The sequence below is a fragment of the Streptomyces griseoloalbus genome (assembly GCA_014650015.1).
Taxonomy (GTDB): Bacteria; Actinomycetota; Actinomycetes; order Streptomycetales; family Streptomycetaceae; genus Streptomyces; species Streptomyces griseoloalbus.
In genome coordinates this window covers 230,687-343,180 of record BMUD01000005.1, presented here as the reverse complement: position 1 = coordinate 343,180, position 112,494 = coordinate 230,687, and the positions used below count along the sequence as shown (strand labels likewise).

Annotated in this window: 109 protein-coding genes, 2 tRNA genes, 2 pseudogenes and 1 riboswitch (2 of these 114 only partly in view); of the genes and pseudogenes, 56 read left to right on the top strand and 57 right to left on the bottom strand. The window is 71.2% G+C overall.

Features of this window, described 5'->3' with window-relative positions:
• Positions 1–900: the 5' portion of a non-homologous end joining protein Ku gene (ku, locus tag IE178_RS10540; protein ID WP_498370632.1), read on the bottom strand. The gene continues 162 nt to the left of window position 1, outside the view; 900 of the gene's 1,062 nt are visible here — the first part of the coding sequence; the start codon lies at positions 898–900; the stop codon falls past the left edge of the window.
• A gap of 73 nt (positions 901–973) precedes the next feature.
• On the opposite strand from ku, the gene ligD reads away from it, so the two are divergent.
• The gene (gene ligD, locus IE178_RS10535) at positions 974–1,855 is read left to right on the top strand and encodes a non-homologous end-joining DNA ligase (RefSeq protein ID WP_184764594.1); all 882 of its coding nucleotides are present in this window, start codon (positions 974–976) and stop codon (positions 1,853–1,855) included.
• An 18-nt stretch (positions 1,856–1,873) separates the two neighbouring features.
• Here the strand turns inward: ligD and IE178_RS10530 are convergent, their stop codons facing one another.
• On the bottom strand, positions 1,874–2,677 hold the full coding sequence (locus IE178_RS10530) for a nuclease-related domain-containing protein (protein ID WP_193512043.1): 804 nt from the start codon (positions 2,675–2,677) through the stop codon (positions 1,874–1,876).
• Between the two features lie 100 nt (positions 2,678–2,777).
• Here IE178_RS10530 and IE178_RS10525 point away from each other — a divergent pair, with 100 nt between their 5' ends.
• The gene (locus IE178_RS10525) at positions 2,778–3,284 is read left to right on the top strand and encodes a protein-tyrosine phosphatase family protein (RefSeq protein ID WP_184764596.1); all 507 of its coding nucleotides are present in this window, start codon (positions 2,778–2,780) and stop codon (positions 3,282–3,284) included.
• A gap of 119 nt (positions 3,285–3,403) precedes the next feature.
• Here IE178_RS10525 and IE178_RS35830 read toward each other — a convergent pair whose 3' ends face one another.
• Positions 3,404–4,222, bottom strand: a complete 819-nt coding sequence (locus tag IE178_RS35830; RefSeq protein WP_318279977.1) for a hypothetical protein — start codon at positions 4,220–4,222, stop codon at positions 3,404–3,406.
• 280 nt (positions 4,223–4,502) lie between these two features.
• Between IE178_RS35830 and IE178_RS10515 the strand changes: the two genes are divergently transcribed.
• From IE178_RS10515 to IE178_RS10485, 7 genes are all read left to right on the top strand, one after another.
• Complete coding sequence (locus IE178_RS10515) at positions 4,503–5,867, top strand: FtsW/RodA/SpoVE family cell cycle protein (protein ID WP_193512041.1); 1,365 nt, start codon at positions 4,503–4,505, stop codon at positions 5,865–5,867.
• Positions 5,864–7,318: a penicillin-binding transpeptidase domain-containing protein gene (locus IE178_RS10510; protein ID WP_184764599.1), complete on the top strand. Its 1,455-nt coding sequence runs from the start codon at positions 5,864–5,866 to the stop codon at positions 7,316–7,318. The genes IE178_RS10515 and IE178_RS10510 overlap by 4 nt, the downstream gene beginning before the upstream one ends.
• A 135-nt stretch (positions 7,319–7,453) precedes the next feature.
• Positions 7,454–8,392, top strand: a complete 939-nt coding sequence (locus IE178_RS10505) for an AurF N-oxygenase family protein (RefSeq protein WP_193512040.1) — start codon at positions 7,454–7,456, stop codon at positions 8,390–8,392.
• A 34-nt stretch (positions 8,393–8,426) separates the two neighbouring features.
• Positions 8,427–9,080 carry a TetR/AcrR family transcriptional regulator gene (locus tag IE178_RS10500; protein ID WP_184764601.1) on the top strand — a complete coding sequence of 218 codons (654 nt, stop codon included), beginning with the start codon at positions 8,427–8,429 and terminating at the stop codon, positions 9,078–9,080.
• Between the two features lie 43 nt (positions 9,081–9,123).
• Positions 9,124–9,438: a DUF8847 domain-containing protein gene (locus IE178_RS10495; protein ID WP_229875966.1), complete on the top strand. Its 315-nt coding sequence runs from the start codon at positions 9,124–9,126 to the stop codon at positions 9,436–9,438.
• Between the two features lie 103 nt (positions 9,439–9,541).
• Complete coding sequence (locus IE178_RS10490) at positions 9,542–10,705, top strand: C40 family peptidase (RefSeq protein ID WP_193512039.1); 1,164 nt, start codon at positions 9,542–9,544, stop codon at positions 10,703–10,705.
• 52 nt (positions 10,706–10,757) lie between these two features.
• Positions 10,758–11,402 (top strand): dihydrofolate reductase family protein, encoded by a 645-nt coding sequence (locus tag IE178_RS10485; RefSeq protein ID WP_193512038.1) that lies wholly within the window; start codon positions 10,758–10,760, stop codon positions 11,400–11,402.
• 35 nt (positions 11,403–11,437) lie between these two features.
• Here IE178_RS10485 and IE178_RS10480 read toward each other — a convergent pair whose 3' ends face one another.
• Genes IE178_RS10480 through IE178_RS10460 form a run of 5 tightly spaced genes read right to left on the bottom strand, consistent with a single transcriptional unit; the run spans position 11,438 to position 17,571 of the window.
• The gene (locus IE178_RS10480) at positions 11,438–12,700 is read right to left on the bottom strand and encodes a styrene monooxygenase/indole monooxygenase family protein (RefSeq protein ID WP_184764605.1); all 1,263 of its coding nucleotides are present in this window, start codon (positions 12,698–12,700) and stop codon (positions 11,438–11,440) included.
• 21 nt (positions 12,701–12,721) lie between these two features.
• Positions 12,722–13,360 (bottom strand): GTP-binding protein, encoded by a 639-nt coding sequence (locus IE178_RS10475; protein ID WP_184764606.1) that lies wholly within the window; start codon positions 13,358–13,360, stop codon positions 12,722–12,724.
• Entirely contained in the window at positions 13,341–13,772 is a 432-nt protein-coding gene (locus IE178_RS10470) for a DUF742 domain-containing protein (RefSeq protein ID WP_184764607.1), read from the bottom strand. The genes IE178_RS10475 and IE178_RS10470 overlap by 20 nt, the downstream gene beginning before the upstream one ends.
• Positions 13,769–14,272, bottom strand: coding sequence for a roadblock/LC7 domain-containing protein (locus IE178_RS10465; RefSeq protein WP_184764608.1), 504 nt, complete (start codon positions 14,270–14,272; stop codon positions 13,769–13,771). The genes IE178_RS10470 and IE178_RS10465 overlap by 4 nt, the downstream gene beginning before the upstream one ends.
• Positions 14,269–17,571 carry a nitrate- and nitrite sensing domain-containing protein gene (locus tag IE178_RS10460; RefSeq protein ID WP_318279963.1) on the bottom strand — a complete coding sequence of 1,101 codons (3,303 nt, stop codon included), beginning with the start codon at positions 17,569–17,571 and terminating at the stop codon, positions 14,269–14,271. Before IE178_RS10460 ends, IE178_RS10465 begins: the two co-directional genes overlap by 4 nt.
• A 395-nt stretch (positions 17,572–17,966) precedes the next feature.
• Between IE178_RS10460 and IE178_RS10455 the strand changes: the two genes are divergently transcribed.
• Positions 17,967–18,752 carry a protein phosphatase 2C domain-containing protein gene (locus IE178_RS10455; RefSeq protein ID WP_193512036.1) on the top strand — a complete coding sequence of 262 codons (786 nt, stop codon included), beginning with the start codon at positions 17,967–17,969 and terminating at the stop codon, positions 18,750–18,752.
• Positions 18,753–18,786: 34 nt separating this feature from the next.
• Here IE178_RS10455 and IE178_RS10450 read toward each other — a convergent pair whose 3' ends face one another.
• Complete coding sequence (locus IE178_RS10450) at positions 18,787–19,281, bottom strand: MarR family winged helix-turn-helix transcriptional regulator (protein ID WP_193512035.1); 495 nt, start codon at positions 19,279–19,281, stop codon at positions 18,787–18,789.
• Between the two features lie 230 nt (positions 19,282–19,511).
• On the opposite strand from IE178_RS10450, the gene IE178_RS10445 reads away from it, so the two are divergent.
• Entirely contained in the window at positions 19,512–20,339 is an 828-nt protein-coding gene (locus IE178_RS10445; RefSeq protein ID WP_193512034.1) for a lysozyme, read from the top strand.
• Between the two features lie 86 nt (positions 20,340–20,425).
• On the opposite strand, the gene lon is transcribed toward IE178_RS10445, so the two are convergent.
• Positions 20,426–22,840, bottom strand: a complete 2,415-nt coding sequence (gene lon, locus IE178_RS10440) for an endopeptidase La (RefSeq protein ID WP_193512033.1) — start codon at positions 22,838–22,840, stop codon at positions 20,426–20,428.
• Between the two features lie 151 nt (positions 22,841–22,991).
• Here lon and IE178_RS10435 point away from each other — a divergent pair, with 151 nt between their 5' ends.
• The 5 genes from IE178_RS10435 to IE178_RS10415 all read left to right on the top strand — a co-directional run bounded on the left by IE178_RS10435 (position 22,992) and on the right by IE178_RS10415 (position 30,031).
• On the top strand, positions 22,992–23,696 hold the full coding sequence (locus IE178_RS10435) for a spermine/spermidine synthase domain-containing protein (protein WP_184764614.1): 705 nt from the start codon (positions 22,992–22,994) through the stop codon (positions 23,694–23,696).
• Between the two features lie 123 nt (positions 23,697–23,819).
• Entirely contained in the window at positions 23,820–24,560 is a 741-nt protein-coding gene (locus tag IE178_RS10430) for a response regulator transcription factor (protein WP_019522934.1), read from the top strand.
• Complete coding sequence (locus IE178_RS10425; protein WP_184764615.1) at positions 24,557–25,669, top strand: HAMP domain-containing sensor histidine kinase; 1,113 nt, start codon at positions 24,557–24,559, stop codon at positions 25,667–25,669. The genes IE178_RS10430 and IE178_RS10425 overlap by 4 nt, the downstream gene beginning before the upstream one ends.
• Before the next feature lie 291 nt (positions 25,670–25,960).
• Positions 25,961–29,770, top strand: coding sequence for a multifunctional oxoglutarate decarboxylase/oxoglutarate dehydrogenase thiamine pyrophosphate-binding subunit/dihydrolipoyllysine-residue succinyltransferase subunit (locus IE178_RS10420; RefSeq protein WP_193512032.1), 3,810 nt, complete (start codon positions 25,961–25,963; stop codon positions 29,768–29,770).
• An 81-nt stretch (positions 29,771–29,851) separates the two neighbouring features.
• Complete coding sequence (locus IE178_RS10415) at positions 29,852–30,031, top strand: DUF6104 family protein (RefSeq protein WP_003992906.1); 180 nt, start codon at positions 29,852–29,854, stop codon at positions 30,029–30,031.
• A gap of 673 nt (positions 30,032–30,704) precedes the next feature.
• Here IE178_RS10415 and IE178_RS36910 read toward each other — a convergent pair.
• Complete coding sequence (locus IE178_RS36910) at positions 30,705–30,938, bottom strand: hypothetical protein (RefSeq protein WP_184764618.1); 234 nt, start codon at positions 30,936–30,938, stop codon at positions 30,705–30,707.
• Between the two features lie 110 nt (positions 30,939–31,048).
• Here IE178_RS36910 and IE178_RS10405 point away from each other — a divergent pair, with 110 nt between their 5' ends.
• On the top strand, positions 31,049–31,921 hold the full coding sequence (locus tag IE178_RS10405; protein ID WP_184764619.1) for a DUF4097 family beta strand repeat-containing protein: 873 nt from the start codon (positions 31,049–31,051) through the stop codon (positions 31,919–31,921).
• Position 31,922: 1 nt separating this feature from the next.
• Positions 31,923–32,960, top strand: a complete 1,038-nt coding sequence (locus tag IE178_RS10400; protein ID WP_193512031.1) for a helix-turn-helix transcriptional regulator — start codon at positions 31,923–31,925, stop codon at positions 32,958–32,960.
• A 37-nt stretch (positions 32,961–32,997) separates the two neighbouring features.
• On the opposite strand, the gene IE178_RS10395 is transcribed toward IE178_RS10400, so the two are convergent.
• The 4 genes from IE178_RS10395 to IE178_RS10380 all read right to left on the bottom strand — a co-directional run bounded on the left by IE178_RS10395 (position 32,998) and on the right by IE178_RS10380 (position 36,235).
• On the bottom strand, positions 32,998–33,561 hold the full coding sequence (locus tag IE178_RS10395) for a Clp protease N-terminal domain-containing protein (protein WP_193512030.1): 564 nt from the start codon (positions 33,559–33,561) through the stop codon (positions 32,998–33,000).
• Positions 33,561–33,770, bottom strand: coding sequence for an HTH domain-containing protein (locus tag IE178_RS10390; protein WP_184764622.1), 210 nt, complete (start codon positions 33,768–33,770; stop codon positions 33,561–33,563). Before IE178_RS10390 ends, IE178_RS10395 begins: the two co-directional genes overlap by 1 nt.
• Positions 33,771–33,870: 100 nt before the next feature.
• Positions 33,871–34,836 (bottom strand): zinc-binding dehydrogenase, encoded by a 966-nt coding sequence (locus tag IE178_RS10385; protein WP_193512029.1) that lies wholly within the window; start codon positions 34,834–34,836, stop codon positions 33,871–33,873.
• Between the two features lie 160 nt (positions 34,837–34,996).
• Positions 34,997–36,235 carry an NAD(P)-dependent malic enzyme gene (locus IE178_RS10380; RefSeq protein WP_184764624.1) on the bottom strand — a complete coding sequence of 413 codons (1,239 nt, stop codon included), beginning with the start codon at positions 36,233–36,235 and terminating at the stop codon, positions 34,997–34,999.
• 577 nt (positions 36,236–36,812) lie between these two features.
• Between IE178_RS10380 and IE178_RS10375 the strand changes: the two genes are divergently transcribed.
• Genes IE178_RS10375 through IE178_RS10365 form a run of 3 tightly spaced genes read left to right on the top strand, consistent with a single transcriptional unit; the run spans position 36,813 to position 39,527 of the window.
• A complete protein-coding gene (locus IE178_RS10375) occupies positions 36,813–37,772 on the top strand; it encodes an ABC transporter substrate-binding protein (protein ID WP_184764625.1) in 960 nt (319 codons plus the stop codon).
• Between the two features lie 28 nt (positions 37,773–37,800).
• Positions 37,801–38,730, top strand: coding sequence for an amino acid ABC transporter permease (locus IE178_RS10370; protein ID WP_193512028.1), 930 nt, complete (start codon positions 37,801–37,803; stop codon positions 38,728–38,730).
• Positions 38,727–39,527: an amino acid ABC transporter ATP-binding protein gene (locus IE178_RS10365; RefSeq protein ID WP_318279961.1), complete on the top strand. Its 801-nt coding sequence runs from the start codon at positions 38,727–38,729 to the stop codon at positions 39,525–39,527. The genes IE178_RS10370 and IE178_RS10365 overlap by 4 nt, the downstream gene beginning before the upstream one ends.
• 69 nt (positions 39,528–39,596) lie before the next feature.
• Here IE178_RS10365 and IE178_RS10360 read toward each other — a convergent pair whose 3' ends face one another.
• Entirely contained in the window at positions 39,597–40,370 is a 774-nt protein-coding gene (locus IE178_RS10360) for a class I SAM-dependent methyltransferase (RefSeq protein ID WP_184764627.1), read from the bottom strand.
• A 100-nt stretch (positions 40,371–40,470) separates the two neighbouring features.
• On the opposite strand from IE178_RS10360, the gene IE178_RS10355 reads away from it, so the two are divergent.
• Positions 40,471–41,121 carry a CGNR zinc finger domain-containing protein gene (locus IE178_RS10355; RefSeq protein WP_184764628.1) on the top strand — a complete coding sequence of 217 codons (651 nt, stop codon included), beginning with the start codon at positions 40,471–40,473 and terminating at the stop codon, positions 41,119–41,121.
• Here the strand turns inward: IE178_RS10355 and sodX are convergent.
• Positions 41,004–41,438: a nickel-type superoxide dismutase maturation protease gene (sodX, locus tag IE178_RS10350; RefSeq protein ID WP_184764629.1), complete on the bottom strand. Its 435-nt coding sequence runs from the start codon at positions 41,436–41,438 to the stop codon at positions 41,004–41,006. The two genes, IE178_RS10355 and sodX, sit on opposite strands and share 118 nt — an antisense overlap.
• Before the next feature lie 321 nt (positions 41,439–41,759).
• Here sodX and sodN point away from each other — a divergent pair, with 321 nt between their 5' ends.
• From sodN to IE178_RS10330, 4 genes are all read left to right on the top strand, one after another.
• Positions 41,760–42,155, top strand: a complete 396-nt coding sequence (gene sodN / locus IE178_RS10345; protein ID WP_184764630.1) for a superoxide dismutase, Ni — start codon at positions 41,760–41,762, stop codon at positions 42,153–42,155.
• 289 nt (positions 42,156–42,444) lie between these two features.
• The gene (locus IE178_RS10340) at positions 42,445–42,867 is read left to right on the top strand and encodes a helix-turn-helix transcriptional regulator (RefSeq protein WP_184764631.1); all 423 of its coding nucleotides are present in this window, start codon (positions 42,445–42,447) and stop codon (positions 42,865–42,867) included.
• Positions 42,868–42,876: 9 nt separating this feature from the next.
• Complete coding sequence (locus IE178_RS10335; protein ID WP_184764632.1) at positions 42,877–43,302, top strand: VOC family protein; 426 nt, start codon at positions 42,877–42,879, stop codon at positions 43,300–43,302.
• Positions 43,299–44,042, top strand: coding sequence for a VOC family protein (locus tag IE178_RS10330; protein WP_193512027.1), 744 nt, complete (start codon positions 43,299–43,301; stop codon positions 44,040–44,042). The genes IE178_RS10335 and IE178_RS10330 overlap by 4 nt, the downstream gene beginning before the upstream one ends.
• Positions 44,043–44,170: 128 nt before the next feature.
• Here IE178_RS10330 and IE178_RS35815 read toward each other — a convergent pair whose 3' ends face one another.
• The 5 genes and pseudogenes from IE178_RS35815 to IE178_RS10315 all read right to left on the bottom strand — a co-directional run bounded on the left by IE178_RS35815 (position 44,171) and on the right by IE178_RS10315 (position 48,132).
• Positions 44,171–44,431 carry a hypothetical protein gene (locus IE178_RS35815; protein ID WP_318279958.1) on the bottom strand — a complete coding sequence of 87 codons (261 nt, stop codon included), beginning with the start codon at positions 44,429–44,431 and terminating at the stop codon, positions 44,171–44,173.
• Between the two features lie 59 nt (positions 44,432–44,490).
• Positions 44,491–44,589: pseudogene (locus tag IE178_RS35810) on the bottom strand (dihydrofolate reductase family protein); the annotation flags it as partial.
• A gap of 61 nt (positions 44,590–44,650) precedes the next feature.
• On the bottom strand, positions 44,651–45,289 hold the full coding sequence (locus tag IE178_RS10325; RefSeq protein ID WP_193512026.1) for a GNAT family N-acetyltransferase: 639 nt from the start codon (positions 45,287–45,289) through the stop codon (positions 44,651–44,653).
• 193 nt (positions 45,290–45,482) lie between these two features.
• Positions 45,483–46,580, bottom strand: coding sequence for a family 2 encapsulin nanocompartment cargo protein polyprenyl transferase (locus IE178_RS10320; protein WP_193512073.1), 1,098 nt, complete (start codon positions 46,578–46,580; stop codon positions 45,483–45,485).
• A gap of 145 nt (positions 46,581–46,725) precedes the next feature.
• Complete coding sequence (locus tag IE178_RS10315) at positions 46,726–48,132, bottom strand: family 2B encapsulin nanocompartment shell protein (protein ID WP_193512025.1); 1,407 nt, start codon at positions 48,130–48,132, stop codon at positions 46,726–46,728.
• A 295-nt stretch (positions 48,133–48,427) separates the two neighbouring features.
• Here IE178_RS10315 and IE178_RS10310 point away from each other — a divergent pair, with 295 nt between their 5' ends.
• The 3 genes from IE178_RS10310 to IE178_RS10300 all read left to right on the top strand — a co-directional run bounded on the left by IE178_RS10310 (position 48,428) and on the right by IE178_RS10300 (position 50,254).
• Positions 48,428–49,018 (top strand): N-acetylmuramoyl-L-alanine amidase, encoded by a 591-nt coding sequence (locus tag IE178_RS10310; RefSeq protein WP_184764636.1) that lies wholly within the window; start codon positions 48,428–48,430, stop codon positions 49,016–49,018.
• Between the two features lie 133 nt (positions 49,019–49,151).
• On the top strand, positions 49,152–49,340 hold the full coding sequence (locus IE178_RS36905; protein WP_193512024.1) for a DUF6010 family protein: 189 nt from the start codon (positions 49,152–49,154) through the stop codon (positions 49,338–49,340).
• Positions 49,337–50,254, top strand: a complete 918-nt coding sequence (locus tag IE178_RS10300) for a 1-aminocyclopropane-1-carboxylate deaminase/D-cysteine desulfhydrase (protein WP_193512023.1) — start codon at positions 49,337–49,339, stop codon at positions 50,252–50,254. The genes IE178_RS36905 and IE178_RS10300 overlap by 4 nt, the downstream gene beginning before the upstream one ends.
• A gap of 13 nt (positions 50,255–50,267) precedes the next feature.
• Here IE178_RS10300 and IE178_RS10295 read toward each other — a convergent pair whose 3' ends face one another.
• Positions 50,268–51,860, bottom strand: a complete 1,593-nt coding sequence (locus tag IE178_RS10295) for a Na+/H+ antiporter (protein ID WP_184764639.1) — start codon at positions 51,858–51,860, stop codon at positions 50,268–50,270.
• 61 nt (positions 51,861–51,921) lie between these two features.
• Here IE178_RS10295 and IE178_RS10290 point away from each other — a divergent pair, with 61 nt between their 5' ends.
• The 3 genes from IE178_RS10290 to IE178_RS10280 all read left to right on the top strand — a co-directional run bounded on the left by IE178_RS10290 (position 51,922) and on the right by IE178_RS10280 (position 54,010).
• A complete protein-coding gene (locus tag IE178_RS10290) occupies positions 51,922–52,182 on the top strand; it encodes a UBP-type zinc finger domain-containing protein (protein WP_184764640.1) in 261 nt (86 codons plus the stop codon).
• 257 nt (positions 52,183–52,439) lie between these two features.
• The gene (locus IE178_RS10285; protein ID WP_184764641.1) at positions 52,440–52,853 is read left to right on the top strand and encodes an ATP-binding protein; all 414 of its coding nucleotides are present in this window, start codon (positions 52,440–52,442) and stop codon (positions 52,851–52,853) included.
• Positions 52,854–52,870: 17 nt separating this feature from the next.
• Positions 52,871–54,010 carry an RNA polymerase sigma factor SigF gene (locus IE178_RS10280; protein WP_184764642.1) on the top strand — a complete coding sequence of 380 codons (1,140 nt, stop codon included), beginning with the start codon at positions 52,871–52,873 and terminating at the stop codon, positions 54,008–54,010.
• Positions 54,011–54,030: 20 nt separating this feature from the next.
• Here IE178_RS10280 and IE178_RS10275 read toward each other — a convergent pair whose 3' ends face one another.
• A complete protein-coding gene (locus IE178_RS10275; protein ID WP_193512022.1) occupies positions 54,031–54,474 on the bottom strand; it encodes a hypothetical protein in 444 nt (147 codons plus the stop codon).
• 116 nt (positions 54,475–54,590) lie between these two features.
• Here IE178_RS10275 and IE178_RS10270 point away from each other — a divergent pair, with 116 nt between their 5' ends.
• Together IE178_RS10270 and IE178_RS10265 are read left to right on the top strand one after the other, a co-directional pair.
• A complete protein-coding gene (locus IE178_RS10270; protein WP_184764644.1) occupies positions 54,591–55,559 on the top strand; it encodes a diacylglycerol/lipid kinase family protein in 969 nt (322 codons plus the stop codon).
• Between the two features lie 317 nt (positions 55,560–55,876).
• Complete coding sequence (locus IE178_RS10265; protein ID WP_016639615.1) at positions 55,877–56,134, top strand: WhiB family transcriptional regulator; 258 nt, start codon at positions 55,877–55,879, stop codon at positions 56,132–56,134.
• 205 nt (positions 56,135–56,339) lie between these two features.
• Here the strand turns inward: IE178_RS10265 and IE178_RS10260 are convergent, their stop codons facing one another.
• Together IE178_RS10260 and IE178_RS10255 are read right to left on the bottom strand one after the other, a co-directional pair.
• The gene (locus IE178_RS10260) at positions 56,340–57,806 is read right to left on the bottom strand and encodes a sensor histidine kinase (protein WP_184764734.1); all 1,467 of its coding nucleotides are present in this window, start codon (positions 57,804–57,806) and stop codon (positions 56,340–56,342) included.
• 335 nt (positions 57,807–58,141) lie between these two features.
• Positions 58,142–58,360: a hypothetical protein gene (locus IE178_RS10255; RefSeq protein WP_193512021.1), complete on the bottom strand. Its 219-nt coding sequence runs from the start codon at positions 58,358–58,360 to the stop codon at positions 58,142–58,144.
• A 51-nt stretch (positions 58,361–58,411) separates the two neighbouring features.
• Between IE178_RS10255 and IE178_RS35800 the strand changes: the two genes are divergently transcribed.
• The 9 genes and pseudogenes from IE178_RS35800 to IE178_RS10215 form a co-directional block, all read left to right on the top strand.
• Positions 58,412–58,540 carry a hypothetical protein gene (locus IE178_RS35800; RefSeq protein ID WP_318279954.1) on the top strand — a complete coding sequence of 43 codons (129 nt, stop codon included), beginning with the start codon at positions 58,412–58,414 and terminating at the stop codon, positions 58,538–58,540.
• A gap of 153 nt (positions 58,541–58,693) precedes the next feature.
• A complete protein-coding gene (gene nagB, locus IE178_RS10250; RefSeq protein WP_193512072.1) occupies positions 58,694–59,479 on the top strand; it encodes a glucosamine-6-phosphate deaminase in 786 nt (261 codons plus the stop codon).
• Positions 59,480–59,636: 157 nt separating this feature from the next.
• On the top strand, positions 59,637–60,401 hold the full coding sequence (locus IE178_RS10245; RefSeq protein WP_184764646.1) for a GntR family transcriptional regulator: 765 nt from the start codon (positions 59,637–59,639) through the stop codon (positions 60,399–60,401).
• Between the two features lie 217 nt (positions 60,402–60,618).
• Positions 60,619–60,885, top strand: coding sequence for a DUF3311 domain-containing protein (locus IE178_RS10240; protein ID WP_184764647.1), 267 nt, complete (start codon positions 60,619–60,621; stop codon positions 60,883–60,885).
• Positions 60,882–62,510, top strand: a complete 1,629-nt coding sequence (gene mctP / locus IE178_RS10235) for a monocarboxylate uptake permease MctP (RefSeq protein WP_193512020.1) — start codon at positions 60,882–60,884, stop codon at positions 62,508–62,510. Before IE178_RS10240 ends, mctP begins: the two co-directional genes overlap by 4 nt.
• 76 nt (positions 62,511–62,586) lie before the next feature.
• Positions 62,587–63,093 (top strand): GNAT family N-acetyltransferase, encoded by a 507-nt coding sequence (locus tag IE178_RS10230; protein ID WP_184764649.1) that lies wholly within the window; start codon positions 62,587–62,589, stop codon positions 63,091–63,093.
• A 52-nt stretch (positions 63,094–63,145) separates the two neighbouring features.
• Positions 63,146–63,280: riboswitch (cobalamin riboswitch) on the top strand.
• Between the two features lie 98 nt (positions 63,281–63,378).
• Positions 63,379–65,766: a ribonucleoside-diphosphate reductase subunit alpha gene (locus IE178_RS10225; RefSeq protein WP_184764650.1), complete on the top strand. Its 2,388-nt coding sequence runs from the start codon at positions 63,379–63,381 to the stop codon at positions 65,764–65,766.
• Positions 65,766–66,779, top strand: a complete 1,014-nt coding sequence (locus IE178_RS10220; protein ID WP_193512019.1) for a ribonucleotide-diphosphate reductase subunit beta — start codon at positions 65,766–65,768, stop codon at positions 66,777–66,779. Before IE178_RS10225 ends, IE178_RS10220 begins: the two co-directional genes overlap by 1 nt.
• 196 nt (positions 66,780–66,975) lie before the next feature.
• Positions 66,976–67,234, top strand: a pseudogene (locus IE178_RS10215) (helix-turn-helix domain-containing protein); the annotation flags it as partial.
• A 21-nt stretch (positions 67,235–67,255) separates the two neighbouring features.
• On the opposite strand, the gene IE178_RS10210 reads toward IE178_RS10215, so the two are convergent.
• The 10 genes from IE178_RS10210 to IE178_RS10165 form a co-directional block, all read right to left on the bottom strand.
• Complete coding sequence (locus IE178_RS10210) at positions 67,256–68,626, bottom strand: bifunctional albaflavenone monooxygenase/terpene synthase (protein WP_193512018.1); 1,371 nt, start codon at positions 68,624–68,626, stop codon at positions 67,256–67,258.
• Positions 68,623–69,708: an epi-isozizaene synthase gene (gene cyc1, locus IE178_RS10205; protein ID WP_193512071.1), complete on the bottom strand. Its 1,086-nt coding sequence runs from the start codon at positions 69,706–69,708 to the stop codon at positions 68,623–68,625. The genes IE178_RS10210 and cyc1 overlap by 4 nt, the downstream gene beginning before the upstream one ends.
• Before the next feature lie 220 nt (positions 69,709–69,928).
• Complete coding sequence (def, locus tag IE178_RS10200; protein WP_193512017.1) at positions 69,929–70,579, bottom strand: peptide deformylase; 651 nt, start codon at positions 70,577–70,579, stop codon at positions 69,929–69,931.
• 78 nt (positions 70,580–70,657) lie between these two features.
• The gene (locus IE178_RS10195; RefSeq protein WP_184764737.1) at positions 70,658–71,638 is read right to left on the bottom strand and encodes a tetratricopeptide repeat protein; all 981 of its coding nucleotides are present in this window, start codon (positions 71,636–71,638) and stop codon (positions 70,658–70,660) included.
• A 179-nt stretch (positions 71,639–71,817) separates the two neighbouring features.
• A complete protein-coding gene (locus tag IE178_RS10190; RefSeq protein WP_193512016.1) occupies positions 71,818–73,041 on the bottom strand; it encodes an HD-GYP domain-containing protein in 1,224 nt (407 codons plus the stop codon).
• Positions 73,038–74,390, bottom strand: coding sequence for an HD-GYP domain-containing protein (locus tag IE178_RS10185; protein WP_193512015.1), 1,353 nt, complete (start codon positions 74,388–74,390; stop codon positions 73,038–73,040). The genes IE178_RS10190 and IE178_RS10185 overlap by 4 nt, the downstream gene beginning before the upstream one ends.
• Before the next feature lie 144 nt (positions 74,391–74,534).
• The gene (rsrA, locus tag IE178_RS10180; RefSeq protein ID WP_184764656.1) at positions 74,535–74,846 is read right to left on the bottom strand and encodes a mycothiol system anti-sigma-R factor; all 312 of its coding nucleotides are present in this window, start codon (positions 74,844–74,846) and stop codon (positions 74,535–74,537) included.
• Positions 74,843–75,529, bottom strand: coding sequence for an RNA polymerase sigma factor SigR (gene sigR / locus IE178_RS10175; RefSeq protein ID WP_193512014.1), 687 nt, complete (start codon positions 75,527–75,529; stop codon positions 74,843–74,845). Before sigR ends, rsrA begins: the two co-directional genes overlap by 4 nt.
• Positions 75,530–75,786: 257 nt before the next feature.
• Positions 75,787–76,488 (bottom strand): alpha/beta hydrolase family protein, encoded by a 702-nt coding sequence (locus tag IE178_RS10170; protein WP_184764658.1) that lies wholly within the window; start codon positions 76,486–76,488, stop codon positions 75,787–75,789.
• Between the two features lies 1 nt (position 76,489).
• Positions 76,490–77,305 (bottom strand): SOS response-associated peptidase, encoded by an 816-nt coding sequence (locus IE178_RS10165; protein WP_193512013.1) that lies wholly within the window; start codon positions 77,303–77,305, stop codon positions 76,490–76,492.
• Positions 77,306–77,365: 60 nt separating this feature from the next.
• Between IE178_RS10165 and IE178_RS10160 the strand changes: the two genes are divergently transcribed.
• From IE178_RS10160 to IE178_RS10145, 4 genes are all read left to right on the top strand, one after another.
• Positions 77,366–78,088 (top strand): M50 family metallopeptidase, encoded by a 723-nt coding sequence (locus IE178_RS10160; RefSeq protein WP_193512070.1) that lies wholly within the window; start codon positions 77,366–77,368, stop codon positions 78,086–78,088.
• 125 nt (positions 78,089–78,213) lie between these two features.
• Entirely contained in the window at positions 78,214–79,554 is a 1,341-nt protein-coding gene (aroA, locus tag IE178_RS10155) for a 3-phosphoshikimate 1-carboxyvinyltransferase (protein WP_184764660.1), read from the top strand.
• An 8-nt stretch (positions 79,555–79,562) separates the two neighbouring features.
• Entirely contained in the window at positions 79,563–80,573 is a 1,011-nt protein-coding gene (gene rsgA, locus IE178_RS10150) for a ribosome small subunit-dependent GTPase A (protein ID WP_184764661.1), read from the top strand.
• A 120-nt stretch (positions 80,574–80,693) separates the two neighbouring features.
• Positions 80,694–81,017: a DMT family transporter gene (locus tag IE178_RS10145; RefSeq protein WP_184764662.1), complete on the top strand. Its 324-nt coding sequence runs from the start codon at positions 80,694–80,696 to the stop codon at positions 81,015–81,017.
• A gap of 30 nt (positions 81,018–81,047) precedes the next feature.
• On the opposite strand, the gene IE178_RS10140 is transcribed toward IE178_RS10145, so the two are convergent.
• Positions 81,048–81,647: a TetR/AcrR family transcriptional regulator gene (locus IE178_RS10140; RefSeq protein ID WP_193512012.1), complete on the bottom strand. Its 600-nt coding sequence runs from the start codon at positions 81,645–81,647 to the stop codon at positions 81,048–81,050.
• A 120-nt stretch (positions 81,648–81,767) separates the two neighbouring features.
• Between IE178_RS10140 and hisN the strand changes: the two genes are divergently transcribed.
• Both hisN and IE178_RS10130 read left to right on the top strand, forming a co-directional pair.
• Positions 81,768–82,568, top strand: coding sequence for a histidinol-phosphatase (gene hisN / locus IE178_RS10135; RefSeq protein WP_184764664.1), 801 nt, complete (start codon positions 81,768–81,770; stop codon positions 82,566–82,568).
• Between the two features lie 205 nt (positions 82,569–82,773).
• Positions 82,774–83,175: a CBS domain-containing protein gene (locus IE178_RS10130; RefSeq protein ID WP_184764665.1), complete on the top strand. Its 402-nt coding sequence runs from the start codon at positions 82,774–82,776 to the stop codon at positions 83,173–83,175.
• 69 nt (positions 83,176–83,244) lie between these two features.
• Here the strand turns inward: IE178_RS10130 and IE178_RS10125 are convergent, their stop codons facing one another.
• Positions 83,245–84,696, bottom strand: coding sequence for a catalase (locus tag IE178_RS10125; protein WP_313663956.1), 1,452 nt, complete (start codon positions 84,694–84,696; stop codon positions 83,245–83,247).
• Positions 84,697–84,839: 143 nt separating this feature from the next.
• Between IE178_RS10125 and IE178_RS10120 the strand changes: the two genes are divergently transcribed.
• Complete coding sequence (locus tag IE178_RS10120; protein ID WP_184764667.1) at positions 84,840–85,253, top strand: Fur family transcriptional regulator; 414 nt, start codon at positions 84,840–84,842, stop codon at positions 85,251–85,253.
• A 144-nt stretch (positions 85,254–85,397) separates the two neighbouring features.
• On the opposite strand, the gene IE178_RS10115 is transcribed toward IE178_RS10120, so the two are convergent.
• From IE178_RS10115 to IE178_RS10100, 4 genes are all read right to left on the bottom strand, one after another.
• Positions 85,398–85,471 (bottom strand) — tRNA-Met (locus tag IE178_RS10115).
• Between the two features lie 74 nt (positions 85,472–85,545).
• Positions 85,546–87,363 (bottom strand): tetratricopeptide repeat protein, encoded by a 1,818-nt coding sequence (locus IE178_RS10110; protein ID WP_193512011.1) that lies wholly within the window; start codon positions 87,361–87,363, stop codon positions 85,546–85,548.
• A gap of 223 nt (positions 87,364–87,586) precedes the next feature.
• Positions 87,587–87,660, bottom strand: a tRNA-Met gene (locus IE178_RS10105).
• Between the two features lie 55 nt (positions 87,661–87,715).
• Complete coding sequence (locus IE178_RS10100; protein WP_318279972.1) at positions 87,716–90,637, bottom strand: UPF0182 family membrane protein; 2,922 nt, start codon at positions 90,635–90,637, stop codon at positions 87,716–87,718.
• Positions 90,638–90,801: 164 nt separating this feature from the next.
• On the opposite strand from IE178_RS10100, the gene IE178_RS10095 reads away from it, so the two are divergent.
• Positions 90,802–91,344, top strand: coding sequence for a PPA1309 family protein (locus tag IE178_RS10095; RefSeq protein WP_244972034.1), 543 nt, complete (start codon positions 90,802–90,804; stop codon positions 91,342–91,344).
• 17 nt (positions 91,345–91,361) lie between these two features.
• On the opposite strand, the gene IE178_RS10090 is transcribed toward IE178_RS10095, so the two are convergent.
• The 3 genes from IE178_RS10090 to IE178_RS10080 all read right to left on the bottom strand — a co-directional run bounded on the left by IE178_RS10090 (position 91,362) and on the right by IE178_RS10080 (position 94,636).
• The gene (locus IE178_RS10090) at positions 91,362–92,456 is read right to left on the bottom strand and encodes a YlbL family protein (protein ID WP_193512009.1); all 1,095 of its coding nucleotides are present in this window, start codon (positions 92,454–92,456) and stop codon (positions 91,362–91,364) included.
• A 475-nt stretch (positions 92,457–92,931) separates the two neighbouring features.
• Positions 92,932–93,390, bottom strand: a complete 459-nt coding sequence (locus IE178_RS10085) for a molybdenum cofactor biosynthesis protein MoaE (RefSeq protein WP_184764672.1) — start codon at positions 93,388–93,390, stop codon at positions 92,932–92,934.
• A gap of 133 nt (positions 93,391–93,523) precedes the next feature.
• Entirely contained in the window at positions 93,524–94,636 is a 1,113-nt protein-coding gene (locus IE178_RS10080; protein ID WP_193512008.1) for an SDR family oxidoreductase, read from the bottom strand.
• Positions 94,637–94,828: 192 nt separating this feature from the next.
• On the opposite strand from IE178_RS10080, the gene IE178_RS10075 reads away from it, so the two are divergent.
• The gene (locus IE178_RS10075) at positions 94,829–96,268 is read left to right on the top strand and encodes a zinc-dependent metalloprotease (RefSeq protein WP_193512007.1); all 1,440 of its coding nucleotides are present in this window, start codon (positions 94,829–94,831) and stop codon (positions 96,266–96,268) included.
• Positions 96,265–96,792: an NUDIX hydrolase gene (locus tag IE178_RS10070; protein ID WP_193512006.1), complete on the top strand. Its 528-nt coding sequence runs from the start codon at positions 96,265–96,267 to the stop codon at positions 96,790–96,792. Before IE178_RS10075 ends, IE178_RS10070 begins: the two co-directional genes overlap by 4 nt.
• A gap of 84 nt (positions 96,793–96,876) precedes the next feature.
• Here the strand turns inward: IE178_RS10070 and IE178_RS10065 are convergent, their stop codons facing one another.
• The 4 genes from IE178_RS10065 to IE178_RS10050 all read right to left on the bottom strand — a co-directional run bounded on the left by IE178_RS10065 (position 96,877) and on the right by IE178_RS10050 (position 100,808).
• On the bottom strand, positions 96,877–97,632 hold the full coding sequence (locus IE178_RS10065; RefSeq protein ID WP_184764676.1) for an AIM24 family protein: 756 nt from the start codon (positions 97,630–97,632) through the stop codon (positions 96,877–96,879).
• A 15-nt stretch (positions 97,633–97,647) separates the two neighbouring features.
• Entirely contained in the window at positions 97,648–98,328 is a 681-nt protein-coding gene (locus IE178_RS10060; protein WP_184764677.1) for an AIM24 family protein, read from the bottom strand.
• An 11-nt stretch (positions 98,329–98,339) separates the two neighbouring features.
• Positions 98,340–100,076: a TerD family protein gene (locus IE178_RS10055; protein ID WP_193512005.1), complete on the bottom strand. Its 1,737-nt coding sequence runs from the start codon at positions 100,074–100,076 to the stop codon at positions 98,340–98,342.
• A gap of 135 nt (positions 100,077–100,211) precedes the next feature.
• Positions 100,212–100,808, bottom strand: coding sequence for a M48 metallopeptidase family protein (locus tag IE178_RS10050; protein ID WP_184764679.1), 597 nt, complete (start codon positions 100,806–100,808; stop codon positions 100,212–100,214).
• Between the two features lie 215 nt (positions 100,809–101,023).
• Between IE178_RS10050 and IE178_RS10045 the strand changes: the two genes are divergently transcribed.
• A complete protein-coding gene (locus IE178_RS10045) occupies positions 101,024–102,262 on the top strand; it encodes a TOMM precursor leader peptide-binding protein (protein ID WP_184764680.1) in 1,239 nt (412 codons plus the stop codon).
• On the top strand, positions 102,255–103,622 hold the full coding sequence (locus tag IE178_RS10040; RefSeq protein ID WP_193512004.1) for an ABC1 kinase family protein: 1,368 nt from the start codon (positions 102,255–102,257) through the stop codon (positions 103,620–103,622). The genes IE178_RS10045 and IE178_RS10040 overlap by 8 nt, the downstream gene beginning before the upstream one ends.
• Before the next feature lie 46 nt (positions 103,623–103,668).
• On the opposite strand, the gene IE178_RS10035 is transcribed toward IE178_RS10040, so the two are convergent.
• The 5 genes from IE178_RS10035 to IE178_RS10015 form a co-directional block, all read right to left on the bottom strand.
• Complete coding sequence (locus IE178_RS10035) at positions 103,669–103,881, bottom strand: hypothetical protein (RefSeq protein ID WP_193512003.1); 213 nt, start codon at positions 103,879–103,881, stop codon at positions 103,669–103,671.
• A 135-nt stretch (positions 103,882–104,016) separates the two neighbouring features.
• Positions 104,017–104,346, bottom strand: coding sequence for a putative WhiB-interacting protein (locus IE178_RS10030; protein ID WP_184764683.1), 330 nt, complete (start codon positions 104,344–104,346; stop codon positions 104,017–104,019).
• Positions 104,343–104,711: a WhiB family transcriptional regulator gene (locus tag IE178_RS10025; protein WP_193512002.1), complete on the bottom strand. Its 369-nt coding sequence runs from the start codon at positions 104,709–104,711 to the stop codon at positions 104,343–104,345. The genes IE178_RS10030 and IE178_RS10025 overlap by 4 nt, the downstream gene beginning before the upstream one ends.
• Positions 104,712–104,880: 169 nt before the next feature.
• Positions 104,881–105,195, bottom strand: coding sequence for a hypothetical protein (locus IE178_RS10020; RefSeq protein WP_193512001.1), 315 nt, complete (start codon positions 105,193–105,195; stop codon positions 104,881–104,883).
• A gap of 164 nt (positions 105,196–105,359) precedes the next feature.
• A complete protein-coding gene (locus IE178_RS10015) occupies positions 105,360–107,651 on the bottom strand; it encodes an ATP-dependent DNA helicase UvrD2 (protein ID WP_318279950.1) in 2,292 nt (763 codons plus the stop codon).
• A gap of 155 nt (positions 107,652–107,806) precedes the next feature.
• Between IE178_RS10015 and IE178_RS10010 the strand changes: the two genes are divergently transcribed.
• Positions 107,807–108,049, top strand: a complete 243-nt coding sequence (locus tag IE178_RS10010) for a mycoredoxin (protein ID WP_193511999.1) — start codon at positions 107,807–107,809, stop codon at positions 108,047–108,049.
• Positions 108,050–108,128: 79 nt separating this feature from the next.
• On the opposite strand, the gene nudC is transcribed toward IE178_RS10010, so the two are convergent.
• From nudC to IE178_RS09995, 3 genes are all read right to left on the bottom strand, one after another.
• On the bottom strand, positions 108,129–109,073 hold the full coding sequence (gene nudC / locus IE178_RS10005; RefSeq protein ID WP_229875979.1) for an NAD(+) diphosphatase: 945 nt from the start codon (positions 109,071–109,073) through the stop codon (positions 108,129–108,131).
• Between the two features lie 150 nt (positions 109,074–109,223).
• Positions 109,224–110,636 carry a dipeptidase gene (locus IE178_RS10000; RefSeq protein ID WP_193511998.1) on the bottom strand — a complete coding sequence of 471 codons (1,413 nt, stop codon included), beginning with the start codon at positions 110,634–110,636 and terminating at the stop codon, positions 109,224–109,226.
• Between the two features lie 10 nt (positions 110,637–110,646).
• A protein-coding gene (locus tag IE178_RS09995) for an ATP-dependent DNA helicase (protein ID WP_193511997.1) crosses the window boundary here: on the bottom strand, positions 110,647–112,494 show its 3' portion. 1,668 nt of this gene lie beyond the right edge of the window; only the last 1,848 of its 3,516 coding nucleotides appear in the window; the start codon falls outside the window, past its right edge; the stop codon is at positions 110,647–110,649.

Sequence of the window (112,494 nt, the reverse complement as noted above, 5' to 3'; positions counted from 1 at the left end):
CTTCCTGGCCGCCGCCTTCTTCGCCGTCGACGTCGACTTCTTGCCGCCGGTCTCCTTGGGGGCGGAGCGGGAGGTCGTGCGCTGCGGCAACCGTTTGACCTCGGCCTCCTCCTCCGGCTGCTCGCCCCGGGACTCGCGGGCCGCGCGGACGCTGTTCTCCAGGGCCGCCATCAGGTCCAGGACCTTGCCGGCGCGTTCCGGTGCGGGGGCCTCCGGCGGGGCCTCGCCGGCCGCCTTGGCGGCGATGACCTCCTCCACGGCCTCGCGGTACTCGTCGTGCAGGTCCTCCAGGTCGACCTCGCCGAGGGTGTCCATCAGGGCGTCCGCGAGATCGAGCTCCTTGTCCCGGACGGTGACACCGGTGTCGGGCGCGAGCCCTTCGGGGGCGCGGACCTCGTCCGGCCAGAGCAGGCCGTGCATGGCGATCGCGTCGCCGACCACCCGGAGCATGCCGAGGCGCTCCCGGCCGCGCAGCGCGAACTTCGCGATGGCCACCTTGTTGCTCCGTTTGAGCGCCTCGCGCAGGAGCGTGTACGGCTTGGCGGCCGGCGCCCCACCCGCCGCCAGGTAGTACGCCGCATCCATCTGGAGCGGGTCGATCCGGTCGCCGGGGACGAAGGCGACGATCTCGATCGTCCGGGCGGTGGGGATCGGCAGCCGGGACAGATCGTCGTCGGTGATCGGGATGATCGTGCCGTCCGCGTCCTCGTAGCCCTTGCCGATCTCCTGGCCGGTGACCTCGCGGTCCTCCAGCTCGCAGTACTTGCGGTACCGGATCCGCCCGCCGTCCTCCGTGTGGATCTGGCGGAACGAGATCGAGTGGCTCTCGGTGGCGTTCACGAGCTTGATCGGGATGCTGACCAGGCCGAACGAGATCGCGCCGTTCCAAATGGATCTCACGTGCAGCACCTTTCCGGTCGTCTGCCGATCACTGTCGGGGCATTTGTCGCACTTCGCGTGGGATTCTCATCGTATGGCGCCTATCACTGAGGTGGAGGGGCGACGGCTCGCGCTCAGCAATCTGGAGAAGGTGCTGTATCCCGCCACCGGGTTCACCAAGGCGGAGGTACTGCACTACTACGCGACCGTCGCCGACGTACTGCTGCCCCATCTGCGGGAGCGGCCGGTGTCCTTCCTGCGGTATCCGGACGGTCCCGACGGCCAGGTGTTCTTCACCAAGAACGTGCCGCCGGGCACGCCCGACTGGGTCACCACCGCCGAGGTGCCGAGGAGCGAGGGGCCGGCCCGGATGGTGCTGGTGCAGGATCTGCCGAGTCTGATGTGGGCGGCGAACCTCGTCACCGAGTTCCACACCCACCAGTGGCTCATCGGGACGCCGGGGCAGGCCGACCGGATCGTCTTCGACCTGGACCCCGGGGCGCCGGCGACGATCGTGCACTGCTGCGAGGTCGCGGTGTGGCTGCGGGACCGGCTGGCGGCGGACGGGATCGAGGCGTACCCCAAGACGTCCGGGTCGAAGGGGCTGCATCTGCTCGCGGCGGTGCGGGGCGCTTCCTCCGACCGGGTGTCGGAGTACGCCAAAGGGCTCGCCGTGGAGGCGGAGAAGGCCATGCCGGGGCTGGTGCTGCACCGGATGACCCGGAGTCTGCGGCCCGGGAAGGTCTTCGTCGACTGGAGCCAGAACGCGGCCCGCAAGACCACCGCCACCCCGTACACGCTGCGCGCACGCGCCGAACCACTGGTGTCGGCACCGGTGACCTGGGAGGAGGTCGAGGACTGCCGGGCCCCGGACCGCCTGGCCCTCCGGGCCCCGGACATCGCCCCGCGGCTGCAGGACTACGGCGATCTGCTGGCCCCCCTGCTGGACCCGGGACACGCGGGCACGCTGCCGTGAGCGCCCCCGCTCAGCGGGTCACAGCCGTGACCAGGTGTTCCGGTCACGGGCCAGGGCGTGCAGGGCCTCCACGTCGGCCGGTTTGAACACCCCGCCGAAGCGGGTCAGGCTCTCCAGCTCGCCGTCGGTCAGCACGCGTACCTCGCGGGGCGGGGCCGGGAGCGTCACGTCCGATGCGCCGACCAGGACGAGCACCGGGTGGACCTCGGCCGTCAGGGCGAAGGAGGCACGGTCGGCGTCGGCCCGCACGCGGTGCAGCAGGGGGCGCGGTGCGTGGCGGCCGAATCCGACCCGGGGGTCGGCGACCGTCACCCGCTGTTTGCGGGCGTACAGGGCATGGACGGCGTACAGGCCGCCGGGGCCGATCAGCAGGTGGTGGATGCGGTCGCCGCCGGGGAGCGGGACCGAGTGCAGGGCGTGCCAGCCCGCGCCGTCCATGCGGTCCAGGGCCTCGCCCACCGTCCGCTCCGCGGTGAGCGCCCTGCGGCGCGGGTCGGGGCGCAGGCGGCGGGCCGGGCCGGGGTCGCGGTCGAGGGCGATCAGCAGTGCCTCGCCGGGACGGTTCGGCGCGAGGTCGTCGTCGGGGTGCAGGGACAGGCGGGCCAGCTCGGCGGGGGTGGGGACCGGGGGCGGGCCGACCGAGACCGGGCCGGTGAGGAAGGGGCCGAGTGCCTCGAGCACCTCCTCCTCGCGGTCCTCGCCCAGCAGGTTCACCCGGGCCGTCTCACGGTCGTACCAGGCGAGGTTCCTGCCGTCCGGGAGGCAGACGTACAGCCTTTCCCGGCCGTGCCGCCAGGTCGGTATGACGCGCAGTCCGTCCATGCACCATCACCCCACGTCCATGGGAACAGGCGGGGTGCTCCAGGGGCAAGAAGCCGGTTACCTTGGAGAGGAGTTGGGCGGTGAGGGTGGGGAGGCGCCGTTGCGTACCCGCGGGAAGCAACCCGACGTACCGGCTCCGGACAGTCCCTACGACGAGATCGTGCCGGGTCTGTGGATGGGCGGGCACGAGTTCCGGGGCCCGGCCGGGCAGCTGGAGTCCGCCGTGGTGAACCAGCAGTTCGATCTCGTGCAGACGCTGCTGCGGCTGCCCGGACACGGGCCGGATCCCGGGATCGAGCACCGCGTGTGGCCCATACCCGACGGTCCGCTCGACGGGACGCAGCTCGCGGGCGTGATCCGGCTGGCCGAGGCGGCGTGCGAGGCGCTGGACGGCGGCCGTACGGTCCTCGTGCGCTGTTACCACGGGTACAACCGTTCCGGCCTGGTCGTCGCGCACGCCCTGATGCGCCAGGGCAGCACCGCCGACGCGGCGATCCGGCTGATCCGCGCCCGCCGCTCGTCCTGGGCCCTGCACAACGAACTCTTCGTCGACTATCTGCGGGCGGGGCTCACCACGGCACGGCTGCTGGAGGAGCTGACCGAGTAGCCGGGGCCGTCCCGTGACCCGGAGGGCGCAGTGCCGTCACCGATGGCGCAGCAGGGCGGGCGGGTGCCGCGAGGCGCTCCTAGTGTGGCGGACAAGTCACCTTCGACCCGTTTCTCCCCCTACATGGAGGTACTGCCATGTTCGCGCGTCCCCCGCTCACCCGCCGTATGACCATAGCTCTCGCCTCCGGGGCCCTCGCTGTCGCGGCCGCCGTCACCCCCGCCGTCGCCGCCGACGACCCGAACCAGGGAGACCAGGGGAACTGGAGCCAGCAGGGCGGCAACCAGCAAGGCGGCGGCAACCAAGGCGGTAACCAGCAGGGCGGTAACCAGCAGGGCGGCGGCAACCAAGGCGGAAACCAGCAGGGCGGTAACCAGCAAGGTGGTAATCAGCAGGGCGGCAACCAGCAAGGCGGGAACCACCAAGGCGGGAACCACCAAGGCGGCGGCAACCAGCAGGGCGGGTACCACCAAGGCGGCGGAAACCAGCAAGGCGGTAATCAGCAAGGCGGGAATCAGCAGGGCGGAAACCAGCAGGGCGGCGGCAACCAGCAAGGTGGGAACCACCAAGGCGGGCACCACCAAGGCGGCGGAAACCAGCAAGGCGGCAACCAGCAGGGCGGCAACCAGCAGGGCGGCAACCAGCAGGGCGGCAACCAGCAAGGCGGGAATCAGCAAGGCGGCGGCAACCAGCAAGGTGGAAACCAGCAAGGCGGCGGCAACCAGCAAGGTGGAAACCAAGGCGGAAACCAGCAAGGCGGAAACCAAGGCGGAAACCAGCAAGGCGGCAACCAGCAAGGCGGCAACCAGCAAGGCGGAAACCAAGGCGGAAACCAGCAGGGCGGCAACCAGCAAGGCGGCAACCAGCAAGGCGGCAACCAGCAAGGCGGCAACGGCGACGAGAACCATCAGAACCAGACCGGCGGCAACGGCGACCACCAGGGTGACTACAGGGGTGTCGTCACGGCACCGTCGCTGGCCCTGCGCAGCGCCCCGAACCGGGGTTCGCAGATCATCCGGCACGTCCACAAGGGCGACATCGTCTCGATCTTCTGCAAGGTTCCCGGCGAGAAGGTGGACGGCAACCCCCTCTGGTACCTCCTCACGGACGGCACCTGGGCCTGGGGGCCGGCCCGCCACATCGACAACATCGGTCCCGCGCCACGCTGGTGCTGACGAGCAAAGCCCGCAAGGCGCCCCACATGGGTAAGTTCCGGACATGAGCAAGGCCGGTATCACCCTGGTGACGGCGGATCCGCCCGCGGCGCCCACCGTCACCCTCCCCGGGCGCCGCGGCGTCGAACTCGCCCTGATCGTCCTGGCCGTCCTGCTGTCGGTGTACGGATACTGCGCCGTCGGCCTCGCCAGGAACGGCACCGTCCCGCCCGGCGCCGCCGGATACGGCGCCGGGCTCGGTGTGCTCGCCCTGGTCGCGCATCTGGCGGTGCGCTGGCGCGCCCCGCACGCCGACCCGCTGCCGCTCCCCATCGGGGTCCTGCTCAACGGCCTGGGCCTGGTGCTGATCTACCGGCTCGACCTGGAGGCGCCGGGTGATCCGGCCGCCCCGACGCAACTGGTCTGGTCGACGCTGGGCGTGGCGCTGTTCACCGCGGTCGTCCTGGTGCTGCGCGACCACCGGGTGCTCCAGCGCTACACCTACGTCTGTGTCACCGTCGCGCTCGTCCTGCTGACGGTCCCGATCCTCTTCCCCGCGGTGAACGGCGCCCGGATCTGGATCCGGGTCGCGGGATTCTCCATCCAGCCCGGTGAGTTCGCGAAGGTGCTGCTGGCGGTCTTCTTCGCCGCGTATCTCGCCGCGAACCGGGGTGCCCTCACCTACGCCGGCCGCCGGGTCTGGGGGCTGCAACTGCCGACCGGGCGGGTGCTCGGGCCGATCGTCACCATCTGGCTTGTCAGTGTGGGCGTCCTGGTGCTGGAGCGGGACCTCGGCACCTCGCTGCTGTTCTTCGGCCTGTTCGTGGTGTTGCTGTACGTCGCCACCGGCCGCACCGGATGGATCGCCGTCGGCCTGCTGCTGGCCTCCCTGGGGGCGGTGGCCGTGGGCCGGCTGGAACCGCATGTGCACGGCAGGATCGAGACCTGGCTGCGCCCGTTCGCCTCCATCGAGGCGGGCGAGGGCCCGAACCAGCTCGCCCAGTCCCTGTTCGCCTTCGCGGAGGGCGGGATCCTCGGCACCGGGCTCGGGCTCGGGCACTCCGTACTGATCGGCTTCGCGGTCAAGTCCGACTTCATCCTGGCGACGGCCGGGGAGGAGCTGGGCCTGGCCGGACTGTCCGCGATCTTCCTGCTCTACGGGCTGCTGGTGGAGCGCGGTTACCGGGCGGGGCTCGCCCTGCGCGACCCGTTCGGCCGGCTGCTCGCCGTGGGCCTCGCCTCCATCGTGGCGCTCCAGGTGTTCGTGATCGCGGGCGGCGTGACCGGGCTGATCCCGCTGACCGGGATGGCGATGCCGTTCCTCGCGCAGGGCGGCTCGTCGGTGGTGACCAACTGGGCGATCGTGGCGCTGCTGGTCCGGCTGAGCGATTCCGCGCGGCGGCAGAGCGGCGGGGGTGCCGTCCGGTGACCCGGCACATCCGGCACGCCGCCCTGTTCAGCGCCCTGCTGCTGACCGCCCTGCTGGTGAACGCGGCCCGCGTCCAGGTGCTGCTGGCCGACGCCTACGACGCCAGCCCGGCCAACCGCCGTGACGTCATCGCCCGCTATCAGCAGCCCCGGGGAGACATCCTGGTCGCGGGCCGGCCGGTCACCGGCTCGCGGGACACCGGGGAGCATCTGCGCTACGAACGGACGTACCGCGACGGGCCGCTGTACGCGCCGGTGACCGGCTTCTCCTCGCAGGAGTACGGCACGTCCCTGCTGGAGCACACGGAGGACGGGCTGCTGTCCGGGGCCGACCCGGTGCTCGCCCCGTTGCCGCTGTGGAACGAGTTCACGCGCTCGCGCAACGCGGGCGGCAAGGTGATGACGACGATCGATCCGGCGGCGCAGCGCGCGGCGTACGAGGGGCTGCGCTCGCGCAAGGGTGCGGTGGCGGCGGTGGAGCCGTCGACGGGCCGGATCCTGGCGCTGGTGTCGGTCCCGTCCTACGACCCGGAACTGCTGTCCGGGAACGGCAGGACGGCGCGGGACGCCTGGGCGCGGCTGAACGCCGATCCGGACCGGCCGATGCTGAACCGGGCGGTGCAGCGGACGTATCCGCCGGGTTCGACGTTCAAGGTGGTCACCGCGGCGGCGGCGCTGGACGCGGGCGTGGTGACCGCCCTCGACAAGCCGACCGACTCCCCCGACCCTTACACCCTGCCGGGGACGAGGACCCGGCTGACCAACGGGTCCCGGGGCTGCGCGGACGCCTCACTGCGGGAGGCGTTCGTCTGGTCCTGCAACACGGTCTTCGCCAAGCTGGGCGTGACCACGGGCGTGGCGGCGATGAAGGCCACGGCGCACGGCTTCGGATTCAACGACGGGGACCTGCGGATCCCGTTTCCGGTGGCGCGCAGCACGTTCGACACCACGGTGGACCGGGCGCAGCTCGCGCTGTCGTCGATCGGGCAGTACAACACCCGGGCCACGCCGCTGCAGATGGCGACGGTCGCGGCGGCGGTCGCGAGCGGCGGGCAGGTGCGGGAGCCGTATCTGGTGGAGCGGACCACGCGGGCGGGCGGCGGCACGGTGTCCACGGCCGGTACGCGTCCGGCACGGCGGGCCATGCATCCGGCGACGGCGATGCGGATGCGGGAGCTGATGCGGGGCGTGGTGGAGGACGGCACCGGCACGAAGGCCGCGATCCCCGGCGCCGTGGTCGGTGGCAAGACCGGCACCGCGCAGCACGGCCTGGGCAACTCGGGGACGCCCTACGCCTGGTTCATCTCCTGGGCGCAGCGCGAGGAGGACATGGAGTCGGCGGTGGCGGTGGCGGTGGTGGTCGAGGACGCGGCGAACCGGCGGGAGATCAGCGGCGGCGGGACGGCGGCACCGATCGCGCGGGCGGTGATGGAGGCGGTGCTGAAGTCGTGAGCGGGGCCGGCGCCCGCGCCGGGTGGGCCGGTCGTCAACAAGTCGTGCGCGGGGGATTGACGGTCTTACTGACAGGCAGTCTCATAAGTGGGGTGAACCACCGGTAACCCAAGACGCCCACGAGGTGGAACCGCCATGACGACCCTGTCGGAAGCCGACGCGCTCGACGGCCTGCGTGACGCGCTCGGCCTGCTCAAGGACCGGGAGCAGGTGGCGCAGCGGCTGCTCGACTCGTCCGCCAAGCACTCCTTCGACCCGGACGAGGAGCTGGACTGGGACGCGCCCTTCGAGGAGGGCAAGTGGTTCTGGCCGCCGGAGCTGGTGTCGCTGTACGACACCCCGCTGTGGAAGCGGATGAGCGAGGAGCAGCGCATCCTGTTCTCCCGGCACGAGGCCGCGGCCCTCGCCTCGCTCGGCATCTGGTTCGAGCTGATCCTCATGCAGCTGCTGGTGCGGCACATCTACGACAAGGCCGCCACGAGCGCGCACGTGCGGTACGCCCTCACCGAGATCGAGGACGAGTGCCGGCACTCCAAGATGTTCGCCCGGCTGATCACGCGCGGCGGCACCCCCTGGTATCCGGTGAGCCGGGTGCACCAGAACCTCGGCCGGCTGTTCAAGACGGTCTCCACCACCCCCGGCTCCTTCACCGCGACCCTGCTCGGCGAGGAGGTCCTGGACTGGATGCAGCGGCTGACCTTCCCGGACGAGCGGGTCCAGCCGCTGATCCGAGGCGTCACGCGCATCCACGTGGTCGAGGAGGCGCGGCATGTGCGCTACGCCCGTGAGGAGCTGCGGCGCCAGATGCTGACCGCGCCGAAGTGGTCGCAGGAGTTCACCCGGGTCACCTCCGGGGAGTTCGCCCGGGTGTTCTCGGTGGCCTTCGTCAACCCCGAGGTGTACACCCAGGTCGGCCTGGACAGGCGCGAGGCCGTGGCCCAGGTCAGGGCGAGCGGCCACCGCCGGGACGTGATGCAGCAGGGCGCGAAGCGGCTCACGGACTTCCTGGACGACATCGGCGTGCTGCGCGGGGTCGGGCGGCGGCTGTGGAAGTCCTCCGGACTGCTGGCATAGGCACCCGCCGAGGGCGGGCGGTTACGCTGCGGGCATGACCCCGCAGGCCCCCACCCCCGCCTACCGGCGCCTCAGCGTCGAGGAACGCCGCAGCCAGCTGCTCGAGGCCGCGCTGTCCCTCTTCGCCCACCGTGTGCCGGAGGACGTGTCCCTGGACGACGTGGCGGAGGCGGCCGGCGTGTCACGGCCCCTGGTCTACCGGTACTTCCCGGGCGGCAAGCAGCAGCTGTACGAGGCGGCCCTCAGGTCCGCCGCCGACGAGCTGCGCACCTGCTTCGACGAGCCGCACGAGGGCCCCCTGCTGCCCCGTCTCTCCCGGGCCCTCGACCGCTATCTCGCCTTCGTCGACCAGCACGACGCCGGCTTCAGCGCGCTCCTCCAGGGCGGGAGCGTCGTGGAGACCTCCCGCACGACCGCCATCGTCGACGGTGTGCGCCGGGCGGCCGCCGAACACATCCTCAGCCATCTCGGGGTCACCGCACCCGGACCACGGCTGCGGATGACCATCCGGATGTGGATCACCGCCGTGGAGGCGGCCTCGCTGATCTGGCTGGACGAGGACAAGCAGCCGCCGCTGGAGGAGCTGCGGGACTGGCTGGTGGAGCAGTTCGTGGCGGTGCTGGCGGTGACGGCGCGGCGGGACGCGCAGACCGACGCGCTGGTCCAGGCGCTGGCCACGGACCTCTGACGGCCGTCGCCACAGTTCCGTGCGCATGGCCGAGACTGGTGGTGTGAAGAGCCAAGACACCCCCTTCGAGGGCGGGCCCATGGACGGGCGCGTCCTGCCCGTGCTGCTGGGCATCACCGGGCACCCGCCCAAGACGTACCGCATCCCCGTCCCGGCCCCGGACGGCGGTCCGCCCATCGTGCTGATCTACCGGCGCGTGCCCCGGGGGCAGAGTTCGCGGACCGGGCTGACCCGGGGATGGAAGTACCTCCACGACCCCACGGGCCGGGAGGGCGGCCGGCTGAAGTGGCCGTGGTCCAAGACGGCGCCCGTGCCAGACGCCACGCCGAAGGGCAAGCCGGAGGGCACCCACGGGTGACCCCGTTGCGCCGAACCGCGCACACTCGGCGAGCGGGCCCCGTGAACCCGCCGGATGCTCGCGATGCGGAGCGGACGAGCCGCCCCGCGTCGGAGGTGATGGCGTGTCAGGAATGCTTCTGCGTCTGGTGTGTACGGCGGCGGTGGCGGCCGGGACCGTACTCGCACCCGTGCCCGCGACGGCCGCCCCGCAACCGGCCGGATCCGGGGAACGCTCGGTCGCCGAACTGCTGACGGAGCTTCAGACCCTGTACCGGGAAGCGGAGAAGGCCACCGAGACCTACAACGCCACCGAGGAGCGGCTGAGGAAGCAGCGCGCCGAGTCGGAGCGGCTGGACCGGGCCCTCGCCCGCACCCGGCTCTCCCTGCACGGCAGCCGGAGCGCGGCCGGGCGGCTGGCCCGGCAGCAGTACCAGAGCGTCACCGGCATCTCCCCCTACGTCCGTCTGCTGCTCGCACGTGACCCGCAGGGCGCGCTCGACCAGAGCCAGGTGATCGGGCAGTTGGCGCGGCAGCGGGCCAGGACGGTGGGCCGGCTGACCGGCGCCGAGAAGGAGGCAGGCGAACTGGCCCGCCGGGCCCGCAAGGCCCTCGACGACCGGCTCGCCCTCACCGAGCGGCGCAAGAGGGAGCGGGACGAGGTGCGCGAGCGGCTGCGCGACGTGGAGGAGCTGCTCGCCTCGCTCACCGCCGGGGAACTGGCCGAGCTGGCCGAGCTGGAGCGGGCCGAGGTGGCCGAGGCGCAGGAGGAACTGGTGGCCTCCGGAGCGCTGAGCAGCGCCCGTACGCCCTCCGCGGCGGGCGACCGGGCCGTCCGGTACGCCGTCGAACAGCTCGGGAAGCCGTACGAGTGGGGTGCGGAGGGGCCGGAGACCTTCGACTGCTCGGGGCTGACCTCCGAGGCGTGGGACGCGGCCGGGACACCGATCCCCCGGACCAGCCAGGAGCAGTGGGCGCGGCTGAAACGGGTACCGCTCGGGCAACTGCGGCCGGGCGATCTCGTCGTGTACTTCCCCGAGGCCACGCATGTCGCCCTCTACCTCGGGGGCGGCATGGTGGTGCAGGCCCCCCGGCCCGGTGCGAGGATCAAGGTCTCCCCGATCGCGGCCAACCCGGTCCTGGGCGCCGTACGCCCCGATCCCGGCGGGGAGCCCCTGCGGAGGTATGTGCCGCCTGAGCTGCCCGAAGGGGCGACGGAAGGGTCCGACGAGGGGTACGCGCCGTCCACCGCGCCCACCGCCCCCGATCGGTCACGGCCACGGCGATGAGTTCTCCCGATCCGGGCAGTCCCCCCACCGTCCATCACGTACGAGGAGCCCCATGAGTCAGCTGCTGCGCGTGCAGAACTTCAACGTCTCGAGTGACGGCATCGCCGCCGGTGAGCACCAGAGCTTCGAGAGTCCGTTCGGCCTCCCCGGCGCACAGGCCCTGTTCTCCTGGGCCGGCGCCACGGCGAGCTGGCCCCACCGCACCGACCCCGGCGGGTCCCGCGGTCTCGACGACTACTTCACCCGGGACTTCGGCCACGGCATCGGCGCGGAGATCATGGGCCGCAACAAGTTCGGCCCCCAGCGCGGGCCCTGGGCCGACCACGAGTGGCGCGGCTGGTGGGGTGACGAACCGCCGTTCCACACGCCGGTGTTCGTTATGACCCACCATCCGCGTCCCTCGTTCACGCTCTCCGACACCACGTTCCACTTCGTGGGCGGCGCCCCGGCCGACGTCCTGGAACGGGCGCGGGCCGCGGCGCAGGGCAAGGACGTCCGGCTCGGCGGCGGGGTCACCACCGTCCGGGAGTTCCTCGACGCCGGTCTCGTCGACACCCTGCACGTGGCGGTCTCGCCGGTGAGGTTCGGGTCCGGGCTGCGGCTCTGGGAGTCGCCGGAGGAGCTGCTCGACCGGTTCCACCTGGAGGTCGTGCCCAGCCCGAGCGGCGTGACGCACCACTTGTTCTGGCGGCGGTGAGACAAGGGCCCCGCGCGGGGACCGCGGGCGCCCGCTCAGGCGCCCGCGGCGCCCGAGACCTCCATCAGGTAGCCCTCGGTCTTCTCCGGCTCGTAGAAGAAGTTCTCGAAGTCGGCCGGGTTGTCGAACCCGTTGGCGAAGCGGTCGGCGACGGGCTGGAGCTGCCCGGCGGCGCCGATCAGGTTCAGGACGTGCTCCGGCGGCGGGGCGAGCATGGCGTTCGTCCACTTGGTGACGTGCCGGGCCGTCTCCCAGTAGCGGTCGAAGGTCTGCTGCATCCAGACCTCGTCGAACTCCTTCTCACCGTGCTCGAGGATCGAGGCGAGGTAGGAGGCGGCGCACTTGGACGCCGAGTTGGAGCCCTGCCCGGTGATCGGGTCGTTGGCGACGACCACGTCGGCGACGCCGAGGACCAGTCCGCCGCCGGGCAGCCGGCCGATCGGGTTGCGCACGGTGGGGGCGTAACGGCCGGCGAGGGTGCCGCCCGCGTCGGTCAGTTCGGCCTTGGTGGCCCGCGCGTACTCCCAGGGGAGGAACCTCTCCATGAGTTCCAGGGTCAGGGAGAGGTGCTCCGCCGGGTCCTTGACGTCCTTGAAGGCGTCCAGCGGACCGCCGGGTATGCCCTCCCAGAACAGGATGTCGGCGCGGCCCGAGGTGGTGTACGTCGGCATGATGAACATCTCGCCGACGCCGGGGACCAGGTTGCAGCGGACCGCCTCCGTGTCCGGGTGCTCCGGACGCGGGCCGAGGCCGTGGACGTAGGCGACCGCGAGGGCGCGCTGCGGCTCGCTGTACGGGGAACGCGCGGCGTCCCGGCCGAACATCTGCACGAGCTCGCCCTTGCCCGCCGAGACCAGCACCAGGTCGTACGCGCGGGAGAAGTAGTCGAGGTCGCCCACCGCCGCGCCGTGGATGACCAGCTGGCCGCCGCGCTGGGCGAAGGTCTCCATCCAGCCGGCCATCTTCACCCGCTGGTCGACCGACTGCGCGTACCCGTCGAGGCTGCCCAGCCAGTCGATCGCGCGCTGCGAGGGGCCCGGGTCGAAGGAGCCGGGGGCCGCCACCGAGACGCCGAGTCCTTCGATCTTCGGGGCCTGGGACTCCCAGAAGTTCAGCTGGAGATCGCGCTCGTGCTGCAGAGCGGTGTGGAACATGCACTGCGTCGACATCACCCGTCCGGTGCGAATCTCGTCCGCGGTCCGGTTGGACATCAGGGTGACCTCGTACCCGTGCGACTGGAGGCCGAGGGCGAGCTGGAGACCGGACTGGCCGGCCCCCACGACGAGTATCTTCCGCATGCGGGGACGCTCCTAAGGGGACTACTCGGGGGTTTCGTCGAGCGCGTGGCCCACCAGGGACAAGAGGGTCTCGATGACCGAGATCCGGCGGCGCGCATCCATGATCATTACAGGTATGTGCGCGGGGATCGTCAATGCCTCCCGCACGTCCTCCGGTTCGAACAGCTCGCTGTCGTCGAACTGGTTGACCGCCACGACGTACGGCAGTCCGCAGCTCTCGAAGTAGTCCAGCGCGGGGAAGCAGTCCTTCAGGCGGCGGGTGTCGGCCAGGACGACGGCGCCGATCGCACCGCGCACCAGGTCGTCCCACATGAACCAGAACCGCTGCTGACCGGGGGTGCCGAAGACGTAGAGCACCAGGTCGTCGTCGAGCGTGATGCGGCCGAAGTCCATGGCCACGGTGGTGGTGAGCTTGTCCGGGGTGGCGGTGAGGTCGTCGTGCTCCTCACTCGCCTCGGTCATCAGCGCCTCGGTCTCCAGGGGCGTGATCTCCGAGACGGTGGTGACCAGCGTGGTCTTGCCGACACCGAAGCCGCCGGCCACCACGATCTTCGTGGCGACCGGTGCACGGGTGCGGTCCGTCTGCCAGGGCAGCAGGGGCTCGTCATCGTCGACGAGCGGGGAGACGCCGTGAGCGGCGTCAGAGACGACGGAGTCCACTCAGCACCCTTTCCAGCAACGCGCGGTCCGGGCGGCCCGTGCCGTGGCCGGTCCCCGTTCCGTAGACACGGATCTTTCCCTGGTCCGCGAGGTCGCTCAGGAGCACGCGGACCACACCGAGCGGCATCTTCAGCAGCGCGGCGATCTCGGCCACCGTACGCATGCGGCGGCACAGTTCGACGATGGCCCGCATCTCCGGCATCACGCGGGAGGTGAGGTTGCCGTTCGTCAGTTCCTTGCGCTCCTCGGCGGCATCGAGCGCGGCGGTGCCGGCCGTGGCACCGACGAACGTCTCGACGAGCAGGACGTGACCGAAGCGGGTCCGGCCGCCGGTGAGCGAGTAGGGGCGGACCCGGGCGGGTTTGCGGTCGCCGCCGCGGACCGGGAGATGTTTCCTGGACGTACTGCTCATCGGGGGCTCCCGGTGGACTCGGTCTCCAGGTTCTTGCGCAGCTCGCTGCGGAGCTCGGGGGTCAGGACATGGCCGGCTCGGCCGACGAACAGGGCCATGTGGTACGCCACGACGCTCATGTCACAGTCCGCGGAGCCGTGGACGCCGAGCAGCGAGCCGTCGCTGATGGACATCACGAACAGGCTGCCCTCGTCCATCGTGACCATCGTGTGCTTCACCGGACCGAAGTCCATCAGCTTCGAGGTACCGATGGTGAGGCTGCCGATGCCGGACACGACGGTGGCCAGGTCGGCGGCGGAGCCGCGCGGGCCGGTGGGCTTCTCGCTGCTGGCCTCGCGGGCCTCGGTGTTGCGACCCGGGTCGGAGGAGAGCAGGAGCAGTCCGTCGGAGGAGACCACCGCGACGGAGAGGATGCCGGGCACCTCCTCGACGAGGTTGCTCAGCAGCCAGTGCAGGTTGCGGGCCTCGCTGCTCAGTCCGAAGGTACTCGGAGCGGTCAACTGCTTGCCTCCTCGACTGTGCCCCCCGTGGCTTCTTCGGATGGTGCGGTCGTGTCGGACGGCGTCGGGTGGTGGTCGGTCCGTTCGGCGATCTCCGCCTCGACGTCCCGGCGCCCTGCGTCCGCCCCCCGGCGGAACCCTCCGAGCCGTCGGCGCAGGGCCTCGGCGTCCACGGCCCCGCTGCGCGGCCGGGGTGCCTCGGCGGGCGCGGTGATCTTCGGGGTGCGCTTGGGCAGCCCCTTGGCGGTCACCGGCTCCTCGTCATCGGGCCCGTCCGGCACACGCGCGTGCTCGGCATCGGCCCCGGCCGGGGGCTGGGGGCGACGCGGCGACCCGCCCCGGTCCGGTCCCGTTTCCGGTCCCGCGGCAGCGCGGTCTTCGGCACCGCCCCCGGTGGCCGGGGGGGCGGCCGTGTCGCGGTCATCGGTTCCGGCGTCCGGGTGGGCGGCCGTGAACCGGTCATCGGTTCCGGCACCGTGACCGGGACCCGGGCGTACGGCATCGGCCTCCGGCCGGTCGACGGGCCCCGACGCGCCTTCGGCGGACGGCCGCGCCGCGCCGCCCGGAGCGGACCCGGTGACACCGCCGGACCCGTGACCGGCGCCCGGCCGGACAGCACCGGACTCCGGCCCGTCGACGTGCCCGGCCCGGGCCTCGGTGTGAGCGGTGGGCTCGGGAGCTCGGGCGCCGGGCCGGGGAGCGGGGGCGGCCGTGCCGTCGGCCTCGGTGCGGGTTTCGGGGTCGGGGGTGGCGGCCGGACCCAGGTCCTCCGACGCGGCCGACGGTGCGGTCGGGTCGTCGGTCCCGTCGGGCTGTGCCGGGATCAGCAGCTCCATCGTGATCTCGGCGGGCCGCTCGGGCGGCACGGCGTCCGCGCCCGCTTCGCTCGCCGGGCCCGCGGGCCCGGCCACGCGGCCCGCCTCGGCTGTCTCCGGGTGATCCGTCGCGGCCTCACCCGCACGGTTCCCGGCAGGCTCGTCCACGCGGTCCGGTCCGGGCTCGGTCACGGGCTCCGGCACGGACTCCCCCGGCGTCCCCTCCGCGGCGGCGTCCCGGCGGCGTACCGCCTTCTCCGCCAGGGCGACCAACGGGTCGCCGTCCTCCGTACGGCCGGGCAGCACGTTGGAGTTGGCCTCGGCGCCGGCACCCGGCAGGGACATGGCCTGGCCGGCGCCGGAGGCGGGGGTGGTGACCGCGGCGGAAGAAGCGGAGGTCAGCATGGTGTCGGGGAGGACGACGACCGCCGCGATGCCGCCCTGCTTCTGCTCGCGCAGCTGGACCCGCACCCCGTGCCGGTGGGCGAGCCGGGCGACGACGTACAGGCCGAGGCCGAGGCCGTCCTCGCCCTCCGCGTCGTACATGGCTTCCGGGTCGAACTCGGACAGCCGGGAGTTGAGCCGCTCCAGCCGCTCCCCGGTCATGCCGATGCCCTCGTCCTGCACGGAGAGCATGACCTCGCCGGTTTCCAGCAGCCAGCCGGAGATCTCGACGGGCAGGTCCGGTGGGGAGAACGACGTGGCGTTCTCCATGAGCTCGGCCAGCAGGTGGGAGAGGTCGTCCGCCGCGAACCCGGCGATGTGCGCGTGCGGCGGCAGCGCGGCGATCCGCACCCGCTCGTACCGCTCGATCTCGCTGACCGCGGCCCGTACGACGTCCACGAGCGGAACCGGACCCGCCGTGTGCTGGACGTGCTCGGTGCCGGCGAGGACCAGGAGGTTCTCGCTGTGCCGGCGCATGACCGTGGCGAAGTGGTCGAGCTTGAAGAGGGTGGCCAGCCGGTCCGGGTCGTCCTCGCGCTCCTCCAGCCCCTCGATGACGCCGAGCTGCCGCTCGACCAGCCCGAGGGTGCGCAGCGCGAGGTTGACGAAGGTGCCGCCGATGCTGGTGCGCAACCGCCCCAGCTGGGCTGCGGACTCGGCGAGTTCGGTGCGCAGTTCCTCGCGGGCGTCGGCCATCCGCTGCCGCTGGCCGACGAGGTGCTTGCGGTCGGTCTCCAGCGTGGCGATCCGCTCGGCGAGTCCGGCGGCGTGCGCGTGCAGGGCGTTGACGGAGCGGACGACCTGGGCGAACTCGTCGTTGCGCCCGGTGAAGGTGACCGGCTCCTGGCTCGTGGGGTCCTCGGCCTCGGCGAGGCGGGCGGAACCCCGGCGCAGCACGGACAGCGGACGCGTGAGCGTGCGGGCCATCGCGGTGGCGACCCCCACCGTGAACAGCATCAGGGCGCCGAGGACGGCGATCCGGATCTCCAGGGCGGTGACGTCGTCGTCGCGCAGCTGGGCGAGGTCCTTGGTGCGCCGGTCGAAGAGGGCGGACTCCACCCCGCGCATCGTCTCCACCCGCGCGGTGAGCGCGGCCCGCAGCTTCTTGAGGTCGGTGTCGAGTTCGCCGTCGGAGAGGGACGGTTCGTCGGTGAGCTCCGCCAGGTACTTCTCGGCGGCGTCGACCTCGGGTCCGGTGACCGTGGAGTCGTAGGAGGCGCGGGCGGCCGCGGGCGCGGCGTCGCGGAAGTCCGCGAGGGCCGCGTCCGAGCGCAGCCGGGCCTGGAGCGCGGCGGCGGTCAGCGCGTCGCGCCGCTTGGTGTCGGCGTCCGAGGAGCCGGTGGTCGCGGACGGCAGGCCGGTGATCGGGTCGATCACGGTCTGCGTGGTGCTCGGCACGTTCAGCGCGGCGAGCAGCAGTCCACGGGTGGCGGCGGCCTGCTGGACGGCGGAGTCCAGCTCGGCGAGCGCGTGGGCACCGGAGCCCGCGCGCGGCGGGGTCCGCTCCGCCAGCTGTTCGGCGAGCCGGTGCAGTTCGGTGATGGCGGTGGAGTACGCCTCATGCGCTTCGAGGGCGCTGCTCTTGCCGGTGAGCGCCGCCCGGCGCACGGCCGCGATGGCGTCGAGGTCGTCACGCAGCCCCTGCGGGGTGTCGGTGTCGGCGCGCAGTTCCTCGACCTGCCGGTCGACGCGGGCGCTGTGCTCCTCGGAGGGCGCCTTCGACTTGGAGCGGCCGGCCGCGATGTAGGGGATGACCTCGTCGCGCTCGTCGGCGAGGGAGTGGGCCAGGGTGAGGGCGTCCTGGGTCTGCCCGGCGAGGGTCACCAGCTCCTGCGAGTCGCTGAGCTGCCCGGAGGCCGTGAGCACGGAGGGTGCCCCGGCACCGGCGATCGCCGCGGCCACCACCGCCACGGCCACGATGAGCCGGTTGCGCACGTGAGTGGGGCGGCCCTTGCCGACGGTGGGCGTCTGCTCCTCCCCCGTGGGGGCCGTCTGCTTGCCTTTGCGACGAGGCCGCGACTTCTGCACCGGTGCTCGCATTCCTGACTCGTGTACCCATGGGCCCGGGTGACGCTCCGTCAACAGGATCGGGCGTCCGTCCCGAGCCGTTGACCGCGCTCGGACAGCGAGGCGCCCCCATCGCTCCCCGACCCTCCCAGTGCCCGTGGACAGTGGATGCGCATCACCTGACCCGCCACTCGAAGGAGTGAACATCGGACGTGAGTTGGGGGGCAAGTTCCGCTGCCTCTCCCAGCGGCCCCGTCCGGCTTGCCGGTTGGACGTCTGCGGCGGGCGGTGGCAGTATTCGCCGCCACGTCTTCCCGGAGCGCTGCATTCCCTCCCAAACCAGGCGTCTGACCTGCGTGGCCGTGCGGATCCGGCAGTCGTTGCCAGCCTTTCGCGCGGGCCGTGAAGGGCTCGTGCAGACTGGCCGGATGCGTACGGAACTTGTTTCGGAGCCCGGCGATCCGGGCCGCCCCAACGAGGACTTCGCGAGCGTCACGCTTCCCGCCTCCGGGCAGGGCGGTTCGCTCGTGGTGCTGGACGGGGTCACGCCACCGGGGGACGGGGGCGGCTGTCTGCATTCCGTGCCCTGGTTCACCGCCCGGCTGGGCGGGGCGCTGACCGAACTGACCGTTTCCCTCCCGGATGTTCCCCTGCCCGAGCTGCTGTCCCGCGCTCTGGCGCGTACCGCCGAGAGCCATGCGGCACACTGTGACCTTTCTCACCCTCGCACGCCTCAGGCAACGGTGGTGCTGGCGCGCTGGTCACCGGCCTCGGTCGAGTACCTGGTCCTGTCCGACTCGGCCCTGCTCGTCGAGTCCCCCGGCGGCACGGTCGCCGCGCTGGTGGACGACCGGCTGGCCCTGCTGCCCCGCTCGGCCCTCGCCACCGACGCCCTGGTCGACGCGACCCTGCGTAACAGGGAGGGCGGCTTCTTCACGGCGGCGGCGGATCCCTCGGTGGCCTCCCGCGCGGTCACCGGTTCCCTGCCGCGCGACGAGGTGCGCGCCCTCGCCGCGCTGACGGACGGCGCGGCACGCTGGGTGGAGAGGTTCCACCGGGGCGACTGGGCGGACTGCCTCACCCTGGTCCGCGAGGAGGGCCCGCAGTCGCTGGTGGACCGCGTACGGACCCTGGAGCGGGCGGACGCGGACCGGGTGCCGCCGCGCCGGGGCAAGACCCACGACGACGCGACGGTGGTCTACGTGGAGCTCTGAACCCGGCCGCGGTACGGCGCCGGCACCGCCCGGGTCACTTCTCCATCCCCCGGTTCAGCTGGTTCAGCAGTCGGGCCAGTTCGCCGACCTCGGCGGGGTCCCAGTCGGCGAGCCGGCCGGCGTAGCGCGCGCGGCGGGCCTCGCGGACCCTGCCCACCCGGTCGCGCCCCTCCTGGGTGAGGGCGACCAGCCAGGCCCGGCCGTCGGCGGGGTCCGGCTCGCGGGCGACGAGCCCGAGCTGCTCCAGCGCGCTCAGCTGGCGCGACATCGTCGCCTTGCCGACGCCGATGTAGGCGGCGAGCTCGGTGGCCCGCTGGCCGCCGCACTCATCCAGACGGACCAGCAGTCCGTACGCGGACGGCTCCAGCTCGGGATGGACCGCGCGGGCCATCTCCCCCTGGCTGGCCCTGGCGCGCCGCAGCAGCACCGTCAACTCGCGCTCCAGGTCGAGGAACCCGGGCTGCTCCACATGGGGCGTCGACCCGTGGGAGGCGGCGCCCCCTGCCCCGCCGTTTCCGTCTTCGTGCACGTCTGACCCTGCCTCGGTTCCTCGGTTCCGGAAGCTTCCCGCCAAGTGGCGACGTCGCCGCAGCTCCGCCAGTATTTCGCAGGCGTAGACCATCGGCAGCTCGCGGACGCTCCGCCCCCGTCGTGGTCCACGTGTGCAGTTTCTCCAGCAGGCGATTACGTGGCATGCCCACATCACGCGATGTGGGTCACATACAGGGTTCGCCCCCACCGACCTTTCGGAGATACGTCATGCCCGTGCACAGATCCGGCTTCACCCGTATACGCGCGCTCGCGACCGCCGGGGCGGTCCTGCTCGCGGTTCTCTCCCTCCCCCACACGGCCGTCGCGGCCGAATCCGCTCCCGGTGCCCCTCCGCGCGGCTCCGCCCACATGGGCATGGGCGTCCTCGCCCACGACGGCCGCGGCGGCCTCCCCGCCACACGCACCACCACCCAGACGGAAGGGGTGGACGTCTCCAGCCACCAGGGGAACGTGGCCTGGGCGACGCTGTGGAACAGCGGGGTCAGGTGGGCCTACGCCAAGGCCACGGAGGGGACCTACTACACCAACCCGTACCGCTCCCAGCAGTACGACGGCGCGTACGACGTCGGCATGATCCGCGGCGCGTACCACTTCGCCACGCCCGACACGGCGAGCGGCGCCGCCCAGGCCGACTACTTCGTCAACCGCGGCGGCGGCTGGTTCGCGGACGGACGGACCCTGCCGGGCGTGCTGGACATCGAGTGGAACCCGTACGGCGCCGCCTGCTACGGCAAGTCGCCGAGCGCGATGGTGAGCTGGATCCGCGACTTCCTGGACCAGTACCGGGCCCGCACCGGACGGAACGCCGTCATCTACACGGCCACCAGCTGGTGGAAGCAGTGCACCGGCGACTACGCCGGCTTCGCCTCCACCAACCCGCTGTGGATCGCCCGGTACGCCTCCACCGTGGGCGAACTGCCCGCGGGCTGGGACACGTACGCGATGTGGCAGTACACCTCGACCGGGCCGACCGTCGGGGACCACGACCGCTTCAACGGCACCCTCGACCGGGTACGGGCGTTCGCGCTCGGCTGACCCGGCTGCCCCACCGGGCACGCCGCCCGGACACGGCGAAGGCCCGGGTCCCACGGGGCCCGGGCCTTCTCATCCGGCCGCCTCCGTCACGCGGCGACCGGAACCTCCGGCGTCGCGCCGTTCGTGGCCGGCGACAGCGCCAGCTCCAGGACCTGGCGGACATCGGTGACGGCGTGGACGTCCAGCTTGTCCAGCACCTCCGCCGGGACGTCGTCCAGGTCGGGCTCGTTGCGCTTGGGGATGATCACGGTGGTGATTCCCGCGCGGTGGGCGGCGAGCAGCTTCTGCTTCACCCCGCCGATCGGCAGCACCCGCCCGGTCAGCGAGACCTCGCCGGTCATCGCCACATCGGTGCGGACCAGCCGGCCGGAGAGCAGCGAGGCCAGGGCGGTGGTCATCGTGACGCCCGCGCTCGGGCCGTCCTTGGGCACCGCGCCCGCCGGGAAGTGGATGTGCGCGCCCCGGTCCTTCAGGTCGCCCACCGGCAGTTCCAGCTCGGCGCCGTGACTGCGCAGGAAGCTCAGCGCGATCTGCGCGGACTCCTTCATCACGTCACCCAGCTGGCCGGTCAGGGTCAGGCCCGCCGCGCCCGTCTCCGGGTCGGCCAGGGACGCCTCCACATAGAGGACGTCACCGCCGGCGCCGGTCACCGCGAGCCCGGTGGCGACACCGGGGACGGCGGTACGGCGCTCGGCCGGGTCCTGGGCGGACTCGGGCACGTGGTGCGGCCGGCCGATCAGGTCCCGCAGGTCGCCGTCGGTCACGGTGAACGGCAGCTCGCGCTCGCCCAGTTCGTGCTGGGCCGCGATCTTGCGCAGCAGCCGCGCGAGGGACCGCTCCAGGGTGCGCACGCCCGCCTCACGCGTGTACTCGCCGGCCAGCTTGCGCAGCGCGCCCTCGTCGATCGTCACCTCGTCCCGGTCCAGCCCGGCGCGCTCCAGCTGACGCGGCAGCAGGTGGTCGCGGGCGATGACGACCTTCTCGTCCTCCGTGTAACCGTCGAGGCGGACCAGCTCCATACGGTCGAGCAGGGCCTCCGGGATGGCTTCGAGGACGTTGGCCGTCGCGAGGAACACGACGTCGGACAGGTCGAGCTCGACCTCCAGGTAGTGGTCCCGGAAGGTGTGGTTCTGGGCCGGGTCGAGGACTTCGAGCAGGGCCGCGGCCGGGTCGCCCCGGAAGTCGGAGCCGACCTTGTCGATCTCGTCCAGCAGGACGACCGGGTTCATGGAACCGGCCTCCTTGATCGCCCGGACGATCCGGCCCGGCAGCGCGCCGACGTACGTGCGGCGGTGGCCACGGATCTCCGCCTCGTCGCGGACGCCGCCGAGGGCGACCCGGACGAACTTGCGGCCCATCGCGTGGGCGACGGACTCGCCCAGACTGGTCTTGCCGACACCGGGCGGGCCCACCAGGGCCAGCACGGCACCGCCGCGCCGCCCGCCGACGACGCCCATGCCCCGGTCGCTGCGCCGCTTGCGCACCGCCAGGTACTCGGTGATCCGCTCCTTCACGTCGTCCAGGCCCGCGTGCTCGGCGTCGAGGACCGCCTGGGCGCCCTGGATGTCGTAGGCGTCCTCGGTGCGCTCGTTCCACGGCATCTCCAGGACCGTGTCGAGCCAGGTGCGGATCCAGGAGCCCTCCGGCGACTGGTCGGAGGCCCGCTCCAGCTTGTCGACCTCCTTGAGCGCGGCCTCGCGGACCTTCTCCGGCAGGTCGGCGGCCTCGACGCGGGCGCGGTAGTCGTCGGACTCCTCACCCTCCTTCTCGCCGTTGAGCTCGCGCAGCTCCTTGCGCACGGCCTCCAGCTGGCGCCGGAGCAGGAACTCGCGCTGCTGCTTGTCGACGCCCTCCTGGACGTCCTTGGCGATGGTCTCGGCGACGTCCTGCTCGGCGAGGTGGTCGCGCAGCTGCTGGGTCGCGAGCTTCAGCCGGGCGACGGGATCGGCCGTCTCCAGCAGCCGGACCTTCTGGTCCGTGGTCAGGAACGGCGAGTAGCCGGAGTTGTCGGCGAGCGCGGAGACGTCGTCGATGGCCTGGACCCGGTCGACGACCTGCCAGGCGCCCCGCTTGCGCAGCCAGGCGGTGGCGAGCGCCTTGTACTCCTTGACCAGTTCGGTGACCTGCCCCGGCAGCGGTTCCGGCACGCTCTCGTCGACGCGCGTGCCCTCCACCCACAGCGCCGCGCCCGGCCCGGTGGTCCCGGCGCCGATCCGTACGCGGCCCCGGCCGCGGATCAGGGCGCCCGGGTCACCGTCGGCCAGCCTCCCGACCTGCTCGATCGTGCCCAGTACGCCGGTACCGGCGTAGGTCCCGTCGACACGTGGCACCAGGAGCACCTTGGGCTTTTCCGGCGCGGACCCGGCGGCGGCCTGGGCGGCCTCCACCGCTGCGCGCACCTCGGAATCGCTCAGGTCCAGCGGAACCACCATCCCGGGCAGCACGACCTCGTCGTCGAGCGGCAACACAGGCAGGGCGAGCGGTGTGGACTCAGCAGCCATGATCTCCCCTTCGGCAGTCAAGTTGAGCTATGCCGACTCAATGCAGCTGAGCCGCCGAATGTTCCCGAGCGCGCGTTCGCTCTGAGCGATCATCTTCCCCGGGGCACCGGGAGCCGGCCGCGACGAAAAAAGGAGCTGCCAGGATGAACGCATGTCCACCCCGTACGACATTCCCGAAGTCCTGGACCGCCGCGAGGGCCCGTACGGCGAGGTCGTGCTGCGCAGGCACGGCAGCCTGCTGCAGATCATCGCCAACGGCTGCTTCCTGATGGACACCTCCGACGGCCGTTCGGAGCGACGGCTCGTCGACGCCGCACTGGCCGCCCTCGACGCCGCCGACACCGGCGAGGGGCTCGGCCCGCGGCCCGCCCCGCACGTCCTGATCGGCGGTCTCGGGGTCGGCTTCTCGCTCGCCCACGCCGCCGCGCGGCCCCGCTGGGGGCGGATCACCGTGGTGGAGCGCGAACCGGCCATCATCGGGTGGCACCGGGAGGGCCCGCTGGCCGAGCTCTCCGCCCGGGCTCTCGCCGACCCTCGTGCGGAGATCGTCGAGGCGGATCTCGTCGCGTTCGTCAATGAGACATCCGACACGTTCGACGCCCTGTGTCTCGACATCGACAACGGGCCCGACTGGACCGTCACCGAGGGCAATGAGGGGCTCTACTCGCCGGCCGGACTGGCAAGCTGTGCACAGGTGTTGAGACCGCGCGGAGTGCTCGCCGTGTGGTCCGCCAAGCCGTCCCCGGAATTCGAGGGAACCTTGCGGAATGCCGGGTTCCAGCAGGTGCGTACCGAAGAGATCCCCGTTGCCCGGGGCGTTCCGGACGTCGTGCACATCGGCGTCCGCCCTGGATAGCAAAGGCGTGGTGACTCCCCGTACGCTGCTGCCCTGACGCGGATCATTCAAGCGTCAATCGCAGTCATGCGCAGATCACGGATCACCCCACGGATTCCGGAAAGCACACTTCAGGGGCGGGCGATGGAGCAGACACACACCTCCCACAACGGCACGGCGACGACCACCCCCGGCGCGCAGCGCAGGGTTCTGGTGGTCGAGGACGATGCGACGATCGTGGACGCCATCGCGACCCGCCTTCGCGCCGAGGGATTTCTGGTGCAAACGGCGGGCGACGGCCCGTCCGCGGTGGACACGGCGGAGGCCTGGCAGCCCGACCTGCTGATCCTCGACATCATGCTCCCGGGCTTCGACGGCCTGGAGGTCTGCCGTCGCGTGCAGGCCCAGCGCCCGGTGCCGGTGCTGATGCTCACCGCGCGCGACGACGAGACCGACATGCTGGTCGGCCTCGGCGTCGGCGCCGACGACTACATGACGAAGCCTTTCTCCATGCGGGAACTGGCGGCACGCGTGCATGTCCTGCTGCGCCGCATGGAGCGGGCGGCCCTCGCGGCGACGACCCCGCGCAGCGGCATCCTCCGCCTCGGCGAACTGGAGATCGACCACGCGCAGCGCAGGGTGCGGGTGCGCAGCGAGGACGTCCATCTGACGCCCACGGAGTTCGACCTCCTGGTGTGCCTGGCGAACACGCCCCGCGCGGTGCTCTCCCGTGAGCAGCTGCTGGCCGAGGTCTGGGACTGGGCGGACGCCTCCGGCACCCGGACCGTCGACAGCCACATCAAGGCGCTGCGCCGGAAGATCGGCGCCGAGCGCATCCGCACCGTGCACGGCGTGGGCTACGCCCTGGAGACGCCGACGCCATGAGCGACGGGCCGGCCGGACGCAGAGGCCCCGGGGAGCCTCAGCCCTGGGGCGGTGTACGCCCGTTCTCGATCAAGACCAAGCTGGGTGCGCTGGTCGTCGTCTCGGTCCTGATCACCACGGGGCTGTCGGTGATCGCCGTGCACACCAAGACGGAACTGCGCTTCATCACGGTCTTCTCGATGATCGCCACCCTGCTCATCACGCAGTTCGTGGCGCACTCGCTCACCGCGCCGCTGGACGACATGAACGCCGTGGCCCGGTCCATCTCGCACGGCGACTACACGCGCCGGGTGCGGGAGAACCGCCGCGACGAGCTGGGCGACCTGGCCCAGACGATCAACGCCATGGCCGACGAGCTGGAGGCCCAGGACGGCCAGCGCAAGGAGCTGGTGGCCAACGTCTCGCACGAGCTGCGCACCCCCATCGCGGGGCTGCGCGCGGTGCTGGAGAACATCGTCGACGGCGTCACCCAGGCCGATCCCGAGACGATGCGCACGGCCCTGCGGCAGACCGAGCGCCTGGGACGTCTCGTGGAGACGCTCCTGGACCTGTCCCGCCTGGACAACGGCGTCGTCCCGCTGAAGAAGCGCCGGTTCGAGGTGTGGCCGTACCTGTCCGGCGTGCTGAAGGAGGCCAACATGGTCGCCTCGGCCCGCGCGGGCATGGCCTCCGGATCGGGCAGCCACACCCGTACGGACGTCCATCTGCACCTCGACGTCTCGCCGCCGGAGCTCGTCGCGCACGCCGACCCGGAGCGCATCCACCAGGTCGTCGCCAACCTCATCGACAACGCGGTCAAGCACAGTCCGCCGCACGGCCGGGTGACGGTCAGGGCGCGGCACGGCGCCCAGCCGGAGTCACTGGAGCTGGAGGTGCTGGACGAGGGGCCCGGCATTCCGCGGACCGAGTGGCACCGCGTCTTCGAGCGGTTCAACCGCGGCAACGTCAACCGGCCGCACGGTCCGGGCAGCGACGGCGGCACCGGTCTCGGCCTGGCGATCGCCCGCTGGGCCGTCGATCTGCACGGCGGCCGGATCGGAGTGGCCGAATCCGAGCGGGGATGCCGGATTCTTATCACTCTTCCGGGAGCCTCACCCGCGTCGAATTGACGTAAGGTGCGAAGCGGAGCCGCACGATCCATCCGGGTTCGCGCTGACGGACACGTGTGATCAGGCAGAGGCCCGCGCGCGTTGCGCGCTGAGGCCCGGCCAAGCGATCCCTCATATCTCTCGAAGAACCGGAACCACGCTTGTTTCCCGCCATTTCCCGCACCGAAACACCCGCTGAGATGTGACTTACGCGACGATGAACGGGCCCGGCCTGACCTTCTCGCTCTTGGGGGCGTAGCCTTTATTTCCGCTGTCCATCACCTTGTGAAGCGGAAGAGGGCGGTTGCCGCCGTGTCGCCACAGTCCCCCAGTAACTCGAGCATCTCGACCGACACCGACCAAGCGGGCAAGAACCCCGCTGCGGCCTTCGGTGCCAACGAGTGGCTCGTCGACGAGATCTATCAGCAGTACCTCCAGGACCCGAACTCGGTGGACCGAGCCTGGTGGGACTTCTTCGCCGACTACAAGCCGGGCGCTCCTGCGACCTCGGCTCCGGCGGGTAACGCGGCCGTGGGGGCCGCGGGGACCACCGCTCAGCCGCCCGCTCCGGCCCAGCCCGCCGCGCCCGCCCCGGCGGCCGCGCGGCCCGCTGCCGCCGCACCCGTCGCGCAGCCGGCCGCTCCGGCACAGGCTCCCGCTCCGGCGCAGGCCGCCGCGCCTGCGGCTCCCGCCGCCAAGCCGGCCGCCGCGCCCGCCGCGAAGCCCAAGGCCGCGCCCTCCGGCGAGGCCAAGGCCGGCCCCGAGCAGGTCACCCTGCGCGGTCCGTCCGCCGCCGTGGCGAAGAACATGGACGCCTCCCTGGAACTGCCCACGGCCACGTCCGTGCGCGCGGTCCCGGTGAAGCTGCTGTTCGACAACCGCATCGTCATCAACAACCACCTCAAGCGGGCGCGCGGCGGGAAGATCTCCTTCACGCACCTCATCGGCTACGCCATGGTCCAGGCCATCAAGGCCATGCCGTCGATGAACCACTCGTTCGCGAAGGTGGACGGCAAGCCGACGCTGGTCAAGCCGGAGCACGTCAACCTCGGCCTCGCCATCGACCTGGTGAAGCCCAACGGCGACCGCCAGCTGGTCGTCGCGGCCATCAAGAAGGCCGAGACGCTGAACTTCTTCGAGTTCTGGCAGGCCTACGAGGACATCGTCCGTCGCGCCCGCGACAACAAGCTGACGATGGACGACTTCACCGGTGTCACGGTCTCCCTGACCAACCCCGGTGGCCTCGGCACCGTCCACTCCGTGCCGCGGCTGATGCCCGGCCAGTCGGTGATCATGGGCGTCGGCGCCATGGACTACCCGGCGGAGTTCCAGGGCACCTCCCAGGACACCCTGAACAAGCTCGGCATCTCGAAGGTCATGACGCTCACGTCGACCTACGACCACCGGGTGATCCAGGGCGCCGCCTCCGGCGAGTTCCTGCGCCAGGTCGCGAACCTCCTCCTCGGCGAGAACGACTTCTACGACGAGATCTTCGAGGCGCTGCGCATCCCCTACGAGCCGGTCCGCTGGCTCAAGGACATCGACGCCTCCCACGACGACGACGTCACCAAGGCAGCCCGCGTCTTCGAGCTGATCCACTCCTACCGGGTCCGCGGCCACGTCATGGCCGACACCGACCCGCTGGAGTACCGCCAGCGCAAGCACCCCGACCTGGACATCGTCGAGCACGGCCTCACCCTGTGGGACCTGGAGCGCGAGTTCGCCGTCGGCGGCTTCGCCGGCAAGTCCCTGATGAAGCTGCGCGACATCCTGGGCGTGCTGCGCGACTCGTACTGCCGCACCACCGGCGTCGAGTTCATGCACATCCAGGACCCCAAGCAGCGCAAGTGGATCCAGGACCGCATCGAGCGTTCGCACACCAAGCCGGAGCGCGAGGAGCAGCTGCGCATCCTGCGCCGGCTGAACGCCGCGGAGGCCTTCGAGACCTTCCTGCAGACGAAGTACGTCGGCCAGAAGCGTTTCTCCCTGGAGGGCGGCGAGTCCGTCATCCCGCTGCTCGACGCGGTGCTGGACTCGGCCGCCGAGTCCCGCCTGGACGAGGTCGTCATCGGCATGGCCCACCGCGGCCGGCTGAACGTGCTGGCCAACATCGTCGGCAAGTCGTACGCGCAGATCTTCCGCGAGTTCGAGGGCAACCTCGACCCGAAGTCGATGCACGGCTCCGGCGACGTGAAGTACCACCTGGGCGCCGAGGGCACCTTCACGGGCCTGGACGGCGAGCAGATCAAGGTCTCCCTGGTCGCCAACCCCTCGCACCTGGAGGCGGTGGACCCGGTCCTGGAGGGCGTCGCCCGCGCCAAGCAGGACATCATCGGCAAGGGCGGCACGGACTTCACCGTCCTGCCGGTGGCGATCCACGGCGACGCGGCCTTCGCGGGCCAGGGTGTGGTGGCCGAGACCCTGAACATGTCGCAGCTGCGCGGCTACCGCACCGGCGGCACGGTCCACGTCGTGATCAACAACCAGGTCGGCTTCACCGCCGCCCCCGAGTCCTCGCGTTCCTCCATGTACGCGACGGACGTGGCCCGCATGATCGAGGCCCCGATCTTCCACGTGAACGGCGACGACCCGGAGGCGGTCGTGCGCGTCGCGCGCCTGGCCTTCGAGTTCCGCCAGGCGTTCAACAAGGACGTGGTGATCGACCTCATCTGCTACCGCCGCCGCGGTCACAACGAGTCGGACAACCCGGCCTTCACCCAGCCGCTGATGTACGACCTGATCGACAAGAAGCGCTCGGTGCGCAAGCTCTACACCGAGTCCCTCATCGGTCGCGGCGACATCACCCTGGAAGAGGCCGAGCAGGCGCTGCAGGACTACCAGGGCCAGCTGGAGAAGGTCTTCACCGAGGTCCGCGAGGCCACCTCGCAGCCCGCCTCCGTGGAGTCCTCGGACCCGCAGGCCGAGTTCCCGGTCGCCGTGAACACCGCGGTGACCACGGAGGTCGTCAAGCGGATCGCCGAGTCCCAGGTGAACATCCCCGACCACATCACCGTCCACCCGCGCCTGCTGCCGCAGCTGCAGCGCCGGGCGGCGATGGTCGAGGACGGCACGATCGACTGGGGCATGGGCGAGACCCTCGCCGTCGGCTCCCTGCTGCTCGAGGGCGTGCCGGTGCGGCTGGCCGGCCAGGACTCCCAGCGCGGCACCTTCGGCCAGCGCCACGCGGTCATCATCGACCGCAGCACGGGCGAGGAGTACACGCCGCTGCAGTACCTCTCCGAGGAGCAGTCGCGGTACAACGTCTACAACTCCCTGCTGTCCGAGTACGCGGCGATGGGCTTCGAGTACGGCTACTCGCTGGCCCGCCCCGACGCGCTGGTGATGTGGGAGGCGCAGTTCGGCGACTTCGTCAACGGCGCGCAGACGGTCGTGGACGAGTTCATCTCGTCGGCGGAGCAGAAGTGGGCCCAGACCTCCGGTGTGGTCCTGCTCCTTCCCCACGGCTACGAGGGCCAGGGCCCGGACCACTCCTCGGCCCGCCCGGAGCGGTTCCTCCAGCTCTGCGCCCAGAACAACATGACGGTCGCGATGCCGACGTCGCCGTCGAACTACTTCCACCTCCTGCGGTGGCAGGTGCACAACCCGCACCACAAGCCGCTGGTCGTCTTCACCCCGAAGTCGATGCTGCGTCTGAAGGCCGCGGCGTCGAAGGCGGAGGAGTTCACCACGGGCCAGTTCCGCCCGGTCATCGGTGACGACTCGGTCGACCCGGCCGCGGTGAAGAAGGTCGTCTTCTGCGCCGGCAAGGTCTACTACGACCTGGAGGCCGAGCGGCAGAAGCGCGGCGCGACGGACACGGCGATCATCCGCATCGAGCGCCTGTACCCGCTGCCGGGTGCCGAGCTCCAGGCGGAGATCAAGAAGTACCCGAACGCCGAGAAGTACCTGTGGGCCCAGGAGGAGCCGGCGAACCAGGGTGCCTGGCCGTTCATCGCGCTCAACCTGATCGACCACCTGGACCTGGCGGTCGGCGCCGACATCCCGCACGACGAGCGTCTGCGCCGCATCTCGCGGCCGCACGGCTCGTCGCCGGCGGTCGGCTCCGCCAAGCGCCACCAGGCGGAGCAGGAGCAGCTGGTGCGCGAGGTCTTCGACGCGTAGCCTCCAAGCCGTGCGCAGGCGGGCCGCACCCCTTCCCAGGGGGTGCGGCCCGTCCGTTTTCCCGCACATATCCTTGTCCTCATGTACTTCACGGACCGTGGCATCGAGGAACTGGAGAAGCGGCGCGGCGAGGAGGAGGTCACCTTCGAGTGGCTGGCCGAACAACTCCGCACGTTCGTCGACCTCAACCCCGACTTCGAGGTCCCGGTGGAACGCCTGGCGACGTGGCTGGCCCGCCTGGACGACGAGGACGACGAGTAGGGTTCCCCGGCCTCCGGTGAGGCGATGGCCGCGCGGCCCTGCCACGGCGGCACACCCGCGCTCACCGCGGAGGGCCCCGCGGCGAGGGCGACAGCCGCGCGGGAACTGCCTCTGTCGCACGCCCGCGCCGCGAGCGAGCCTCCGGTGCGGAGCGACAGCCACGCGGCCTGCCCCCTCTGTAGCGCGCCCCCGCCGCAGCGCCCCTACCTCCCCAACCTCACGCACCGGCCGCGGGCGCGTGCCGCACGGGGCCCGGGAAGCGCCGAGCGGCGCAGCAGGCAGCGGCCATCAGGAGGGGGCGCGCTTCCTCCCGGCCACCGCCGCGATGCCGCCGAGTGCCGACCACGACCGCCGACGGGGAGGCCGACGGCCAGTTGGGCGAGGGCCGGGGTGTGGGTCGCGGGCATGGCGGGGCGGCGACGGCGGGGCGGCGACGGCGGGGCGGCGACGGCGGGGCGGGGGCCGGTCCGCGGGCGGTGGTGCCCCCGACGGCGCTCCGCCCTCCCGCTCCTCGGCGGACCGGGCGCCGCGCTGGATGCGGGCGGCCTGGAAGAGACGGTCGGCGGGCTCGCCGGGGACGAGGCCCGGGGGCGCGAGGACGCCCACGCGGGTGAGAGGACCGCCCGGACGCCGCTCAGCCGGGCCGGCGCGTCGGCGGCGGGGTCGGGCTCGGTCACGGGTCGAGGGTCTGCACATCCCGTACGGGGCCGAGCCCCAGCCGGGTGGCGAAGGTGCGCATCGCCTCGTCCTCACCCCCGGGGTGCCGTTCGCCCGCCGGCCACACATGACCGACGGGACGGCGGAAGCCGGGGGCGAGGCTGAACCCGGCGCGGTCGGCGTCCCACCACGGCGCGATCACGGGCCAGGGCGCGTGGTCACACGCCAGGCCGATTCGGCCGGACCGCATGACGACTGATCACCAGAACGAGTGTCTTGACTTTCCCTCGCCGCGATATATCGTGAATCACGTAAGACGCGATATGGCGCGTCGGGTTCGTCCCCCAGGAGGTCGTCACCATGTCCGAGTGGTCCGTCGCCGAGCCCACGAAGCTCACCTTCGACGCGCCCGTGAGCGAGCTCCACGTACGCATCGTCAACGGAACGGTGAACGTCGTGGGGACCGACGAGGGTTCCGCCCGCCTGGAGGTCTCCGACGTGGAAGGGCCACCCCTGGTGATCACCCAGAAGGACGGCACCCTCACCGTCGCCTACGACGACCTGCCCTGGAAGGGCTTCCTCAAGTGGCTGGACCCCAAGGGCTGGCGCCGCAGCGCGGTGGTCTCCCTGACCGTCCCGGCGCAGACCCGGGTGGAGGTGGGCGTGGTCGGTGCCGGCGCCGTCGTCTCCGGCATCCGGGGCCCCGCGGTGCTGAAGGGCGTCGCGGGTGACACCGCCCTGGTCGCCCTCTCCGGCCCGGTCCGCGCGGACACGGTGTCCGGAAACGTGGAGGCCCAGTCCGTCACCGGCGACCTCCGCTTCGCCTCCGTCTCCGGCGACCTCACCGTCGTCGAGGGCTCCGGCTCCTCCGTGCGGGCGGACACGGTCAGCGGCTCCATGATCGTGGACCTCGATCCCGACGGCCCCACCGACGTCCGGCTGTCCAGCATCTCGGGCGAGATCGCCATCCGGCTGCCCGATCCGGCGGACGCCGAGGTCGAGGCCAACACCGCGAGCGGCGCCATCTCCAACGCCTTCGACGACCTCCGGGTGCAGGGCCAGTGGGGCGCCCACAAACTCACCGGCCGCCTCGGCGCGGGCAGCGGCAAGCTGCGGGCCACCACCGTCTCCGGCTCCATCGCGCTGCTGCGCCGCCCGGGCAGGGAGGACGAGCCCGAGCCGCGGGACGGCTCGGGAGACAATGCCGGTACGACCGACAAGAAGGTGCTCTGACATGCCTCCCGTCTTCGCCCACGGACGCCTCCGCCTCTACCTGCTGAAGCTGCTGGACGAGGCCCCGCGCCACGGCTACGAGGTGATCCGCCTCCTGGAGGAGCGCTTCCAGGGGCTGTACGCCCCCTCAGCGGGCACGGTCTATCCGCGACTGGCCAAGCTGGAGGCGGAGGGCCTGGTCACCCACACCACCGAGGGCGGCCGCAAGGTGTACTCCATCACGGACGCCGGCCGCGCCGAACTCGCCGACCGCAGCGGCGAGCTGGCCGACCTGGAGCTGGAGATCCGGGAGTCGGTCGCCGAGCTGGCCGCCGAGATCCGGGCCGACGTCAGCGGCGCGGCGGGCGATCTGCGCCGTGAGATGCGGGCCGCGGCCGGCAAGGCCCGCCAGTCCCGCAGCGGTGGAGCGGACGGCGGCGAGGAGGGCGTCGTCGGCGACTTCTCGGTCTTCGGCGACAGCGAGGCCTGGCGCGCCGCCAAGGAGGAGATGCGCCGCGCCAAGCAGGAGTGGAAGGAACAGGCCCGGCGCGCCAAGGACGAGAGCCGCCGCTCCCGCGAGGAGGCCCAGCGGGCCCGCCGCCAGGCCAAGGAGGCCCAGGACAGGGCGCAGGAGGAGGTGCAGCGCATCATGCGACAGGTCCAGGAGCAGGTGCAGGACCACTTCGCCCGGGGCGACTGGCCGACCGGGCTGCGCGAGGGCCTGGGCGAACTGGCCAAGGAGATGAGCGGGTTCGGCAAGGACTTCGCCTTCGGCCGGACCGGCACGGGGAGTTCGGGCCGCGCCTCCCAGCCGTCGTACTCCCGGACCCCCGAGGACTTCCCCGCCGAGTACACCCCGGCCTGGGCCCACGAGGACGCCTCCGAGTCCACCGGTGACCCGGCCCGCGACCTGGACCGTCTGCTGGACCGCTTCCGGGACGACATCCGGGACGCGGCCCGTGACCAGGGCATCACCGCGGACCAGCTCCGTGACGCCCGCAGCCATCTGTCCACGGCGGCGGCACGGATCGGGGCGATGCTGCGCACGCCGAAGCCCTGAGCCGCCCGGGCCGCCCCGCCCCCTCCGACCCGCCGTGTCAGCCCGCCTTGGCCTCGCCGCCTCCGTACAGCACCCGGATCACGGACGCGTACGTCACCCCGCGATCGGCGAGGACCTCGGCGGGGACGCCGGGGCGGGCGGTCAGGGCGAGCAGGATGTGCTCGTCGCCGATGTGCCGGTCCCGCCGGGCCACGGCGACCCGCAGCGCCCTCTCGAGCACATCCTTGGCGCCCCTGCTGAAGCTGCTGCGCCCCGCCCACCAGCCCTTGTCCGCGCGGTCGCCGGACATCGCCCCGACACCATGGGTCTCCTCCACCCGGGCGACGACCTCCGAGACGTCGATCCCGAGTCCGGCGAGGGCATCGGTCTCGGCCCGGGACAGACCGGCACGGCGCCGCGCCTCCTCCAGGCCCCGGCGCACCGACTCCTTGCGCTCGCCCAGCCCGAGGGCCGCCAGCGCGAAGGACGCGCGGCTTCCCTCACGGTCCAGCAGGGCGAGCAGCAGGTGTTCGGGGTCGACCGTCCCTGCCCGCACCCCTTCGACGTGCTCGACCGCCCCCTTCACCACCTCACGGGCGTCCTTCGTGAACCGCTCGAACATCAATGCCTCCCGTACTTCTTGTGCACGGCCTGCCTGCTCACCCCGAGCTCGGTGGCGATCTCCTGCCACGACCAGCCCTGATGGCGCGCGTTGCGCACCTGCACGGTCTCCAGTTGTTCGAGCAGCCTGCGCAGCGCGGCGACGGCCCGCAGGCCGACCCGTGGATCGCGGTCACCCGCACGCTCGGCGAGGTTGGTTGCCTCAGTCATGATGTCAACCTACGTTGACACCCGCCTCGCGTCAACCCCAGTTGACATGCCGACGGCCGGCCCGGAGTACCGGACCGGCCGTCGACGCGAACCGCTGCCCTCAGGGGCCGGTGAGCACGATCTTCCCGAACTGCCCGCCGGTCTCCATCCGTTCGAAGCCCTCCCGCGCCCGGTCCATGGGCAGCACCTCGTCGATGACGGGCCGCACCCCGGTGTCGGCACAGAAGGAGAGCAGGTCCTCCAGCTCGTCCTTGGTCCCCATCGTCGACCCGACGATCCTGAGCTCCAGGAAGAAGATCCGGGTCAGCTCGGCGTGCGAGGGCCGGTCACCACTGGTGGCACCGGAGATCACCAGCGTGCCGCCGGGGCGCAGCGACTTCACCGAGTGGGACCAGGTGGCCGCCCCCACGGTCTCGATCACCGCGTCGACCCGCTGCGGCAGCCGCGCACCGGGCTCCAGCGCCTCCACGGCCCCGAGTTCCAGCGCCCGCTTCCGCTTGGCCTCGTCCCGGCTGGTGGCGAAGACCCGCAGCCCCGCGGCCTTGCCGAGCGCGATGGCGGCGGTGGCGACCCCGCCCCCGGCGCCCTGCACCAGCACGGAGTCGCCGGGCCGCACCCCCGCGTTGGTGAACAGCATCCGGTACGCCGTCAGCCACGCGGTCGGCAGACAGGCGGCCTCCTCGAAGGAGAGCTCCTTCGGCTTGGGCAGGACGTTCCAGGTGGGCACGGCGACCTGCTCGGCGAATGTGCCCTGATACCGCTCGGTGAGGATGGACCGGGGTTCCTTGGGCCCCACCCCGTGACCGCTCTGTCCGATCACCGAGTGCAGGACGACCTCGTTGCCGTCCTCGTCGACACCGGCGGCGTCGCAGCCGAGGATCATCGGCAGCTTGTCCTCCGCGAGGCCCACGCCCCGCAGGGACCAGAGGTCGTGATGGTTGAGGGAGGCGGCCTTGACCGTGACGGTGCTCCAGCCGGGCCGGGCTTCGGGAGAGGGGCGCTCCCCCAGCTCCAGACCGGTGAGCGGTTGGTCGCGGTCGATTCGGGAGGCGTAGACGGCGAACATGACCTTGACGATAGGTTCCCCGCCCCGCCGGCGGAACCAGGGACCGCTGTGAGACACGCCCTCTTGCCACCGGACGACGGCACCCACCCGGTCGGAGCAGTGCCCGGGCAAAGGATTGGCCCCGTCCACCTGGACGGGGCCAACGAGGAACGCGCGCGCCTCAGCGGCGGGCGACCCCTTCCGCCCGGGCGGCCGCGGCCACCGCCGCCGTCACCGCGGGGGCGACCCGCTCGTCGAACGGGGACGGGATGACGTAGTCGGCGGCGAGGTCGTCACCGACCACCGCGGCCAGCGCCTCGGCGGCGGCCAGCTTCATCCCCTCGGTGATCCGGGAGGCGCGCACCTGCAGCGCCCCCGCGAAGATCCCCGGGAACGCCAGCACGTTGTTGATCTGGTTCGGGAAGTCCGACCGTCCGGTGGCCACGACCGCCGCGTACTTGTGCGCGACCTCCGGGCGGACCTCCGGGTCGGGGTTGGCCATGGCGAAGACGAACGCGCCCTCGGCCATCGACGCCACCGCCGACTCCGCCACCGTGCCACCGGAGACGCCGATGAAGACGTCGGCCCCGGCCAGCGCCGACTCCAGCGATCCCGTCAGACCGGCCTTGTTGGTGAACGACGCGAGCTCCGCCTTGATCGGCGTGAGGTCCCCGCGGTCGCGCGAGACGACGCCCTTGCGGTCGGCCACGGCGACGTCCCCGATACCGGCCTCGACCAGCATCCTGGCGATCGCCACACCGGCGGCGCCCGCGCCCGAGATCACGGCCCGCAGGTCACCGAGCGGCCGCCCGCTCAGCCGCGCGGCGTTGCGCAGCGCGGCCAGCGTCACGACCGCCGTGCCGTGCTGGTCGTCGTGGAAGACCGGGATGTCCAGCCGCTCCTGGAGCCGCTTCTCGATCTCGAAGCACCGGGGCGCGGAGATGTCCTCCAGGTTCACCCCGCCGAAGGACGGGGCGAGCCGGACCACGGTCTCGATGATCTCGTCCACGTCGGTGCAGGCCAGCGCGATCGGGACCGCGTCCACGCCGCCGAACTGCTTGAAGAGGATCGCCTTGCCCTCCATCACCGGGAGGGAGGCCTCGGGCCCGATGTCCCCGAGTCCGAGCACGGCCGTACCGTCCGTCACGACGGCGACGACCGACGACTTCCACGTGTAGTCGTGGACGAGGTCCGGCTGCTCGGCGATCGCGCTGCACACCTTCGCGACGCCGGGCGTGTAAGCCAGGGACAGATCGTCCTTGTCACGGATCGGCACGGTGGCCTGAACGGCCATCTTGCCGCCGCGGTGCAGCGCGAACGCCGGGTCGAAGGAATCGAGGGGCTCGGCCCCGCTGTCCTGCTCCGGATGACCGTCCAGGCTTTCGCTGTCGCTGCGAGGATTGACAATCTCCGCTGCCACTTGGTTCTACCCCTTAAGTATTCATGGTTTGAGGGTTGCCACTCCTGGTGAGGGGTGGGCGGGACCGCGCAAGGCCCGAAGGGTTGGTGCGTACGGGCCGAACACGACGGGCGCGCCGCACACGCGCCCTGATCCCCGGATGAGGGGTGTAGAGAACCTTCATACCGGACGGACGCCGTCGGCGACGAGTCCATAACGCGAAGGTCACATGGCGGCACCCTGAATCTTCGCCCGATATCAGGACAAGGCCTGGACGAAGTCCCAGCAACCCCACAACCACACCAAACGTCACGGCAGCCACTTCCATATCCCGGCGCAAACCGAAGATCCTCCGGCCGGAATGAAAGATTCCCGCAGACTGTCCGGCCTTGAAGGACCGAAGTGGTGCGGTCCGAGAGTCACCCGTTATCCGATTTTGACATCACGGCTCCCCTGAACAGCTCAGTCCGAATGGCAAGATGCGGTAATCACACGAGGTCGCGACACTCGAAGGCGTGTGCTCATGACCCATGGCGATGCCGCACAGGCAGTCGCCGGCCCCAAAGGCAACTCCACCCATCCGCCGGAGGAACCCACCATGACCGCAAGCACCACCCGTCGTACCACCGCCGCGCAGTCCCGGCTAGCAGCGGTCGGCGCGATCGCGGTCGCAGGCGCACTGCTTCTCACCGGCTGCGGTGACCAGACGGACAAGGGCAGCGACAGCGGCACCGCGGACACGTCCAGCGCGCCCCTGGCCGACCGGCTCCCCGCCGACATCCGCAAGGCGGGCGTCATCAAGGTGGGCTCCGACATCGCGTACCCGCCGGTCGAGTTCATGAAGGACGGCAAGGCCGCCGGCATCGACCCCGACATCGCGGCCGCCCTCGGCAAGCAGCTCGGCGTGAGGTTCGACTTCCAGAACGGCAAGTTCGACCAGCTCATCGTGGGTCTGCAGTCCAAGCGCTTCAACGTGATCATGTCCGCGATGAACGACACCAAGGACCGCCAGAACGGCATCGACTCGGACACCGGCAAGAAGGCCGGCAACGGCATCGACTTCGTCGACTACTTCACCGCCGGTACCTCGATCCTCGTCCAGAAGGGCAACCCCAAGGGCATCACGTCCCTGGACGACCTGTGCGGCCAGGTGGTGGCGCTGCAGCGCGGCACCACCTCCGAGGGCATCGCGAACGCCCAGAACAAGAAGTGCACCGAGGACGGCAAGAAGGCGATCAAGCTCCAGACCTACGACACCGACCCCGAGGCGCTGCTCCGTCTGAAGCAGGGCGCGTCCGTCGCCGACCTGAACGACTTCCCGGTCGCGGCGTACAACGCCAAGACGTCGGGCGGCGGCAAGGACTTCGAGGTGGTCGGCGACCAGATCGAGGCCGGCCCGTACGGCATCGGCGTCAGCAAGGAGAGCACCCAGCTGCGGGACGCCCTCCAGGCGGCCGTGAACGCCATCATCGAGAACGGCGAGTACACGAAGATCCTCGAGAAGTGGAACGTCACGGACGGCGCGGTGACCGAGGCGAAGATCAACGGCGGTTCCTGAACCTCGGCGACACTGAAGGGCAGTCACTGTGACAGACACGGTCGACAAGGCTCCGGCGCCGGCGGTGCCGCCGGAGCAGATCAAGGCGATCCCGGTGCGCCACTACGGCCGCTGGGTGGCCGGCGCGGTGGTCATCGCCGTGCTGGCGCTGATCGGGATCGCCTTCTCCAACGCCAACATCAACTACGGCGTCATCCCGGACTACCTCACGGACGGAACCATTCTGTCCGGCGCGTGGCACACGTTGTACATCTCCGTGCTCGCCATGCTGCTCGGCCTCGTCCTGGGCGTGATCCTCGCGGTCATGCGGATGTCGTCCAACCCGGTCACCAGCACGGTGGCCTGGTTCTACGTCTGGTTCTTCCGCGGCACGCCGGTCCTGGTCCAGCTGCTCATCTGGTACAACATCGCACTGGTGTTCCCCATCCTCAACCTGGGGTTCTACAAGGACGAGATGAACCAGGTGATGACGCCGTTCCTGGCGGCGCTGCTGGGTCTCGGCCTCAACGAGGCCGCGTACATGTCCGAGATCGTCCGGGCGGGCATCCAGTCCGTCGACGAGGGGCAGACGGAGGCGTCGCACGCGCTCGGCATGACCCGGGCGAAGACACTGCGGCGCGTGATCCTCCCGCAGGCGATGCGGGTGATCGTGCCGCCCACGGGCAACGAGTACATCAACATGCTGAAGACCTCGTCGCTCGCCTACGTGGTGCAGTTCAGCGAACTCATCAAGCGGTCCACGGACATCTCCAGCACCTCGCTCGCGGTCGTCGAGATGTACTTCGTGGCGTCCATCTGGTACCTGGCTCTCACCAGCGTCTTCAGCGTCGGCCAGTACTACCTGGAGCGCCGCTACGCCAGGGGTTCGACGCGCAGTCTGCCGCCGACGCCACTGCAGCGCCTGAAGAAGAACCTCCGCATGTTCAACTCGTTCGGCCGCCCGGAGGTGACCCGATGAGCAGTCTCGGCAAGGACGTCGCGAGCCCCACGAGCGGTCACCCGATGGTCAAGGCGGAGGGCGTCCACAAGTCCTTCGGCCTCGCGCACATCCTCAAGGGCATCGACCTCGAGGTGAACCCGCGGGAGGTGTTCTGCCTGATCGGCCCGTCCGGCTCCGGCAAGTCCACGTTCCTGCGGTGCATCAACCACCTGGAGAAGATCAGCGCCGGCCGGCTGTACGTCGACGGTCAGCTGGTCGGATACCGGCAGAAGGGCGACAAGCTCTACGAGCTCAAGGAGAGCGAGGTCGCGGCGCAGCGGCGGGACATCGGCATGGTGTTCCAGCGCTTCAACCTCTTCCCCCACATGACGGCGCTGGAGAACGTCATGGAGGCTCCGATCCAGGTCAAGCGGGAGACGCGGGCCGTCGCCCGGGAGCGCGCGCAGCGGCTGCTGGACCGGGTGGGCCTCGGTGACCGTACGGGCCACTACCCCGCCCAGCTCTCCGGTGGGCAGCAGCAGCGCGTGGCCATCGCCCGTGCGCTGGCGATGCAGCCCAAGCTGATGCTCTTCGACGAGCCGACCTCGGCGCTCGACCCGGAGCTGGTCGGCGAGGTTCTCGACGTCATGCGGGATCTCGCCGCGGACGGCATGACGATGATCGTCGTCACCCACGAGATGGGCTTCGCCCGTGAGGTGGGCGACTCGCTGGTGTTCATGGACGACGGCGTGGCCGTCGAGACCGGACACCCGAGGGACGTGCTGACGAACCCCCAGCACGAGCGCACGAAGTCGTTCCTGTCCAAGGTGCTCTGACCACGGACAGGCGGGCGCACGGCCGAGGGGCGGTACGGACTTCCGTACCGCCCCTCGGCCGTGCACGACCTACTTCAGCGCCAGCAGCAGGGTGTCCGAGGGCGAGCACCACACCGGGCGCGCCTCGCCGAAGCCCTTGTCGCGCAGCACGCGGGCGTGCCAGGCCACCGGTGGCATGTCGCCGTCGGCGTGCTCGCCGTAGATCTCGTAGCGCCGGGCCGTGGGGCCGGCGAGGACCGGGTCCTCGGCGGCGAGCTGCCACCACTGGGCCCAGTCGAGGGCGCCGTCCCGCTTGGCCTGATCCATGCGGGCGTGGCGCTGTGCGCGCTCGGCCGCGTTGATCCGGGGCGTGCTGTCGTCGATCATGTGGTCCGCGTTCATGAAGACACCGCCGTCGCGCACCAGACCCGCGATGTGCCCGTAGAGGTCCGCGAGGGGTTCCTGGTGCAGCCAGTGCAGGGCGGTCGCGGTCAGTACGGCGTCGTAGGAGTCGTACGGCAGTGCCGCCGTCCACTCGGGGTCCTTGAGGTCGGCCGTCACGAAGGAGACCCGGTCGTCCCCCGCGAAGGTGCCCTCGGCGATGGCGAGCAGCGCCGGGTCGAGGTCGACGCCGGTGCTGGTGGCGTCGGGGAACCGGGCGAGCAGCCGGGCCGTGATGCTGCCCGTGCCGCAGGCGAGGTCCAGCACTCGTGGGGAGGTGCCGACGAGGGCCTCCACCATGTCGAGCATGACCCGGAACCGTTCCTCGCGGTCGGGCATGTACCACTCCTGCTGCCGGTCCCAGCTCTCCTGCCAGGCGTGCCAGTCCGTGGCGGCCGTCGTGGTGGTGTTCGTGTCCGTCATCGGGCCCCTCCCGCGTCTGCGTCCCGTAATACCCTTGAAGCACGATCATCCATTACCCGACCGCACGCACGACCCTAGAGCCCCTGCGTAAGGACTACAAGTGGAACTGGCCTATTACTCGGATTACGCCGTACGCCTCGTCAACACCGAGGAGCCGGCCCGGGGGAAGGACATGCTGACCTCGGTCGAGGCCGTCCGCGATCTGTTCGGCGCGAACCAGTCGGCCGCGCGGCGCACCACCGACGCCGATGTGACGCGGTTCCGCTCGGTCCGCGCCCGGCTGCGCGCGGTCTTCGACGCGGCGGACGGCGGCGACGAGACACTCGCCGTCGACCTGCTGAACTCGCTGCTGCTGGAGTTCCCGGTGAGCCCGCAGATCTCCGGGCACGACTTCCGCGACGACGACGGCCGCCCGCTGTGGCACATGCACCTGGCCGACCACCCGTCCAACGCGACCGCGGGCTACGCCGCCATCGCCGCGATGGGCCTGGCCTTCCACCTCACCGAGTACGGCGTGGACCGCCTCGGTCTCTGCGAGGCGTCACCCTGCCGCAACGCCTACCTGGACACCTCGACCAACCGCTCCCGGCGCTACTGCTCCGACCGCTGCGCCACCCGCGCCAACGTGGCCGCCTACCGCGCCCGCAAACGCCTGGAGGCCGACCGGTCGGAGAACACCGGCCGCGCCGACGACAGCGCCCAGCCCACCACGGCCAGCGGCGAGCGCCGCTCGGGCCTGCGCGGCCGGTAGCGGAAGCGGACCCGGCCGAGCACCAGCTCGTCCGGCACGACCCCGTAGTCCGTGCTGTCACCGCCCGCGTACGCGTTGTCCCCGAGCACCCACCAGCCGCCCTCACGCCGCTCGGCGGCCCGTTTGACGACGAGCAGGTCCTGCTGGAACGGATGCCGCAGCACGATCACGTCGCCGCGTTTGACCCGGGCACCGTAGTGCACCAGCAGCCGGTCCCCGTGGTGCAGCGTGGGCACCATGGACGGCCCCGTCACCTCGGCCACCCCGAAGGGCAGCGGCGCCCTCGCCCGCTCGGCGTCCTGCGACAGCTCCGGCATCACCCGGCACCTCCCCGGTTCTTCCTCCACCAGTCTCAGTCTGACCGTTCCCGAGGGGCGAGCGGGAGTGAGCCCTGCTGCCGGGGCCCGCGCTCAGCCGTCCGGGAAGGCGGGAGCGGGCTCTCACCCGCCCAAGGGTGCCCGGTCCGGCCCGGACGCGGACCACACCGGTACACGCCGGGACGCGCGCGTACTCGACCGGGCCTTGCGACCTCCCCCACTCGGACTTTTGTCCTAAGCCCCCGGGGGCACTCGCGAAAACCCGTCCACCACGGAGTAATGTCCCGTGTGAGAAGACGATCACGAGGAAGGAAACGCTTCATGCTTTCCCGCCTGTTTGCCCCCAAGGTCAAGGTCAGCGCGCACTGCGACCTGCCCTGCGGTGTGTACGACCCTGCCCAGGCCCGCATCGAGGCGGAGTCGGTCAAGGCCGTTCAGGAAAAGATGGCCGGCAACGACGACCCGCACTTCCAGGCCCGCGCCACGGTCATCAAGGAGCAGCGCGCCGAGCTGGCCAAGCACCACGTCTCCGTGCTGTGGAGCGACTACTTCAAGCCCCCGCACTTCGAGAAGTACCCGGAGCTGCACCAGCTGGTCAACGACACCCTGAAGGCCCTGTCGGCCGCCAAGGCGTCGACGGACCCGGCCACCGGCCAGAAGGCGCTGGACTACATCGCCCAGATCGACGCGATCTTCCGGGAGACCAAGAAGGCCTGACCCATGCCTTCTGACCTGCGATTCCCTTTGGTTTGCAGCGTCGTCCCCACCGCACCCGGCCCGCAGCCCGCCGACCACGGCGATCTGAGGGTCCGGGTGCGGTTTCGTTCCGTACCGGATCACGCCGCACGGCCGGTCCCGAGTCCTGAGCAGGGCCGCGGACTCCGTCCGGACGAAGGCGCCGGACGGATCGCGCGTCTCCCCGCCCGGCACACGCCCTCCGCACCGGCCGGGTCGGGCGTTCCCGGCAGGCCTGCTGCGGCGGTACGGGACGTGGGATGCTGGGCGGATGGAGCTGGAGGATCTGGTGCGGCTGCGGCGGGCTCGGGACCGGATGGACCGTGAGTACGCCGAGCCCCTCGACATCACGGGGCTGGCGCGGACCGCGCTGATGTCGCCCGGCCACTTCCAGCGCAGCTTTCGCGCGGCGTACGGGCAGACGCCGTACGGCTATCTCATGACCCGGCGCATCGAGCGGGCGAAGGCGTTGCTGCGGCGGGGCGATCTCACGGTGACCGAGGTGTGCCTCGCGGTCGGCTGTACCTCCCTCGGGTCGTTCAGTTCGCGCTTCACGGAGCTGGTCGGTGAGACCCCGAGCGCGTACCGGGCCCGGTCGCACGAGGAGAGCGCGGTGATTCCGCCGTGCGTGGCCCGGATGTACACCCGCCCGATCCGGGGGCCGGTCAGGGCCGATCCGAGCGAAACCTTCTAGCGTGGGCACATGGACACAGGAAACGATGTACGGCTCGCCCAGTGCTTCATCGCCGTGGACGACCACGACAAGGCGCTGGCCTTCTACCGCGACGTGCTGGGTCTCGAGGTCCGCAACGACGTGGGTTTCGAGGGGATGCGCTGGGTGACGGTCGGCTCGCCGGAGCAGGACGCGGAGATCGTGCTGGAACCGCCCGCGGCGAACCCGGACGCCTCCCCCGGCGACAAGCAGGCGATGGCGGAGCTGCTGGCCAAGGGCATGCTGCGCGGGGTCAACTTCACCACGACCGACTGTGACGCCCTCTTCGAACGCGTCCGGGCCGCCGGTGCGGACGTGCTCCAGGAGCCGGTGGATCAGCCGTACGGGGTACGCGACTGCGCGTTCCGCGACCCGGCGGGGAACATGCTGCGCTTCATGGAGCGCAGCGGACGGTGAGCATCCGCTGGACGTACGCCTTCATCGACCGGCCCGCCGCTCGGGACGGCCGGGCCGGTGACTTCTGGACGGCGGTCACGGGGACTCGGCGTTCCGAACCGAGTGGCGACAGCGGACAGTTCACGACTCTGCGGGCGGACGGCGCCGATGCCTGTGTGGGGGTGCAGAGAGTCCTCTCGGGCGAGGGCGGTACTCACCTCGACTTCTCCGTGGACGACCTCGCGGGGTTCGTCGCGTCGGCGCTACGGCTGGGCGCGGCACCGGTCGCCGAGCACGAGGGGTGGTCCGTCCTGCGGTCGCCCGGGGGGCAGTTGTTCTGCGCGGTGCCCTGGCACGGGGAGGCGGTCCGGCCGCCCGTGGTGCACGGCAGCCGCCTGGACCAGGTGTGCCTCGACGTCCCGCCGCACGCCTTCGACGCCGAAGTCGCCTTCTGGAGCGCGCTGTTGGCCGACTGGGAGTCCCTGCCCGGCTCGCTCCCCCAGTTCCGCGTGGTCAGGCCGCCGGCCGGGCTGCCCCTGCGCATCCTGCTCCAGCGGCTGGGGGAGGAGCGCCCCGCCTCGGCCCATCCGGACCTCGCCTGCGCCGACATCGGTGCGACCCGGGCGCGCCACGAGGCGCTCGGCGCCGTGTTCGTGGCGGCCTTCGACCACTGGACCGTGATGCGGGATCCGTCGGGCGGCACGTACTGTCTGACGGGCCGCGATCCGGAGACGGGCGGGCTGGGCGGCCGACCGCTCTAGCCGCCGTTTCTAGCCGCCGGTGCGGAGGCAGGCGGCGGCCCCACGCCGTCGCAGCCATCCGCCGGCGGCTCGAGAACGGGACACCGGGTCTCCCGCCCGCCGGGAGGACGGGTGTCGGGCCGGCCCCCCTAGCGCCTCGTGCGCCTCATGTCCGCCGGGCCGGCGTCCCGGGCTGGGGCTGACTCGGCGGTACCGGATTCCTCGGTCTCCTCGGCGGTCACGGATCCCGTATCCTGCCGGGCTTGCCCGGCGAGGTGCCGCTCGCACTTCGGATTGCGGCACGGGCCGTGCACCCATACCGGCACCCACGCGCCCAGCGTCTTGTGGCGCCGGACGACCAACTCCACTGGCTGTCCGCAAGCGGGACAGACGGGTTGTTCGCTGCCCATGCCTTCCAGGGTAGGCCCGGCGGCGGCTCAGCGCTTCCCGCTGTGCGTCCGCACCAGCGCACGGGCATACCGGCGCCCTGGACGATCGGATACGTCGCGATGATCAGCTCGTCGATCTCGTCGATCTCGTCGGCCAGCTCGCCGGCGATCTTGGCCCCGATCGTTGACGACTCCGGTTGCAGTACTTCGCAGTACTTCGCTTGTAGTGGTCGCGGGGAATTACAGGGATGTCCCGCCAAGGCGGGGCTCGCGCCACATGGGCCACATCCGGGGGCCCTGAGGGAGGAGGAGGGGCTCACTCGCCGCCTGGAAGCCGAGGCGCTCGTACAGCAGGCGGCTGCGCTCACTGCTCGCCTCGAGGTACGCCGCCCTGCCCTCCCGGTCGCAGCGGTCGAGGACGGAACCGATCAGCGCGGTGCCGAGCCCTTCGCCCTGACGGCCGGGCACGACGCCGATCATCCACAGGTACTCGTGGGCCCGCCCCGAGGGGTGAACGCCCGCCGTGAGCCGGCCGATCAGCTCCACGCGCTCGTTCTCCGGGTCGACGGCCTGGCGCACTTGTACCGGACCGTCGTCCTCCGTCGCCTCGCCGTCCGTCCGCTCGGCGCCGTGGCCACCGTCGTCCGCGGGCATCGAGAGCCACAGCGCGCACGCCGATCCGTCCTCGGTGACGTCGATACGCCCCTCGGCGAGCACGATGTCGGTGAAGGCCGCCATGAGCCTGTGGTGCGTCGTACGGCGGTACTCCGCGTCGGGGAAGACCCAGCCACTCACCGGGTCGTCCTGGAACGCCTCGTCCAGGAGCCGCACTATCAGCTCCCGGTCCTCGTCCCCAGCCGTCCGGATCGCCACGCCCATGTCCGCCCCTTCGTCCCAACCGTCGCCGACCGTACGGACGTTGAGCCTATCGGGGGGCGGTCGAGGGGAGGGCGGGCCCCGCACATCGTGGGGAAGTGCGGGACCCGCCGGGCCGGGACCACGACGCCGCGCGGAGTCAGGAGCCGCACGGCACCGAGTGGTTCCGGGGCCTTGGGGACGGCCGGCTTGCCCGTCAGGTGTTGCGCCGTGTCACGAACTCGGCCAGGGCCAGCAGGCCGCCCGCCGCCTCCGGGTCGGGCACCGCGCGGGCCACTTCCTGCATCGCCCGGGCCATCCGGTCGGCCGCCTGGGCCTGCGCCCAGTCCCGGCCGCCCGCCCGCTCCACGATCAGGGTGATGTGTTCCAGGTCCTCCTTCTGGTGCGGGGTCGCGTACAGGGCGGCGAGTTCCGCCCCCGCCGGGGTGCCGGAGGTGAGCGCGGCGACCACCGGCAGGGATTTCTTGCGGGCGGCCAGGTCCGCGCCGGCCGGCTTGCCCGTGCGGAGCGGGTCACCCCATATGCCGATCACGTCGTCGATGAGCTGGAAGGCCAGCCCCGCCGCACGGCCGAACGCGTCCAGTGCCTCCACGTCCGCGTCCCCGGCCCCCGCGTACAGCGCACCGATCGCGCAGGCGCAGCCGAGCAGCGCACCGGTCTTGGACTCGGCCATGGCGAGCGTCTCGGCGAGGGTGACCTCCCCGGGGCCGCGCCGCTCCATGGCCGTGTCCGCGTGCTGCCCCTCGCACAGCTCGACCACGCAGTCGGCGAGCCGCGCCGCCGCGGCCGAGGCGGCCGGATGGGGGTCCTCGGCGAGCAGTCGCAGCGCGAGCGCCTGGAGCGCGTCCCCGGCGAGGATCGCGCCGGCGTCCCCGAACACCGTCCACGCGGTGGGCCGGTGGCGGCGGGTGGCGTCCCGGTCCATCACGTCGTCGTGCAACAGCGTGAAGTTGTGGACCAGTTCCACGGCCGCCGCCGCCCGCACGGCCGTGGCCCGGGCCGTGGGGCCGCCCAGCGCCGAGGCCGCGGCGAGTACCAGCGCCGGGCGTATCGCCTTGCCCGAGCCACCGCCGGCCGGGGTGCCGTCCGCGTGCTCCCAGCCGAAGTGGTACAGCGCGATCCGGCGCATCGATGCGGGCAGCGAGCCGATGGCGGCCCGCAGCACCGGGTCGACCGCGGCCCGCGCCCGCTCCAGCAGCATCGTCGCCTCGTGCCCGTCACCGGGGCGCTGCTCCGGCTCGGCCGAGGTCTCGGTCGGGCACTGCGCCGTGAGCCCCGTCTTCGGCTCCGTCATGGATTCCGTCATCGACTTCCCCCTGGGACCGACTCGGTGAGGGAGCGGAGGGATGGTGCTTCCGCACCCGGCGAGCGCGTACCTCCGAGGTGTACCCGCCCGGACGGGCGGGGACACGGCGTACACGACGGGAGCCGGCCGACGGTCATCGCCAGCGGCCGATCTCGACGTTCTCCAGCACGCCGAGCGCGTCCGGTACCAGGACCGCGGCCGAGTAGTAGGCCGTGACCAGGTACTTGATGATGGCCTGTTCGTTGATGCCCATGAACCGCACCGACAGACTCGGCTCGATCTCGTCGGGGATGCCGGCGGCCCGCAGGCCGATCACACCCTGGTCCTCCTCTCCGGTACGCAGGGCGATGATGGACGTCGTACGCGCCTCGGTCACCGGGATCTTGTTGCACGGGAAGAGGGGCACGCCCCGCCAGGTGGGGAGGCGGTTGCCGCCCATGTCGATGGTCTCCGGGACGAGTCCCCGCTGGTTGAGCTCACGTCCGAACGCGGCGATCGCGCGCGGATGGGCGAGCAGCAGCCTGGTCCCGCGCCGCCTGCTGAGGAGTTCGTCCATGTCGTCGGGGCTCGGCACGCCCGCGTGCGGCTGGATCCGCTGGTCGTACTCGCAGTTGTGGAGCAGGCCGAAGTCGCGGTTGTTGACGAGTTCGTGCTCCTGGCGCTCCCTCAGTGCCTCGACGGTCAGCCGGATCTGCTGTTCCGTCTGGTTCATGGGCTGGTTGTAGAGATCGGCCACACGGGTGTGGATGCGCAGCACGGTCTGGGCGACGCTGAGCTCGTACTCGCGGGGCCTGGCCTCGTAGTCGACGAAGGTGTGCGGGATGTCCGGCTCACCGCTGTGACCGGCCGCGAGGTCGATCTCCTTCTCGCCGTACTTGTTGGTGCGCTGCCCGGGGACCGAGAGCCGCCGGCGCAGGTGCTCGCGCAGGGTGTCCGACCGCTCGGCGACCTGTTCGACGGCCTCGCGCGGCAGGACCAGCACGGTGCAGGCGGTGAGGGTGCGGGCGGTGTACTCCCAGGTGGCGTCGTCGCCCAGCAGCGCCTGGTCCCCGAAGTAGGCGCCGTCGGCGAGGACTCCGAGGGACTCGTCTTCGCCGTAGGGGCCGGTGCCCACCCGCTCCACCCTGCCGTGCGCCAGCAGGTACACCTCGTCGGCCGGGCTGCCGAAGGAGGCGATCACCTGGCCGGCCGCGATCTCCCGCTGCCGGCAGCGGGCGGCCAGCTCGGTCAGCACCTCCTCGTCCTCGTACGACCGGAGGGCCGGCAGCTCGCCCAGCTCCGCGGGGATGATCTCGACCCGGTCGCCGGTCTTCACGAACGTCATCCGGCCATCACCCACGGCATACGTAAGCCGCCGGTTCACGCGATATGTACCGCCCTGCACATTCACCCAGGGCAGCATGCGCAGCAGCCAGCGTGAGCTGATCTCCTGCATCTGCGGCACGGACTTGGTCGTGGTGGCCAGGTTCCGCGCCGCCGCCGTACCGAGGCTCTGCTGCTGCCCGGTCTGCTCCGTGCGGACCTCTTCGCCTACCGACATAGAGAATTGCCCTCCCCAAATGGTGATGCACGCCCGGTCGCGCCGGGCGTCGCGCTGCGTGATCAAGCGTTCCTCACGCAGCGTGCCCGCGCCATTACCCGAACGAGCGGGGTTGGATCTTGGGTGGGCTGGGCACACAGGGGCGCCCGTTCACCGGCGCCGCAGCGGAAGGAAATTGTCCGGATCGGCTCGTACAGAGCCCGAACGAGTCATTGAACGGGCTTCCATCAGGTATAGCCACGGGTATCAGGCGGTTGCATCGGGCGGCCGCCGCCCAGCACGGAGGAGGGCGGTCATGTCCCCACCCATGTCCGCGAGCGCGTTCCTGCGCGCCCTGAAGGCGGAGGGTCTCACGGTCGTCGAGGTCGGCGACTGGCGCGACCACAACCGCAACCACAAGGGCCCGTGGGGCCCGGTCCACGGTGTCATGATCCACCACACGGTGACCAAGGGCAGCGCCGGAACGGTGGAGCTCTGCCGCAGGGGCTACGCGGATCTGCCGGGGCCGCTGTGCCACGGTGTCATCACCAAGGACGGCCGGGTCCACCTGGTCGGCTACGGCCGGGCCAACCACGCGGGGCTCGGCGACGACGACGTGCTACGCGCGGTGATCGCCGAGAAGCGGCTCCCGGCGGACAACGAGCTGAACACCGACGGCAACCGGCACTTCTACGGGTTCGAGTGCGAGAACCTGGGCGACGGCGAGGATCCCTGGCCGAAGGCCCAGTTGGAGGCCATCGAGAGAGCCGCGGCCGCCGTGTGCCGCCACCACGGCTGGAACGAGCGGTCGGTGATCGGGCACAAGGAGTGGCAGCCGGGGAAGGTGGACCCGCGCGGGTTCACGATGACCTCGATGCGCAAGCGGATCGGCGACCGGCTGGCATGACGCGGGCGCGACGGCACGCCGCCCGTCTCAGCGGCGGTGGCCCGGGCGGAGGGGAGTTCGCCCTCGCGGCGCTGGTCACCCGTGTCGCGTTCCGTGCCCGGGGTCGTGGACGTCCATCGGGATCGTCCGGCCGGTGCACACCGCGTGGGACATCGTCCGCCACCTCAAGGGCGACCCCATCCCCTGCGCTCGCACCTCGTCCGCGGGCTGTGCGATCTGCGACCCGGTGATCGCCCTGTGGTGCCTGCGGGGAGGTCCGTCCCTGGTCGAGACGGTCCGCCACCGCGGCCGCAAGGAGCCTCGGGCGACAATGACGGTGTGACCAGCTCCGACGACCCCCGCTCCGGCGCCCTCACGGGCCTGCGTCCGCGGCTGCCCTCGCCTCTGCGGGAGGTCGCGGACGGACGGTTCGAGCAGCGGGGGGTCCGGCTCCTGCTGAAGCGGGACGATCTGGTCCACCCCGAGCTGGTCGGCAACAAGTGGCGCAAGCTCGCACCGAATCTCGCGGCGGCGGCCGGACGCACCGTGCTCACCTTCGGCGGCGCGTACTCCAACCATCTGCGGGCCACGGCCGCCGCCGGCCGTCTGCTCGGCCTGGACACGGTCGGGGTGGTGCGCGGCCAGGAGCTCGCCGACCGCCCGCTCAACGACTCGCTCGCGCGGTGCGCGGCGGACGGGATGCGACTGCACTTCGTGGACCGGTCGACGTACCGCCGCAAGACCGAACCGGAGACCCTGGCGGCCGTCCTGCGCGCGGCGGACGCCGAGGACGCGTACGTCGTGCCCGAGGGCGGCAGCAACCCCGCCGCCGTGCGCGGCTGCCGGGCACTCGGTGCGGAGCTGGCCGGCCGGGCCGACGTGGTCGCGGTGGCCTGCGGCACCGGCGGCACCCTGGCCGGACTGGCCGCCGGGCTCGGCACCGGTATGCGCGCACTGGGCGTACCGGTCCTCAGGGGCGGCTTTCTGACCGACGGGATACGGGACCTGCAGACCGCGGCGTTCGGCGGCCCGCGCGGCGACTGGAGCCTCGACGACCGCTTCCACTTCGGCGGCTACGGGCGCACCACGCCGGAACTCGTGGCGTTCGCCGAGGACTTCGAACACCGCCACGGCGTTCCCGTGGAGCGCCTCTATGTCGCCAAGTTGCTTTACGCCCTTGTCGCCCTGGCGGAAGAGGACGCGTTCCCGCGCGGGAGCACGGTCGCCGCCGTGATCACCGGCCGCCCCTACCCCTGAGCAGCACCGGACCCTACGTCGTCTCCCGGTAGGCCGCCGCCTCCTCCAGGTCCAGCCGGCGCAGCAGCGTCCGCAGCATCTCGTCGTCGATGTACCGGCCGTCGCGCAGTCTGACGAACATCGCGCGCTCCGCGCTGATCATCTCCCGTGACAGCCGCCGGTAGGTGTCGTCCACCGACTCCCCGGTGACCGGGTTGACCTGCCCGAGCCGTTCCCAGACGGCGTTGCGGCGGCGCTCCAGGACGGTCCGCAGACGCTCGGCGAGCGGCGCGGGCAGGGCGTTGCGCTCGTCGGACAGGAGCTCGTCGAGGCGCTGCTCGGCGACCCTGGACGCCTGCGCCTGGGCGTTGGCCTCCGCGAGGGTCTCGGCCTGCACGTCGCGTCCGGGGAGCTTGAGCACGCGGATCAGCGGGGGCAGCGTCAGTCCCTGCACGACCAGGGTGCCGATGACGGTGGTGAAGGTCAGGAAGAGCAGCAGGTTGCGCTGCGGGAAGTCCTCGCCCTCGGCGGTGATCGGGATCGAGAAGGCGATGGCCAGCGAGACCACGCCTCTCATCCCGGCCCACGCGATGACGAACGGCGCCTTCCAGCCGGGCCTGCCCTCGCGTTCGCGGATCCGCGCCGACAGCAGCGGCGGCAGCCAGGTCGCGGGGTACACCCAGAGGAACCGCATCACGACGACCACCGCGAAGACGGCGAGCGCGTACCAGGCGGCGTCGACGCCCTCGTACTCGCCGAGTCCTCTGAGGACGACGGGCAGTTGCAGTCCGATGAGTGCGAACACCGCGGACTCCAGGACGAAGGCGACCATCTTCCACACCGCCTCCTCCTGCAGGCGGGTGTCGAAGTCGACCTCCCACGCGCGGTGCCCCAGATACAGGGCGACGACCACCACGGCGATGACGCCCGAGGCGTGCACCTGCTCGGCCGCGGCGTAGGCGACGAACGGGATCAGCAGGGAGAGCGTGTTCTGCGGCAGCGCCTCCTTCACATGGGTGCGCAGCCAGTGCAGGGGCGCCATCAGCACCAGCCCGAACGCCACCCCGCCGACCGCCGCGAGCAGGAACTCCTCGACGCCCCCGGCCCAGGTCGCGCCCTCGCCGACCGCCGCCGCCACGGCCACCCGGAACGCGGTGATCGCGGTGGCGTCGTTCAGCAGGGACTCGCCCTGGAGGATGGTGGTGATCCGGGACGGCAGGCCCACCCGGCGTGCCACCGCCGTCGCCGCCACCGCGTCCGGCGGGGCCACCACGGCGCCGAACACCAGCGCCGCCGTCAGCGGCAGCCCCGGCACGATCAGGTACAGGACCCAGCCGACGGCGAAGGTCGCGAACAGCACGTACCCCACCGACAGCAGCGCCACCGGCCGCAGCTGTGCCCGCAGATCGAGGTAGGAGCTGTCGGTGGCGGCCGTGTACAGCAGCGGCGGCAGGACGAGCGGCAGGACGACGTGCGGGTCGAGTGCGTACTCGGGCACGCCCGGGACGTAGCTGACCGCCAGGCCGGCCGCGACCAGCAGCAGGGGTGCCGGCACCGGGGTGCGGCGGGCGGCCGCCGCGATCGCGGCACTGCCCGCCACCAGCAACAGCAGTGGCATCACATCCATGTCCGCGCCCACCCTCGTTTTTCCGCGCGGTCGCCCGCGCGCGCGTCGTACTGTGGCAATCATGAAACAGTGCACGCACGCCGCCGCGCTGCCGCACCCGGACCCCGTCCCACTCGGTGAGACGTGTCCGGAGTGCCTGCGGGACGGCACCGATCCGGTGCAGCTGCGCCTCTGCCTCACCTGCGGTCACGTCGGGTGCTGCGACTCCTCGCCGAAGCGGCACGCCACGGAGCACCACAGGGAGACCGGCCACCCCGTGATGCGGACCCACGAACCCGGCGAGGACTGGCGCTGGTGCTTCGTGGATCACGTACTCGTGTGACCCGGCGTGACTCCGGTGCCGGACGGTTCGACCGTCTGACGGCGGGGTACGTCAATGCGGCGCGCGCTCTTCCCATTTGGCAGCCGCAGACCTCTAGCCACGGAGCGTATTCATAGTTTTACTATGAGTGACGGCAACGGGTCGGGGTCCCGGGGACAGGACCGCCGTGAGCGCGATAGCGTCACCGCTGAACCACGTAGCGCGTTACCCGGGGGCGAACCCGGCCCTGAAACGCTTGTACCACCTTGGAGGTGAGGGTGTCCCAGATCACAGGCGAGCCCGCGACCCAGGACTTCGTGGAAGTCCGGCTGCCGGCCGCGGGTGCCTACCTGTCGGTGCTGCGTACGGCCACGGCCGGCCTCGCGGCCCGTTTGGACTTCACCCTCGACGAGATCGAGGACCTGCGCATCGCGGTCGACGAGGCCTGCGCGATCCTGCTCCAGCAGGCCGTGCCGGGGTCGGTGCTCAGCTGTGTCTTCCGGCTCGTCGACGACTCGCTCGAGGTCACCGTCTCGGCGCCGACCACGGACGGTCACGCCCCTTCGCGGGACACCTTCGCCTGGACCGTGCTGTCCGCGCTCGCGGGTAAGGTCTCCTCCGCCGTGGACGAGGACAGAACCGTTTCGATCAGCCTCTACAAACAGCGCGGCGCGGGACCCGGGCCGGCGTGAGGAACGAGGGCGGGCCGGTGCGGGACGAAGAACGCGGCACACGGGAGCTGCCGGCCGAGAGCATGCCGGACGGTATCGACGGCATCCCCGAGCAGGCCCGGCCGCATCCGGAGGACGGCTCCACGGAGTCCGTCTCCCCGGGCGGCGGGCAGCCCGGCGGTGCCGTGCGGAGCACGCCGGCGGCCGGGACGGCCGAGGTCGCTCCCGGTCACGGGGGCGCCCCCGCGCGGGCGAAGCCGGCGGCGGGGGACGAGGCGAGCGCTCGGGGAAGGGCGACGGGCGGGACGATGAGCGAGCACGAGCGACAGGCCGAGGACGAGGCGCCGCGGGCGCCCGGCGCCCACGGCACGCGGAGCACCCCGGGTGCGCCGCGCGTCCAGGGCGGGCACGCGCACCACGACCCGCAGGACCGCAGCGGGGCGCGCGCCATGTTCCTCGAACTGCGCACACTGACGGACGGCACTCCCGAGTACGCGGAACTGCGCAATCGGCTGGTGCGCATGCATCTGCCGCTCGTCGAGCACCTCGCGCGCCGCTTCCGCAACCGCGGTGAGCCGCTGGACGACCTCACCCAGGTCGCCACCATCGGGCTGATCAAGTCGGTCGACCGCTTCGACCCGGACCGGGGCGTGGAGTTCTCCACCTACGCGACCCCGACGGTCGTCGGCGAGATCAAGCGGCACTTCCGCGACAAGGGCTGGGCGGTGCGCGTACCGCGCCGGCTCCAGGAGCTGCGCCTGGCGCTCACCACGGCCACGGCGGAGCTGTCCCAGCTGCACGGCCGCTCCCCCACGGTGCATGAACTGGCCGAAAGGCTGGCCATCTCGGAGGAGGAGGTCCTGGAGGGTCTGGAGTCCGCCAACGCGTACTCCACGCTGTCCCTGGACGTCCCCGACACCGACGACGAGTCCCCGGCGGTCGCCGACACCCTCGGCGCCGAGGACGAGGCGCTGGAGGGCGTGGAGTACCGGGAGTCGCTCAAGCCGCTGCTGGAGGATCTGCCGCCGCGCGAGAAGCGGATCCTGCTGCTGCGCTTCTTCGGCAACATGACCCAGTCGCAGATCGCGCAGGAGGTCGGCATCTCGCAGATGCATGTCTCCCGGCTGCTGGCCCGCACCCTGGCCCAGCTGCGGGAGAAACTGCTCGTGGAGGAGTGACCCGGCGCGCTGCGGGGGCGCTACTTCCCGGCGTTCCCGGGCCCGCGGATGCCGAGGGCCCGGGTGGTCTCGGCGTTGATCAGCAGGACGAGCGCGGTGACGGCCACGACGGCGAGCACGATCCCGGCCGGGATGGCCACGCTGTCGGACCGCAGCAGGTTGTAGGCCACCGGCAGCGCCATGATCTGTGTGATGACGGCGGGGCCGCGGCTCCAGCTCCGCCGGGCGAACAGCCCCCGCGCGGCGAGCAGCGGCAGCAGGGCGAGCACGATCAGCGTCACCCCGCCGGTGACGGCCTGCTGACGGTCGTCCGGTTCTCCGGTGAAACCGAGGACCAGCATCCAGACCCCGCCGGCCACCAGCGCGAGCCCCTCCAGGGCGGCCAGCGCCGCGGCGTACGCGAGGCGGCGCGGGCGGGGGCCGGTGGCATCCGGGGTGGTGGTGGGGGTCTGCTCACTGCTCACCCTTGAAGGGTAGCCCTCGCCGCACACGCCCCCGTGCCGAGGTTCACGCCCCCCGTCTCCCCTCCGGGCCCGCCTCGGTCTGGGCCCGGTACCACTCAGTAGGTACCCTGCACGTCATGCGTGCACTTCTCGTGGTCAATCCGGCGGCAACCACCACGAGTGCGCGCACGCGCGATGTGCTGATCCACGCGCTCGCCAGCGAGATGAAGCTGGAGGCGGTCACCACCCAGTACCGCGGGCACGGGCGCGACCTGGGCCGGCAGGCCGCGGAGAGCGACGACATAGACCTGGTGGTGGCCCTCGGCGGGGACGGCACGGTCAACGAGGTGGTCAACGGCCTGCTGCACGCGGGCCCCGATCCGGAGCACCTGCCCGGCCTCGCCGTGGTCCCCGGCGGCTCGACCAATGTCTTCGCCCGCGCGCTGGGGCTGCCCAACCAGCCCGTGGAGGCCACCGGCGTCCTGCTGGACGCGCTGCGCGAGGGCCGTGAGCGCACCGTGGGGCTGGGTCTGACCTCGGGCACCCCGGGCACGGAGGACGAGGCCGTACCGGCCCGCTGGTTCACCTTCAACGCGGGACTGGGCTTCGACGCCGGTGTGGTCGGCCGGGTGGAGCAGCAGCGGGAGCGCGGCAGGAAGTCCACCCACGCGCTGTACATGCGCCAGGTCGTCCGGCAGCTGCTCGGCGAGCCGCACCGCCGGCGCGGGGTGATCACCTTGGAGCATCCGGGTGAGGAGCCGGTCGGCGATCTGGTGCTCTCCATAGTCTCGAACACCTCGCCGTGGACGTTTCTCGGCAATCGCCCGATCTACGCGTCACCTAAGGCCTCGTTCGATACGGGTCTCGATCTCTTCGGTCTCAGCCGGCTGTCCACCGCCGCGGTTGCCCGATATGGCACCCAGTTGCTCACTTCGTCCCCGCAGCGTGGACCCCGTGGCAAGCACGCGGTCTCGCGACACGATCTGACACGCTTCACCTTGCATTCGAAGGTGCCGCTGCCCCTCCAGATGGACGGTGACCACCTGGGGCTACGAACCAGCGTGACGTTCACAGGCGTACGCCGTGCACTGCGTGTGATTGTGTGAGCAGAAAGGGCCAAAGTCCTTTCACTCGAACGTTTAGGCCAGGGTCCACCCCATGGAAGTACGGCTGTGACCTAGTCGACACCGAAGAATCAAAAAAAACTTTCCGGTAGGGGTTGTATCCGTCGCCGAGGTTTGCGAGTCTCTACATGGCGATCGGGACGGCCCGCAACACCAGCCTCCACAGATCACCGGAACCCCTCTTCAAACCCAAGGACCACGCCAGCGAACCTGGCGGTCGGCCCTTCACTTGTTGGGGGATTCGTGAAAGCGTTCACATTCACAAGCACGTGCAGTAATACCAAGGAGAGGTAGCAGCCATGGACTGGCGTCACAACGCCGTTTGCCGCGAGGAAGACCCCGAGCTCTTCTTCCCCATCGGCAACACCGGTCCCGCGCTGCTGCAGATCGAGGAAGCCAAGGCCGTCTGCCGTCGCTGCCCTGTCATGGAGCAGTGCCTGCAGTGGGCGCTCGAGTCCGGTCAGGACTCCGGCGTCTGGGGTGGTCTCAGCGAGGACGAGCGTCGTGCGATGAAGCGCCGCGCCGCCCGCAACCGGGCTCGTCAGGCCTCCGCCTGACAACCCCGCCCCTACTGGACAGCCTGAGCTTGGCGGCGCGTGTGCCTGACGGTATTACTCCGTAGACAGCGCGTACGCATCTCCCGCCCCCGAGCCCGCAGCGCGCGGTTTTCCCCGAGGTCTCGACTCCGCTCGAGCAGGGGGACCCCGAAGCAACGAGCATCAGCCCCGGACCGTCATTCGGTCCGGGGCCTTTTGCTGTCCGCTACGTGTCCGACGGCACCGGAATGTCGAGGATCACCCTGGTCCCCCGGTCCGGGGCCGGGACCATGTCGAAGGTGCCGCCCAACTCGCCTTCCACCAGGGTCCGTACGATCTGCAGGCCGAGGTTGCCCGCGGTGTGCGGATCGAATCCCTCGGGCAGACCCACGCCGTCGTCCTGAACGGTGACGAGCAGGCGGGCCTCCTTCGTGGTGCCGCCGCGGACCGCGGACACCTCGACGGTGCCGGTCTCTCCCTCACCGAAGCCGTGCTCCAAAGCGTTCTGCAGGACCTCGGTCAGCACCATCGACAGCGGGGTGGCGACCTCGGCGTCGAGAATGCCGAAGCGGCCCGTGCGCCGGCCGGTGACCTTGCCCGGGGAGATCTCGGCGACCATCGCGAGGACGCGGTCGGCGATCTCGTCGAACTCCACCCGCTCGTCCAGGTTCTGGGAGAGCGTCTCGTGCACGATCGCGATCGACCCGACCCGCCGCACGGCCTCCTCCAACGCCTCGCGGCCGCGCTCGGACTCGATACGGCGGGCCTGGAGGCGCAGCAGCGCCGCCACCGTCTGGAGGTTGTTCTTCACCCGGTGGTGGATCTCCCGGATGGTCGCGTCCTTGGTGATCAACTCGCGTTCGCGGCGGCGAAGTTCGGTGACGTCACGGAGCAGGACCAGCGAGCCGATGCGCGTCCCCTTCGGTTTGAGCGGGATCGCCCGGAACTGGATCACTCCGTCATGGGCCTCGATCTCGAACTCGCGCGGCGCCCAGCCGCTGGCGACCTTGGCCAGCGCCTCGTCCACCGGCCCGCGGGAGGGGGCCAGTTCGGCGGTGGTGCGGCCGAGGTGATGGCCCACCAGGTCGGCGGCGAGACCCATGCGGTGGTAGGCGGACAGGGCGTTCGGGGAGGCGTACTGGACGAGGCCGTCGGCGTCGAGCCGGATCAGCCCGTCGCCGACGCGGGGCGAGGCGTCCATCTCGAGCTGCTGGTTCGCGAACGGGAACGAACCGGCCGCGATCATCTGGGCGAGGTCCGAGGCGCTCTGGAGATAGGTGAGCTCCAGCCGGCTCGGCGTGCGCACGGTGAGGAGGTTGGTGTTGCGCGCGATGACACCGAGGACGCGCCCCTCTCGCCGTACGGGGATGGACTCGACCCGTACGGGAACCTCCTCGCGCCACTCCGGGTCGCCCTCGCGCACGATGCGGCCCTCGTCCAGCGCCGCGTCCAGCATGGGCCGGCGTCCGCGGGGGACGAGGTGGCCGACCATGTCGTCCTGGTACGAGGTGGGCCCGGTGTTGGGCCGCATCTGGGCGACGGACACATAGCGGGTGCCGTCGCGGGTGGGGACCCACAGGACCAGGTCGGCGAAGGAGAGGTCGGAGAGCAGCTGCCACTCCGAGACCAGCAGATGAAGCCACTCGAGGTCGGTGTCGTCGAGGGCGGTGTGCTGGCGTACGAGTTCGTTCATGGAGGGCACGTCAGCGAGCGTACCCGGGGGCCGGTGCCGCCCCGGAAACACCCGCGGGCCGCGGCGCCTGAGAGGGACCCTCAACCCTCCCGGCACCGCAGCCCGGAGCAACATCGGCCGCGGGGTGTGCGGTCCCGGTCGGCCGAGGGATGAGGAACCGGGGCAGTCAGGGCAGAGAGCTCCGGATCCTCGGTCCGCCTTCCTGTGCGGGGAAGGCAGGCTTGTGTGCCCTGTTACGCATTGTGGACTAGACCACTACCCGTGTAAATGCGTGTGACGCTTTCTTTGTTGTCACGTTGTCGTACGCACGGACCCACGGGCGTCCGGCACGCAGCCTAACCCCTGCGCGTGCCCGTACGGGGCCGGACGGCCATGACGATGTGAGCGAGCCCGTCCGGCACCTCCCGGGCCGCGCCGTCCCGCGCCTGCCGCGACATGCCCTGAGGGATCGCCCCCGCGTGCCGGGCGAGCAGGGCGGCGCCGGTGTCCGCGGACAGCGCTCCGGCGGCGACGTCGGCCCGGATCCGGCTCTCCACCGCTTCGATCCCGGCCACGCGCCCCTCGCAGTGACCGCTCCACCTCGGGGCCGAGCAGTTCACGGCGGCGTGGGCGACGAGGCAGCCGCGCGGACGGCCGGTGCGGCGTACGCGGTGGCGGCCTCCCGCAGCGTCCGCTCGACGGCGGCCCGGGCCGTCAGCTCCTCACCCGCCCTCCTCGCCGCTCGGCCACCCTGACCGCTCGCCGGCCGGCCACCGGCAGCGCATGTGACAGCGGGCGCCGGACAAAGGCGCCCGGCTGTTCGCCTGGGAGGGAGGGCACCGCTCTGTTAGATTGGGATTGGTCTAAACCACATGAGTCGAGTCCTCCTGAAGATCGGCAGGCCCACCGTGGAAGTTGTCATCGTTGCGGACGCCAAGGCGGGCGGCGAGCTCATCGCCGAGGCCATGGCACAGCTCCTGCGACGCAAGCCCGACGCCGTGCTCGGCGTGGCCACCGGCTCGACGCCGCTGCCCGTCTACGAGGCGCTGGCGGCCAAGGTGCGCTCCGGCGCCGTGGACCCCTCTCGGGCGCGGATCGCCCAGCTCGACGAGTACGTGGGTCTGCCCGCCGAGCACCCCGAGTCCTACCGCTCGGTGCTCCGGCGCGAGGTGCTGGAGCCGCTCGGGATCGGGATGGACGCCTTCATGGGCCCCGACGGCACCGCCGAGGACGTGCAGGGCGCGTGCGAGGCGTACGACAGGGAGCTGGCCGTGGCCGGGGGCGTGGATCTCCAGCTGCTCGGGATCGGCACGGACGGGCACATCGGGTTCAACGAACCGTGTTCCTCGCTCGCCTCGCGCACCCGGATCAAGACGCTCACCGAGCAGACCCGGGTGGACAACGCGCGCTTCTTCGACGGCGACATCGACCAGGTCCCGCACCACGTCATCACCCAGGGCATCGGCACCATCCTGGAGGCCCGTCACCTGGTGCTGCTGGCCACCGGTGAGGGCAAGGCCGACGCCGTCGCCGCGACCGTCGAGGGACCGGTGGCGGCGATCTGCCCGGCGTCCGCGCTGCAGCTGCACCCGCATGCCACGGTGGTCGTCGACGAGGCCGCCGCCGCCAAGCTGAAGCTCGCCGACTACTTCCGGCACACCTACGCGAACAAGCCGGAGTGGCAGGGCATCTGAGCGCCGACCGTGGACTAGACCAGCCCTTGGCGCAGGGGTATACAGAGGGGATCACGGAGCGTGCGGGGCACACCCCCGCCCCGAGCCGTGCCACGATGTCAGCCGTGGCCGATGGGGATGTCGGTCGTTTCGGCACCCGGAGCCGGGAAGGCAGAGCATGAGCACCGACGTCAGCAGTGCGGAGAACGAGGGTGGGACTGCGGTCCGTACGGCGCGGGTGCCCAAGTACTACCGGCTGAAGAAGCACCTGCTCGACATGACCGAGACGGCGTCGCCCGGTACGCCGGTCCCGCCCGAACGCACCCTGGCGGCGGAGTTCGACACCTCCCGGACCACCGTGCGCCAGGCGCTCCAGGAACTGGTGGTCGAAGGGCGCCTGGAGCGCATCCAGGGCAAGGGCACCTTCGTCGCCAAGCCCAAGGTCTCGCAGGCGCTGCAGCTCACCTCGTACACCGAGGACATGCGCGCCCAGGGCCTGGAACCCACCTCGCAACTGCTGGACCTCGGCTACATCACCGCCGACGACCGGCTCGCCGGGCTGCTCGACATCACGCCCGGCGGACGGGTGCTGCGCATCGAGCGGCTGCGCATGGCCAACGGTGAGCCGATGGCCATCGAGACGACCCATCTGAGCGCCAAGCGCTTCCCGGCGCTGCGCCGCAGCCTGGCGAAGTACACCTCCCTGTACACCGCCCTCGCCGAGGTGTACGACGTCCATCTCGCGGAGGCGGAGGAGACCATCGAGACGTCCCTGGCCACCCCGCGCGAGGCCGGACTGCTCGGCACCGATGTCGGCCTGCCGATGCTGATGCTGTCCCGGCACTCGCTGGACCGGGGCGGGCAGCCGGTGGAGTGGGTGCGCTCGGTGTACCGGGGCGACCGGTACAAGTTCGTCGCGCGCCTGAAGCGCCCCCAGGACTGATCCCGCACTGATCCCGGACTGACCCGAAGCAGTCCCGCCGGACCGAGTCCGCAAATGCCGACGAAGCGGGCGGTTGACAGGGTTTTCGTTGCTGTTGCCTCTCGGTTGAGCGGCGCCTGGATACCGCTATGCGGACGAGGGGTTACGGCCACGCCGCACCCTGACTACATTTCCTGCGCATTACCGCCGGTGATCAGTGAGGGGACGGAGCCGTCAGATGTCACAAGCCCCAGAAACCAGAGGAGGGCCGGTGGTGACGCCCATGCGCGTCGTCATCGCCCTCTGTCTCGTCGCACCGTTCGTGGCGATGCTGTGGGTCGGTTCGTACGCGAAGACCGATCCCACCGTCATCGGCATCCCGTTCTTCTACTGGTACCAGATGCTGTGGGTGCTGATCTCGACGGTGCTGACGATGGTCGCGTACAAGCTCTGGCAGCGTGACCAGCGCGCCCGCTCGGCCTCGAAGGGCGGTGCGTCGCGGTGAACGACGGCGTGAACGGCGTGGCACTCGCCGTCTTCATCTTCTTCTTCCTGCTGGTCACGGTGATGGGCTTCATGGCCGCGCGCTGGCGCAAGGCCGAGAACGAGAACAGCCTCGACGAGTGGGGTCTGGGCGGGCGGTCCTTCGGCACCTGGGTCACCTGGTTCCTGCTCGGCGGCGACCTGTACACCGCGTACACCTTCGTGGCCGTGCCGGCGGCGATCTACGCGGCGGGCGCGGCCGGCTTCTTCGCGGTGCCGTACACGATCCTGGTGTACCCCCTGATCTTCACCTTCCTGCCCCGGCTGTGGTCGGTGTCGCACAAGCACGGCTATGTGACGACGTCCGACTTCGTGCGCGGCCGGTTCGGCTCGAAGGGGCTGTCGCTGGCCGTCGCGGTCACCGGCATCCTGGCGACGATGCCGTACATCGCGCTCCAGCTGGTCGGCATCCAGGCCGTGCTGGACGTGATGGGCGTCGGCGGCGGCGAGGACACCAACTGGTTCATCAAGGACCTGCCGCTGCTGATCGCCTTCGGTGTGCTGGCGGCGTACACGTACTCGTCGGGTCTGCGGGCCCCCGCGCTGATCGCGTTCGTGAAGGACACGCTGATCTACCTCGTCATCGCGGTGGCGATCATCTACATCCCGATCAAGCTGGGCGGCTTCGACGAGATCTTCGCCTCGGCGAGCGAGGCGTACAGCCAGACCAACCCGGCCACGGGCGCGCCGCGCGGCGCGCTGGTGCCCGGCGAGGCGGGCCAGTGGACGTACGCCACGCTGGCGCTGGGCTCGGCGCTCGCGCTGTTCATGTACCCGCACTCGATCACCGCGACACTGTCCTCGCGCAGCCGTGAGGTGATCCGCCGCAACACCACGATCCTGCCGCTGTACTCCCTGATGCTGGGTCTGCTGGCGCTGCTCGGCTTCATGGCGATCGCGGCCGGCATCAAGGTCAGCAACGGGCAGCTGGCGATCCCGCAGCTGTTCGAGACCATGTTCCCTGACTGGTTCGCGGGCATCGCCTTCGCGGCCATCGGCATCGGCGCGCTGGTGCCGGCGGCGATCATGTCGATCGCGGCGGCCAACCTGTTCACCCGCAACATCTACAAGGACTTCATCAAGCCGGACGCGACCCCGGCGCAGGAGACCAAGGTCTCCAAGCTGGTCTCGCTGCTGGTGAAGGTGGGCGCGCTGGCCTTCGTCCTGACCATGGACAAGACGGTCGCGATCAACTTCCAGCTGCTGGGCGGCATCTGGATCCTGCAGACCTTCCCGGCGCTGGTGGGCGGTCTGTTCACCCGCTGGTTCCACCGCTGGGCGCTGATCGGCGGCTGGGCGGTCGGCATGATCTACGGCACGGTCGCCGCGTACGGGGTGGCCTCGCCGACGCAGAAGCACTTCGGTGGCTCGGCGAAGGAGATCCCGGGCATCGGCGAGATCGGCTACATCGGTCTCACCGCCTTCGTGATCAACGTCCTGGTGACGGTGGTCCTGACCTTCGTCATGAGGGCCGTCAAGGCGCCCGAGGGCATCGACGAGACCAAGCCGCAGGACTACACGGCGGACGCGGGCGACCCCGGCGTCCAGGTGGAGCTCCCGCCGGCCACGGCGGGCAGCGCGCACTGACGCCGCGGACAACGGGCAGCGGGCCGCCGGAGGAATCCGGCGGCCCGTTGCCGTACCCGTCCGGCAGACTCCCCTCATGGACATCGTCATCCGGCCGGTGGAGGCCGGCGAGTACGAGGCACTCGGCGAGATCACCGCACGGGCCTATCTGCTGGACGGACTGCTCGACTTCGGGGAGAGCGACGCGTACCTCGACGAGCTCAGGGACGTGGCGAAGCGGGCGGCCGCCGCCGAGGTGCTGGTCGCCGCGGAGGGTGGGTCGGTGCTGGGCGGGGTGACCTTCGTGCCGGGCGGCGGGCCGATGGCCGACATCGCCGGGCCCGGCGAGGCTGAGATCCGGATGCTCGCGGTCGCCCGCACCGGCCGGGGGCGCGGCGCCGGGGAGGCCCTGGTGCGGGCCTGCGTCGACCGGGCGCGGGCCGTCGAGGGGTGCGTACGGATCGTGCTGTCGACCCAGCGCACCATGCGCTCCGCCCACCGCATCTACGAACGGCTGGGTTTCACCCGCACCCCCGAGCGCGACTGGAACCCTCTGCCGGACCTGGACGACATCACTCTCCTCACCTACGAGTTGACGCTCTGAGAGCGGCGCGACACAACATATGGGGTTGCTGGCGGAGCCTGGCACAAGATGTATGCTCATGCTCGCTGTCGCCGCAGGGGAATCCGGTGCGAATCCGGAACTGTCCCGCAACGGTGTACCCATGCCCGCCCGCATTCCGGTGCGCGTGGGCGTCAGTCCGAGGACCTGCCGACAGCGCGCCCGGCCGTCCGGTCCGGGCGCGTGGACGTCCGGGCCTCGTGGGATGGGCCGGTGGACGCGACGCCGCGTGCGCTCGTGTGCTGCCCCCTGCCCTCGTGAGGCCCCATGCCGAGCGAGGGAGAGCCCCACGTGACCATCGCGCCAGCCGATCCGGTTTCAGCGATCGACGTGACAGAGGAGAGCGACGGCCCCGGTGCCGCGCTGCTGCGGACCCTGACCGAGCTGACCGCCGACCTGCCCGACGCCGACCCCGGACGGGTCGCCGCCGCCGCGCTGCGCGGCCGGTCCGCGCGCGCCGACGAGGCCGAGCTGCGGGAGCTGGCCACCGAGGCGGCGGCCGGGCTCATCTCCGAGGACCCGGCCTACTCCCGGCTCGCCGCCCGCCTGCTGACCATCGGCATCCGCGCCGAGGCCGCCTCGCAGGGCGTCACGTCGTTCACCGAGTCCGTCGCGACCGGGCACCGCGAGGGCCTGATCGCCGACCGGACCGCCGCGTTCGTCCGGCTGCACGCGGAGCGCCTCGACGCGCTGATCGACACCCGGGCCGACGACCGCTTCGGCTACTTCGGTCTGCGCACCCTCCACAGCCGCTACCTGCTGCGGCACCCGGTCACCCGCAAGGTCGTCGAGACGCCCCAGCACTTCATGCTGCGCGTCGCCGCCGGTCTCGCCGAGGACGACACCGCGCGCTCGGTGGAGGAGGTCGCCGGGCTCTACGGGCTGATGAGCCGCCTGGACTACCTGCCCTCCTCCCCCACGCTGTTCAACTCCGGGACGCGGCACCCCCAGATGTCGTCCTGCTACCTCCTCGACTCCCCCAAGGACGAGCTGGACTCGATCTACGACCGCTACCACCAGGTCGCCCGTCTCTCCAAGCACGCCGGCGGCATCGGACTGGCCTACTCCCGCATCCGCTCCCGGGGTTCCCTGATCCGCGGCACCAACGGGCACTCCAACGGCATCGTCCCGTTCCTGAAGACGCTGGACGCCTCGGTCGCCGCCGTGAACCAGGGCGGGCGGCGCAAGGGCGCGGCGGCGGTCTACCTGGAGACCTGGCACTCCGACATCGAGGAGTTCCTGGAGCTGCGCGACAACACGGGTGAGGACGCCCGCCGTACGCACAACCTGAACCTCGCGCACTGGGTGCCGGACGAGTTCATGCGCCGGGTGAACGCCGACGCGCAGTGGTCGCTGTTCTCCCCGGCGGACGTGCCCGAACTGGTCGACCTGTGGGGCGAGGAGTTCGAGGCGGCCTACCGGGCCGCCGAGGCAGCGGGCCTGGCGAAGAAGACGCTCCCGGCCCGCGAGCTGTACGGCCGCATGATGCGCACCCTCGCACAGACCGGCAACGGCTGGATGACCTTCAAGGACACCGCCAACCGCACGGCCAACCAGACCGCCGAGCCGGGACACGTCATCCACTCCTCCAACCTCTGCACGGAGATCCTGGAGGTCACCGACGACGGGGAGACGGCGGTCTGCAACCTGGGCTCGGTCAACCTCGGCGCGTTCGTCGATCCGGCGGCCGGCGACATCGACTGGGAGCGGCTGGACGCGACCGTCCGCACGGCCGTCACCTTCCTCGACCGGGTGGTGGACATCAACTTCTACCCGACCGAGCAGGCGGGCCGCTCCAACGCCCGCTGGCGCCCGGTGGGCCTGGGCGCGATGGGCCTCCAGGACGTCTTCTTCAAGCTGCGCCTGCCCTTCGACTCGCCCGGGGCGAGGGCCCTGTCCACCAGGATCGCCGAGCGGATCATGCTCGCCGCCTACGAGGCGTCCGCCGACCTCGCCGAGCGGGACGGCCCGCTGCCCGCCTGGGAGAAGACCCGTACCGCCCGGGGTGTGCTGCACCCGGACCACTACGACACGGACCTGGCCTGGCCGGAGCGCTGGGCGGCGCTGCGGACGCGGATCGCCTCCGTCGGGATGCGCAACTCGCTGCTCCTGGCGATCGCGCCCACCGCCACGATCGCGTCGATCGCGGGCGTGTACGAGTGCATCGAGCCGCAGGTGTCCAACCTGTTCAAGCGCGAGACGCTGTCCGGGGAGTTCCTCCAGGTCAACTCCTACCTGGTGAACGACCTCAAGCAGCTCGGCGTGTGGGACGCGCGCACCCGTGAGGCGCTGCGCGAGGCGGGCGGCTCGGTGCAGGACTTCGCCTGGATCCCCGAGGAGGCCCGCCGGCTGTACCGCACGGCGTGGGAGATCCCGCAGCGCGGTCTGATCGACATGGCCGCCGCCCGCACCCCGTTCCTGGACCAGGCGCAGTCGCTGAACCTGTTCCTGGAGACGCCGACCATCGGCAAGCTCTCCTCGATGTACGCCTACGCCTGGAAGCAGGGCCTGAAGACCACGTACTACCTGCGTTCCCGCCCGGCGACCCGGATCGCCCGCGCGGCGCGCGCGACCGTGCCCGTCCAGCAGCCGGCCGACCCCGAGGCCGTCGCCTGCTCCCTTGAGAACCCCGAGTCCTGCGAGGCCTGCCAGTGATGACCAGCGAAACGAAGAACCTGCTCGACCCGGGCTTCGAACTGACCCTGCGCCCCATGCGCTACCCCGACTTCTACGAGCGCTACCGGGACGCCATCAAGAACACCTGGACCGTGGAGGAGGTCGACCTCCACTCGGACGTGGCCGACCTCGCCAAGCTGACCCCCGCGGAGCAGCACCTCATCGGGCGCCTCGTGGCCTTCTTCGCCACCGGCGACTCGATCGTGGCGAACAACCTGGTGCTGACCCTGTACAAGCACATCAACTCCCCCGAGGCGCGGCTGTACCTGTCGCGGCAGCTCTTCGAGGAGGCGGTGCACGTCCAGTTCTACCTGACCCTGCTGGACACCTACCTCCCCGATCCCGACGACCGGGCGGCGGCCTTCTCGGCCGTGGAGAACATCCCGTCCATCCGGGAGAAGGCCGAGTTCTGCTTCAAGTGGATGGACTCGGTGGAGCGGATCGACCGGCTGGAGACGCAGGCCGACCGCCGGCGCTTCCTGCTCAATCTGATCTGCTTCGCCGCGTGCATCGAGGGCCTGTTCTTCTACGGGGCCTTCGCCTACGTCTACTGGTTCCGCGGCCGGGGCCTGCTGCACGGTCTGGCGACCGGCACCAACTGGGTGTTCCGCGACGAGACGATGCACATGTCCTTCGCCTTCGACGTGGTCGACACCGTGCGCAAGGAGGAGCCGGAGCTGTTCGACGAGCGGCTGGGGCAGCAGGTCACCGACATGCTGCGCGAGGCGGTCGAGGCGGAGCTGCAGTTCGCGCGCGACCTGTGCGGGGACGGGCTGCCGGGCATGAACACCGAGTCGATGCGGCAGTACCTGGAGTGCGTCGCCGACCAGCGGCTGCTCCGGCTGGGCTTCGCGCCGGTGTACGGCTCGGAGAACCCGTTCTCCTTCATGGAGCTCCAGGGCGTCCAGGAGCTGACGAACTTCTTCGAGCGGCGCCCGTCCGCGTACCAGGTCGCCGTGGAGGGCACGGTCGACCTGGACGAGGACTTCTAGGGCCTGTCCGAGGGACCGCGCGCCCCGGCGCCGCCTCACACCGCCCGTGCGGTGCGGTGCGAGGCGGCGCCCTTCGCCGCGCGGGGGTGTCCGGCCGGGGTGGCGGGACGGGCGCGGCGACGGTCCCACCGTGCGCGGCAACACGGGCTTCGCCCTCCAGGTGGAGCACGGCCCGGAGCCCTGGAGACGGCCGGCGGAGGTCACCGTGGAGCAGCTCGCCGCCCGCGCGCTCATGTCCCCGCGCACCCTCGCCCGCCGCTTCCAGCAGGAGACCGGCACCACGCCCAACCGCTGGGTCCTGCGCCGGCGGGTGCTGCTGGAGGCGACGGACGAGACGGTGGACGCGATCGCGGGCCGCACCGGCTGCGGCGGCGCTGCGCCACCACTTCGTCCGTGCCGTGGGCACCGCTCCGCACGCCTGCCGGCGGACGTTCCGCGGCCCGCAGGCCGCCTGAACGCCCGCCGGCGGGCGGGTCTCACCGCGTGACCGGCCTCAGCAGCAGCCGGTTCGGATGCAGCGTGACGCCGATGCGCGGGGCGTCGTCGGACTCGGCCACCCGCTCGAAGCGGTACCGGTTGGCCAGAATCGCCGTGGTCAGCGTCAGCAGGGCCATCGAGAAATGGTCCCCCGGGCACTTGCGATTACCCACTCCGAAAGGACGCATGGCATATTTCGGGATGCTCTCGGAGCGTTCCGGAAGCCACCGGTCGGGGTCGAACTCCAGGTGACGCTCGTACGACTGCGGATCACGCTGGATCGCGTACGGGCTGTAGATGATGTCCGCCCCGGCGGGAATGCGATAGCCGCCGAGTTCCGTGTCGGTCACCGCCCGGCGGGTCAGAATCCAGACGGCGGGACGCAAGCGCATTGCCTCGACGACGACATTGTTGGTGTGCGACAGCTGGTGGATGTCCCTGAATGCCACGGGGCGCCCACCTGTCACGGCTTCTACTTCGTCGTGCACCTTGTCCCCGTGTTCCGGGTGCGCGGCGAGCATGTAGAGCAGCGACATGATCGTGGACGAGATCGTCTCACCTCCGGGGGTGAGTATCGCGACGACCTGGTCGTGGATCTCCTGTTCCCCGATGGGGTCGCCATTCTCGTCCTTGGCCTCCAGCAAAGTCGTCAGCAAATCGTTCGGCTTTTGACCAGATGCGCGGCGCTCGGCCACGATCTCGTCGACGAGGAGGTGCAGATCGGCCAGCGCCCGGTTGAATGCGCGGTTGGCCGGAAGCGGCAGTTTGTAGAGCGGTCCGAGCGGCACCACCATCCGTTGGTACATCCCGCGGAAGACGGTGGCGAGGGCGGCGCACATGCGCTCGGCCCGCTCGTCCATGAACCTGCTGCGCAGCAGACAGCGTGCCGCGACGCGCACGGCGACCCGGTAGGACTCGGCGGTGCAGTCGATGGTCTGCCCGGAGACCCAACGCTCGGTCAGGGCGTGCACCTCCTCCTCCATGATCGGGCCGTAGCCGGGTAGGGCGTCGAGCCTGAAGGCGGGCTGGATGGTGCGTCGCTGGCGCCGGTGCAGCGGGCCGTTGGCGGTGGCCACGCCCTCCTTTCCGAGCAGGCCCTCCAGGGACTCCCACAGCGGGCCGGCGATGATGTAGTCGGGGCTCAGTGCCAGCGCCCCGGTGAGGGCGGGGGTGGTGACGGCGTACACCGTCTTCGGTCCGAGCTTCAGGCGCACGACGTCACCGTGGTCGCGGAGCCGGGTCATGAAGGCCAGCGGATCGCGCACCAGCCTCCAGCCGTGGCCGAGGACGGGGACGCCTCCGCCGGCCACGGGCGGCTCGCGCAGCACGGTCGCCTCGGACGGTCCGGGTTCCACCGATTCGACGGTCATTTCTCACCTGCCGCTTCGTTGTTGACGTACGGGGGCGTGGACCGGTCGTCCCAGCTGTCGACCCGGTACCGGCCGGACTCGTGGTGGAACCAGTAGACGGAACTGAACCAGTTCCGCATATTGCCGACGCAAGCGCGCACGGCGGCACTCGTCTCCTTTCCTCCCACCGTTCCGTCGTCGAGGCCGTCAGCGAACCGTAAGGCGTCCTGTTCGGCGTCCAGGAATTCAGTGATGCATTCCTCGACGCGGCGCCTCACCTCGATGATGGCTTCTTCGAGTGTCAGTCCCTCATGGGTGATGAGACTGATTCCGAGATTGTGCACCTCATGGCCCGCTATTTCCTTCGGCAGTGAGCACAGGTCGTTGTACCAGGCGGCAAATTCCTGACTGAGCAGCGCCGCTTTCCGGTAGGCCGGGTTCTTCCGTACCGCGTCCGGCAGTTCACTGCCCGCACTCGGCTCCAGGAGATCGGTCCATATCCAGTGGGCGAAAGTGAGCCGGCGCAGTTCCAGGTATTCCTCGACGGTGGGGACGACGCCCTCCGTACGATTGCGGAATTCCCGGTCGTACGCCTCGATCACCGCGTGGAAGTGCCGGGCGAACCGGGCGTTCCACCTGCCCGGCATAAAGGCGTACAGCCGCCGGACGCTGTCCGCGAGCCCCGCCACCACCGGATCCTCGTGGCCCAGGTGGTCCCCGGGATTGTCGAGGGCCGTGTGCAGCCGCTCCTTCAGCCGCTGCCAGGCGGCGGGCCGGCCGTGCACGATGTCGCGGTCGTGCCGGTCGTCCCAGACGAAGAACCACGCGCTGTAGTCCGCTATCGCCTGCAGGACCTGGTCGGGGGCCCCTATGTAGTAGCCCGCCATAAGGTCGGTGTAGCACAGGCCATCGGCATATTCCTCCACCTTGTCCGCCGGCATGAGCCGCTTTTCGAGCAGCCACGCCCTGGTGGTCTCCTGAAGCCTCGGCCAATACGGGTGGAGTTGCCGGGGAAACGCCGCCTCGATCACGGGGAGAGACAGCGCCGGTGGAACTGCGATGGTGGTCGGTGTCGATGTGGTGCCGTGTGACAAAGCATGCACGAACAAGCCCCTCTCAGCCGCCAGTTGACGCGCGGCCGCCCCCCGAGCCGGCCGCGCGGTTCGTATCCCCACACCTCCATTCAGCACCACAACTGACCGTCCTGGGAACGGATTTGCTTATTTGGCCACGTCACGCAGCAGACAGACGAACGGCGTCCGATCGAAGATGCACCCGATCGAACGCCGTTCGTGAGGAAAGCGGAGGGACCCCTACGGCCGGTCAGTCGTTGGCGACCACGGGGTAACGCGGCTCGTTCTCGGCCATCTGCCGCAGCGCGTCCTTGCGTTCCCGCTTGGACAGCCGGTCGATGTAGAGGTAGCCGTAGAGGTGGTCCGTCTCGTGCTGCAAACACCGTGCGAAGTAGCCGGTACCACGTACCCGGACCGGGTTGCCCTTCTCGTCCTGCCCGGTCACTTCGGCGTAGTCGGGGCGGGCCAGCGGCGCGTACGCGGTGGGCACCGACAGACAGCCCTCGTTGCTGTCGTCCAGCCGGCGCTTCTCGGCGGGCAGTTCGACCAGCTTGGGGTTGCAGATCGCACCGACGTGCCGCACACCCTCGTCGTCCGGGCAGTCGTAGACGAAGACCTTCAGGTCGACGCCGATCTGGTTGGCGGCCAGGCCCACGCCCTCGGCGGTGCGCTGGCTGGCGAACATGTCGGCTACCAGCTGCTGGAGTTCCTCGCCGAAGTCCGTGACGTCCTTGCACTCCTTGTGCAGCACCGGGTTGCCGACCACGGTGATCGGGCGCGAGGTGCCGCGCTCCCGCCAGGACGCCTCGCGCTCCTCGCAGTCCTCCGTGTCGATGACGTACCCCTCGTCGTCGACGGGGAGCACGCCCGCGTGCTGCTGATCGGTGTCCTGCTGAGCCATGACCGACGTGTGCCTTCCTGGGAAATACCGGGGTGTGATGCTGTTACAGGGTACGGCGAACGGCTCGCGGGCCCGCCCCTAACAGACCTCTTCGAGATCCCGCCAGTCCCGGGAGTCCGGACTGTCCGCGACCCACCCGTCCAGCAGCCCCCGGACCAGCGAAGCCGGCGCGGCGATGCCGCACTCCCGCTCCGGCACCCACAACTGCCCGTCGGTGCGGTGACCGAGCGGCCCGGGATGCCCCGGCTCGCTGTGGTCGTGCGGGTCGAGGTGCTCGCCCTCGCCCTCGTCGGACGGCATCCGGGACTCCGAGCACATCCGGCACAGCAGTCGTACGGAGGACGACCAGTCCTCGGCCGCGAACCCGGCGTCGGAGGCCAGCTGCTCCAGCGCGTCCCGGTCGGCCTCGGACGCGGCCTCCAGCAGCACCACCCAGGTCGGCACCGGCGAGGGCGCCCACAATTCGATCTCGTCGAAGACCGGGTAGGTGTGCCCGGCGGCGGTGCTCCGCTCGCCGTGCGGCACTCCGTCGTGCAGCACGACCTCGCCCCAGCGGCGCCCGGAGGACGGCAGCGGAATGGACAGCACCTCGATCCGGGCGGGGTCCAGGCGTCGCCCCCACACGACCTCCGCCTCCCCCTCCGGCGACAGCCGTACGGCCGCGCTGCCCAGGTCCATGCCGAGGGGTTCACCGGAGTCGGTGGCCGGGCCGGGCACCTTGAGCCCGTAGGCCTGCCACGCCCGTCGGGCCAACGGCCAGTCCTGCAGGGCGGTGGCGGCGATGCCGACGTTCCACCAGTCGGGAGCCCCGGTGTCGCGGTCGAGCAGCGCCACGGCCCGCAGACCGGCCGCGCGCGCCTGTTCCCAGTCGTGCCGGAACTTGTGCAGCAGCGCGAGGTTGAACCAGGACTCCGACAGCCAGGGCTCCAGATCGGCGGCACGTGTCAGCAGCGCGCCCGCGTCCTCGTACCGGCCGTCGCCGATGAGCGTGAACGCGCGGTCCGTGGCCTGCCGCCAGGAGGCGGAGGGCCGGTGCCGTCCCTTGCCGAAGATCCTCACGATTCCCGCCTGCCAGTTCCGCTCGCTGGGCCGGCTGTACCTGTCCGCGCCCCCGGACACCCTCTCCTTCGCATCCAACCACGTACGGCCGGAGAGGCGCTCATTACCCATGGGTTACCCAGCCTCGGGCGGGGTCAGACAGTCCCGCTCGCCGCTCTCACCGCGCCCGGTCCCCGTGTTCACGCGCCCTCCGTGTTCCGTGCCAGCACCCGGGCCAGTGCTTCGACGACCTCGGGTGCGTACCCCTCCGCGGTGCCCAGCCGCAGTTCCTCGAGCGCGGTCAGCGGCCCGCCGGGTCCTCCTTCCCGGGACTTCTCCTCGTACGCGTTCACCACCCGCACGATCCGCGCGGCGAGCGGCTGCTCCGGGTGCGGGTCGGCCTGCTGTTCCACGATCCCGGCCACCCGCGGGTCCACCCCGGTCTGGCGCACCACGGCGCCGCCGAGCAGCGCGATCCGCCGCTGCTCGGGGACCGGCAGGACGGCGGTGGCGCCGGCGGGGACCGGGTCGACGAGGCTGAGCTGGCCGATGTCGTGCATCAGTGCGGCGTACTCCAGCACGGTCAGTTCGGGCTCGGTCAGCCCGAGGTCCCGGCCCACCGCCCGGCTGAGCGCGGCGACCCGCCGGGCGTGCCCGGCCGGGGTGTACCCGGCGATCTCGGTGGCCCGCGCCAGGGAGGCGATGGTCTGCCGGTAGGTGGCGCGCACGGCGGCGTACCGCCGGTAGGACAGCTGTGCGAGCAGGAGGGGTACGGAGAAGACGGGCAGCGCCCACAGCCCCACGACCGCGACCCCGAGCGCCATCACCGCGCCCGTGGCGATGACGGCGGCCCCGATGCCGGGCACGGACCGCAGCTCGTCGCGCAGCAGCGGGAGGAAGGGCCATCCGGTGCGGGAGTGGGCCAGCGCGGCGGCGAGCACGGCGTCGCACAGCGCGGTGAGGGACAGCAGCGCGAGCAGCAGCAACGCGTGGGCGGGCCCGCCCCAGTCGTCGAGGGTGCCCCGGTTGTACAGGGGCTGGAAGCACACGGCGACGCATCCGACGGTCAGCACCCGGCGGGCCGGCGGGTCGAGGGTGGGGCTGTCACCGCGCCCGACGTGCGGCACGCTGCCGAGCAGGGACGCGGCGAGCACGACGGTGACGACCTGGGCGGCGCCGTGGCGGGTCGGCGCCCCCGCGGTCTCGCCGAGCAGCGCGTACGACAGCGCGCCGGCGGCGGCGAGCGGCGCGGCCTCCCTGATCCGTGTCCCGTTGCGCCGGGTGAGCTCTCCGACGGTGATGAGCACGCCGAAGGCGAGGGCGGCACCGCGTTCCTCCACGCCGTTGTAGAGGGTGGTGCCCAGGGAACCGGCGGCGAGGACGGCGGCGCACAGGTGCACGACGGTGTGCAGCCGGGGTCTCATCGGCGCGCCCCGGGCCGGTCGGTGACCGGTGCGGCGGGCTCGGGCGCGGCGGTGGACCGGACGTCGTCGGCGGTCACCGCCGGATGCCATCCGGCCCGGCCGATCGCCCGGACCAGCGCGCCCACCATCCGCGGGTCGAAGTGGGTGCCCGCACACCTGCGGAGCTCCTCCAGTGCCACGGGCACGGGCCGCGCCCTGCTGTAGGAGCGGGTGGAGGTCATCGCGTCGAAGGCGTCGGCGACCGCGACGACCCGCGCCGACTCGGGGATCTGACCGCCGGCCAGTCCGTAGGGGTAGCCGCTGCCGTCCAGCCGCTCGTGGTGGTGCAGCACGGCCGCGCGGGCCTCGCCGAGGAAGGAGATGCCCCGCACCATCTCGTGCCCGTACTCGGGGTGCAGTTCGATCACCCGGCGCTCCTCGGGGGTCAGCGGGCCGTTCTTGGTGAGCAGCCGGGTGGGCACGCCGAGTTTCCCGACGTCGTGCAGGATGCCCGCGAACCGCAGCACCTCGACCCGCTCGTCGTCCATGCCGAGCTCCCGCGCGATCATCATCGACGCCCGACCCACGCGCTCGCTGTGTCCGCGCGTGTAGCCGTCCTTGATGTCCACGGCCTGCACGAGCGCGCGGATCGTCGCCTGATGCGCCGCCCGCTCCCGGTGGTACTGGGCGAACGCCCACCACGAGACGCCCATCGGCAGCAGCACGAGCAGCGCCGCCACGGGCCCGTAGGGGCTGCGCCACAGCAGCGCCATCATGAGTCCGGCGAGGCCGTGCACGGTGAGCGGCACCAGGGACCGGAGGAACAGCCGCCACCAGGCGTCCGGTGCCCCCGCCCGGCCCCCGCGCGGGGGTACGCCGGCCGTCAGCGCCAGGATGCCGCCGTCCAGCAGGGTGAGCACCAGGCAGAACACCGCCACCGCGGCCCCGGCCGCGGCGAGCGCGCCCGGTACGTCGCAGTCCGTTACCGCGTCCCGGCCTCCGGCCGCCAGGTGGACGCGGCTCGCGGCCCACACGGCGAGCACCAGCTGACCGCCCCGCCAGAGCCTGCGCGTCAGGTAGGGCCGTCGCTCCACGGACAGCAGCAGCGCTCCCGGCAGCGCGACCAGCGCCGCGGCGGACGGCGGCAGCAGGAAAGCCGCGGCGAGCAGGACGGGGTGGAAGGTTCCGCCCGGGTGCGGGGCGGCGACGAGACGCGACCGGGCGAGACGCTCGCAGCCGGCGTACACCGCGGCGAGCAGGGCCACCGCCCGCCACGGGGTCGGGGCACCCGGCGGTGGGAGCAGACAGATCAGGGCCGCCGCGGTGACACAGGCGACATACGCCCGGGCCCGTGCCGGTAACACCTCCATGAGCCCCTCCCCGACCGTGCCTGCCGCACTCGACCCGCCACCTGCCAGGCTCTGGAGCCTAGGGCGACGGGAGGTGCCTCCACGGGCCGATAACCCGCGGATTAGCACGTACGAGTGACACGGGGGCCGGGGTACGGCGGGGTGTCAGGACTCCTGCGGTGTGGCAGGTGAGGTGGCGACGTCCTGGTCGGGCACGGCCTGGCCGGAGCGGATCAGGTCGATCCGGCCCATGACCTTGGACCGCAGGTCACCCGGCACGTCGTCATGCCCGCAGCAGCGCTTGACCAGCTTCTTCACCGCCTGCTCCAGCCCGTACTTCTCCAGGCAGGGCGAGCATTCCTCGAAGTGGTGCTCGAACTTCACACAGTCGGCATCCGGCATCTCACGGTCGAGGAACTCGTAGAGATGATCGAGGATTTCGCTGCAATCCGTCTCGTGCGGCTCTCCGCAGCTCATGACCCCGAGCCTTTCGCTTCGTTCGACTCTCCCGCGCCGGCCGGGACCAGTCCGCGCTCACGCGCGTAGTCCTCGAGCATGCCGCGCAACTGACGACGGCCCCGGTGCAGCCGGGACATCACCGTACCGATGGGTGTCCCCATGATGTCGGCGATCTCCTTGTAGGCGAAGCCCTCGACATCGGCGAGATACACCGCCATGCGGAACTCCTCGGGGATCGCCTGCAGTGCCTGCTTGACGTCCGAGTCGGGCAGGTGGTCCAGCGCCTGCGACTCCGCGGAGCGCAGACCGGTGGACATGTGCGACTCGGCACGCGCCAGCTGCCAGTCCTCGATCTCCTCGGCCGCGCTGCGCTGGGGCTCGCGCTGCTTCTTGCGGTAGGAGTTGATGAAGGTGTTGGTGAGGATCCGGTACAGCCACGCCTTGAGGTTGGTGCCTTCGCGGAACTGGTGGAAGGACGCGTACGCCTTGGCGTACGTCTCCTGCACCAGGTCCTCCGCGTCGGCCGGGTTGCGCGTCATGCGCAGCGCGGCCGAGTACATCTGGTCGAGGAACTCCAGCGCGTCCCGCTCGAAGCGCGCACTGCGCTCCACGGTCGACTCCGCACCGGTGCTGCCCTGGCCCTCGGGCTGCTCCGCCTGGCCGTGTTCGGTCCCTGCGTCGGTACCGGGAACCGGACCCACCTCCTCAAGTGTTGTCGTGAGGCCGAAACCGGTCTCACCCGAATCGGAGGATAGACGACGATCCGGTCCGCCCGCCGCCCGAACAGGGGCGGTCTTGGCCGCGTGCAGCACCGTCCAGTCCAGGTCGGCGCGGGCACTGCGACTCGGGCAGAAGGTCGAACCCATGCGGCGGACTTCCTCTCCTACGACGGCGGTGCCGTTGAACCGGCACATACGTCCGCCTCAACAGTGGGGGCCGCCGGGGCATTCCCGGCGTCTCAGCCGAGTGAGCCGGCCCACCGCACGACCGCGTCCGTGACGACCGCCACGGCCTCCTCCTGCGTGATGTCCGCCCGTTTGGGGACGGCGAAGCCGTGATCGCCGTACGGCACCTCGACCAGTTCGTACGCCCACCCGTCACCCGTCACCGCCCTCCCACGCGGCGCGCGGCCCCTGCCGTACCCGGGGAACTCCTCGGGCCTGCCGAACGGGTCGTTGCCGCCCTGGACGACGAGCGTGGGCACCCCTGCGCCGAGCAGCTCCTCGGCACGGGACTTCTCGGGCCTGCCCGGCGGGTGCAGGGGGAAGCTCAGGGCGAGTACCGCGCGGGCGCCGAGTTCCGTGGCGGTGCGGCAGGCGACGCGGGCGCCGGCGCTGCGCCCGCCCGCGATCACCGGCAGGCCCGGCGCGGCCAGCGCCGGCCAGATGCCGCGCCAGCCGGTGTCGAGGGTCTTCGGGGCCGGGGCCACCTTCTTGCCGGCCACCCGCCAGGGCTGCTCGACGAGGGCGACGGTCACCCCGTGCGCGGGGAGCTCGGCCGCGAGCGCCTTCAGGTCCCGGGCCTCGATGCCGCCGCCCGCGCCGTGGCTCACCGCGAGGACGAGGCGGGGGCGCCGCCGGGCGCGGTGCCAGGTGATGCGAGCGGGACCGGCGTCCGTCTCGACGGTCTCGGTCGTGGCAGAGGTCACATCATGGGTCACGTCAGAAGAGTGTGCCCTCTTCCGGAGCGGCCAGCTCCTCGAGCAGCTCCGGGCCGTTGTTGCGGACGTTGCTGACCGCCGTGGTGACCGGATAGGCGCGCATCAGGCCGGGGGGCGGCGGGGCGAGCAGCTCGCGCAGCTCGTCGACGTCGGTGCGGGCGGGGTCCAGCCAGGCGTCCCAGCGGTCCGGGGTGAGCATCAGCGGCATCCGCGGGTGGATCTCGGCGAGGGCGCGCGGGCCGTCCGCCGGGGACACGGCGAGCGGGCCGGCCTCCGCCTCGGTGGTGATCACGGAGCAGGTCACCCACCAGGCCTGGGGATGGCCGTCCGGCAGCGTCCTGTCCCGCCAGAACTCGTACAGCCCCGCCATCGCGAACACCGAGCCGTCGGCCGGCGTCACGAAGTACGGCTGCTTGCGGGGCCGCTTCTTCTTCCCCTCGACCTCCAGGTCCCGCTCCTGCTTGCCGGTGACCCACTCGTAGTAGCCGTCGGCGGGCAGGATGCAGCGCCGGGAGGAGAAGGCGCGGCGGTAGGACGGCTTCTCGTGGACGGTCTCCGCGCGGGCGTTGATCATCCGGGCGCCGCCCTCGGGCGTCTTCGACCAGGAGGGCACCAGTCCCCACTTCAGCTTCCGCAGCTGCCGAACCGGTCGCGGGTCCGCCACGTCCTTCAGGGCACGGTCGAGAACGGCGTAGACCTCCTTGGTCGGCGCCACGTTGTAGTCGGGCTCCAGGGTCTCCTCCGGCTCCCACTTCTCGACCTCGAAGACTCCTGCGAGATCCTCGGGCCTGCGACTCGATGCATACCGTCCGCACATACGTGCAACACTGCCAGACTCCGCACGCGCAGAGGGAGCGATCCGAAACACATGGAAGCCATGGTCAGCACCGCCTCCGCCTCGCTCGCCTCCCTCTGGGACGAGGTCTCCGGCACCCAGCCCGACCCGGACGTGTGGGTGGTCGTCGCCGCACTGGCCGCCGCGGTCGCCGTCGTCGTACCCCAGGTGCTGTGGCGGCTGTCCCGCAACGCCATCACCATCGCCCACGAGGGCGGGCACGGCCTGGTCGCGCTGCTCACGGGCCGCACGCTGACGGGGATACGGCTGCACTCGGACACCAGCGGTCTGACCGTCAGCCGCGGAAAACCGCACGGCATCGGCATGATCCTCACCGCCGCCGCCGGCTACACCGCTCCCCCGCTGCTCGGCCTGGGCGGCGCGGCGCTGCTCGGCGCCGGGCGCATCACCCTGCTGCTGTGGCTGGCCACGGCGCTGCTGGTGGCGATGCTGGTGGTGATCCGCAATGCCTACGGAGCGGTGTCGGTGCTCGGCACGGGCGGCACGTTCGTGCTGGTGTCCTGGCTGGCAGGCCCCCAGGTGCAGGCGGCGTTCGCCTACGCCGTGGTGTGGTTCCTGCTGCTCGGCGGGGTGCGCCCGGCCTTCGAACTCCAGGCCAAACGGTCACGCGGGGGCGCGGGCGACTCGGACGCGGACCAGCTGTCCCGCCTGACGCACGTACCGGCGGGGCTGTGGCTGTTCCTGTTCCACGCGGTGTCGCTGTGCTCGCTGATGGGTGGGGGCCGCTGGCTGCTGGGGGTGTGACAGCGGACCCGGAAGGGGCTCGGGGCCGTGTCGACGTGCGGCTCCGCCGCGCGGACGCGACCAGCCACAACGGCCGCGCAGCCGACGACCGGCCTCCCCGCCCCCCTCCTTATAGAGTGGGCCCCATGGCCCCGAACCCCGCGCACACCGCCCTCTGGCCCGCCCCGCACGCGAGCGGACCCGTCGACGCGACGGTCCACGTGCCCGGGTCCAAGTCGGTCACCAACCGTGCCCTCGTGCTCGCCGCCCTCGCCTCCGAGCCGGGCTGGCTGCGCCGCCCGCTGCGCTCCCGCGACACCCTGCTGATGGCGGGCGCGCTGCGCGCCCTGGGTGTGGAGATCGAGGAGACGGTGTCGTCCAGCTCCTCCGTCGCGGGCGGCCCCGAGAGCACCGGCGAGGCCTGGCGGGTGCTCCCCACGGGCCTGCACGGCCCGGCCACCGTCGACGTCGGCAACGCGGGCACGGTGATGCGGTTCCTGCCGCCGGTCGCCACGCTGGCCGACGGCCCCGTCCGCTTCGACGGCGACCCGCGCTCCTACGAGCGTCCCCTGAACGGCGTCATCGACGCGCTGCGCCGGCTCGGCGCCCGGATCGACGACGAGGACCGCGGCGCGCTGCCGATGACGGTGCACGGCGGCGGTGCCCTGGACGGCGGCACGGTGTCGGTCGACGCGTCCTCGTCCTCCCAGTTCGTCAGCGCCCTGCTGCTGTCCGCGCCGCGCTTCAACCAGGGCGTGGAGGTCCGGCACACCGGCGCGACGCTGCCGTCCCTGCCGCACATCCGCATGACCGTCGACATGCTCCGCGCGGTGGGTGCCCAGGTGGACACCCCCGAGTCGGGCGGCGAGCCCAACGTCTGGCGGGTCACGCCGGGCGCCCTGCTCGGCCGGGACCTGACCATCGAGCCGGACCTGTCCAACGCCCAGCCGTTCCTGGCGGCGGCACTGGTGACCGGCGGCAAGGTCGTCGTCCCGGACTGGCCGGCCCGGACCACCCAGCCCGGTGACCGGCTGCGGGAGATCTTCACCGAGATGGGCGGTTCCTGCGAGCTGACCGAGTACGGGCTCGTGTTCACCGGCTCCGGGTCCGTCCACGGCGTCGACGTGGACCTCGGCGAGGTCGGCGAGCTGACCCCGGGCATCGCGGCCGTCGCGGCGCTCGCGGACTCCCCGTCCACCCTGCGGGGCGTGGCCCACCTGCGGCTGCACGAGACGGACCGGCTGGCCGCGCTCACCAAGGAGATCAACGAACTCGGCGGTGACGTCACCGAGACCGCCGACGGCCTGCACATCCGCCCGCGCCGGCTGCACGGCGGGATCTTCCACACCTACGAGGACCACCGCATGGCCACCGCCGGCGCGATCATCGGCCTCGCGGTCGAAGGGGTGCAGATCGAGAACGTGGCGACGACGGCGAAGACCCTGCCGGACTTCCCCGACCTGTGGACCGGGATGCTCGGGGCGTAGGGGTCACCATGCGCCGCTACGGCAAGCACACCGACGAGGACGACATCCGCTCGCGCCCCAACCGCAAGGGCAACCGCCCGCGCACCCACATCAGGCCCAAGCACGAGGACGCCGCCGAAGGGCTGGTCCTCACCGTCGACCGGGGCCGGCTGACCTGCCTGGTCGACGACCGGATCGTGATGGCGATGAAGGCCCGCGAGCTGGGCCGCAAGGCGGCGGTGGTCGGTGACCGGGTGGCGATCGTCGGCGACCTGACAGGCGACAAGGACACGCTCGCGCGGATCGTACGGATCGAGGAGCGCGCGTCGGTGCTGCGCCGTACCGCGGACGACGACGACCCCTTCGAGCGGGTGGTCGTGGCCAACGCCGACCAGCTCGCCATCGTCACCGCCCTCGCCGACCCCGAGCCCCGCCCGCGCCTCATCGACCGGTGCCTGGTCGCTGCGTACGACGGAGGTCTGACGCCGTTGCTGGTGCTGACCAAGTCGGACCTCGCGCCGCCGGACGAGCTGCTGGAGCTCTACGGCGAACTCGACATCCCGTACGTCGTCACCAGCCGCGCGGAGCTGGAGAGCGGTGAGGCGGCGGGCCGGGTGCGCGAGCAGCTGGACGGACGGATCACGGCGTTCGTGGGGCACTCCGGGGTCGGCAAGACGACACTGGTGAACGCGCTGGTGCCGGAGGAACGGCGGCGCACGATCGGGCATGTGAACGCGGTGACGGGGCGGGGGCGGCACACGACGACCTCCGCGCTGGCCCTGCCGCTGTCGGGCGCGGAGGGATGGGTGATCGACACCCCGGGTGTGCGGTCGTTCGGACTCGCCCACGTCGACCCGTCCCGGGTCATCCACGCCTTTCCCGATCTGGAGCCGGGCACGGAGGGCTGTCCGCGCGCGTGCAGTCACGACGAGCCGGACTGCGCGCTGGACGCCTGGGTGGCCCAGGGCCACGCGGGACAGGCGCGGCTGTACTCGCTGCGACGGCTGCTGTCGACACGGGAGCCGACGGAAGGCGACTGACCTTCGCGTTGTTTGTCATGGCGTGCGGGCGGTAAGTGCATAATCGCACCGAGCCGGACCCGAAACCTGCCGAACCTGGCGAAGCGGTCACTGTACGTGGCGATTGCGGAAGGACGACACATGGCGTGGCTGCTGGTCGTAGTGGCCGGGTTGCTCGAGACCGGGTTCGCCGTGTGTCTGAAGCTGTCGCACGGCTTCACCCGGCTGTGGCCGACCATCGCGTTCTGCGCGTTCGCGCTGGGCAGCTTCGGACTGCTGACCCTGGCACTGAAGAAGCTGGACGTGGGCCCCGCGTACGCGGTGTGGACGGGTATCGGTGCGGCGGGGACGGCCATCTACGGGATGGTGTTCCTCGGGGACCTGGTATCCACGCTGAAGATCGTGTCGATCACCTTGGTGATCGTCGGGGTGATCGGACTGCAGTTGTCGGGGTCCTCGCACTGATCGTCCACCCCCCGTCTTCAACGGCACCGGTTACCGGTGCAGGGCGCCGCGCACCAGGTCGGCGACGCGGTTGCCGGCCGGTGGCGCGGCGACGCGGGACAGGGCGAGACGGACCACGAGCTCGCAGGACCGGGCCGGCTCGGCGGTGTCGGCAAGGGGAACGCCGGGGCCGGCCAGGACGGCGACGGCACGGTCGCGGACGAGGGCGACGAGGTCGGCGGGTGAGGGCAGCGGGCCGTCGGCGCGGCGCTGCGCGGGCGCGGCGGAGGCGGACGGCACGGCCGAGAGGGGCGGGCAGGGCAGGCGCTCGCTCCAGCAGCCGGTGAGCAGGGCGCGGACCAGGGCGTTGTCCTGGGCGCTGGAGGTGGTCCACTCGGCGGTCGCGGTCAGACGGTCCCGTGGTTCGGTGGGACCGGTGAGCGCGCGGTCGACTCCGGCGAGGTAGCCGTCGGCCTCCCTGCGGACGAGGGCCCTGGCGAGACCGTCCTTGCCGCCGAACTCGTTGTAAAGCGTCTGCCGGGAGACTCCGGCCGAGGCGGCGACGTCCACCATCCGCACCGTCGGCCACGGCCGACGCGCGAGTGCCGTGTATGCGGCGTCCAGCAGGGATTCCCGCGCCGCGGGCATCATCGCCTCCTTCGGGGCGAGCGGCCGGCCCCGCGGTTCGGATGTGACGCGCCGTCGGGGGCTGTCAAGGGTTCGCGGGCCCCCGGTAGCCCCATACCGACCTCGGCAGATACCGTTCGTTGCATGCCCGACTACCTCGACGACCTGCGTCTCGCCCACGTCCTCGCGGACGCCGCCGACGCCGCGACGATGGACCGGTTCAAGGCCCTCGACCTCAAGGTCGAGACCAAACCGGACATGACGCCGGTGAGTGAGGCCGACAAGGCCGCGGAGGAGCTCATCCGCGGCCATCTCCAGCGCGCCCGCCCGAGGGACGCGGTCCTGGGCGAGGAGTACGGGGTGGCGGGCACGGGGCCGCGCCGCTGGGTGATCGATCCGATCGACGGCACCAAGAACTACGTCCGCGGTGTCCCCGTGTGGGCCACCCTGATCTCCCTGATGGAGGCGGGCGAGACCGGCTTCCAGCCGGTCGTCGGCGTCGTCTCCGCCCCCGCCCTCGGCCGCCGCTGGTGGGCCGCGCAGGGCCACGGCGCCTTCGCCGGGCGCAGTCTGTCGTCGGCCACCCGGCTGCGGGTCTCCCGCGTCTCCAATATTTCCGACGCCTCCTTCGCGTACTCCTCGCTCAGCGGCTGGGAGGAGCAGGGCCGGCTGGACGGCTTCCTGGACCTCACCCGCGAGGTGTGGCGCACGCGCGCGTACGGCGACTTCTGGCCGTACATGATGGTCGCCGAGGGGTCGGTGGACCTGTGCGCGGAGCCGGAGTTGTCGCTCTGGGACATGGCGGCCACCGCCATCGTGGTCACGGAGGCCGGCGGCTCCTTCACCGGCCTCGACGGCCGCCCCGGACCGCACAGCGGCAACGCGGCCGCCTCGAACGGCCTGCTGCACGACGAGTTGCTGGGGTATCTCAACCAGCGGTACTGAGCGACACGAGGAGCTGTCCGGCGTGATGCGCCGGGCAGGCCCGTGATCCGCGTGTGCGCCCCCAACCAGCCGCGCGCGCCCTCTTGTTGACCCTCGCTTTGCCTGCCACTCTGAGAGTCCCCCACTTGTGCATTTGTGAAACCGTGAACCGGCGGACCCCCGTGTCCGGCGACCGCGCGGTTTCCGGTAGGAGGTGGCTCCATCCATGCTCGTCCGTGACGCCATGAGCACCGTGGTCCTCACCATCGGCCCCGCCCACACCCTCCGCCAGGCCGCCGCCCTGATGTCCACCCGCCGGGTGGGCGCGGCCGTGGTCCTCGATCCCGACGGCACCGGCATCGGCATCCTCACCGAGCGGGACGTCCTCAACTCCGTGGGGCGCGGCCAGGATCCGGACTACGAGCGCGCCCACGCCCACACCACCACCGACGTCGTCTTCGCCGCCCCGTCCTGGACCCTGGAGGAGGCCGCCACCGCCATGACCCACGGCGGTTTCCGCCATCTGATCGTCCTCGACCGGGGTGAGCCCGCCGGTGTCGTCTCGGTCCGCGACATCATCCGCTGCTGGGCACCAAAGCGGCAGCGGGCCCAGCACGTGCCGGCGTAGTGACATGCGGGACGGGCCGGACCCCGAAGGGATCCGGCCCGCCGTCCGACAAGCGGTCCAGCGCTGGGATCAGCCGCGCAGGGCCTGGACCGCGGCCTCCAGCCGCTTGCCGAAGTCTCCGTCCGCCTGACGGAAGTTGTTGATCGCACGATCGGCGATGTCGTCGCGCGTGACTCCCGAGATGGCGTTCGCCAGGTTCTTGACCAGGCGCTCCTTCTCGTCCTCCGACATCAGCCGGTACAGGTTGCCCGCCTGCACGAAGTCGTTGTCCTCGGCGTGTACGGGCGTGACCGTCTCACCGGTGACCCCGGTGACCGTGACGGGCTGCCACAGCGCACGGTCCGTCTGGAACGGGCCGCCGAAGCTGTTCGGCTCGTAGTTCTTCGCGCCCTTGTGGCGGCCGTCGTAGAGGTAGCCGTCACGGGAGTGGGTGCGCGCCTCGGTGGCGTGCGGGCGGTTCACCGGCAGGTGGTCGGCGTTGATGCCGACGCGGTAGCGGTGGGCGTCGCCGTACGCGAAGAGGCGGCCCTGGAGCATCTTGTCCGGGGAGGGACCGATGCCCGGCACGAAGTGGGCGGGGCTGAAGATGGACTGCTCGACCTCGGCGAAGATGTTCTCCGGGTTGCGGTTGAGCTCCAGCTTGCCGAACTCGATCAGCGGGTAGTCCGCGTGCGGCCAGACCTTGGTCAGGTCGAACGGGTTGAAGCGGTACGTCGCCGCCTCGGCCGCCGGCATCACCTGCACGTAGACGGTCCAGGACGGGAAGTCGCCGCGCTCGATGGCCTCACGCAGATCCCGCTGGTGCGAGTCGGGGTCCTTGCCCGCGAGGATCTCGGCCTCCTCGGCGGTCAGGTTCTTGATGCCCTGGTCGGTCTTGAAGTGGTACTTGACCCAGAAGGCCTCGCCGGCCTCGTTGTTCCACTGGTAGGTGTGCGAGCCGAAGCCGTCCATGTGACGGTAGGACGCCGGGATGCCGCGGTCACCGAACAGCCAGGTCACCTGGTGCGTCGACTCGGGCGACAGGCCCCAGAAGTCGAAGACGTTGTCCGCCTCCTGCGAGCCGGTGTACGGATCGCGCTTCTGGGTGTGGATGAAGTCGGGGAACTTGATGGCGTCCCGGATGAAGAACACCGGGGTGTTGTTGCCGACGAGGTCGTAGTTGCCCTCCTCGGTGTAGAACTTCAGCGCGAAACCGCGCGGGTCGCGCACGGCGTCCGCGGCACCGAGGTTGCCGGCCACCGTCGAGAAGCGCAGGAAGGTCTCCGTCTGCTTGCCGACCTCGGAGAGGAACGCGGCCCTGGTGTAGCGCGTGACATCGGCGGTGACCGTGAAGGTGCCGTAGGCACCGGCACCACGGGCATGCACGACACGCTCCGGGATGCGCTCACGGTTGAAGTGGGCGAGCTTCTCCAGCAGGAGCTGGTCCTGCACGAGGACCGGGCCACCGACGCCCGCGGTCTCGCTGTTCTGGTTGTCGGCTACCGGGGCACCGGCCTCCGTAGTAAGCGGTCCCTGCGTCACGTGCGCCTCCTGCGTCATTACTGATCGATCCGATCCTTGGCTACATCCGAACTCGATCCTACAATGGACAATGTCTAAGTCAAGTAAAGCTCCAAAGTCACACCCATTCGGGACCTGGTCCCCTTGCTGTTAGGCTGGTGCCTATGAGTGACCTTCTGGAACGGCTCCGCGGACGTGGATGGCGGATGACCGCGCAGCGCCGTGTCGTGGCCGAGGTCCTCGACGGCGAACACGTCCACCTGACGGCCGACGAGGTGCACGCCAGGGCTGTCGCCAAGCTGCCCGAGATCTCCCGGGCGACCGTCTACAACACCCTGGGCGAGCTGGTCTCGCTCGGTGAGGTGCTGGAGGTCGCCACGGACAAGCGGGCCAAGCGATACGACCCCAACGCCCACCGTCCGCACCACCACCTGGTGTGCGCGCGGTGCGGCGCGATCCGCGACGTCCACCCGACCGGCAATCCGCTGGCCGACCTCCCCGACACGGAGCGCTTCGGTTTCACGGTCTCCGACGTCGAGGTGACGTACCGCGGGCTCTGCCCGAACTGTGCGGCGTAGGCGACACTCACCCAAGGCGTAAGCCCCGGCACCGATGGGTGGCGGGGCTTTCCTTCGTGCCGGTGCCGCACCGATCAGCCGGTGACGAACGGCACAACGCACCGAGGGCCGGAACCCTTTCGGATTCCGGCCCTCGGACTTCAGTAGCGGGGACAGGATTTGAACCTGCGACCTCTGGGTTATGAGCCCAGCGAGCTACCGAGCTGCTCCACCCCGCGTCGATGAATGCAACGTTACGTCAAGGACGCGGACAGAAGCAAATCGCTTTTCCGGAGGTCACCGCGGCGTGGCGTCACGCCGACAGTTCCTGGCGCAGGGCGTCGCGCAGGCGGGTGGCGCGTTCGGTGACCGCCGCGGGGCCGAGGGCCGCCGCCCGGTCGGCCCAGCACTGGCCCTCGGCGAGCTCGCCGCGTCGCGCGTAGACGAGCGCGAGGCGCAGCGCCGCACGGCCGTGGCCGGCGTCGGCCGCACGGGTCCACCAGACGGCCGCCTCGGGCTCGCTGCCCTCGCGGGCCAGCAGCAGGCCCAGGTTGAAGGCGCCGTTGCGGGAGCCGGCCTCGGCGGCCTCCCGGTACCAGCGTGCCGCCTCGACCACGTCGCCCCGGGCCGCGGCGAGCATGCCGACGCGCACCTGGGCACGGCGGTGCCCCTGGCAGGCCGCGCGCTCGTACCACTCCTCGCACTCGCTGCGCCGGTTCACCGGCTCCCCCAGCTCGTGCGCGGGCTCGGGCGGTCTGCGGGCGTCCAGCACGGTCGCCAGCCGGTACGCGGCCTCGGCACTGCCGCCGCCCGCGGCACACCGCAGGAACCGCTCCGCCTCGCTCTCGTCGCCGTCCCGCAGCCGCGCCATGCCGACCTGGAGCGCCGCCTCGGTGTGCCCGGCGGCGGCCGCCCGCTCGTACCAGCGCAGCGCGGCACGCTCCTCACCCCGGCCCGCGTGCAGGATGCCCAGGTTGAAGGCGGCGTCCACACTGCCGGCCTCCGCGGCCTTGGAGAACCACGGCTCCGCGCCGGTCTCGTCCCCCGCCCGCAGCAGCAGGATCGCCAGCGCGTTCGCCGCCTCGCGGTGACCGGCGTAGGCGGCCCGGCGGTACCACTGCTCGGCCTGGGCCGTGCGGCCCTGCTCGGCGCAGAGCAGCCCGAGGTTGTACGCGCCGTTGACGTCACCGGCGTCCATCGCGGCCCGGTACCAGCGCTCGGCGGTCTGGGTCTCGCCCCGCTCCGCGTGCAGCGCGCCCAGCGCGTTGGCGGCGTTGCCGTCGCCGTGCTGGGCGGCCCGCAGCCACCACACGGCGGCGTTCTCCGTGTCCCCGGCGTCGCGCAGCAGGAAGCCGAGCGCGCAGGCGGCCCGTGCCTCTCCGTCCTTGGCGGAGGTCAGATACCAGCGGCCGGCCTCCTTGAGTTCGCCGCGCTTCTCCAGGATCGCCCCGAGGTGCAGCGCGGCCCTGCGGTGTCCGCGCGCGGCGGCCTGCCGGTACCACTGCTCGGCCTCCGCGACCAGCGGGACGCCGTCGTCGTCGGCCTCCCGCGCGGCCTTGCGGTCCAGTGCGCGGGCCAGCCGGTACGCCCCTTCGCGGTGCCCCCGCTCGGCGGCGACCCGCATCCAGCGCTCGGTCCCGTCCGTGTCCCCGCGGTGTTCCAGCAGGTCGGCGAGGGCGTACGCACCGAGGGTGTGGCCCTGCTCGGCGGACTGGCGCAGCCAGTACTCGGCGGCGGGCTCGTCGCCGCGCTCCCGGTGGTGGCGGCCGAGCGCGTGCGCCGCGGCGGTGGAACCGGCGACGGCGGCGATCCGCCACCATCCGGCGGCCTCGTCGGCGTAGCCCCGCTGGTGCAGCAGGACGCCCAGGTTGTTGGCGGCGGCGCGGTCGCCCGCGGCGGTGGCGGCACGCAGATGGGGTTCGGCTCCGTCGAGATCACCACGACGCAGCAGCATGGCACCGAGGACGCTCATCGCCTCGACGTCGCCGGCCTCCGCGGCGAGCCTCTGACGCAGCTCCTCGGCCGCTTCGTCGGCGGCTTCCCCCGTCTCGTCGCGGGGTTCCTCCCGATAGGAGGACTGCACAAAACGCCCTGTCCCGAACAGAGTTGCCTTGTCCCCCATAACATCCATCGTCGCACCACCTGCAACCTGGGTACACCTGGTATACCGCAGTCAGTGAGGTCACTTCAGCGTTTTGTCGACATGCCCACAGAGAGACAAGTCAAACACAGATCTCCCAACTCCCGTCGGCGGCACGGCCGTCGTCTGCCCGGGGCACATGAGTTCGCACACCACGAAGGCCCGGATTCCTCAAGGAATCCGGGCCTTCATGGTGTCGCTTTCGCGACTTCAGTAGCGGGGACAGGATTTGAACCTGCGACCTCTGGGTTATGAGCCCAGCGAGCTACCGAGCTGCTCCACCCCGCGCCGTTGTGTTCCAACCGTAGCACGGCGCGGGAGGGGCCTTTGACCAGCCTGCTCGCTAACTGCTCGGGCTCGCGTCGGGACCGGGACTGCTGTCCCCGCCGCCGGCGCCGCCGCCCCCTTCGGCCGACTGGGCCTCTTCAGCCCTGCGCAACGCGTCCTCCAGGTCCTTCTGCGCCTTGCCGTAGGCCTCCCAGTCGTTCTTCTTCAGGGCTTCCTGGCCGGCCTCGAAGGCGTCCTGGGCGTCGTGCAGGGCCTCTTGGACCGTGGGGTTGTCGGATGGGGGCGGTGGCTGGGTGCCCTCGTCCTCGCCCGGTGGCGGCTCGGTGGCCGCGCCCTCACCTCCGAAGATCTTGTCCAGAGCCTGCTCGAGGGTGTCCTCGAACGCGGTCTGGCCTCCGTAGGTCACCAGCACCTTCCGCAGCAGGGGGTACTTCAGTCCACCACCGCGTACGTAGACCGGCTCCACGTAGAGCAGGCCTCCGTCGAGCGGGACGGCCAGGAGATTGCCGTACTCGACCTCGGAGTCGCCGCCTCTCAGCAACCTGATGGACTCGGCGATGTCCTGTTCGGAGTTGAACTGGCTCTGGATCTGTTTGGGTCCGGCGGCGGTGGTGCTCGTCGGCAGTTTCAGCACTCTGATCTTGCCGTAGTCCTCGGTGCCCGGATCGGCGTTCACCGCCATGAAGGCGCTGAGGTTGTCACGGCCGTTCGGCGTCAACGTCGTGGTGAGCGAGAAGGTCTGTTCCTTCTGGTCGGGCATCTTCATGCTCAGGTAGTACGGAGGCACCGCGTCGCCCGTCTTGTTGGTCGGGTCGTCCGGCACCTGCCACACCTCGCTGCCCGAGAGGAACGTGGTGGCGTCCTTCACGTGGTAGCGGGTCAGCAGCTCGCGCTGCACCTTGAACAGGTCCTGCGGGTACCGCAGATGGGCCATCAGGTCGCCGGAGATCTCGCTCTTCGGCTCCACCGTGTCCGGGAAGGCCTTCATCCAGGTCTTCAGGACGGGGTCCTGGGTGTCCCACTGGTAGAGCTTGACCTCGCCGCTGTACGCGTCGACGGTCGCCTTCACCGAGTTGCGGATGTAGTTGACCTGGTTCTGCTGGGCCACCACCGCGCGCTGGTCGTTGGTGGCGGTCAGCGAGTCGGCCGTGGTGTCACCGAGGGTCGTCCGCGACGCGTACGGATAGCCGTTGGTGGTCGTGTAGGCGTCGACGATCCACTGGATGCGGTTGTTCACGACGGCCGGATAGGCGTCGCCGTCGATGGTCAGCCACGGGGCGATCGCCTCGACGCGCTCCTTGGGCGTGCGGTTGTACAGGATCCGCGAACCGTCGCCGATCGCGCCGGAGTAGAGGATCTGCGGCTCGCTGAACGCGACCGCGTAGGCGGCCCGGTTGACCGGGCTGGAGAGACTGACCCCGCTGTCGCCCTCGTAGCTGTACGTCTTCTCGCCGCTGTCGTCGGAGTAGTCGATCTCCTTCTGGGGACCGCCGACGATCGAGTACGTCGTCGTCCGCTCGCCGTAGTAGACGCGCTGCTCGTACGCCCCGAGGTCGCCCTTGGACGGCAGGTCGGACTCGGTGAACGCCGGGCGGCCGCCTGCGTCGGCGCTGGTGCCCTCGGCGGCGACGACTCCGTATCCGTGCGTGTACCGGAAGTGGTCGTTGATCCAGTTCCGCTTGGGGATGCCGTTGAGGTTCAGCTCACGCAGACCGATGACCGTGTCCTGGTCCTTGCCGTCCTTGGTGTACCGGTCGACGTCCAGGTTGGTCGGGAACGCGTAGTAGTTCCTGATCTGCTGGAGCTGCTGGAACGTCGGCGAGACGATGTTCGGGTCCATGATCCGGATGCTGGCCGTGTCGGTGACGTCGTCCCGCAGCTGGGTCTTGTCCTCGGTCTGGCTCGTGCCCGGATATTCGGTGACCTGCGAGTCGTCGATGCCGTAGGCCTCACGCGTGGCCTTGAGGTTCTTCTCGACGTACGGCGCTTCCTTGGCCTGCTCGTTCGGCTGGACCTGGAACTTCTGCACGATCGCCGGGTACAGGCCGCCGATGAGGATCGCCGACAGCACCATCAGACCGAAGCCGATCACGGGCAGCTGCCAGGTGCGCCGCCACAGGGTGGCGAAGAACAGCAGCGCGCAGATCACGGCGATGCAGAACAGGATCGTCTTGGCCGGCAGATAGGCGTTCGCGTCGACGTACCGCAGGCCGGTCCAGCTGTCGGTCGCCTTGAAGTCGCTGGACTTCACCGCGAGTCCGTACCGGTCGAGCCAGTACGCGACCGCCTTCAGGGCGACGAAGACACCGAGGAGCACCGACAGGTGCCCGGTGGCCGCGGCCGTGGCGCGCGCGCCCGGGCTGGTGATGCGCAGCCCGCCGTACAGGTAGTGGGTCAGCGCGGCGGCGATCAGCGCCAGGATCGTGGCGGCGAAGCCGAAGCCGAGCAGGAACCGGTACCAGGGCAGGTCGAAGGCGTAGAAGGAGACGTCGAGCTTGAACTGCGGGTCCTTCTGGCCGAAGGACACGCCGTTGACCCACATCAGCCAGGTACGCCACTGGCTCGACGCCGAGGCGCCGGCGATCAGGCCCACCAGCGCGGTGATCCCGAGCAGCAGCCACTTCTTGTACGGGGCGATGCCCATCCGGTACCGGTCGAGGTTCTGCTGCTCCATCGACATGGCGCTCAGCGGCGGCCGCATCCGGTGCGCCAGCCAGACGTTGAAGCCGACCGCGAGGGCCATCAGCAGACCGAAGACGAAGAAGAGTCCGATCTTGGTCCACAGGGTCGTCGTGAACACCGACGAGTAGTCGACCGAGCGGTACCACAGCCAGTCGGTCCAGAAGCCCGCGAACATGGTGAACACCATGCCGAGGACGGCCAGGACGCCCAGTGTCATGAGCAGGGTCCGGACCCGCCGGGACGGGCGGCCCACTCTGATCCGTGGCCCCGTCGGGCCTCCGCCGCGGTCCGGCATCTGGAAAGCCAAGGTAGGCACCTCGAAGTTCGCTGTTGATTCGTCGAGCCCGCGTCTTCACGGGCCGTGTGTGGTCCCCCGTGATCGCGGGCCCACACCTATGCAACTTACTCACGCTTTACTCGGTTCCCGATTCCGGCCAGGAACGAGAGAGGATTGTGACCATGTCCAACACACCCATGGCGGCAAGCCCGCTCACCCGGGCCGTGCTCGAGATCGACGAGTACGTCTCCGGCCTCGGCTGGGACCAGCCCGCCCGTCTGTTCGCCCTCGTAGACACCGCCCGGCTGCGGGCCGAGCAGCCCTCGCTCGCGGGCCGGCTCGGTCTGGAGGGCGAGCAGGAGACGACCGCTTTCACCCCGATCGAGCAGGACGAGGTTCCAACGGGCAAACCGCTGGACGAGTTCCTGGGCACCATCGCCTGGCCCGACGCGGTGGCCGGCTGCGCCCTGACCGTGGAGCGGCTGATGCTGCCGCCGTCCGCGGAGGCCCAGGTCCCGAAGGATCTGAACGGGGCGGCGCTGACGAAATGGGTGGCTGAGCACCCGGAGCGTCAGGAGGTCCGCATGACGGTCGCGGTGCTGCGCGACGGTGCCCGCGAGTCGGCCCTCCGGCTGCGCGAGAAGGACTCCCCCACGGAAGTCCTCACCGGTTCCGACCTGGTGCCCGGCCTGGCGGAGGCGCTGAAGGCGACGTTCGAGGAGTAGCCGGCCCGGTCACCCGGTCAGGACGCCGCGCACTCCGGCAGGTCGGCGGTGTCGCCGGAACGGATGTCCTTCAGAGCGCCCAGGGCGTCGTCGATGGTGTTCACCTTCACGAGGGTCAGACCCTCGGGGGTGTCCTTGGCGGCGGACGCGCAGTTGTCGGCGGGCGTGAGGAAGTACCGGGCGCCCTTGGCGCGCGCGCCGACCGTCTTCATCTCGATCCCGCCGATCGGCCCGACCTTGCCGTTGTCGTCGATCGTGCCGGTGCCGGCGACGAAGGCGCCGCCGGTCAGGCTGCCCGGGGTGAGCTTGTCGTAGATGCCGAGGGCGAACATCAGACCCGCGCTCGGCCCTCCGACGTCGGCGAGCTTGATGTCGACGGTGAACGGGAAGGTGTGGTCGGTCCCGGCGGAGATCCCGACGATGGCGCGCGGCTCGCCGCCGTCCTCGGAGGTCGTGGTGGTGATCGTGATCTTCTCGGTCTTCGTCGGCGTCCGCTTCTCCTTCTCCGCGGCCGCCTGCTCCTTGGCGGGCACGATCGTGAAGACGACGTCCTGGCCGGGCTTGTGCTCGGTCACCAGCTCGGCGACGTCGGCCGGCTCCTTCACCGTCCTGCCGTCCACGGCCTTGATCACGTCGCCCGCGTGCAGCTTGTCCTCCGCCGGGGATCCCTTGACGACCGTGGAGACGATCACCCAGGACCTCACCGGGACGTCGAGCTCCTTCAGCGCCGCGACCTTGGCGCTCTCCTGGGACTGACTGAACTCCTCGGCGTTCTCCTGGGTGGACTCCTCCTCCGTCTTGCCGTCGGGGTAGAGGGTGTCGTGCGGCACGACCTTGTTGTCGTGCGCGAGCCACCCGTAGACGGCCTCGACGAGGTTCATGCGGTACTCGGCGCTGGTGACCCGCACCGTGGTCATGTTGAGATGACCGTCCGTCGGATAGGTCTTGCGCCCGGTGATACGCAGCACCGGCTCGCCGTCGTGGTCACCCAGCGTGTTCACCGTCGGCCCCGGGGACATCTCCGAATAGGGCACGGGAAGGAACACTCCCGCGCACAGGAGCGCGATCAGCATCAGGGTGGAGGCGAGCATCGTCGCAGTGCGGCGTGGCATGCCTCGACAGTACGGGACCGGTCTGTCAGCACACCGTCAGGGCCGCCCGGACGGGCGGCCCCGCACGCCGAGTACGCCGACGACCTGCTGTTCTTCGGCCTTCAGCTACCCGAGCGCGGCCGTTCCATGGCTTCGCGGAATCGGGCGTAACCGATGAGTTCGGGCCCGTCGCTTCGCATCTTGCGCGTCCGATTGGCCCAACTGCCCCAGAGTCCCGCGCCGATCGCAGCCACAAGCGGAATCAGCAACCAGGCAAGCGCCGCCATGCCGACCTCCCAACCCCATGAGCGTCCGCAACTGACTGATCAGCAGATTAACCATCCACACTGACAACGCTCACGGCAGGGGTGCGGTTACGCAACCGGAGGTTCGGTGGCCTCCTCGGCAGGCACCGGCCCACCCACCCGTCACCCGCCCCCCACCCCCGAACGACGGCGCTACGCGCCCACCCGCCCACCACCCTTGAAGGACGGCGCTACGCGCCGACCCATTCTTCTGTCCCGTCGGAGAACCTCTGGTGCTTCCAGATGGGTACCTCGTGCTTGAGGTCGTCGATCAGCTTCCGGCAGGCCTCGAAGGCCTCGCCCCGGTGCGGGCACGACACGCCGACGACGACGGCGAGGTCCCCGACCCTGAGGTCCCCCACCCGGTGCACGGCGGCCAGCGCGCGCACGGGGTGGTCGGCGGCGACCTTCTCGGCGATCCGCCGCATCTCGTCCTCGGCGCTGGGGTGACACGAATAGCCGAGCTCGTCGACGTCGGCGCCCCCGTCGTGGTTGCGCACGGTCCCCACGAACAGCGCCGTCCCGCCGGCGGCGTCGTCCCCGACGGCCTGGAGGATCTCGTCCACGGACAGCGGCGTGTCGCGGATCGCGATCAGCTTGATCGGGTCCTGTGCTGCCTGCTCACCCGGGTGATCGTGCGTGGATGCCATGTCCCCATCGTGCCTCACGGCGACGACAACGCGGAATGGCTGTCGCACGGCACGCGCGCGTGCCGGTTCCGAGTCTCCTCCGAGCGGTCCGGCTCCGCCCGGCGGACACCCGCCCGGCCGGCTCCGGCGGTGGTCAGATCCGCCGCCGGGCCTTGCGCGCCCGCCGTACCACCGCCGCCGCGCCCAGCAGGGCCACCGTCGCTCCCGCGGCGCCCGCCGCCGTCGCGTCCTTGCGCCCCAGCCGCCGGCCGGCGACCGTGTGCCTGCCGGAGACCTCCTCCAGCAGCTCCGCCAGCACCTCCTCGTTGGCGTACGCGGGCCGCCACCCGGCGTCGTGCAGCCGGCTCCCGCTGACCACCCAGGGGTACATCGTGTAGGCCAGATCCCCCGCCGGGGACGGGGTGAGCCCGATCCGGTGCAGCCGGGCCGCCGCGCCCAGCGCGACCGCCGACGGCAGCTCCATCCGCCGGATCCCGCTGAGCTCCTCGACCTCCTCCTGCTCCAGCCATCCGTCGCAGCCGACGGCCAGCTCGCCGTCGACCTTCTCCAGCACGGCGTACTCCAGGGCGCTGCACAGATCCTCGACGTGACAGAACTGCCACGCGGGCCGCGATCCGGCCACCACGAGCAGCCGGGGCGACTCGAAGTACCTGGTCAGCGCGGTGTCGGTGCCGCCCACCAGCACGGCCGGGCGTACCACGGTGACATTGAGTCCGGGGTGCGCCCGCGGCGCCCGGCGCGCGAGCCGCTCGATCTCCAGAAGGTCGCCGACGCCCGTGGCCTCCGCCGTGGCCCGCAGTTCCGCGTCCTCCGACAGGGGCAGCTCGTTGTCCGGCAGCGCCCCGTAGACCATCGTGGAGGTGCACAGCACGACCCGGTGCACGCCTGCGGCCGCGGCGGCCGTCAGTACGGTCTGCGTTCCCCGCAGGTTGTAGGCCGTTCGGGCGGCTGCATCGGTCTCCAGATCGAGGTCGAGGGCCAGATGGACCACCACGTCGGCCCCGCGCAGCTTGTCCGCGATGGCCGGGTCCCGTACGTCCAGGATGTGCCAGCGCGCCTCAGCGCACTCGCCGCGCCGCTCGTCGATGGCGATGACCTGCTTGATCTCCTCCGAGGCGGCGAGCCGCCCGGTGAGCAGTGCGCCGACGCCGGACGCGGCGCCGGTGACCGCGACGACGGGCCCGCGCGCCGCGGGGCTGGTTGACTGGTTTCGCGCTGCGCGAACCTGCGGATCTGGGGAACTCACCGGGCGTCTCCAGAGGTTGTCTTCAGTACGAGCGCGTGCGACGCGTACGTACCAGGTGGCATCCATCCTGCCGCAGGCCCTCTGTCGGCGAAGCACCGAGGCCCGAACCGCTTCAGGTGTCTACGCTGAGTGGTGTTGTCGGGCAGCCGTGCCGCCGGAAAGAACCGGTGGCCCTACCAGCCGAGGAAACCCGTGAGTGACACCCCATTCGGATTCGGCCTTCCGCCGGAGGAGCCGGACGACGGCGACGAAGGCAAGAAGAAGGACCCGCAGAGCGGCGGTGGTCAGGGCCCGGCCAACCCGTTCGGTTTCGGCATGTCCGGAGCCGGAGGCTTTGGCGGCCCGGGCGCGGACAATCCGTTCGCCGCGATGTTCGGGTCCCTGAACCCCAACGACCTGGGCGCCGCGTTCCAGCAGCTCGGCCAGATGCTCTCCTACGAGGGCGGGCCGGTGAACTGGGACATGGCCAAGCAGATCGCCCGGCAGACGGTCTCCCAGGGCACCGCCGAGGGCTCGAAGGACGCGAGCGTCGGCCCCGCCGACCGCAAGGCCGTGGAGGACGCCGTCCGCCTGGCCGACCTGTGGCTGGACGACGCGACCTCCCTGCCGTCGGGCGCCCACTCCGCCGTGGCCTGGAGCCGCGCGGAGTGGGTCGAGGCCACCCTCCCGGCGTGGCGGGAACTGGTCGACCCGGTCGCCGAGCGCGTCGGGAACGCGATGGGCGACGTCCTGCCGGAGGAGATGCAGGCCATGGCCGGCCCGCTGATCGGCATGATGCGCTCCATGGGCGGCGCCATGTTCGGCACGCAGATCGGGCAGGCCGTCGGCGTGCTCGCCGGTGAGGTCGTCGGCTCGTCCGACATCGGCCTCCCGCTCGGTCCGGCCGGCAAGGCCGCGCTGCTGCCGCTGAACATCGCGACGTTCGGCAAGGACCTGGGAGTGCCGCAGGAGGAGGTGCGGCTGTACCTCGCCCTGCGCGAGGCCGCCCACCAGCGCCTGTTCGCGCACGTCCCGTGGCTGCGCTCACACCTCTTCGGCGCCGTCGACGGCTACGCGCGCGGGATCAAGGTCGACACCGGCAAGCTGGAGGACGTCGTCGGCCAGTTCGACCCGCAGAATCCCGAGCAGCTGCAGGAGGCCCTCCAGCAGGGCATGTTCCAGCCGGAGGACACGCCGGAGCAGAAGGCCGCCCTGGCCCGTCTGGAGACGGCGCTGGCGCTCGTCGAGGGCTGGGTGGACGCGGTGGTGCACGCGGCGGCCAAGCCCCGGCTGTCGTCGGCCGACGCACTGCGTGAGACGCTGCGCCGCCGCCGAGCCTCGGGCGGCCCCGCCGAGCAGACGTTCGCCACGCTGATCGGTCTGGAGCTGCGCCCGCGCCGGCTGCGCGACGCCTCCCGTCTGTGGGCCTCGCTCACCGACGCGCGCGGTGTCGACGGCCGGGACGCCCTGTGGGCCCACCCGGACATGCTGCCGACGGCCACCGACCTGGACGACCCGGACGGCTTCGTGCACCGCGAGCAGATCGACTTCTCCGAGCTCGACAAGATGCTCGGCGAGGCCGCCGACAAGCCCGACCTCCGGAAGAAGAAGGGCGAGGGCGAGAGCGAGAACAAGGACGACGACACCCAGTGAGCCTGCACGACGACGCGGTCCTCGTGCTCAAGCGGTACGAGGACCAGCCCCAGCTGCGCCAGGCCTACCTGGACCATCTGGAGGCCCATCCGGACGGCATGTGGAAGGCCTGCCACGCGGGCCATGTCACGGCGAGTGCGCTGGTCGTGGACCCGGAGCGCGGCCGAGTGCTGCTGACCCTGCACAGGAAGCTGCGCATGTGGCTCCAGATGGGCGGGCACTGCGAGCCGGGGGACGCGTCACTCGCCGCGGCGGCCCTGCGGGAGGCGACGGAGGAGTCCGGCATCACGGGCCTGACGCTCCTCGCGGGCGGACCCGTGCGGCTGGACCGGCATCCGATCCCGCCGCCCTGCCACTGCCACTTCGACGTCCAGTACGCGGCCGTGGCCGCACCGGACGCCGCGCACGCGATCAGCGAGGAGTCCCTCGACCTGCGCTGGTTCTCCTACGAAGAGGTCGCGGAGGTGGCCGACGGGTCGGTCCTCCGTCTGGTCGAGGCGACCCGGGCGAGACTGGACGTCTGACGTACGGCTACGACGCGACCGCGATACGTGTAAGGGGCGACCTCCAGGACGGTCGCCCCTTACCTCGGTCCCGGTGCCGGGCGGTCAGCTCCAGACGTTGCCCTGGTTCTGCCCTCGGGCACCCTGCTGTCCCATGCCGTACTGCGCGGCGACGCCCGATCCGATCTGGGCGCCCTGCGGCGGCAGCAGCTCGCTGGGCTGGACGAGGGCGAAGCCGCTGCCCATGAAGCTGAGCTCCCAGCCCTCCCCGGTGTTGGCACGGCGCCGCCACACCCCGGAGGAGTGCGTCTGGGCCTGCATCTGCACGCGCAGCGAGGTGGACCAGGCGACGATCGCGTCGGCGTCGCAGTTGACGTACTTGTCCGGTGTCACCTGCATCAGCAGCGGCATGCCCGACGTCATCAGGGCGACCTTGCCGCGGCCGGTGATGTTGAGCTGGTACTTCCCGGAGCCGGAGATGCCGTACAGGCTGTCGACGGCGATGACCTCGTGATGGAGCGAGGAGTCCATCGCGAGCACATAGCTGCTGTCGACCGTCAGCCCGTCCTGCTCCACCTCCATGACGTGGACGCGTTGGGCGAGGTTGGCGAGATAGACCGTGCCCTGCCCGTGGCAGCGCATCAGGTCGAGGCCCTCACCGGTGTGCGCTCGCGCGCGTGACTGCTCGTTGCCCTGGTACTCGGCGTCGAATTCGACGAGTCCCTGGTAGGCGACCATCGTGCCCTTGCGGGCGAGGATGTCGTCGTGGCCCTCCAGGGCGACGCGGAGCATCTGCTTGTTCTGCAGACTCCAGCGCTCATGGGTCTGCTGGTCGTTGTGGGCGAAAAGCGGGCTCTGCATGTGTGTTGCTCCCCCTCAGCCCCGGACCCGGAGACGGTCGGTGCTGTCCTCACTGGGCTGGACGACGACGATGCCCTGACCGGAGAAGGCCATCTGGTAGGCCTCGCCACTGCCGCGGCCGATCAGCGACTGGGCCCGGAAACTGCGCTTGCCCTTCACCTTGAGGTTCGGGGACCAGGCGACCAGGGCGTCCGGGTCGACGTACGTCTCGTCGTCGCCGCCACCGCAGTCGACGACGATCGGCTTGCCGCGCGAGGTCAGCGCGACCCAGCCCTGGCCGGAGATCCTGGTGTTCCACAGGCCCTGTCCGGCGAACTTCGCCAGGCCCTTCACCCGCTCCACGCCCCACGTCAGATGGGCGTCGAAGGCGAGCAGGTTGGTGGCGTTGACGGAGATGCCGTCGCCGTTGAGGTTGATCACCACGACGTTCGCGCCGTAGTCGGCGAGGTAGAGCAGTCCGTCGCCGGAGCACTTCATCAGGGGCGCGCCCTCGCCGGTGAGCCAGTCCTTGGCGATCTGGCGTACGGCGGGCGGGTTGGGCTCGTACTGGACGAACCCTTCGTAGGCGACCATCGATCCCACGCGCGCGAGGAGGTCGTTCCCGGTCTGCATGGCGATCTTCGCCATGTGGTTGCCGTGGTTCTCCATGCGGGCGGCGACGGGGGCGGGGGCGTAGCCCGCGAGTGGCTGGTTCATGACGGGCTCCCTCAGATCTCGTACGGCTGGACGACGATGAAGTTGCCGGGGGCGCCCCGGAACTGGAGGTTGACGCTCTCCCCCGTGTCACCGGGGTAGGAGTTGCGGCGCATCCGCACCTGGCTGGAGACGACCACCTGGGAGGCGGCCGACCAGGCGACCACGGCGTTGCAGTCGGCGAACGTGGTGGGCGTGACCGGCAGCACCACGGGGATGCCGTGGGTCTTCACGACGATGGTGCCGGTCCCCTGGAACTGCATCGTGAACAGGGCGCCGCCGGGGATGCCGTGTCCCTCGATACGGCGGACCTCGTACTGCAGGCCCTCGTCGAAGGCGAGGACGTTCTCGGCGGAGACGCACACGGCGTCGCCCTGGAGCTCGATCGGGTGGAGCATCGTGGAGTTCTCGGCGAAGAACACCTGGCCCTGGCCCGTGCAGCGCATCAGCTGCATCTCCTGGCCGGTGGCGTTGCCCACGATCCGGCCGGAGAACCCGGCGCCCTTGTAACTGAAGTCGACCTTGCCCTGGTAGAGCACCATGCTGCCCTGCCGGGCCAGCACCGGCTGCCCGCCGATGCCGAGGTCGACGCGGACGAGCTTCTTGTTCTGCTGGGTCCAGCGCTGCCCGGTGGGCGTCTCCTTGAACTGCTGGAGCGCGCCGAGCACGCCGGGGCCTTGCGGTGCGCCGTGAGGAGCGCCCTGGGGCGCGCCTTGGGGCGCACCGTAAGGCGCCTGCTGGCCCGGCAGTTGTCCGGGCGGGGGCTGGTGTCCGTAGCCGGGAGGGGGCATCGGCTGGCCGTAACCGGGCGGCGGGGCGGGCGCCTGGGGCTGGGCATAGCCCGGGGGTGGCGGGGCGGTCCGGCCGTACGGCGGCGGCTGGTGGCCCGGCTGGCCGTAGGGCGCGGGCGCCGGCGCCGGGGGCAGCACCGGGGACCCGCCGGGCGGGGTGTTCAGGGGCGCGACAATGGTCGGCGCGGTGTGCACCTGAGGCGGGGTGGCGCCCGGCGGCGGCGCGAAACCCTGCGCGGCGGGCTGGGGCGCGGGGGCCGGGGCAGGAGGAGGCACGGGAGCGGGAGCAGGGGCGGGTGTGGCTGCCGGGGCGGGCGTGGGGGCGCCGCCGGGTGCGCCGAACGCGGGCGGCGCGGTGGCCTGGGCGGGCGGCGCGAAGCCGGGTGCGGCCGCGCCCGCCTGCGGCTGCTGCTGAGGGGCGGCCGGCTCTTCCTCGGCCACCTCGCCGCCGAAGTTCCTCAGCAGCGCGTCGAGTCCGCCGTCGAAGCCCTGTCCGACGGCGGCGAAACGCCACACGTCCTTGAAGTAGAAGTCGCCCAGCATCACGGCCCGCTCGGTCGAGAACTCCGGGCCGCTGAACGGGTACCGGGCCACTTCCTCGCCGCCCGCGACGATACGGATGTACCCGGGACCGATCTGTGACATCTGCCCGGCGCCGTCGAGCGTCGCCGTGAAGGAGAGCTTCCTGATCTGCTGCGGGATCCGGTCCAGCGTCACGCGGAAGGACTCCGTGTCGCCCGCCTGGGCGCCCAGGAGCTGGATGGACTCCTCGGGGGACTTCGGCTGGTTGTAGAAAATGAAGTACCGGTCGTCCGAGAGCCGTTCGTCGGCGTCAAGACCGAAGCAGCTGATGTCGAAGGTCAGCCCCGGGCCCGAGATCTGCACACCTACGTACAGATCCGTGCCCGCCGTGAGGTCACTGATCCTGGCCTTGTGGCCGCGTTGGAATTCCCTGGCCATACGTACGACCGTCCCCCATCCCGAATGTGAGTGCGTCGCGCCAGGCTAACGGCAAACTCGGACACCGGATGAAGTCGGTACAGACCCGGTACACAACGCGCGAATGGCCTACGGCGTGCTCACCCCGGGCGGTGCTCACTCATCACGCGCACCCGGAGCATGGGGCAGCCGATCGGCCGCGACGACCCCCTCGAGGTAGCCGCGGGCCCGCTCGGTCCTCGGATACGCCTCCAGCAGTCGCCAGAAGCGGGGCCCGTGCCCGGGCACCAGCAGATGGGCCAGCTCGTGGCACAGGACATAGTCGACCACGTACTCGGGCATGCCCTGCAGCCGGTGCGACAGACGGATGCTCGCCTCTGACGGGGTGCACGAGCCCCAGCGCGTGTTCTGGTTGGTCACCCAGCGCACGGAGGCAGGTCTGGCCCGCCCGTCGAAGTACTGGTCCGACAGCCGCCGGGCGCGCTCGGCCAGCTCGGCGTCCCCGAGCTCCCGCCGGCTCTCCTGGGCGGCCAGCTTGTCGAGCATGACGTTCACCCAGCGCTGCTCCTCCGCCTCGGACATCCGGGCGGGGATGAGCACGACGGTGCGATCACCCTCGCGGTACGCGGAGACCGTTCTGCGTCGACGGGCGCTCCTGCGGACCTCGATCGCGCTCGCCCGTGAGCCGTTCGTCGGCTGGCTCGTCGTGCTGCGCTGTGGCATTCCGGAGCGGTGCAGTGGGTCGGCGGGCACGCCTCGACGTTACCCGCTGCACACGGGGAAGTCTTGGCTCCGGGACCGTTCGACGGTGATCCCCCACCGTGCGCCGGATTTGTACGACGAGTTCCCTCGCCTGTGGACAACTTTCGGCGGCTTTCGGCACGTCCCGGCATGCTGGCATGCGTCGGCCGAACCACGAACGGGCTCGGCCTCTCCAGGGGACGATCCAGGACATACGGGGGCCTGTCATGCATCCGATGGTCAAGCCCGCGCTCAGGCGCGGATGGCGCGATCTCAACACCGTGCAGTTCGGCATGACACCGGCGCACGCGTTGACACTGGGCCCGATGGACACGGCCACGGGCAGCTTCCTCGATCTGCTCAACGGCACCCGCGGGCTCGAGCTCCTGCGGGAGGAGGGGCGGCGCATGGATCTGCCCGAGGGTCATGCCGACCGGCTCGTACGGCGGCTGTCGCGGGCCGGGCTCCTGGACGACTCCCGGGGCGGCGGGCCGGCCGCCGACGCGCTGCGGGAGAAACCCGAGGTCCTCGACCGGCTCCGCCCTGACCTGGCCTCGCTGAGCCTGACCACGTCCGAACCGGGCGATCCGCTCCGCCGGCTGGCGGCCCGTCGCAGCACGCGGGTGCAGGTGAGAGGCGCGGGCCGGGTGGGCGCGGCACTCGCGACACTGTTGTCAGGTGCCGGGGTGGGCCACGTCGACGTGCGCGACGTGGGGCGGGTCGAACCGTGGGACGTCGCGCCGGGCGGACTGCCCGTCGAGGCCGTCGGCGACCGCAGGGACGAAGCGGCCCGCCGCGCCGTACGCCGGGCGGCGCCGGACCGGCCACCGCGCCGGGGCACCCTGTCGCCCCTCGACGAAGGCGATCCCGGCTTCTGTCTGGTGATCCTCGCCCCACGGGACGATGTCGCCGTGCACGCGCCCGACCCGTCGGCCGCCGAACCCCTGCTGTCCTCGGGCACACCCCATCTCTACGTCGGCGTCGTGGAGGGAACCGGTGTGGTCGGTCCGCTCGTCCTGCCCGGCGAGACCAGCTGTGCGGGCTGTCTCCAGCAGGACCGCACCGACCGGGACCCGGCCTGGCCGCGCCTGGCCGCCCAGTGGCGCTCCGGCCGGCAGCGCCGGGTGGGTGCCTGTGACCTGACGCTGGCCACGACCGTGGCGGGACTGGCGGCGGCGCACGCGCTGGCTTTCCTGGACGGCGGACTTCCGTCCAGCGCCGAGGCCCGTTGGGAGGTCTCCGTTCCCGGACTGCACTGGCACGCGCGACCGGTCCGGCCCCATCCCGACTGCCCCTGCGGAGCGGCGGGGCGAAGCCCGGAGAAAGGTAAGAAGAAAGGTAAGGGAGAACACACCTCCGAGGATGGGGGGCCGCACGAGACAATGGCCGTCCACGGGCCGTCGCAGGCGTGGCGCCGTCAGGCGGACGCGGAGCGGCCGGCAGGGACTTGGAGGGCGCATGTCTGATCTTCCCCGGAAGGCGGTCACCCGGACCGCCAAGCTGGCCGCGCTCCCGCTCGGCTTCGCCGGGCGGGCGACCTGGGGACTCGGCAAGCGGATCGTGGGCGAGTCCGCGGAGATCGTCGGCCGCGAGCTTCAGCAGCGCACCGCCGAGCAGCTCTTCAAGGTGCTCGGCGAGCTCAAGGGCGGTGCGATGAAGTTCGGCCAGGCCCTGTCGGTCTTCGAGTCGGCCCTGCCGGAGGAGGTCGCCGGACCCTACCGTGCGGCGCTGACCAAGCTGCAGGAGGCGGCCCCGCCGATGCCGACCCGCACCGTGCACGGGGTGCTGGAGGAGCGGCTGGGTGCAGGCTGGAACGAGCTGTTCCTGGAGTTCGAGGACAAGCCGGCCGCGGCGGCCTCGATCGGCCAGGTGCACCGGGGGGTGTGGCACGACGGCCGCGAGGTTGCGGTCAAGGTGCAGTATCCGGGCGCCGGCGAGGCCCTGCTGTCCGACCTGAACCAGCTGAGCCGCTTCGCCCGTCTGCTGGGTCCGCTGATCCCGGGCATGGACGTCAAGCCGCTGATCACGGAGCTCAAGGACCGTGTCTCGGAAGAGCTGGACTACGGCCTGGAGGCCCAGGCCCAGCGGGCCCACGCCGAGGAGTTCGCGGGCGACCCCGACGTCGTCGTGCCGAACGTGGTCCACCAGTGCGAGCAGGTACTGGTCACCGAGTGGATGGACGGCACACCGCTGTCGGAGATCATCGCGGACGGCACCGAGGAACAGCGCGACCGGGCCGGACAGTTGCTGGCCCGCTTCCTGTTCTCCGGCCCCGCCCGCACCGGTCTGCTGCATGCCGACCCGCATCCGGGGAACTTCCGTCTGCTGCCCGGCGGTCCGGACGGCAAGGACGACTGGCGCCTCGGCGTACTGGACTTCGGCACCGTCGACCGGCTCCCGGGCGGGCTGCCCGAGCCCATCGGCGAGGCCCTGCGCATGACGCTGGACGGCGATGCCGAAGCCGTCTACGAGATGCTGTGCGCGGAGGGCTTCGTCAAGGAGTCGATGGAGCTGGACCCCGACGCCGTTCTCGACTACCTCCTGCCGATCATCGAGCCGGCCCGGGTCGACGAGTTCACCTTCACCCGCGGCTGGATGCGGAGCCAGGCGGCCCGGATAGCCGACCCCCGCTCCCCCGCTTCCCAGCTGGCCAAGCAGCTCAACCTGCCCCCGGCCTACCTCCTCATCCACCGGGTGACCCTGAGCACCATCGGCGTGCTCTGCCAGTTGAACGCGACGGTGCGGCTGCGGGAGGAACTGGAGGAATGGCTGCCGACGTTCGTCCCGGAGGAGCCGACGGCCAAGGAGTCCGCCGCCCAGGCCTGACCTGCGCCGGGGACGGCGGGCACACCGCCGGCGAAGTCTGCCGCCCTCACCACCACTGCGAGTCCAGACGGCCCTCGATCACCCGCAGATGGTCGCGGGAGCACCTCTCGCAGTAGTGGCGACAGGCACCGCTCTCCACGGAGAAGGTCCAGGTCGGCCGCGGGCCCTCCGCGCGGGTGCCGCAGCGGGCACACACCAGCGGCTCCGGCTCCGCCACGGAGCCGTTGTCCTCACCGCCACCGGGTTGATGACTCGTCACCCGGCGACCATGACGCCGTTCCCGACGGCCCGCCCGACACAACGCGACCCGGGGGCCGGTCCGTTCACACGGACCGGCCCCCGGGGGAGAGCTGGGCCTCCGGCTGGGGGAGGCCACCGCTTGGGATCGGATCGGTTACTGCATGACCGCCATGGCGAGCGCGCGGCGGGCGCGCAGGGAGGCGCGCTCGGCCCGGCGCTGCATCCGGCGAGCGGTCACCAGGCGCATGGCCTGGCGCTCCCGCTGCGCCTCCTGCATTCGCTCGTGCATTCGCGCACGTGCCAGGGCTTCTGGGATGAGTTGCATCTCTCGGTTCCTGTTCTGGCGCGAGTCGTTCGCACCACGGGTCGTGAAGTCTTCGGTCGCGGAGCCTGCGGGCTCGTGAGTGGACGGCATCATCGGGGCCTGCTTCTGGGGGTCGTGCGTGAGGGGACGGTCGATCGTTCCTGGGGTGTTGGTGTTCATGCCATGACCGGGTTCTTGCGCGGGCGGCCACGCGGCCGCTTACGAGCGACGACGACACCCTGGACGAACAGCTCGCCACCCCAGACGCCCCAGGGCTCACGCCGCTCCTTGGCGCCGGCGAGGCAGGCCTCGACCAGCGGGCAGGTACGGCAGAGGGACTTGGCGTACTCGACGTCCGCCGGCGACTCGGCGAAGAAGACCTCCGGGTCGTAGGAGCGGCACGGGACGGGTACGCCGAGGTTCTCGATGGCGTCGTCGAGCGCGGTGAGCGCGGTGAGCGGAGTCAAGGTCGGGTCCTCCGTGGAGCCGGGCTTGGGGATCGTGTCGGAAGGCGGTACGGACGGGACGTGCGCTTCGAGTTGCACGGGTCGTCTTCCTCGTCTGGTCGTTTCCGGCCGGTTGGCCGGGTGGCGGCTTGAGCCGGGTTCTTTTCTTGTCCCGAGGCGCTTCTTCTGCCTCCCCGTTCGGGGAAAACAGAAGGGCCGCGGATCCCGGATGGGGTTCCGCGGCCCTGAAGGCGCCGGCCTGATCGAATCAGGCTGGATCACTCCAGGGTTCTGGCCCACGGAAGGCCCACATCAGGTGGTGCTGCGTCGTCTGCTTCCGGAATCCGGCACCGGCCGCCGCAAAGGCATAGGCCTGCGCCTGTGCCACTACTGCTTCCAGTGCCCCGGTCGGTCGCTCATCGCGCTCACGGACGGCAGGAGCCGAGCAAGCAAGGGAGGACGCCGGGCGTGCGGCACGAATGCCGGACAGACCGGTGCCCTGGTTGGAGGCGCCGAGCATGCACAGGGAGACGGCCGAGCGATCGGTCATTTTGACGATGGAGCTGTTGTTGATGCTGATCACTGGACTCGCCTCCTCTCGGCGTCTCGGGGGACTGGGGTGAGCCAGTCCGCGGATATGCAAGTACAACACGGAATCAGCGCCTCCGAGAAGGCCGCTGTTCCCGTGCCTAAGAACCTATGGGGATGGCCGGGGCATGCGCAAACTATTTTTGCGACGAGTTCGTATCAGCCCTGACCTTGGTCCACGCCGACGTCACGGCCTGCGCAGATGGCCAGAACATCGGTTCCGTAGCGGCCCAGCTTGCGCATCCCCACCCCGGGGATGCGGGCGAGCCCGTGCTCGTCGTCGGGGACCGTCTCGGCGATGGCCATCAGCGTCTTGTCGGTGAAGACGCAGAAGGCCGGCTGCCCGCTGCGCCGCGCCTGGTCGGCACGCCACTCACGAAGCCGCTCGTACAGACCCTCGTCCATGTCGGAGGGGCAGTCCTCGCAGCGCATCAGCTTCATCTCGCCCGCGTCGGTCAGCGTGCGGCCACAGACCCGGCAGCGGGCTGGGCTGCGCTGTCTGCGTCTCGGGCCCGGCGCGGCCGAGGCGGGCGCCGCCGTGAAGGAGCCGCGCTCCACACCTGCCGTACCGGCCGCGCCGCCGTGGCCCGCGGCGGTGTGCGAACCGGGGCGCAGTCCGGCGAGGAAGCGGCTGGGGCGGCGGTTGGGGCGGCCGCCGGGCGAGCGGGAGAGCGCCCAGGAGAGATGGAGACGCTCACGGGCACGGGTGACGCCGACGTAGAGAAGGCGTCGCTCCTCCTCGATCTGCTCGTCGGTCTTTGCGTAGGTGATCGGCATCATGCCCTCGGCGACGCCGACCAGGAAGACGACGTCCCACTCCAGCCCCTTGGCCGAGTGCAGCGAGGCGAGGGTGACACCCTGCACGGTCGGGGCGTGCTGGGCGCCGGCCCGCTCGTCGAGTTCGGCGACGAGGTCGCCGAGCGTGACACCGGGTCTGGCGGCGGCGAAGTCCTGGGCGAGGTGCACCAGAGCGGCCAGTGACTCCCAGCGCTCCCGGACCGCGCCCGAGCCGGCCGGCGGCTGCGGTGTCCAGCCCTCGCCCGACAGCACGGCGCGTACCTGTGAGGGCAGGTCGGGGGCGTCGTCGAGAAGCGCGTCGTTGCCGCCGAAGCGGGCTGCAGCGCGCAGGGCGATGCCCGCCTTGCGCACCTCGGGCCGGTCGAAGAACCGCTCGGCGCCGCGCAGCTGGTAGGGCACCCCGGCGTCGGCGAGGGCCTGCTCATACGTCTCGGACTGTGCGTTCGTGCGGAACAGGACCGCGATCTCGCTCGCCGGGACACCGGCATCGATCAGCTCACGGATGCGGCGCGCGGCACCCTCCGCCTCGGCGGGCTCGTCGGTGTACTCGGTGAAGACCGGTTCGGAACCCGCGGGGCGCTGGGAGACCAGTTCCAGCCGGTGCTCGGCGGCGCGACCGCGGGCCTGGGCGAGCAGTCCGTTCGCCAGATGGACGACCTGAGGGGTCGAACGGTAGTCGCGGACCAGCTTGACGACGGTGGCTCCGGGGTGGCGGGTACGGAAGTCGAGCAGGTGGTCGGGGGTTGCGCCCGTGAACGAATAGATCGTCTGGCTGGCGTCGCCGACCACGCACAGGTTCTCCCGGTCGCCGAGCCACAGCTCCAGCAGACGCTGCTGGAGCGGGCTGACGTCCTGGTACTCGTCGACGACGAAGTGCTGGTACTGGGCGCGGACCTGCTCGGCGATGTCGTTGCGGTCCTGCAGGACGGCGACGGTCAGCAGCAGCACATCCTCGAAGTCGATGACGACGCGCTCGCGCTTGAGGTCCTCGTAGGCGGAGTAGATCTGGGCGATCTCGGCGCGGTCTCGGGGCGCCTCGCGGCCGGCCTTGGCGGCAGCGGCGGCGTAGTCCGCCGGGACGGTCTGGGTGACCTTGGACCATTCGATCTCGGCGGTGACGTCCCGCAGCTCGCCCCGGTCGAGCCTGAAGCGGCAGGCGGCGGCCGCGTCGGCGACCAGCTGGATCTTGCGGTCGACGATCCGGGGCAGGGAGCCACCGATCGCTTTCGGCCAGAAGTACTGGAGCTGGCGCAGTGCCGCGGAGTGGAAGGTCCGGGCCTGGACACCGACGGCACCGAGTTGGCGCAGCCGCCCGCGCATCTCCCCGGCGGCACGGTTGGTGAAGGTGACGGCGAGCACGCTGGACGGCTGGAGGATTCCGGCGCGCACCCCGTAGGCGATCCGGTGGGTGATCGCCCGGGTCTTGCCGGTACCGGCGCCCGCCAGCACGCACACCGGACCGTGCAGGGCGGTGGCCACTGCGCGCTGCTCGGGGTCGAGCCCTTCGAGCACCGCGTCGGCCGAGTCCGGTACCTGCGGGAAGAGGGTGGAATGCGTTGCTGCTGTCACACAGCCATGCTGCCAGGTCGCCGGAGACAGGTGAGCCGGTTGTCCACAGGGAGGGCCTCGCAGTCGTACTAATGCGGCGGGCATCACGGTCGCGGGACGGCAGGCGTCATGCCGGAACCGCGTCGGCCCACCGCTCGTCGGAGGCCCGCCCGCGGGAGCGCCTGCGGGAATGCCTGCGCTTTCAAGTACGTTCCCCGTACAGCGAGGACTTCCCGAGCCGCCGAAGGAGCGCGAGAGACATGCCGGGCACTGTGACGATGTACAGCACCACGTGGTGCGGCTACTGCCGCCGGCTGAAGAGCCAGATGGACCGCGAGGGCATCGCGTACACCGAGATCAACATCGAGCAGGACCCGGAGTCCGCGGCGTTCGTGGAGAAGGCGAACGGCGGAAACCAGACGGTCCCGACTGTCCTCTTTTCTGACGGGTCGACGCTCACCAACCCGTCGCTGGCGCAGGTGAAGCAGAAGATCGGCGCCTGAGCGTTCCGCACGAAGCGGGGTGGCCTCCATCCACTGGGGGCCACCCCGCTTCATTGTGTGCGGGTCCTGGTGTGCCGGGTCAGAAGGTGCTGCGCGTCGGCAGGTCCTTGCCGTACCAGCGCTCGATCAGGCGGGCCGCGATCGAGATGCCGTAGGGCGGGAGCACCTCGCCGGACTCGAAGGCGGCGCCGAGTTCGTCGCGGGAGAACCAGCGGGCCTCTTGGATCTCGTCGCCGTCGACGTCGATCTCGGTCGAGGTGGCGCGGGCGACGAAGCCCAGCATGAGGCTGGACGGGAAGGGCCAGGGCTGGCTGGCGATGTACTCGACCTCGCCGACGCTGATGCCGACCTCCTCGTGGACCTCGCGGCGCACCGACTGCTCGATGGACTCGCCGGGCTCGACGAATCCGGCGAGCGTGGAGAAGCGGCCCTCGGGCCAGTGGACCTGGCGGCCGAGCAGGATGCGGTCGTGGTCGTCGATGACGGCCATGATCACCGCGGGGTCGGTGCGCGGGTAGTGCTCGGCACCGCAGGCGGGGCAGCGGCGGATGTGGCCGGCGGCGGCGATGACGGTGCGCTCGCCGCAGCGGGAGCAGAAGCGGTGCAGCCGCTGCCAGTTCTCCAGGGCGACCGCGTGCACCATCAGGCCGGCCTCGCGCGGCGACAGGAGCAGCCCCGCCTCGCGCAGTCCCGCCGGACGGGCGGACTCGTCCATGCGGCCGGGCAGGGAGTCCTTCTGCAGGGCGAAGTAGCTGACGCCGTTGTCGTCGGTGCCCAGGAAGTAGCGGTGTGCCTCGGTGAGCGGGGCCTCGAAGGACGGGGTCATGACGAGTTCGGTTCGCCCGTCCGCCGTCTCGTCGATGAGGACCTGTCCGCCGGAGACCACGAAGCATCGGGTCGAGGGGTGGCTCCACGCCGCCGCGAGCCATGCCTCGTCGAGCCGGTGGTGGGCGGCGCGGTCGATGCCGCTCGGGGCGGTGAGCGAGATGGGGCGGTCGGCGGTGTGGTCGGTCCAGGTGGTCACGGGTGCTTCCAACTCCCCCGGGGGAACGGATTGGGTCGGCGGGCGGTTCGGCGGGACGTGCGGCGGGAGGGGACCGGGTCCGGCGGGGCGCGGTGGCGGGTCCTTCCAGTGTGCCCCGCGCGGGCGCCGGGTTCGGACGGTGTGAGGCGGTCAGGGCGCGTGCCGCCAGTGCTCGGCGAGGTCGCCCCACAGGTACGCGCTGGTCTCGACGCCTTTGAGGAGCAGGTCCAGCTCGACCTTCTCGTCGGGGGCGTGCCAGCCGTCGGACGGGACGGAGATCCCGAGGAAGAGGACCGGTGCGCCCAGGACGTCCTGGAGGTCGGCGGCCGGTCCTGAGCCGCCCTCGCGGGTGAAGCGGACGGGTGCGCCGAAGGCGCGGCCCATCGCCCGGACCACGGACTGCAGGGCCGGGTGGTCCAGCGGGGTGAGGCAGGGGCGGGTGGCGGGGCTGAAGGCGATCTCGTGGCGGATGCCGTCGGGGAGCTGCCCGGGCACCCAGTCGCGGACGGCCCGCGCCACGTGCTCGGGGTCCTGGCCGGCGACGAGCCGGAAGGACAGTTTCACCATGGCGGAGGACGGGATGACGGTCTTGCTTCCGGGTCCCTGGTAGCCGCCGCCGATGCCGTTGACCTCGGCGGTGGGGCGGGCCCAGACGCGCTCCAGGGTGCTGTATCCGGCCTCGCCCCAGGTGCCGCGGGACTTGGCGGTGCGCAGCCAATCCCGCTCGTCGAAGGGCAGCTCCGCGAAGAGTTCGCGTTCGCGGTCGGTGAGCTCGACGACGCCGTCGTAGAAGCCGGGGACCGCCACGCGCGCGTGCTCGTCGTGCAGGGCGGCCACCAGGCGGGCGGCCGCGGTGGCCGGGTTGGGGACCGCGCCGCCGAAGGAACCGGAGTGGATGTCCTGGTCGGGGCCGTACAGCCGGATCTCGCACTCGGCGAGGCCGCGCATGCCGGTGCACACCGTCGGGGTGTCCTCGGACCACATTCCGGTGTCGGTGACGATCACGGTGTCGGCGGTGAGCCGGTCCGCGTGCTGTTCGACGAGCGCCCGGAAGTGCGGGGAGCCGGATTCCTCCTCGCCCTCGATCAGCAGCTTCAGATGAACGGCCGGGGTGGTGCGGCCGGTGGTGGCGAGGTGGGCGCGGACTCCGAGGGTGTGGAAGAACACCTGGCCCTTGTCGTCGGCGGCGCCTCGCGCGTAGAGGCGGTTGTCGCGGACGACGGGCTCGAAGGGCTCGCTGTCCCAGCCGTCCTCGCGGGCGGCGGGCTGCACGTCGTGGTGGCCGTAGACCAGCACGGTGGGCGCCTCGGGGTCGGCGGAGGGCCACTCGGCGTAGACGGCCGGGGCGCCGGGGGTCTGCCAGACCTCGGCGGTCGGGAAGCCGGTCTCGTTGAGCTTGGCGGCGAGCCATTCGGCACTGCGGCGCACGTCGGGCGCGTGGTCGGGCTGGGCCGAGACGGACGGGATGCGCAGCCACTCGGCGAGGTCGTCGAGGAAGGCGCCGCGGTGCTGCTCGATGTACGTACGGACGGCGCTGACGGCACTGTCAACGGGCTGGCTCATGGTCACGAGCCTATCGGCCCGCGGCGGTGTCCTCGGAGTGCGGTATCTCACCGGACGGCTCCTCCAGCAGCAGCCGCTCCAGCTCGGCGCGACCGGGCAGGGGGCCGGGGCGGACGATCTCGCCGGTGCGTACGTACAGGAACGCGGCCGTGACGGTCTCCAGGGGGACGTTCTGCTGCTCGGCCCAGGCGAGCCGGTAGACGGCGAGCTGGAGGGGGTCGGCGGTGTGGCCGCGGCTGGTCTTCCAGTCGACGATCTCGTACGTCGTCCCGTCCCCCTCGCCTTCCTTGTAGACGGCGTCGATGCGGCCGCGGACGACGCGGCCGCCGATCGACAGCTGGAAGGGCGTCTCCACGCGGTGGGGCGTTCGGCGGGCGTACTCGGTGCGTTCGAAGGCTTCCTTGAGGGTCTCGAGGTCTCGCTCGTCGGCGATCTCGGCGTCGCTGCCGGGCAGCTCCTCCGGGTCGAGCATGGGCAGCGTCAGCTCCTCGAAGCGCGCCTCGACCCAGGCGTGGAAGCGGGTGCCGCGGCGCGCGGCGGGCTGCGGCGGGCGGGGCATGGGGCGGGCCAGCTCCTGCGCGAAGCCGTCCGGGTCCGCGGCCAGGCGGAGCAGCTGGGTCGCCGTGAGCGAGGCGGGCAGCCGGACCTCGGTGACGCTTTGGCGGGTGCGCAGCAGCTCTCCGGCGAGGGCGTCGAGATCACGGTCCCAGGATGCGATGGTGCGTGCCTCCTCGGGGGTGAGGCGAGGCCTGCCGGGCTCCCGCGGGGGGTGGTCGCGCTCCGCCGCGCGGGCGTGCGCGGCGGGTTCCGGAGCCGTCGCCTGGTGCGGGACGGTCGGGCGGTCGGTGGGCCAGGCGTCCCAGTCGCCCGGGTCGGTGGCCGTGAAGGGGTCGTCCTCGTCGTCGGGGAGGGGGTCCTCGTCGTCGGGGAGGGGATCTTCTTCGTCGTCGGGCGGCGGCGGCCAGTCCGGATCGTCGTACGTGTCCGGGTCGTGTACGGCCGTGGCGGGGCCGTCCGGGTGGGTGGCGAGGCCGTCGAGGTGGGCGAGGACGGTCTCGGCGGCCGCGCGGCGGCGGGTGAGGGCGTCGTCGTCCAGGGGCAGGGGCCACACCTGGGCGTCGGTGGCCCGGTGCAGGGCGGGGTTCTCCTCGTCCTCGGCGGGTTCGTCCGCCCACGCCTCGATTTCGCCGTACCCGGCGGCGCAGTGCTCGTAGAGGGCGTGCAGGAACGCGGAGGGGCCGCGCGGTTTCCTCTGGCTGGGTCCCCACCAGTGGCCGGAGCCGAGCAACAGGGAGCGGGGGCGGGTGAAGGTGACGTAGCCGAGGCGGAGTTCCTCGGTGTGCTGGTGTTCCTTCATGGCCTCGTGGAAGGCCTTCAGGCCCCGGGAGTCCCAGGACATGACGTCGGGCAGGGTGTCGGCGTCGCCGCGCAGTTCGTGCGGCAGCACCTTGCCCTGCGCGGTCCACTTCTCACGGCCCTGGCCGCTGGGGAAGGTGCCGGTGACCAGTCCCGGGACGGCGACGACGTCCCACTCCAGGCCCTTGGACTTGTGCGCGGTGAGCACCTTGACGGTGTTCTCACCGCCGGGCAGCGCGTTGTCGAGGCCCTTCTCGTACTGGGCGGCGGTGCGCAGGAAGCCGAGGAACGCGAGCAGGGTGGCCTCGCCGTCGCCGGCGGCGAACGAGGCGGCGATGTCGAGGAAGTTGGAGAGGGTCTCACGTCGGCGGGCGGCCAGGGCGTGCGGGGACGCGGACAGCTCGACCTCCAGGCCGGTGACGGCGAGGACGCGGTGCAGCACGTCCATGAGGGGGTCGGCCAGGGAGCGGCGCAGGTCGCGCAGTTCGGCGGCCAGGCGGGC

Coding starts and splice junctions, on each gene's coding strand:
- IE178_RS10515 (WP_193512041.1), top strand. CDS start 4,503: ATGAGCAAGGCCGGTATCACCCTGGTGACGGCGGATCCGCCCGCGGCG.
- IE178_RS10145 (WP_184764662.1), top strand. CDS start 80,694: ATGGCGTGGCTGCTGGTCGTAGTGGCCGGGTTGCTCGAGACCGGGTTC.
- IE178_RS10405 (WP_184764619.1), top strand. CDS start 31,049: ATGTCCGAGTGGTCCGTCGCCGAGCCCACGAAGCTCACCTTCGACGCG.
- IE178_RS10140 (WP_193512012.1), bottom strand. CDS start 81,647: ATGATGCCCGCGGCGCGGGAATCCCTGCTGGACGCCGCATACACGGCA.
- IE178_RS10400 (WP_193512031.1), top strand. CDS start 31,923: ATGCCTCCCGTCTTCGCCCACGGACGCCTCCGCCTCTACCTGCTGAAG.
- IE178_RS10455 (WP_193512036.1), top strand. CDS start 17,967: ATGCGTACGGAACTTGTTTCGGAGCCCGGCGATCCGGGCCGCCCCAAC.
- def (WP_193512017.1), bottom strand. CDS start 70,579: ATGGCTCAGCAGGACACCGATCAGCAGCACGCGGGCGTGCTCCCCGTC.
- IE178_RS10315 (WP_193512025.1), bottom strand. CDS start 48,132: ATGTCGGTAGGCGAAGAGGTCCGCACGGAGCAGACCGGGCAGCAGCAG.
- IE178_RS10375 (WP_184764625.1), top strand. CDS start 36,813: ATGACCGCAAGCACCACCCGTCGTACCACCGCCGCGCAGTCCCGGCTA.
- rsrA (WP_184764656.1), bottom strand. CDS start 74,846: ATGAGCTGCGGAGAGCCGCACGAGACGGATTGCAGCGAAATCCTCGAT.
- IE178_RS10485 (WP_193512038.1), top strand. CDS start 10,758: ATGAGTCAGCTGCTGCGCGTGCAGAACTTCAACGTCTCGAGTGACGGC.
- IE178_RS10385 (WP_193512029.1), bottom strand. CDS start 34,836: ATGTTCGCCGTCTACGCCTCCCGAATCGACCGCGACCAACCGCTCACC.
- lon (WP_193512033.1), bottom strand. CDS start 22,840: ATGGCTGCTGAGTCCACACCGCTCGCCCTGCCTGTGTTGCCGCTCGAC.
- IE178_RS10120 (WP_184764667.1), top strand. CDS start 84,840: ATGAGTGACCTTCTGGAACGGCTCCGCGGACGTGGATGGCGGATGACC.
- IE178_RS10220 (WP_193512019.1), top strand. CDS start 65,766: ATGACCAGCGAAACGAAGAACCTGCTCGACCCGGGCTTCGAACTGACC.
- IE178_RS10425 (WP_184764615.1), top strand. CDS start 24,557: ATGAGCGACGGGCCGGCCGGACGCAGAGGCCCCGGGGAGCCTCAGCCC.
- IE178_RS10185 (WP_193512015.1), bottom strand. CDS start 74,390: ATGGAGGTGTTACCGGCACGGGCCCGGGCGTATGTCGCCTGTGTCACC.
- IE178_RS10095 (WP_244972034.1), top strand. CDS start 90,802: ATGTCCAACACACCCATGGCGGCAAGCCCGCTCACCCGGGCCGTGCTC.
- IE178_RS10335 (WP_184764632.1), top strand. CDS start 42,877: ATGGACACAGGAAACGATGTACGGCTCGCCCAGTGCTTCATCGCCGTG.
- IE178_RS10430 (WP_019522934.1), top strand. CDS start 23,820: ATGGAGCAGACACACACCTCCCACAACGGCACGGCGACGACCACCCCC.
- IE178_RS10395 (WP_193512030.1), bottom strand. CDS start 33,561: ATGTTCGAGCGGTTCACGAAGGACGCCCGTGAGGTGGTGAAGGGGGCG.
- IE178_RS10090 (WP_193512009.1), bottom strand. CDS start 92,456: ATGCCACGCCGCACTGCGACGATGCTCGCCTCCACCCTGATGCTGATC.
- IE178_RS10010 (WP_193511999.1), top strand. CDS start 107,807: ATGCCGGGCACTGTGACGATGTACAGCACCACGTGGTGCGGCTACTGC.
- IE178_RS10530 (WP_193512043.1), bottom strand. CDS start 2,677: ATGGACGGACTGCGCGTCATACCGACCTGGCGGCACGGCCGGGAAAGG.
- IE178_RS10085 (WP_184764672.1), bottom strand. CDS start 93,390: ATGGCATCCACGCACGATCACCCGGGTGAGCAGGCAGCACAGGACCCG.
- IE178_RS10265 (WP_016639615.1), top strand. CDS start 55,877: ATGGACTGGCGTCACAACGCCGTTTGCCGCGAGGAAGACCCCGAGCTC.
- IE178_RS10290 (WP_184764640.1), top strand. CDS start 51,922: ATGAAACAGTGCACGCACGCCGCCGCGCTGCCGCACCCGGACCCCGTC.
- IE178_RS10100 (WP_318279972.1), bottom strand. CDS start 90,637: ATGCCGGACCGCGGCGGAGGCCCGACGGGGCCACGGATCAGAGTGGGC.
- IE178_RS10045 (WP_184764680.1), top strand. CDS start 101,024: ATGCATCCGATGGTCAAGCCCGCGCTCAGGCGCGGATGGCGCGATCTC.
- hisN (WP_184764664.1), top strand. CDS start 81,768: ATGCCCGACTACCTCGACGACCTGCGTCTCGCCCACGTCCTCGCGGAC.
- IE178_RS10445 (WP_193512034.1), top strand. CDS start 19,512: ATGCCCGTGCACAGATCCGGCTTCACCCGTATACGCGCGCTCGCGACC.
- IE178_RS10230 (WP_184764649.1), top strand. CDS start 62,587: ATGGACATCGTCATCCGGCCGGTGGAGGCCGGCGAGTACGAGGCACTC.
- IE178_RS10365 (WP_318279961.1), top strand. CDS start 38,727: ATGAGCAGTCTCGGCAAGGACGTCGCGAGCCCCACGAGCGGTCACCCG.
- IE178_RS10310 (WP_184764636.1), top strand. CDS start 48,428: ATGTCCCCACCCATGTCCGCGAGCGCGTTCCTGCGCGCCCTGAAGGCG.
- IE178_RS10245 (WP_184764646.1), top strand. CDS start 59,637: ATGAGCACCGACGTCAGCAGTGCGGAGAACGAGGGTGGGACTGCGGTC.
- IE178_RS10055 (WP_193512005.1), bottom strand. CDS start 100,076: ATGGCCAGGGAATTCCAACGCGGCCACAAGGCCAGGATCAGTGACCTC.
- IE178_RS10210 (WP_193512018.1), bottom strand. CDS start 68,626: ATGACCGTCGAATCGGTGGAACCCGGACCGTCCGAGGCGACCGTGCTG.
- IE178_RS10340 (WP_184764631.1), top strand. CDS start 42,445: ATGGAGCTGGAGGATCTGGTGCGGCTGCGGCGGGCTCGGGACCGGATG.
- IE178_RS10295 (WP_184764639.1), bottom strand. CDS start 51,860: ATGGATGTGATGCCACTGCTGTTGCTGGTGGCGGGCAGTGCCGCGATC.
- sodX (WP_184764629.1), bottom strand. CDS start 41,438: ATGCCGGAGCTGTCGCAGGACGCCGAGCGGGCGAGGGCGCCGCTGCCC.
- IE178_RS10470 (WP_184764607.1), bottom strand. CDS start 13,772: ATGAGCAGTACGTCCAGGAAACATCTCCCGGTCCGCGGCGGCGACCGC.
- IE178_RS10480 (WP_184764605.1), bottom strand. CDS start 12,700: ATGCGGAAGATACTCGTCGTGGGGGCCGGCCAGTCCGGTCTCCAGCTC.
- rsgA (WP_184764661.1), top strand. CDS start 79,563: ATGCGCCGCTACGGCAAGCACACCGACGAGGACGACATCCGCTCGCGC.
- IE178_RS10030 (WP_184764683.1), bottom strand. CDS start 104,346: ATGAACACCAACACCCCAGGAACGATCGACCGTCCCCTCACGCACGAC.
- IE178_RS10130 (WP_184764665.1), top strand. CDS start 82,774: ATGCTCGTCCGTGACGCCATGAGCACCGTGGTCCTCACCATCGGCCCC.
- IE178_RS10040 (WP_193512004.1), top strand. CDS start 102,255: ATGTCTGATCTTCCCCGGAAGGCGGTCACCCGGACCGCCAAGCTGGCC.
- IE178_RS10110 (WP_193512011.1), bottom strand. CDS start 87,363: ATGGATGTTATGGGGGACAAGGCAACTCTGTTCGGGACAGGGCGTTTT.
- IE178_RS35815 (WP_318279958.1), bottom strand. CDS start 44,431: ATGGGCAGCGAACAACCCGTCTGTCCCGCTTGCGGACAGCCAGTGGAG.
- IE178_RS10060 (WP_184764677.1), bottom strand. CDS start 98,328: ATGAACCAGCCACTCGCGGGCTACGCCCCCGCCCCCGTCGCCGCCCGC.
- IE178_RS10065 (WP_184764676.1), bottom strand. CDS start 97,632: ATGCAGAGCCCGCTTTTCGCCCACAACGACCAGCAGACCCATGAGCGC.
- IE178_RS10225 (WP_184764650.1), top strand. CDS start 63,379: ATGCCGAGCGAGGGAGAGCCCCACGTGACCATCGCGCCAGCCGATCCG.
- IE178_RS10260 (WP_184764734.1), bottom strand. CDS start 57,806: ATGAACGAACTCGTACGCCAGCACACCGCCCTCGACGACACCGACCTC.
- IE178_RS10160 (WP_193512070.1), top strand. CDS start 77,366: ATGGTCAGCACCGCCTCCGCCTCGCTCGCCTCCCTCTGGGACGAGGTC.
- IE178_RS10505 (WP_193512040.1), top strand. CDS start 7,454: ATGACGACCCTGTCGGAAGCCGACGCGCTCGACGGCCTGCGTGACGCG.
- IE178_RS10390 (WP_184764622.1), bottom strand. CDS start 33,770: ATGACTGAGGCAACCAACCTCGCCGAGCGTGCGGGTGACCGCGATCCA.
- ligD (WP_184764594.1), top strand. CDS start 974: ATGGCGCCTATCACTGAGGTGGAGGGGCGACGGCTCGCGCTCAGCAAT.
- IE178_RS10270 (WP_184764644.1), top strand. CDS start 54,591: ATGCGTGCACTTCTCGTGGTCAATCCGGCGGCAACCACCACGAGTGCG.
- IE178_RS10500 (WP_184764601.1), top strand. CDS start 8,427: ATGACCCCGCAGGCCCCCACCCCCGCCTACCGGCGCCTCAGCGTCGAG.
- IE178_RS10360 (WP_184764627.1), bottom strand. CDS start 40,370: ATGACGGACACGAACACCACCACGACGGCCGCCACGGACTGGCACGCC.
- aroA (WP_184764660.1), top strand. CDS start 78,214: ATGGCCCCGAACCCCGCGCACACCGCCCTCTGGCCCGCCCCGCACGCG.
- IE178_RS10000 (WP_193511998.1), bottom strand. CDS start 110,636: ATGAGCCAGCCCGTTGACAGTGCCGTCAGCGCCGTCCGTACGTACATC.
- IE178_RS10015 (WP_318279950.1), bottom strand. CDS start 107,651: ATGCCCGCCGCATTAGTACGACTGCGAGGCCCTCCCTGTGGACAACCG.
- IE178_RS10325 (WP_193512026.1), bottom strand. CDS start 45,289: ATGGGCGTGGCGATCCGGACGGCTGGGGACGAGGACCGGGAGCTGATA.
- IE178_RS10460 (WP_318279963.1), bottom strand. CDS start 17,571: ATGCGAGCACCGGTGCAGAAGTCGCGGCCTCGTCGCAAAGGCAAGCAG.
- sodN (WP_184764630.1), top strand. CDS start 41,760: ATGCTTTCCCGCCTGTTTGCCCCCAAGGTCAAGGTCAGCGCGCACTGC.
- IE178_RS10435 (WP_184764614.1), top strand. CDS start 22,992: ATGTCCACCCCGTACGACATTCCCGAAGTCCTGGACCGCCGCGAGGGC.
- IE178_RS36910 (WP_184764618.1), bottom strand. CDS start 30,938: ATGCGGTCCGGCCGAATCGGCCTGGCGTGTGACCACGCGCCCTGGCCC.
- IE178_RS10415 (WP_003992906.1), top strand. CDS start 29,852: ATGTACTTCACGGACCGTGGCATCGAGGAACTGGAGAAGCGGCGCGGC.
- IE178_RS10240 (WP_184764647.1), top strand. CDS start 60,619: ATGTCACAAGCCCCAGAAACCAGAGGAGGGCCGGTGGTGACGCCCATG.
- IE178_RS10165 (WP_193512013.1), bottom strand. CDS start 77,305: ATGTGCGGACGGTATGCATCGAGTCGCAGGCCCGAGGATCTCGCAGGA.
- IE178_RS10320 (WP_193512073.1), bottom strand. CDS start 46,580: ATGACGGAGCCGAAGACGGGGCTCACGGCGCAGTGCCCGACCGAGACC.
- IE178_RS10190 (WP_193512016.1), bottom strand. CDS start 73,041: ATGAGACCCCGGCTGCACACCGTCGTGCACCTGTGCGCCGCCGTCCTC.